69 protein-coding genes, 6 tRNA genes, 2 pseudogenes and 1 CRISPR repeat array are annotated in these 83,458 nt (G+C 61.6%); of the genes and pseudogenes, 53 read left to right on the top strand and 24 right to left on the bottom strand.

Annotated features, from left to right (window positions below; translation table 11 throughout):
- Positions 1 to 90 precede the first annotated feature (90 nt).
- From E4J93_RS06710 to E4J93_RS06610, 21 genes and pseudogenes are all read left to right on the top strand, one after another.
- Positions 91 to 1,293, top strand: coding sequence for a DegT/DnrJ/EryC1/StrS family aminotransferase (locus tag E4J93_RS06710; RefSeq protein ID WP_147588694.1), 1,203 nt, complete (start codon positions 91 to 93; stop codon positions 1,291 to 1,293).
- 87 nt (positions 1,294 to 1,380) lie between these two features.
- On the top strand, positions 1,381 to 2,400 hold the full coding sequence (locus tag E4J93_RS06705) for a GNAT family N-acetyltransferase (RefSeq protein ID WP_147588693.1): 1,020 nt from the start codon (positions 1,381 to 1,383) through the stop codon (positions 2,398 to 2,400).
- Positions 2,401 to 2,402: 2 nt separating this feature from the next.
- Positions 2,403 to 3,683: a carboxylate--amine ligase gene (locus E4J93_RS06700; protein ID WP_147588692.1), complete on the top strand. Its 1,281-nt coding sequence runs from the start codon at positions 2,403 to 2,405 to the stop codon at positions 3,681 to 3,683.
- Complete coding sequence (gene uvrC / locus E4J93_RS06695) at positions 3,676 to 5,670, top strand: excinuclease ABC subunit UvrC (protein ID WP_255431950.1); 1,995 nt, start codon at positions 3,676 to 3,678, stop codon at positions 5,668 to 5,670. Before E4J93_RS06700 ends, uvrC begins: the two co-directional genes overlap by 8 nt.
- A gap of 87 nt (positions 5,671 to 5,757) precedes the next feature.
- Positions 5,758 to 6,066, top strand: a pseudogene (locus tag E4J93_RS06690) (N-acetylmannosamine-6-phosphate 2-epimerase); the annotation flags it as partial.
- Positions 6,067 to 6,253: 187 nt separating this feature from the next.
- A complete protein-coding gene (rapZ, locus tag E4J93_RS06685) occupies positions 6,254 to 7,174 on the top strand; it encodes an RNase adapter RapZ (protein WP_147588691.1) in 921 nt (306 codons plus the stop codon).
- Between the two features lie 7 nt (positions 7,175 to 7,181).
- Positions 7,182 to 8,225 carry a gluconeogenesis factor YvcK family protein gene (gene yvcK / locus E4J93_RS06680; protein ID WP_147588690.1) on the top strand — a complete coding sequence of 348 codons (1,044 nt, stop codon included), beginning with the start codon at positions 7,182 to 7,184 and terminating at the stop codon, positions 8,223 to 8,225.
- Positions 8,226 to 9,149: a DNA-binding protein WhiA gene (gene whiA, locus E4J93_RS06675; RefSeq protein WP_147588689.1), complete on the top strand. Its 924-nt coding sequence runs from the start codon at positions 8,226 to 8,228 to the stop codon at positions 9,147 to 9,149. It begins immediately after the preceding gene.
- A 205-nt stretch (positions 9,150 to 9,354) separates the two neighbouring features.
- On the top strand, positions 9,355 to 10,380 hold the full coding sequence (gap, locus tag E4J93_RS06670) for a type I glyceraldehyde-3-phosphate dehydrogenase (RefSeq protein ID WP_147588688.1): 1,026 nt from the start codon (positions 9,355 to 9,357) through the stop codon (positions 10,378 to 10,380).
- A gap of 135 nt (positions 10,381 to 10,515) precedes the next feature.
- Complete coding sequence (pgk, locus tag E4J93_RS06665) at positions 10,516 to 11,709, top strand: phosphoglycerate kinase (RefSeq protein ID WP_147588687.1); 1,194 nt, start codon at positions 10,516 to 10,518, stop codon at positions 11,707 to 11,709.
- Entirely contained in the window at positions 11,696 to 12,469 is a 774-nt protein-coding gene (gene tpiA, locus E4J93_RS06660) for a triose-phosphate isomerase (RefSeq protein WP_147588686.1), read from the top strand. Before pgk ends, tpiA begins: the two co-directional genes overlap by 14 nt.
- Before the next feature lie 71 nt (positions 12,470 to 12,540).
- Entirely contained in the window at positions 12,541 to 14,094 is a 1,554-nt protein-coding gene (gene gpmI, locus E4J93_RS06655) for a 2,3-bisphosphoglycerate-independent phosphoglycerate mutase (protein ID WP_147588685.1), read from the top strand.
- A gap of 154 nt (positions 14,095 to 14,248) precedes the next feature.
- A complete protein-coding gene (secG, locus tag E4J93_RS06650; RefSeq protein ID WP_147588684.1) occupies positions 14,249 to 14,503 on the top strand; it encodes a preprotein translocase subunit SecG in 255 nt (84 codons plus the stop codon).
- 552 nt (positions 14,504 to 15,055) lie between these two features.
- Complete coding sequence (locus E4J93_RS06645; protein ID WP_147588683.1) at positions 15,056 to 16,759, top strand: ABC transporter substrate-binding protein; 1,704 nt, start codon at positions 15,056 to 15,058, stop codon at positions 16,757 to 16,759.
- Positions 16,760 to 16,922: 163 nt separating this feature from the next.
- Entirely contained in the window at positions 16,923 to 17,963 is a 1,041-nt protein-coding gene (locus E4J93_RS06640; protein WP_147588682.1) for an ABC transporter permease, read from the top strand.
- Positions 17,964 to 18,008: 45 nt separating this feature from the next.
- Entirely contained in the window at positions 18,009 to 18,923 is a 915-nt protein-coding gene (locus E4J93_RS06635; protein WP_229056285.1) for an ABC transporter permease, read from the top strand.
- 4 nt (positions 18,924 to 18,927) lie between these two features.
- Positions 18,928 to 20,061: an ABC transporter ATP-binding protein gene (locus tag E4J93_RS06630; RefSeq protein ID WP_147588680.1), complete on the top strand. Its 1,134-nt coding sequence runs from the start codon at positions 18,928 to 18,930 to the stop codon at positions 20,059 to 20,061.
- Positions 20,061 to 21,080, top strand: a complete 1,020-nt coding sequence (locus E4J93_RS06625; RefSeq protein ID WP_147588679.1) for an ABC transporter ATP-binding protein — start codon at positions 20,061 to 20,063, stop codon at positions 21,078 to 21,080. The genes E4J93_RS06630 and E4J93_RS06625 overlap by 1 nt, the downstream gene beginning before the upstream one ends.
- A gap of 325 nt (positions 21,081 to 21,405) precedes the next feature.
- Positions 21,406 to 21,495 (top strand) — tRNA-Leu (locus E4J93_RS06620).
- A gap of 112 nt (positions 21,496 to 21,607) precedes the next feature.
- A complete protein-coding gene (locus tag E4J93_RS06615) occupies positions 21,608 to 24,028 on the top strand; it encodes a SpoIIE family protein phosphatase (protein ID WP_147588678.1) in 2,421 nt (806 codons plus the stop codon).
- Positions 24,029 to 24,032: 4 nt separating this feature from the next.
- A complete protein-coding gene (locus E4J93_RS06610) occupies positions 24,033 to 24,764 on the top strand; it encodes an anti-sigma factor antagonist (protein ID WP_147588677.1) in 732 nt (243 codons plus the stop codon).
- A gap of 204 nt (positions 24,765 to 24,968) precedes the next feature.
- On the opposite strand, the gene E4J93_RS06605 is transcribed toward E4J93_RS06610, so the two are convergent.
- The 5 genes from E4J93_RS06605 to E4J93_RS06585 all read right to left on the bottom strand — a co-directional run bounded on the left by E4J93_RS06605 (position 24,969) and on the right by E4J93_RS06585 (position 28,115).
- Positions 24,969 to 25,044: transfer RNA gene (locus E4J93_RS06605), tRNA-Gly, on the bottom strand.
- 226 nt (positions 25,045 to 25,270) lie between these two features.
- Positions 25,271 to 25,346: transfer RNA gene (locus E4J93_RS06600), tRNA-Gly, on the bottom strand.
- 90 nt (positions 25,347 to 25,436) lie between these two features.
- Complete coding sequence (locus tag E4J93_RS06595) at positions 25,437 to 27,584, bottom strand: C69 family dipeptidase (protein WP_187231641.1); 2,148 nt, start codon at positions 27,582 to 27,584, stop codon at positions 25,437 to 25,439.
- A 337-nt stretch (positions 27,585 to 27,921) separates the two neighbouring features.
- Positions 27,922 to 27,995, bottom strand: a tRNA-Cys gene (locus E4J93_RS06590).
- 44 nt (positions 27,996 to 28,039) lie between these two features.
- Positions 28,040 to 28,115: transfer RNA gene (locus tag E4J93_RS06585), tRNA-Gly, on the bottom strand.
- 517 nt (positions 28,116 to 28,632) lie between these two features.
- Here E4J93_RS06585 and E4J93_RS06580 point away from each other — a divergent pair.
- The 6 genes from E4J93_RS06580 to folB all read left to right on the top strand — a co-directional run bounded on the left by E4J93_RS06580 (position 28,633) and on the right by folB (position 34,231).
- Positions 28,633 to 28,707 (top strand) — tRNA-Val (locus tag E4J93_RS06580).
- Positions 28,708 to 29,285: 578 nt separating this feature from the next.
- The gene (gene nrdD / locus E4J93_RS06575) at positions 29,286 to 31,508 is read left to right on the top strand and encodes an anaerobic ribonucleoside-triphosphate reductase (protein ID WP_147588675.1); all 2,223 of its coding nucleotides are present in this window, start codon (positions 29,286 to 29,288) and stop codon (positions 31,506 to 31,508) included.
- 238 nt (positions 31,509 to 31,746) lie between these two features.
- The gene (gene nrdG / locus E4J93_RS06570; protein ID WP_147588674.1) at positions 31,747 to 32,325 is read left to right on the top strand and encodes an anaerobic ribonucleoside-triphosphate reductase activating protein; all 579 of its coding nucleotides are present in this window, start codon (positions 31,747 to 31,749) and stop codon (positions 32,323 to 32,325) included.
- 199 nt (positions 32,326 to 32,524) lie between these two features.
- The gene (gene folE, locus E4J93_RS06565) at positions 32,525 to 33,088 is read left to right on the top strand and encodes a GTP cyclohydrolase I FolE (protein ID WP_147588673.1); all 564 of its coding nucleotides are present in this window, start codon (positions 32,525 to 32,527) and stop codon (positions 33,086 to 33,088) included.
- A 119-nt stretch (positions 33,089 to 33,207) separates the two neighbouring features.
- Complete coding sequence (locus E4J93_RS06560; protein WP_147588697.1) at positions 33,208 to 33,732, top strand: HD domain-containing protein; 525 nt, start codon at positions 33,208 to 33,210, stop codon at positions 33,730 to 33,732.
- A gap of 13 nt (positions 33,733 to 33,745) precedes the next feature.
- Positions 33,746 to 34,231 (top strand): dihydroneopterin aldolase, encoded by a 486-nt coding sequence (gene folB / locus E4J93_RS06555; protein ID WP_147588672.1) that lies wholly within the window; start codon positions 33,746 to 33,748, stop codon positions 34,229 to 34,231.
- A 129-nt stretch (positions 34,232 to 34,360) separates the two neighbouring features.
- Here the strand turns inward: folB and E4J93_RS06550 are convergent, their stop codons facing one another.
- Complete coding sequence (locus E4J93_RS06550; protein WP_147588671.1) at positions 34,361 to 35,020, bottom strand: M48 family metallopeptidase; 660 nt, start codon at positions 35,018 to 35,020, stop codon at positions 34,361 to 34,363.
- 141 nt (positions 35,021 to 35,161) lie between these two features.
- On the opposite strand from E4J93_RS06550, the gene E4J93_RS06545 reads away from it, so the two are divergent.
- From E4J93_RS06545 to E4J93_RS06525, 5 genes and pseudogenes are all read left to right on the top strand, one after another.
- The gene (locus E4J93_RS06545; protein ID WP_147588670.1) at positions 35,162 to 36,439 is read left to right on the top strand and encodes a uracil-xanthine permease family protein; all 1,278 of its coding nucleotides are present in this window, start codon (positions 35,162 to 35,164) and stop codon (positions 36,437 to 36,439) included.
- Between the two features lie 145 nt (positions 36,440 to 36,584).
- Positions 36,585 to 37,013 carry a peptidylprolyl isomerase gene (locus E4J93_RS06540; RefSeq protein WP_147588669.1) on the top strand — a complete coding sequence of 143 codons (429 nt, stop codon included), beginning with the start codon at positions 36,585 to 36,587 and terminating at the stop codon, positions 37,011 to 37,013.
- A gap of 144 nt (positions 37,014 to 37,157) precedes the next feature.
- Positions 37,158 to 37,544: a metal-dependent transcriptional regulator gene (locus tag E4J93_RS06535; protein ID WP_147588668.1), complete on the top strand. Its 387-nt coding sequence runs from the start codon at positions 37,158 to 37,160 to the stop codon at positions 37,542 to 37,544.
- Between the two features lie 140 nt (positions 37,545 to 37,684).
- Positions 37,685 to 37,816 carry an MFS transporter gene (locus E4J93_RS08295; protein ID WP_147588667.1) on the top strand — a complete coding sequence of 44 codons (132 nt, stop codon included), beginning with the start codon at positions 37,685 to 37,687 and terminating at the stop codon, positions 37,814 to 37,816.
- A 12-nt stretch (positions 37,817 to 37,828) separates the two neighbouring features.
- A pseudogene (locus tag E4J93_RS06525) lies at positions 37,829 to 38,962 on the top strand (MFS transporter); the annotation flags it as partial.
- A 217-nt stretch (positions 38,963 to 39,179) separates the two neighbouring features.
- Here the strand turns inward: E4J93_RS06525 and E4J93_RS06520 are convergent.
- From E4J93_RS06520 to E4J93_RS06500, 5 genes are all read right to left on the bottom strand, one after another.
- Complete coding sequence (locus tag E4J93_RS06520; RefSeq protein WP_147588665.1) at positions 39,180 to 41,102, bottom strand: heavy metal translocating P-type ATPase; 1,923 nt, start codon at positions 41,100 to 41,102, stop codon at positions 39,180 to 39,182.
- Between the two features lie 188 nt (positions 41,103 to 41,290).
- Positions 41,291 to 41,509 carry a cation transporter gene (locus tag E4J93_RS06515; protein ID WP_147588664.1) on the bottom strand — a complete coding sequence of 73 codons (219 nt, stop codon included), beginning with the start codon at positions 41,507 to 41,509 and terminating at the stop codon, positions 41,291 to 41,293.
- Positions 41,510 to 41,622: 113 nt separating this feature from the next.
- Entirely contained in the window at positions 41,623 to 41,970 is a 348-nt protein-coding gene (locus tag E4J93_RS06510; protein WP_304512579.1) for a helix-turn-helix transcriptional regulator, read from the bottom strand.
- A gap of 310 nt (positions 41,971 to 42,280) precedes the next feature.
- Positions 42,281 to 43,105 carry a helix-turn-helix domain-containing protein gene (locus E4J93_RS06505; protein ID WP_147588663.1) on the bottom strand — a complete coding sequence of 275 codons (825 nt, stop codon included), beginning with the start codon at positions 43,103 to 43,105 and terminating at the stop codon, positions 42,281 to 42,283.
- A 224-nt stretch (positions 43,106 to 43,329) separates the two neighbouring features.
- Positions 43,330 to 44,295, bottom strand: a complete 966-nt coding sequence (locus E4J93_RS06500; RefSeq protein WP_147588662.1) for a 3'-5' exonuclease — start codon at positions 44,293 to 44,295, stop codon at positions 43,330 to 43,332.
- A 342-nt stretch (positions 44,296 to 44,637) separates the two neighbouring features.
- Between E4J93_RS06500 and ucpA the strand changes: the two genes are divergently transcribed.
- From ucpA to E4J93_RS06485, 3 genes are all read left to right on the top strand, one after another.
- On the top strand, positions 44,638 to 45,435 hold the full coding sequence (ucpA, locus tag E4J93_RS06495) for an SDR family oxidoreductase UcpA (protein WP_147588661.1): 798 nt from the start codon (positions 44,638 to 44,640) through the stop codon (positions 45,433 to 45,435).
- Positions 45,436 to 45,797: 362 nt separating this feature from the next.
- Positions 45,798 to 46,946 (top strand): putative manganese transporter, encoded by a 1,149-nt coding sequence (locus E4J93_RS06490; RefSeq protein ID WP_147588660.1) that lies wholly within the window; start codon positions 45,798 to 45,800, stop codon positions 46,944 to 46,946.
- A 92-nt stretch (positions 46,947 to 47,038) separates the two neighbouring features.
- Positions 47,039 to 47,422, top strand: coding sequence for a hypothetical protein (locus tag E4J93_RS06485; protein WP_147588659.1), 384 nt, complete (start codon positions 47,039 to 47,041; stop codon positions 47,420 to 47,422).
- Positions 47,423 to 47,470: 48 nt separating this feature from the next.
- On the opposite strand, the gene E4J93_RS06480 is transcribed toward E4J93_RS06485, so the two are convergent.
- Together E4J93_RS06480 and E4J93_RS06475 are read right to left on the bottom strand one after the other, a co-directional pair.
- On the bottom strand, positions 47,471 to 47,992 hold the full coding sequence (locus tag E4J93_RS06480; protein ID WP_147588658.1) for a DUF188 domain-containing protein: 522 nt from the start codon (positions 47,990 to 47,992) through the stop codon (positions 47,471 to 47,473).
- Positions 47,993 to 48,054: 62 nt separating this feature from the next.
- Positions 48,055 to 48,477 carry a hypothetical protein gene (locus E4J93_RS06475; protein ID WP_147588657.1) on the bottom strand — a complete coding sequence of 141 codons (423 nt, stop codon included), beginning with the start codon at positions 48,475 to 48,477 and terminating at the stop codon, positions 48,055 to 48,057.
- A gap of 454 nt (positions 48,478 to 48,931) precedes the next feature.
- Here E4J93_RS06475 and cas3 point away from each other — a divergent pair, with 454 nt between their 5' ends.
- The 9 genes from cas3 to E4J93_RS08105 all read left to right on the top strand — a co-directional run bounded on the left by cas3 (position 48,932) and on the right by E4J93_RS08105 (position 60,669).
- Positions 48,932 to 51,985 carry a CRISPR-associated helicase Cas3' gene (cas3, locus tag E4J93_RS06470; RefSeq protein ID WP_255431952.1) on the top strand — a complete coding sequence of 1,018 codons (3,054 nt, stop codon included), beginning with the start codon at positions 48,932 to 48,934 and terminating at the stop codon, positions 51,983 to 51,985.
- A gap of 253 nt (positions 51,986 to 52,238) precedes the next feature.
- Positions 52,239 to 53,906 carry a type I-E CRISPR-associated protein Cse1/CasA gene (casA, locus tag E4J93_RS06465; RefSeq protein WP_147588655.1) on the top strand — a complete coding sequence of 556 codons (1,668 nt, stop codon included), beginning with the start codon at positions 52,239 to 52,241 and terminating at the stop codon, positions 53,904 to 53,906.
- Positions 53,907 to 53,930: 24 nt separating this feature from the next.
- The gene (gene casB, locus E4J93_RS06460; RefSeq protein WP_147588654.1) at positions 53,931 to 54,596 is read left to right on the top strand and encodes a type I-E CRISPR-associated protein Cse2/CasB; all 666 of its coding nucleotides are present in this window, start codon (positions 53,931 to 53,933) and stop codon (positions 54,594 to 54,596) included.
- Positions 54,593 to 55,735 carry a type I-E CRISPR-associated protein Cas7/Cse4/CasC gene (cas7e, locus tag E4J93_RS06455; protein ID WP_222705701.1) on the top strand — a complete coding sequence of 381 codons (1,143 nt, stop codon included), beginning with the start codon at positions 54,593 to 54,595 and terminating at the stop codon, positions 55,733 to 55,735. Before casB ends, cas7e begins: the two co-directional genes overlap by 4 nt.
- A gap of 12 nt (positions 55,736 to 55,747) precedes the next feature.
- Positions 55,748 to 56,443, top strand: coding sequence for a type I-E CRISPR-associated protein Cas5/CasD (gene cas5e / locus E4J93_RS06450; protein ID WP_147588652.1), 696 nt, complete (start codon positions 55,748 to 55,750; stop codon positions 56,441 to 56,443).
- An 18-nt stretch (positions 56,444 to 56,461) separates the two neighbouring features.
- A complete protein-coding gene (gene cas6e, locus E4J93_RS06445; RefSeq protein WP_147588651.1) occupies positions 56,462 to 57,148 on the top strand; it encodes a type I-E CRISPR-associated protein Cas6/Cse3/CasE in 687 nt (228 codons plus the stop codon).
- Positions 57,088 to 58,149: a type I-E CRISPR-associated endonuclease Cas1e gene (gene cas1e / locus E4J93_RS06440; RefSeq protein ID WP_370511758.1), complete on the top strand. Its 1,062-nt coding sequence runs from the start codon at positions 57,088 to 57,090 to the stop codon at positions 58,147 to 58,149. Before cas6e ends, cas1e begins: the two co-directional genes overlap by 61 nt.
- Complete coding sequence (gene cas2e / locus E4J93_RS06435) at positions 58,146 to 58,502, top strand: type I-E CRISPR-associated endoribonuclease Cas2e (RefSeq protein ID WP_147588649.1); 357 nt, start codon at positions 58,146 to 58,148, stop codon at positions 58,500 to 58,502. The genes cas1e and cas2e overlap by 4 nt, the downstream gene beginning before the upstream one ends.
- A 49-nt stretch (positions 58,503 to 58,551) precedes the next feature.
- Positions 58,552 to 60,070: direct repeats of the CRISPR family, unit length 28 nt; unit sequence GTGCTCCCCGCGTACGCGGGGATGATCC.
- Between the two features lie 323 nt (positions 60,071 to 60,393).
- Positions 60,394 to 60,669, top strand: a complete 276-nt coding sequence (locus tag E4J93_RS08105) for a hypothetical protein (protein ID WP_187231637.1) — start codon at positions 60,394 to 60,396, stop codon at positions 60,667 to 60,669.
- 214 nt (positions 60,670 to 60,883) lie between these two features.
- Here E4J93_RS08105 and E4J93_RS06430 read toward each other — a convergent pair whose 3' ends face one another.
- From E4J93_RS06430 to serC, 5 genes are all read right to left on the bottom strand, one after another.
- Positions 60,884 to 61,486: an HdeD family acid-resistance protein gene (locus tag E4J93_RS06430; RefSeq protein ID WP_147588648.1), complete on the bottom strand. Its 603-nt coding sequence runs from the start codon at positions 61,484 to 61,486 to the stop codon at positions 60,884 to 60,886.
- Between the two features lie 176 nt (positions 61,487 to 61,662).
- Positions 61,663 to 62,079: a TipAS antibiotic-recognition domain-containing protein gene (locus tag E4J93_RS06425; RefSeq protein WP_255431948.1), complete on the bottom strand. Its 417-nt coding sequence runs from the start codon at positions 62,077 to 62,079 to the stop codon at positions 61,663 to 61,665.
- Positions 62,080 to 62,087: 8 nt separating this feature from the next.
- Positions 62,088 to 63,344 (bottom strand): DUF1015 domain-containing protein, encoded by a 1,257-nt coding sequence (locus E4J93_RS06420; protein ID WP_147588646.1) that lies wholly within the window; start codon positions 63,342 to 63,344, stop codon positions 62,088 to 62,090.
- A 114-nt stretch (positions 63,345 to 63,458) separates the two neighbouring features.
- On the bottom strand, positions 63,459 to 64,622 hold the full coding sequence (locus tag E4J93_RS06415; RefSeq protein ID WP_147588645.1) for a phosphoglycerate dehydrogenase: 1,164 nt from the start codon (positions 64,620 to 64,622) through the stop codon (positions 63,459 to 63,461).
- An 89-nt stretch (positions 64,623 to 64,711) separates the two neighbouring features.
- Positions 64,712 to 65,818: a 3-phosphoserine/phosphohydroxythreonine transaminase gene (gene serC / locus E4J93_RS06410; protein WP_147588644.1), complete on the bottom strand. Its 1,107-nt coding sequence runs from the start codon at positions 65,816 to 65,818 to the stop codon at positions 64,712 to 64,714.
- 324 nt (positions 65,819 to 66,142) lie between these two features.
- On the opposite strand from serC, the gene E4J93_RS06405 reads away from it, so the two are divergent.
- A complete protein-coding gene (locus tag E4J93_RS06405; RefSeq protein WP_147588643.1) occupies positions 66,143 to 67,033 on the top strand; it encodes a metallophosphoesterase in 891 nt (296 codons plus the stop codon).
- Positions 67,034 to 67,143: 110 nt separating this feature from the next.
- Here E4J93_RS06405 and E4J93_RS06400 read toward each other — a convergent pair whose 3' ends face one another.
- Together E4J93_RS06400 and E4J93_RS06395 are read right to left on the bottom strand one after the other, a co-directional pair.
- Complete coding sequence (locus E4J93_RS06400; RefSeq protein WP_147588642.1) at positions 67,144 to 68,271, bottom strand: hypothetical protein; 1,128 nt, start codon at positions 68,269 to 68,271, stop codon at positions 67,144 to 67,146.
- Positions 68,272 to 68,329: 58 nt separating this feature from the next.
- The gene (locus tag E4J93_RS06395; protein WP_370511759.1) at positions 68,330 to 69,805 is read right to left on the bottom strand and encodes a lipopolysaccharide biosynthesis protein; all 1,476 of its coding nucleotides are present in this window, start codon (positions 69,803 to 69,805) and stop codon (positions 68,330 to 68,332) included.
- 300 nt (positions 69,806 to 70,105) lie between these two features.
- Between E4J93_RS06395 and E4J93_RS06390 the strand changes: the two genes are divergently transcribed.
- From E4J93_RS06390 to E4J93_RS06365, 6 genes are all read left to right on the top strand, one after another.
- Positions 70,106 to 71,674: an L-lactate permease gene (locus tag E4J93_RS06390; protein ID WP_147588695.1), complete on the top strand. Its 1,569-nt coding sequence runs from the start codon at positions 70,106 to 70,108 to the stop codon at positions 71,672 to 71,674.
- A gap of 213 nt (positions 71,675 to 71,887) precedes the next feature.
- Positions 71,888 to 72,391, top strand: a complete 504-nt coding sequence (locus E4J93_RS06385) for a MarR family winged helix-turn-helix transcriptional regulator (protein WP_147588640.1) — start codon at positions 71,888 to 71,890, stop codon at positions 72,389 to 72,391.
- Positions 72,392 to 72,404: 13 nt separating this feature from the next.
- Positions 72,405 to 73,250 (top strand): DegV family protein, encoded by an 846-nt coding sequence (locus tag E4J93_RS06380; RefSeq protein WP_147588639.1) that lies wholly within the window; start codon positions 72,405 to 72,407, stop codon positions 73,248 to 73,250.
- Positions 73,251 to 73,532: 282 nt separating this feature from the next.
- Positions 73,533 to 74,129 (top strand): hypothetical protein, encoded by a 597-nt coding sequence (locus tag E4J93_RS06375; protein ID WP_147588638.1) that lies wholly within the window; start codon positions 73,533 to 73,535, stop codon positions 74,127 to 74,129.
- A 98-nt stretch (positions 74,130 to 74,227) separates the two neighbouring features.
- On the top strand, positions 74,228 to 75,019 hold the full coding sequence (locus E4J93_RS06370; protein ID WP_147588637.1) for a class B sortase: 792 nt from the start codon (positions 74,228 to 74,230) through the stop codon (positions 75,017 to 75,019).
- A complete protein-coding gene (locus E4J93_RS06365) occupies positions 75,020 to 76,192 on the top strand; it encodes an LCP family protein (RefSeq protein ID WP_147588636.1) in 1,173 nt (390 codons plus the stop codon).
- Between the two features lie 7 nt (positions 76,193 to 76,199).
- On the opposite strand, the gene E4J93_RS06360 is transcribed toward E4J93_RS06365, so the two are convergent.
- The 3 genes from E4J93_RS06360 to rnhA all read right to left on the bottom strand — a co-directional run bounded on the left by E4J93_RS06360 (position 76,200) and on the right by rnhA (position 78,407).
- A complete protein-coding gene (locus tag E4J93_RS06360) occupies positions 76,200 to 76,619 on the bottom strand; it encodes a transcriptional repressor (RefSeq protein WP_147588635.1) in 420 nt (139 codons plus the stop codon).
- A 189-nt stretch (positions 76,620 to 76,808) separates the two neighbouring features.
- A complete protein-coding gene (locus tag E4J93_RS06355) occupies positions 76,809 to 77,894 on the bottom strand; it encodes a Gfo/Idh/MocA family protein (RefSeq protein WP_147588634.1) in 1,086 nt (361 codons plus the stop codon).
- 24 nt (positions 77,895 to 77,918) lie between these two features.
- Positions 77,919 to 78,407: a ribonuclease HI gene (gene rnhA / locus E4J93_RS06350; RefSeq protein WP_147588633.1), complete on the bottom strand. Its 489-nt coding sequence runs from the start codon at positions 78,405 to 78,407 to the stop codon at positions 77,919 to 77,921.
- 180 nt (positions 78,408 to 78,587) lie between these two features.
- Between rnhA and E4J93_RS06345 the strand changes: the two genes are divergently transcribed.
- The gene (locus E4J93_RS06345) at positions 78,588 to 80,660 is read left to right on the top strand and encodes a Tat pathway signal sequence (protein WP_255431947.1); all 2,073 of its coding nucleotides are present in this window, start codon (positions 78,588 to 78,590) and stop codon (positions 80,658 to 80,660) included.
- A 145-nt stretch (positions 80,661 to 80,805) separates the two neighbouring features.
- On the opposite strand, the gene E4J93_RS06340 is transcribed toward E4J93_RS06345, so the two are convergent.
- Positions 80,806 to 82,611 (bottom strand): ABC transporter ATP-binding protein, encoded by a 1,806-nt coding sequence (locus E4J93_RS06340; protein ID WP_147588632.1) that lies wholly within the window; start codon positions 82,609 to 82,611, stop codon positions 80,806 to 80,808.
- A gap of 207 nt (positions 82,612 to 82,818) precedes the next feature.
- Here E4J93_RS06340 and E4J93_RS06335 point away from each other — a divergent pair, with 207 nt between their 5' ends.
- Positions 82,819 to 83,379, top strand: coding sequence for an NADPH-dependent FMN reductase (locus E4J93_RS06335; protein ID WP_147588631.1), 561 nt, complete (start codon positions 82,819 to 82,821; stop codon positions 83,377 to 83,379).
- Positions 83,380 to 83,458: the final 79 nt, after the last annotated feature.

Raw genomic sequence — 83,458 nt, 5'->3', positions numbered from 1 at the left:
GGAGCCCTCCCTATTTGTCACCATCGAGATGTAAACAACGTCTTGGCACTTAACAGCTAGCGCAGTTTTCCTAGGAGAAAGGACCCGGGCATGGCTTCGCTCGAACAGACGGCGGGGAAGACCCTCGAACAGCGCATCGCGGCGCTCCTGGCTCGTCGGACGGGTACCGTCGAGATGGATTGGCATTGCGTGTTCAAAGCCCGCTACGGCATGCGCGTTGCCTTCGATGCGATTCGCTCGCGCATGGGCGATGGCGTGGTCGTCACGCAGCTGCTCACCTGCTGCACCGCCGTCGACCCCATCCTTGCTGCGGGGCTGACGCCGCTCTATGCCGACATCTCGGCTGACACCGCGTCCATCGACCCTGATCGCCTTGCGTTGCCGGATGATTGCCGTGCCGTCATGCTCCAGCATACGTACGGCATCATCGACGACGCGGCTTCGCGGCGGCTGGTCGAGCGTGCGCACGCCGCGGGCGCGGTGGTGATCGAGGACTGCGCGCATTGCGTCGGTCGCATGGCCGTGGACGAGGAGGGCTACCCGCTCGCCGATATATCGATTCACTCGTTCGGTATCGAAAAGGTGCTCGATACGCTGTTCGGCGGCGCGGTGTGGGTGAACCCCCGTTCCCCGTTCACCGAGGTGGTGGACGAGCTTTCCGCACGTCTCGCCGCGCTGCCCGCGCCGCCCGCCCGCATCGCCTTCGTCGCGCGCGTCAACCGCTTCCAGCTCCGTGTCTTCGGGCATCTGCCGCGCCCGCTGGTGCGCGGCCTGCGCCGCGTGCTTCCCGCCCTCGGACTGTTCGAGCCGGCGGTTTCCGATGACGAGCGTCGCGGACAGCTCCCGTACGATCCCATGCGGCCCTCGCGCTTCGTATGCGAGAAGGCATTGGTGGCGCTCGAGGGCCTCGGCCGCGTCGAGGACGCGCGCGCCGCCGTCGCATCCGTTTATCGAAGCGAGCTGGGCGGCGTTCCCGGCATCGAGATCCCGCAGGCCGCTATCTCCGGAGATACCCAGCCCCTGCTGAAGTTTCCCGTGCTTGCCGCCGATACCGCTACGGCGGATCGCATGGTTTCCGAAGTGTGCCGTGCGGGATACTACACCTCGGCGTGGTACCGCCCCGAGCTGTGCCCTGGCGTGCTGGATAAAGCCGCCTACCGCGTGCCCGAAGATCGTTCGGGACTTGTTGCGAACGACCGCTTCGTGGCGTGCGTGGCCACGCTGCCAACGGATATCGACGTTGCGGGTGCCCATCGCGTCTGCGAGGTCGTGCGGAGCGTGGTCTCTTCATAGAGTCTGCGGTCTGCGGTCCGCGCCGTATCTGCGAGGGGCTTATGATGAGGAGTCCAACAAGAGTAGATAGGGTGAAACGGGGATAGCATGCAGGTTAAAAAGCTCGCACGCGAGGAGTACGAGGCCGCTCTTACGGCGCTCGGTGTCAATGCTCCCGTGGAACAGCTGCCGGTATGGCAGGAGTTCGAGTCCACCATCCCGGGCCGCTCCCCCTGGGGCTTCGTGTCGTTCGAAGATCAAGGCGCTCTCGTTGCCGCGGCGTCGTTCGTGCAGTACGAGACGCATGGGTACCGGTATCTGCGCGCGCATCATGCCCCCGTGTGGGGCCATGAGCCCTCTGCCGCAGAGGAGCACGCCGCTATGGAGGCGCTCGCGTCGTTCGTCCGCGCTGAAGATAAGCGCCAGGTGTTCGCGCGCCTCGCGGTGAAGCACGAGCTCCCCGTCACCCGTCCTTGCCTTTCCACGCTGCCCTACGATATGACCGTGGTCATCGATCTGACGGGCGGCGATGATGAGATCCTCGCCCGCATGAAGCCGCGCGGCCGGCGCGATGTGCGCAAGGCCCTGCGCGAGTGCCAGGTGAGCTTCGCCGACGAGACCGAGCTCGCCACGTCGTCGTTCGACGAGTACTACGAGGTCATGATCGAGACGGCGGCGCGCGACGGCTTCACTCCTGCGCCCTGCGAGGAGTACCGCAACATGCTGCGCATCTTGGGCCCCGAGCACTGCCGCCTGTTCGCCGGCAGGCTCGATGGCCAGGTGATCACCTGGACCTTGGCGACCATCTCGGGTGAGCGCGCCACTCGTTACTACGGCGCCTCCCGATCCGGCTCCGCCCGCGCGCTGGCAACCGACCGCCTCATCTACTTCGAATGCTGCGAGCTCTCGCGAATGGGCTGCACCGAGTACGACCAGATGGGCATCGGCAGCGATTTCCAGCCGGCTACGAAGAGCCTCAATACCTTTAAGACCAAGTTCGCCAAGGATGGCGAGCGCTGCATCGCGCCCGATCGCGACGTGCCCTTCAAGCGAGGCTTCTATAGCGCGCTGCATAAGGTGAAAGACGTCCGCGGCGCCCTGCGTGCCATGAAGAACAAGGAGGACTAGCCATGGCATCCGTACCCCTTCTGAGGCGCGAGGAGGTCTCCGCGCGCTTCGTCCCCGTTGTCCTGGGAGGCGAGATCTTCGCCTATTCGCTGGCGCGCTGCTTCTACGAGGCCTATGCCATCAAGACCGTCGTCCTTTCGGCGGTGGATGTGCAGGTCACCTCGTCCAGCCGTTTCGTCGATTACCGCATCTGCCCCGAGATGGGCCAGGACGACGAGGCCATCGTGGGCCTGCTGGCGCGCATCGGCGAGAAGATCAGGCAGCAGGGGAAGGTGGCGCTCGTCATCGGTAGCGCCGACTGGCACGCGCGCCTGCTCTCCTCCCATAAGGACGAGCTGTCCCGCTGGTTCGCGGTCCCCTACAACGATTTCGAGCTCCTTGACGAGATCACGCAGAAGGAGCGCTTCTACGAACTGTGCGAGGAACTTGGAATCGATTACCCCCGTACCTGGACGTTCAACTGCGCCGATCCTACGGTCACCATCGATGCCGCCTCTTTTACCTATCCGGTTATCGCCAAGCCGTCCAATTCCGCGCGCTACGACCTCATGTCCTTTCCCGGCAAGGAGAAGATCTACGAGGTCCATGCCCCGGAAGACCTCGTGCGCATTTTCAACCTGCTGCGCGATGCGGGTTATGACCGCGAGCTCGTGGTGCAGGATTTCATTCCCGGCGAGGACGATGCCATCCGCACGCTCACGACGTTCTCCGATGCAACGGGCGACGTTCGCGTCGTTTCGGGCGGCCGCGTGGTGGTGCAGGACCATTCACCCCACCTTATCGGCAACCCGCTGTGCATCTTGTCCGAGCGCACGGAGGAGATCATCGACGCCGCCAAGCGCTTCTGCAAGCGGACGGGCTATCGCGGTTTTGCCAACTTCGATATCAAGTACGATGAGCGCGATGGTCGCTATAAGTTCTTCGAGGTCAACACCAGGCCCGGCCGAAACACCTATTACATGGCACTCGGCGGCGTCAACATCGGCAAGGTGCTGGTAGACGAGTATATCCTGGGCGAGCGCATTCCGTATCGCGAGGCATACGACCGCTTCCTGTATACGTGCGTGCCCTCCAAGGTGATTCGTAAAACGGTGCTCGACGAACCGTTGCGCGATGAGGTGCTCGGCATGTACAACGCGGGGCAGGCGAGCTATCCCTATCACAACGCTTCCGACACGCTTAAGCACAAGGTGCTGGCGCGCGCGGTGTATTACAACCAGATCAAGAAGTTCCGCCGCTACGTATGGGACGTGCGCGAGGCCGCTCGCTCGGGCGATGCCTAAGATGCCCGGTCCGCTCCATCACGGCGGCCTTCCGGGGACGTCGCTTCCCGTTGCGCCCTTCGACGAGCGCGCCGCCGCCGATCATGTTTCGGCGGCGGGGGAGGGCGGCCTGCCCTCGCTCGTCGAGCAGGTCGCCCAGGTTCCCACAGATCCAGGCTGCTACCTGTGGAAAGACGCCGCGGGCGAGGTTATCTACGTCGGGAAGGCGAAGAACCTGCGCGCCCGCATGAAGCAGTACGTCACGCTGTCCGATGACCGCGAGAAGATCCCGCTCATGATGCAGCTGGTGGCGAGCTTCGATTACATCGTGGTCGACACCGAGCACGAGGCGCTGGTGCTCGAGCGAAACCTTATCGCTCAGTACCACCCGTATTTCAACGTCGATTACAAAGACGACAAGTCATATCCCTATATTGCCATCACGAAAGGCGATGCGTTTCCCGCTATCAAATACACGCGGGAGCGCCATCGCCCGGATACGCGTTATTTCGGGCCGTATACCGATAGCCGCGCGGCGCGTGAGACCATCGATATCCTGCGCAAGGTCACGCCCATCTGCACGGCGTCGTGCGCCGAATGGAAGCGCGTGAAGCGCCTGCTCGAGAAGAATCCCGCCGACGCGGACCTCCTGGCGCTCGTCTGCGCGCAAAAGGGCCGTCCTTGCTTCGACTACCACGTGGGGCGCGGTCCCGGCGTGTGCGCGGGCGCCATCAGCCAGGAGGACTACGCGCGCAACGTCAAGCGCGTCGAACGCTTCTTGTCGGGACGCCGCAGCGAGGTGATCGGCGACCTCAAGGCCGATATGGCCGAGGCTGCGGAAAGCCTCGATTTCGAGCGCGCCGGACGCATCAAGCGCCGCCTCGAGGTGCTTAACGGTCTTGACGACCGCCAGCAGGTCGTGTTTCCCGCGCAGGTCGACATCGACCTCATCGGGTTCTATCGAGAGGAGACCATCGCGGGCGCTTGCGTGTTCGTGGTGCGCGAGGGCAGGACCCAGCGGACGTGCGAATTCATCCTCGATAAGGGCCAGGACGTCTCCCAAGAGGAGCTCGTTTCAGGTTTCGTGAAGCGTTATTACGATGAGACCTCCGATATCCCATCCGAAGTCGACATTGCATGCGACCTCGAGGATGCGGACCTCATCGGCGCGTGGCTGAGCGAGAAGCGCGGCCGCGTCTGCCATCTTCATCGCCCTCAGCGCGGTGAGAAGCGCCATCTGCTTGAGACATGCGAGCGCAACGCGCGCCATGCGCTTATGCGCTATATGATACGCACGGGCTATGCCGACGACCGTACCAACCAGGCGCTGCTTCAGCTCGAGAGCGCGTTGGCGCTGCCCGCGCCGCCGCTGCGCATCGAGTGCTTCGATATCTCCACCATCCATGGGCGCTTCACGGTGGCGTCGATGGTCGTGTTCACCAACGGAAAGCCCGATAAATCCCAGTATCGTCGCTTCAAGATTCGCGCCGAGCTCGATGAGGCGAACGATTTCGTATCGATGCAGGAGGTCCTGGGTCGACGCTATGCGCCTGAACGTATGGCCGACGAGCGCTTCGGCTCGCGGCCGGACCTGCTTGTGGTCGATGGCGGTAAGCCGCAGCTCACCGCGGCGCTCACCCAGCTGGAGGGCCTGGGGCTCGATATCCCCGTCTGCGGTCTCGCAAAAGCCGACGAGGAGGTGTTCGTGCCCTGGGATGAGACGCCCGTGGTGCTGCCTACGGGGTCTGCATCGCTCTACCTCATCAAGCAGGTGCGCGACGAGGCGCATCGTTTCGCCATCACCTTCCATCGCGAATTGCGCGACAAGGCTATGACCGTCTCGATTCTCGATGAGGTCGAGGGCGTGGGGCCCGTGCGCAAGCGCGCCATCATGAAGCGATTCGGATCCATGAAGCGCCTGCGCGAGGCGAGCGTGGAGGATATCGCCTCCGTTCAGGGGGTCTCCGTGGATGTCGCGCAGGCGGTGTACGACACGCTGCGTTCATAGGGACGACGCGCCGTCTGCCGACTCGTTGTTATCTGGTAGATACCAGTACTTTATCGACTGGTATCTATCGATTGCGCAGATAAAAGCATCATGGCGGATTGCATGACCATCGAGGATATTCGTCGCGCCGTGGAGATCGGCTTCGATCTCGTCTCAACGACGCTCTCCCACAACAAGTCCGCGATCGAGACGACGCTCGACGAGGGCCCCGACCTGCCGCTGCTTCGCCAGGCGACCGCCGAGTTCCCCGGCCTGCCCATCATCTGCGAGGGCCACGTCCATACGCCCGTCGAGGGCCGCGCCGCTATCGACGCGGGCGCTTGGGCCGTCGTCGTGGGCACCGCGATCACGCATCCCACGAGCCTGACCAGCTGGTTCAAGGCGGCGTTCGATTAGGGAGCCTCTCGTGCACTCGCTTTGATGCCTGTGGGCGTCCGAACGGCAGTCGTTCGGACGCCCATTTTTTTACCCAGCTTCCGGGGGCGGGGCGCCTCGGGTTGTGTCTCCCTCGCGAGGGTTGGGTCATCGCCGGGTCTATGCGGGTATACTTGAAGGCTAAAAGCTTCGTCTGAAGGAGGCCCGCATGACGGAACGCTCCGACATCACATCCGCCGAGCTCGCCGACCGCGTGCCCGACATCGTCATCATCACCGGCATGTCCGGCTCCGGTCGCACGCAGGCCATGCACGTGTTCGAGGACATGGGGTATTTTTGCATCGACAACCTGCCACCCAGCCTCATACTGCAGCTTGCGCAGCTCATCGGCATCAACACCGGTGTGGGCCGCCATCTGTGCGTGACGAGCGACTTGCGTTCCCAAGGCCTGTTCGACGAGCTGCTCGACACCATCCAGACGCTCAACGAGCACGAGATGACCTGCAAGGTGCTCTTCCTGGAGGCCTCTGACGAGGTGCTCATCCGTCGCTATAGCGAGAACCGCCGGCGTCACCCGCTGGCGCAGCGCGGGGACACCACGGCCGATGCGATCCAGCGCGAGCGCGTCGCTTTGGGGAGCATCCGCGATCGCGCCGACATGGTCATCGATACGAGCCGCATGCGCACGGCGACGCTTCGCAAGCGCCTGCGCAGCGCGTTCTCCGAGCTGGCGGATCAACAGCTCATGGACGTTCACGTCTTCTCCTTCGGCTTCAAGCACGGCATGCCCGTTGAGGCCGACCTCATGATCGACGTTCGCTTCCTGCCCAATCCCTTCTACGATCCCGAGATGCGCACGCTGACGGGCCTTGACGCCAAGGTGGCTGATTTCGTCATCGAGCATCCCAAGACGCAGGAGTTCCTGGACGCCTGGTTCAAGCTCCTCGACGCCGTCATGCCGGGATACGTCGCCGAGGGCAAGCCACAGCTCTCCATCGCTATCGGCTGCACGGGCGGGCAGCATCGCAGCGTTGCGATTGCCGAGGCGACCGCGCGCCATCTGGAGCGGCAGCAATATCACGTGAACATCTCCCATCGCGATCTCGCGAAGGCTAATATCAGGAGCTAGTGCATCCATGCCAGCAACGTTCAACGCGGTCTCCATCGGTGGCGGCACCGGGCAGCCGCAGCTTATTCGCGCGCTTCGATTGATGGGCGCCCATATCGACTCCGTGGTGGCCATGGCCGACGATGGCGGTTCCACGGGTTTTTTGCGCGAGCGCGAGCACGTGGTTCCGCCGGGTGACGTGCGCAAATGCCTGTCGGCCCTGGCGCGCGACCCCGAGTCGACGCTTGCACGGGCGTTCGCCCATCGTTTCCGGTCCATCGACGACCATGCGCTTGGAAACCTCATTCTCGTCGCGCTGGCCAAGGAGTCCGGTTCCTTTATCGAGGCTACGCGCACCTGCGAGGAGCTGCTGGGCTGCGTCGGCCGCGTGCACCCCTCGACGCTCGAGTTCATAAGTCTTTCGGGTTCCACCGTCGATGGCGACGAGGTGCACGGCCAGGCTCAGATCAGCTACGGCACACGTGCGTTTCGGCGCGTCTGGCTCGATCAAGGCGAGGTTACCGCCAACGAGGACGCTGTTCGCTCGATCCTCGACGCGGACCTCGTAGTACTGGGTCCCGGATCCCTGTTCACGTCCATCATGCCCAACATCTTGGTGCACGATATTCGCGAAGCGCTGGTCCGAACCAAGGCGAAGCGCGTGTTCGTCTGCCCCAAGATCGATTCGCTCGGCGAGACGAGCGGGATGAGCGCGGCCGATCATGTGCGCGTGCTGTTGGATGAGGGGCTCGAGGGCGCGCTCGATGCGGTGCTGGTCCATCGGGCGGAAACGGCCGAGCAGGTGTATCCGTACGAGCCCCGCGCGTGGAAGCGGGAGGCCCGTAAGAGCCTCGTCGGACCCGGGCCGAACGGGGAGGGTATCGTCACCGCCCGCCAGATCGAGCGGGCTAAAGATGCTCCGTTCGGTCCCATTCGGGCCGATGACGACGATCTGCGTTGGCTGCGCCGGATGGTGCCCCGCGTGATCGTCCGCGATTTCACGGGGACCGCCATGCCGGCCGCCCACGATGTGCAGCTGCTTGCGCGAGCTCTGGAGGAGGTGCTTGCATAGATGTCGTTCAGCGCAGAGGTTCGCGACGAGCTGTCACGGCAGGAGCCCGCGTGCGAATACTGCGACCTCGCTACGCTAGCCGCCCTCGCTCGTGTCTGCGGAACCCTGTCCCTTGCGGGGTCGGGCCGGTATAGGCTGCAAATCGCCACCGAGACGGGCGCCGTCGCTCGCACGATGATAGGCCTCACCCATAAGATCTTGAAGCTCAAGACCGAGTTCACGGTGCGCCGTTCCGTACTTCATAAGGTGCGCAACTATCTTATCGCGCTGCCCGATCAGCCGGACCTCGCCAAGGCTTTGGTGCTGCTTGGCATTCTCGACCGCCAAGGCAACCTGGTGCGCGGGGTGCCCCATCATGTTGTGGCGCGTCCATGCTGCAAGCTCGCCTATATTCGCGGCGCGCTGATCGCCGGCGGATTCATAGCCGATCCCCGGGGCGATTTCCATCTCGAGATCGCCGTGCAGGGCGAGGAGTTCGCTCGTGCCCTGGCGGACCTGATCGGCAGCTTGGGCGTGCCCGCGCGCGTGAACGCGCGCCGTGGGGCCTTCGCCGTCTACATCAAGAGCGCCGAGGACATCAAGCGCTTGCTGGAGACGGTGGGCGCTAGCCGTTCGGTTGCCGAGATAGACGAAGCCCGTGCGGTCAAGTCCGTGAAAAACGATGTGAACCGACGGGTGAACGCGGAGCTGGCCAACCAGACGCGAAGCGCCGGAGCGGCCCAGCGGCAGCTCGAGCTGATCGCCGAGCTTGAAGCGCGGGGTTTGCGCGACGGTCTGCCACAAGCTTTGGAGGATTTTTGTCGGCTTCGTGAAGCCCATCCCGACTTGTCGCTGCGCGATCTGGGGGAGCTCGCCGATCCTCCGCTATCCAAGTCGGCGCTCTATCATAGGGTGCTTCGCTTGGAAAAGCTGCTTGATTCATAGAAAACCATGCGGGGGAGAGCGAAGCTTAAAGCGTTTCAATATGCCATTATCCTGCTGCTTTGAAACGTTTTTAATTACTCCATCGTTCGAAAGTTTCCAATTCCGTCCATTTCCCCTTGAAAAAAAGGTATATTTGGTGAGTGGTTAGTTTGTGGGTCTCAACGGCAGACAAGGAGTCTGCGGGGACCTAACGAAAGGAGACACAATGGCAGTAAAGGTTGCTATTAACGGCTTTGGTCGTATCGGCCGTCTGGCTTTCCGTCAGATGTTCGGTCACGAGGGCTCCGAGATCGTTGCCATCAACGACCTCACCTCTCCCGACATGCTGGCGTACCTGCTGAAGTACGACTCCACGCAGGGCAACTACAGCCGTGATCACAAGGTCGAGGCTACCGAGGACGCCATCATCGTCGACGGCAAGGAGATCAAGATCTACGCCGAGGCCGACGCCAACAACCTGCCCTGGGGCGACCTCGATGTCGACGTCGTGCTCGAGTGCACCGGTTTCTACACCTCCAAGGCCAAGGCCCAGGCTCACATCAACGCCGGCGCCAAGAAGGTCGTCATCTCCGCTCCCGCGGGCAACGATCTGCCCACCATCGTCTACAACGTGAACCACGAGGAGCTCACCGCTGAGGACGACATCATCTCCGCTGCTTCCTGCACCACCAACTGCCTCGCCCCGATGGCCAAGGGTCTCAACGACTTCGCTCCCATCGTGTCCGGCATCATGACCACCATCCACGCCTGGACCGGCGACCAGATGGCTCTCGACGGCCCGCAGCGCAAGGGCGACAAGCGTCGCTCCCGCGCCTGCGCTGTCAACATCGTCCCCAACTCCACCGGTGCCGCCAAGGCCATCGGCCTGGTTCTCCCCGAGCTCAACGGCAAGCTGATCGGTGCCGCCCAGCGCGTCCCGACGCCCACCGGCTCCCTCACCAACCTCTACGCCGTTGTCGATAAGGTCGTCACCAAGGACGAGGTCAACGCTGCTATGAAGGCTTACGCCGAGACCATCTCCGAGACCTTCGGCTACAACGAGGACGAGATCGTCTCCACCGACATCATCGGTGAGACCCACGGCTCCATCTTCGACGCCACCCAGACCATGTGCTCCGATCTGGGCAACGGCCAGACCCTGGTTCAGGTTGTTTCTTGGTACGACAACGAGAACTCCTACACCTCCCAGATGGTCCGCACCATCAAGTACTTCGAGAAGTTCGTCGCCTAAGATATCGATGGCTTCCATTTTCGCTTGATAAGCGTCTAAGAGGGGCGCGGCCTCAAGGCTTCCAGCCCGGGGTCGCGCCCTTTTTATATCGTGTTGCACGTCCTGCAACCGCATTCGAATGAAAGGTAGATGTTCATGGCTTTCACCAAGAAGACCGTTCGCGACATCGACGTCGACGGCAAGCGCGTTCTCGTTCGCGTCGACTTCAACGTGCCCATCAAGGATGGCGTCGTCGGCGACACCACCCGTATCAAGGCTGCGCTGCCCACCATCAACTACCTGGTTGAGCACAACGCCCGCGTCATTCTCATGAGCCACCTCGGCCGTCCCGACGGCACCGGCTTCCAGCCCGAGTTCTCCCTCGAGCCCGTGGCCGCCAAGCTCGCCGAGCTGTCCGGCCTCGATGTGACCTTCGTCGCCGATACCTACGGTGACGAGGCTGCGGCCGCCGTCGAGGCTCTCGAGCCGGGTCGCGTCCTCGTTCTCGAGAACGTCCGCTTCGATAAGCGCGAGAAGAAGAACGACCCCGAGATCGCCAAGACCCTCGCTTCCTACGGCGACGTCTTCGTGCTCGACGCCTTCGGCACCGCTCACCGCGCCCAGGGTTCCGTTGTGGGCCCCGCCGCCTACCTGCCCGCCGTCGCCGGCTTCCTGCTCGAGAAGGAGGTCGATACCCTCACCGGTATCTTCGCCGACCCCGAGCGTCCGCTCGTCGCCATCGTCGGCGGCTCCAAGGTCTCCTCTAAGATCGGTGTCCTCGATCACCTGATCGACTCCGCCGACACCCTCATCATCGGTGGCGGCATGGCCTACACCTTCTTCCTCGCCCAGGGCATGTCCGTGGGTCAGTCCCTCAAGGAGGAGGACTGGGTCGAGCGCGCCGGCGAGATGCTGAAGAAGGCCGAGGAGAAGGGCGTCAAGATCCTGCTCCCCATCGACAACCGCGTTGCCGATCACTTCGGCGAGGATGCCGTCCCCGAGGTCGTGGCCTCCAACGCCATCCCCGATGACCGCGAGGGCATGGACATCGGCCCCGAGACCGAGAAGCTCTACGCCGAGGCCATCAAGGGCGCCAAGACCGTCTTCTGGAACGGCCCCATGGGCGTCTTCGAGTTCGACAACTTCGCTCACGGTACCCAGGCTATCGCCGAGGCCGTTGCTGAGGCCGATTGCACCTCCATCATCGGCGGCGGCGATTCCGTCGCAGCTGTGAACAAGTTCAACCTGGGCGACAAGATGAGCTGGATCTCCACCGGCGGTGGCGCTTCCATGGAGCTCGTCGAGGGCAAGCCCCTTCCCGGAGTGGAGGCTCTCAATGACGCAGAATAACCGTACCCTGCTCATCGCAGGCAACTGGAAGATGAACAACGACGTCCAGGCCGCGGCCACGCTGGCCGACGAGCTCGTCGCCGCCCTCGACGGCGTCGACAATGGCGTCGAGGTCCTCGTCTGCCCGCCCACCATCGACCTCACCACGGTTGCCGCGAAGCTCGATGGCTCCGCCGTCAAGCTGGGCGCTCAGAACTGCTACTGGGAGGCGTCCGGTGCCTACACCGGTGAGTCCTCCTGCGGCATGCTCAAGTCCGCTGGCTGCACCTATTGCATCATCGGCCACTCCGAGCGTCGCGATTACTTCCATGAGTCCGACGAGGACCAGAACAAGAAGGCCAAGGCGCTCGTCGCCGCGGGCCTCGTTCCCGTCTTCTGCTGCGGCGAGCCCCTTGAGGTTCGCGAGGCCGGCACCTATGTCGAGCACGTCGTCGCACAGGTTAAGGCTGGTCTCGAGGGTCTCGAGATCACCGATCCCGCCCAGCTTGTCGTCGCGTATGAGCCCATCTGGGCCATCGGCACCGGCATGACCGCCACCGCCGACGACGCTCAGGAGGTCTGCGCCGCTGTCCGCGAGGCCCTCGTCGACCTCTTCGGCGCCGAGCTCGCCTCCGGTATCCGCGTGCTGTACGGCGGCTCCGCCAAGCCCGGCAACATCGCCGAGCTCACCGCCAAGCCCGACGTCGACGGCGCCCTCGTGGGCGGCGCGTCGCTGTCCGCCGCGGACTTCTCCTCCATGGTCGTCAAGGCTGCGGAGTAGTACCCGTTTCGTTATCGGGCCGCGGCGCCTCGCGCGCTGCGGCCCATTCTTTTGTATAGGGAGAATCACATATGGCTAACCGCCACCTTCCTGCTCTTCTCGTCATCATGGATGGCTTCGGCCTGGCGCCCGAGGGCTCTGATAACGCCGTGAGCGCTGCCAACACGCCGTTCATCGACGAGCTGTACGCGAAGTATCCGCACACCACCCTCGGCGCCTCCGGCGAGGATGTCGGCCTGCCCGACGGCCAGATGGGCAACTCCGAGGTCGGACATCTCAATATCGGTGCCGGCCGCATCGTCTTCCAGGAGCTGTCGCGCATCAACAACGCCATCAAGGACGGCTCGCTCAAGGAGAACGAGGTCTTCGTCCGCACGATGGACGACTGCGCTTCCAATGGGAAGACCCTGCACCTCATGGGCCTTATGAGCCCGGGCGGCGTTCACTCCATGCAGTCCCACTGCGAGGCGCTCGTCTCCATGGCCGCGGAGCGCGGCGTGAAGACCGTTCGCGTGCACTGCTTCATGGACGGCCGCGACGTCGATCCACAGTCCGGTGCCGGCTATGTTGCCGAGCTCGTTGACTTCCTGTCCAAGGTTTCCTCCGAAACCGGCTGCGATGCCCGCGTGGCTACGGTCGAGGGTCGCTACTGGGCCATGGACCGCGATAACCGCTGGGAGCGCATCCAGCTCGCTTACGACGTCCTCACCAAGGGCTCCGATGCCGAGGCCGATCCCGTCGAGGGCATCAAGGCCTTCTACGAGAAGGATCCGCGCGGCGACGAGTTCGTCGACCCGTTCGTCTGCCACAACGAGGGCATGGCCGACGGCGACGCCGTCATCTTCTTCAACTTCCGCCCCGATCGCGCCCGTCAGATGACCCGCGCGTTCACGGAGGAAGGCTTCGACGGCTTCGATCGCGAGGTCGTTCCCGCGCTGTCGCACTTCGTCACCATGACCGAGTACGATCCGTCCTTCAACGTCGAGGTCGCGTTCCCCAAGACGTTCCCCGAGAACGTCCTGGCCGACGTCATCGCCGCTAACGGTCTCAAGCAGCTTCACACCGCCGAGACCGAGAAGTACGCGCACGTCACGTTCTTCATGAACGGCGGCATCGAGGAGCCCAAGGAGGGCGAGGAGCGCGTGCTCGTGGCTTCGCCCAAGGTCGCTACCTACGACCTCAAGCCCGAGATGAGTGCTCCCGAGGTGACCGAGAAGCTCGTCACCGCTATCAACGAGGACCGTGCCGATTTCTATATCGTGAACTTCGCCAACTGCGACATGGTCGGTCACACGGGTGTCTTCGACGCAGCCGTCAAGGCTGTCGAGGCCGTTGACCATGCACTGTCCCAGGTCATCCCGGCGATCCAGGCCAAGGGCGGTTTCGCCCTCATCACGGCCGACCACGGTAACGCCGACCACATGTTCGACGAGGTGGATGGCGAGAAGAAGCCGTTCACGGCCCACACCACCAACCGCGTTCCGTTCATCATCGTGAGCGATACCGCAAAGCTCGTGGGAATCGAGGATGGTCGTCTGTCCGACATCGCGCCCACCATGCTTTCCATGGCCGGCCTCGAGCCCAGCGCCGAGATGACGGGCCGCGCGCTCGCCGTCGAGGAGTAGGCTGGATCGACTGCGCGCCTACATGACGCCGAACCGCCCGTTCGCCTGGTGCTGACGGGCGGTTTTTCAATCCGGGATGCACGAGTCGTAGACGGCTGTACTGAAGAGTGCTACGATAATGTGCTGTCTTTTGAATCTCGTGAAGGAGTTACTCGTGGGTCCACTTCAAATCGCGCTGTTCGCCGTCTGGGCGCTCTCTGGTCTGTTTCTTATCGCGCTCGTCCTTATGCATTCTGGTAAGGGCACCGGTGTTTCCGACATGATCGCGAGCTCGCTGTACAATTCCAGCGCTGCTACCGGTGTTATGGAGCAGAACCTCGATAAGCTCACGGTTATCGTGGCCGTCGTGTTCTCCATCTCCGTGGTCCTGTGCATGTTCTTCTTCCCGCAGGGAATCGTGGGCCTGTAAGACGTCGCGCAACTTGGTCGACCGACCCCGTCCTCGAATCGAGGGCGGGGTTTTTGTTTGCCTGCGCGCCCATGAACGCATGCCGACACCTGCGATCGACCGGTTGATCGCGGCTGTATCGACCGTGTCGCGCCGCAATATTCGTAAGCTGTCGAATGGATGAAGCGATTGCAGCCGTTCACGGTCCCAATCAATCCGTTCGCCGACGGTGAATATTTCCAATTTATTTCAGATATATGAACGAGGGAGGGCGGCCTGAGGAGCGGTGGTTCGCACGCCTGTGTATCCATTTGATTTCCTCCCAGCTCTACGCATTGTTTTGCTAAAACTCCGAAGTCCAATGCAGCAACCACTGTCACCAAATAAAGAAAATCCTTGCTGTTAATCAAAATCTCCAACTATTTATGCAAAAAATACGGTAAGGTTATAAACTATCAACTGGTACCGCAACAGCCTGGGTACCGTGTTTGATTGCTCGACGCAGCGCATCGCACGTCACCTGATCGGGGAGGAGCGCTGCATCGTTACAGCTTTCTATTAAAGGAGGATGGCATGGCTGAAATGAAGAACGAATTCCACCAGCCGGTGGTTGGTCGTCGCGCATTTGTTGGCGGTACCCTTGCTGCTAGCTCCCTCGCGTTCCTCGCCGCTTGCGGCAAGAAGGACGCTCCTGCTGCTGGCAGCGCCGACGCTGCTGCTGAGGGCGTTACCCTCAACTTCTCCATCAACAACCCGGTCTGCATCGATCCCTACAACGTCCAGGAGGACCAGGGTACGCAGGTCGAGTTCCAGCTGTTCGACTCCCTTATGAAGTATGACTTCAAGGCCGAGGACCTCAAGCCGCTGGCTTGCGAGTCCTTCGAGGCTTCCGAGGACGCCACCAAGTTCACCTTCCACCTCATCGAGGGCGCTAAGTTCCACAACGGCGACCCCGTCACCTCTGCCGACTTCAAGCGCGGCTGGACCCGTCTCGTCAGCCCCAAGAGCGCCATCCAGGTCGACCGCGGCCCCTCGCAGATCGCCTACCACCTGTCCCAGGTCAAGGGCTACGACGAGCTTGCTGCTGGCGACGCTGACGATTTCGCCGGTCTTAGCTGCCCCGATGACCTCACCTTCGTGGTCGAGCTCTCCGCTGCATACGCCGACTTCCCCTATGTCTGCTCCCACCCCGCACTCGCTCCTGTTCCGGCTGCTGCCGACGAGGATGCGAACGCCTTCTACCTCGCTCCCATCGGCAACGGTGCCTTCATGATGAAGCCCGGTACCAAGTGGGAGGACGGTCAGTACATCGACCTCGTCCGCTTTGACGATTACTATGGCGACAAGGCCGTCGTCGACGGTATCCACTTCGGCATCCAGAAGGATATCGAGACCTCCTACAAGGAGTTCCAGGCTGGTAACTTCGACGTTGCCGACGTTCCCACCGCCCAGATCGACGCCTGCAAGGCCGAGGCCGGCGAGTCCAAGGACGGCTACACCATGAGCGAGGGCGGCCGTATGCTGCTCGGCTCCGAGCCCTCCACCTACTATCTGGTCTGCAACACCACGGTTGAGCCCTTCAACAACGCCGACTTCCGCAAGGGCGTCTCCATGGCCATCAACCGCGAGGCTATCTGCAAGTCCATCTTCAAGGGTACCCGTACCCCTGCCGACGGCATCGTTCCTCCGGGCATGGACGGCTACCGCGAGGGCGCATGGGAGTTCGCGGCTTACGACGTCGATAAGGCTAACGAGTTCCTGGACAAGGTTGCTCCGATGAACGGTGATTCCCGTGGTATCGAGATGGTCCTGTCCTACAACCAGGACGGTGGCCACAAGGAGATCATGGAGTCCGTGATCGGCGACCTCGCCAGGGTCGGCATCACCGTCACCTCCGATACCCCCGAGTGGTCTGCGCTCCTTTCCAAGTACGATAACATGGACTTCCAGATCGGCCGCCTCGGCTGGGTTGCCGACTATCCGATCATGGATAACTTCCTGTATCCGCTGTTCCACTCCGATTCCCTGGGTGGCGACAACAAGTCCGGTTACAGCAACCCCGAGGTCGACAAGCTCATCGAGGAGGCTCGCACCATCGTGGACGACACCCAGCGCGTTGCAAAGATGCAGGAGGCCGACGCCATCATCGGTGCTGACCTGCCCGTCATCCCGCTGATGTTCTACACCCACACCCTGGTTGGTTCCAGCCGCGTGAAGAACCTCTACATCGACCCGCAGAAGAAGGCTTACCTGGCGCGCGCCGAGCTTACCGCGTAAATTACGTCGATTGTCGCAAACAGGTGTCAACTTAGGCTATACTGTTAATTTACAAAAACGGGATGCCGATTCTCGCGTCGGCATCCCATTTTGTGTGATATCAAACGGTTAGGGCGTAGATATCACTGTTGGAAGTCCCTACGACAGGGGAGAGATCGTTTTTATGGGAAAATATATCCTCAAGCGAGTGCTCCAGTTCATCCCGGTCTTCTTCGGCGTGACGCTTATTCTGTTCGCGCTGCAGAATATCGTGCCGGGTGACCCGATCAAGCTGATCGGTGGTGGCGGTAAGGCCATGACTCCCGAAGCGGAGCTCAACCTGCGCATCCGTTACAACTTGGTCCAGGTCGATGAGAACGGCCATGCTGTCCTCGACGAGAACGGCGATCCTATGCCCGTTCCGCTGATGGATCAGTACGTCACCTATATCACCAACCTGTTCCAGGGTGATCTGGGCGAGTCCTATCAGCGCAAGATGCCGGTTACGGAGATCTTGGCTAATAAGTATCCCTATACCATCAAGCTTGCCGCGTGCGCGATCGTGCTCGAGGCGATTATGGGTATCGGCGCTGGTATCATCTCCGCGGTTAAGAGGTATTCGTTCTGGGATATTCTCGTAACGCTCTCCACCTCCGTGCTCGTTGCCGTCCCCGCCTTCTGGCTGGGCATGTTGCTGCAGCTCATCTTCGGTGTTTGGATGAAGGAGTGGACCGGCGGCGCGTTCTCGCTGCCCATCTCCGGTGCCGGCGGTGCTGCCTCGCAGTACCAGGACTGGATTCACTATATTCTGCCTTCCATCACGCTCGCGTCCGTCTCCACGGCGTACGCTGCGCGTATCATGCGTTCGCAGCTCCTCGATGTTATGAATCAGGACTACATTCGCACCGCTAAGGCCAAGGGCCTGTCCAACCGCGCCATCATCTGGCGTCATGCGCTCAAGAACGCACTTATCCCGGTCGTTACCTATATCGGTGTCGACTTCGGTGCGATGCTCGCCGGCGCGATCCTTACCGAGACGGTCTTCAACTGGCCTGGTGTTGGTTATGAGATCTATCGTGCCATCACGCAGCGCGACTGGCCCATCGTTATGGGTGGCGTCACCGTCGTTGTCGTCGTCGTTATGGTTATTAACCTGCTCGTAGATATCAGCTACGCATTCTTGGATCCGCGCATCCGCTATGGCGCGCCCAAGGATAAGTCGTAGGGGAGGGTTGGCATGCTAGAACCGAGTCCTACTCAGCGCGCCGGCATGGCCGCAACTGCGGATACCAAGGGTGTCAAGAAGCCCGAGGAGAAATCCCGCACCCTGTGGGGCGACGCCTTCAAGCGTCTCCGCAAAAACAAGTTGGCCGTTTTCGCGGTCATCTGGATCATCTTCATCGCTCTCGTCGCCATCACGGCGGACCTGTGGGCAGAGCCCTGGCTGGGTTCCCCGACGGCTTCCGACTCCGTGGCCATGGCCACCACGTCGCTCCTGCCTCCTTCGGCTGAGCATCCGTTCGGCACCGACCCGCTGGGTCGCGATATCCTTGTTCGCGTGATCTACGGTGCCCGCGTCTCGCTGTCCGTCGGTATCATGGCTACCGCCATCTCCACCGCGATCGGCTTGGTCCTCGGCGCCGTGGCTGCTTTCTACGGCGGCATCTGGGACACCATCATCATGCGTCTCGCCGACGTGTTCCTGGCGTTCCCGTACATCCTGTTCGTCGTTGCCATGATCGCCGTCATCGGTCAGAGCCTCACGAACGTGTTCATCGCCATCGGTATCCTTGGTTGGCCGAGCATCGCCCGCGTGTTCCGTTCGGCGATCCTCACCGTAAAGGAGAACGACTACGTCGATGCGGCTCGTGCCATGGGCGCTTCCGATGCTCGCATCATCGCACGTCACATCTTCCCGAACTCCGTTGCCTCCATCGTCGTGTACGCGACGATGAACATCGGCGGCGCCATCCTGACCGAGTCCTCCTTGTCGTTCCTCGGCATGGGCGTCGTTCCGCCCACGCCGTCGTGGGGCTCTATGATTCAGGCTGGTCAGGCGTACCTGCAGACTGCTCCGTGGATGATGATCATGCCCGGTCTGGCGATCCTCTCCACCGTGCTTGCGTTCACCCTGCTCGGTGACGGTCTGCGCGATGCTCTCGACGTGAAGATGAAGGATGCGTAAATCCATGAAGAAGAACGCTAACAAGAACTACGTCGACCTGAAGACGCAGCCGATCCCCGAGGGTCAGCACCTGCTCGAGGTCGATAACCTCAAGATGTACTTCCACACCGAGGACGGTATCGTCCACGCTGTCGACGGCGTATCGTATACGCTGGATCGTGGCGAGACCCTTGGCGTCGTCGGCGAGTCCGGCTCCGGTAAGTCTGTGACCGCCATGACCATCATGGGCCTTATCTCCATGCCTCCTGGCAAGATCGAAGGCGGTCGCGTCCTGTATCGCGGTCACTCGCTGCTCGATATGTCGGAAGAGGAGATGCAGCACATCCGTGGCAACGACATCGCCATGATCTTCCAGGACCCCATGACCTCGCTCAACCCGGTCTACAAGATCGGTAAGCAGGTTGGCGAGGGCCTTCGCCTGCATCGCGGCTATTCCAAGCAGGAAGCGCTCCAGCGCGCTACCGAGCTGCTCGACCTCGTCGGTATCCCCGAGCCCGAGAAGCGCGTCAACGAGTATCCGCACCAGTTCTCCGGCGGTATGCGTCAGCGCGTCATGATCGCCATGGCCCTTGCGTGCGACCCCGATATCCTCATCGCTGACGAGCCTACCACCGCACTGGACGTTACCATCCAGGCGCAGATCATCGAGCTCATGCAGGAGATGCAGGAGAAGAACGGCAACGCCATCGTCATGATCACCCATGACCTGGGCGTCGTCGCCGATATCGCCGATAAGATCATGGTCATGTACGCCGGCCGTCCGGTCGAGTTCGGTACTGCCGACGAGATTTTCTACGATAGCCGTCATCCCTATACGTGGGGCTTGATCCGCTCGATTCCCGAGCAGGCTATCGACGAGAAGAAGCCGCTTACGCCGATTCACGGCAACCCGCCGTCCCTCATGAACCTTCCCGCTGGCTGCCCCTTCGCTCCGCGTTGCCCGTACGCTCAGGATATCTGCCACGAGAAGCTTCCCGAGCAAGTTACCACCGAGACGGGTCACTATTCCGCCTGCCACTTCGCCGGCGATATGGACTTCGTCAAGAAGAACGCTCCGAATACCTCTCGCTCGCGTGGCAAGATCGCTACCGGCACTCCTGACGTCCTCGACCCTTCCGTGATTGGAGGTAGGGCTTAATGGCCGATAAGACCCCGCTGCTCAAAGTCGAGCACCTGTGCAAGGAATTTCCCGCTGAGTCCGGTACCTTCGGCGGCCGTTTCGCTAAGCGTTTCGTCTCCGCTGTGAACGACGTTTCGTTCGAGATCTATCCTGGCGAGACCTTCGGCCTGGTTGGCGAGTCTGGTTGCGGCAAGTCTACGACTGGTCGTACCATCATGCACCTCACGTCGCCCACTTCGGGCAAGGTGTACTTCCAGGGCCGTGATATCTCCGAGATGAGCAAGAAGGAGCTCAAGGAGATGCGCCGCGATATGCAGTTCATCTTCCAGGATCCTTATGCGTCGCTGAATCCGCGCATGACGATCGGCGAGATCGTCTCCGAGCCCATGACCATCCATGGTATCGGCACCAAGGAGGAGCGCATCGAGCGCGTTCGCGAGTTGCTGCAGGTCGTCGGCCTCAATCCCGAGCACATCAATCGCTATCCGCATGAGTTCTCCGGCGGCCAGCGTCAGCGTGTCGGCATCGCCCGTGCCTTCATCCTTCGTCCGAAGCTTATCATCTGCGATGAGCCCGTATCCGCTCTCGACGTTTCGATCCAGGCTCAGGTCCTTAACCTGCTGAAGGAGCTTCAGGACAAGTACGGCACCGCGTATCTGTTTATCGCGCACGATCTTTCGGTCGTCCAGCACATCTCCGATCGCGTAGCCGTTATGTATCTCGGTAAGATGGTCGAGCTTTCTGACTGGAAGACGCTCTACACCGAGCCTCATCATCCGTATACGCAGTCTCTGCTGTCTGCTGTTCCGGTTCCCGATCCCGATATCCAGAAGACGCGTAAGCGCATTATTCTGGCCGGTGACCCGCCGTCGCCCATCGATCCGCCCTCGGGCTGCCGCTTCCACACCCGCTGCCCCATGGCACAGGACATCTGCAGCAAGGAGATCCCCGGCTTCGATGAGGTCGCTTCCGGGCACTACTGTGCATGCCACTTCGCCAAGCCGTTCCCCATCAAGGAGAGCCATATCAACCTGTAAGGGTTTTGACGGCAACGCCGACTACTCGGTTCGTACCTGGCGCGTCTCTTCGGAGGCGCGCCTATTTTTATGCGTATCGCACGAAAGGGCATGCCGATTCTTGTTAATCAGGCGCGATCGGCGGGGAAGTGGTGTTGGAGTGTTGGGCCATCTTTGCACTTATTGCATTATCTACCTGCGATAGTGCTGAATGAATCGGTGTGCGATCGACTTCGGGAAAACTTTCTCAAATATTTTTAAAATTGTACTTGCACAAAGCTGGGAACGTAGGTTATTATCTTCCTTGTTGCGAGCGAGAGAGCAAACGACCGCGAGCAACCGAATCGTCGGAGTGGCGGAATTGGCAGACGCGCTAGCTTGAGGTGCTAGTGACCATTTCTCGGTCATGCGGGTTCAAGTCCCGCCTCCGACACCATCGAATAGTAACGCGGACTTTCGGGTCCGCGTTTTTCGTATAACTACGCATCATGGCTTCTTTCGCTGTATCCTATCTACCTACCGAACCATCGTGGATCGAAGGGGCAGCAATGGAGGCCATCGCAACCGAAGAGTATCCCAATCTCGCTCGTCTGGTTGAAATTACGAACGATGCCGTCGCGCTTTGTCATCGCGATGGTACGGTGCTGCATGTTAACAAGCAGTTCCTACGTCTTATTTCGAGTCCGCGTGATCTCGTGATCGATTGCGATATCAAAGACATTCTCTTTAGCGAGACCTTCGAGCGCGCCGCGGGCCATAAGCTGCCCTTTACCGTCGACGGCGTCGATAACACGCTCATGCTGAAACTGTTCGATGGTTCCTTCATTCCGGTGACTGTTCGCTCGCTATTGCTCAATCCCGCCGCCAACTACGACGCGCCGGCTGCAAGCCCCCATGTACTCATCGTCATGCGAAGCCTCGAGGAACGGTATGCTCATGACCGCCAGACGCAACGGTTGCTCTCGGAGGTCCAGGCCGCGAATAAGCGCCTATCCGGCACGCTCTCGGTAATTATGTCCACCGTGGGGTCCGAAGACCTTCCATCGCTTGTGGACACGGTTCTCAATAAGCTCGTCGACACCCTTGATGCCGACGGAAGCGCTATCTATTTTTCAGAGAGCGGCGGTTTTAAGCTGCGTGGAATCTCGGACTCGCTGCATAGCTCGTATGTCCCTGAATTCGTGCCGTACGGATCGGGCGTGGCCTCGCATCTCCTTAAAGAATCGCGCTCATGCCGCTTCTCCATCGTTCCGGCCGACGAGGGCGCATCGCCTATCTCCGGCGCGTTCTACGACCTCGACTCGCGCATCTCGCTTCCTGTTCGCGTCCAGGATATGCCGCCCTTTAAGACCATGATCGCCGTGCCCATCTTCTTCGGTACGCAGGTCCTCGGTGTCATCGAGCTCGGGTGGCGCCGCCATACCACGCCTCGAATGAACGAGGTCCGCGTGTTGGAAGTTATTTGCGATTACCTTTCCATTGAGCTCGTGGGCCTTATCACCGCCTTGCGCTCGCGTAAGACCGCCGGACTGACGCGCTCGCTCAATGCCTTGCGTGACAACTTGCTGTCCTTCGAGGGCGACGCTGCGGGCACCTACTCATTGCTCGGCTCCGAGTTGCGCCGAGTCCTTTCATGCCGGGTATGCCCCGTCATCCTCGATCAGGTTCGCGACTGCTATGTCGTTGACTTCGAGGGCGGCAGCCGCGTTGAGCTGCCCGGCGACCCGGATGACTTCTTCTTCTCCATGCGCATGCCCGCCTCGCGCGCCGCGGGGCCCGTTGACTCCGCGGCCCCGCTGTCGGCTGGAGGCATGCCGTCGCTCAAAAGCGCTCGCGTCGTTCGCGTCGACCGCACGACGCGAGCAGGCGACTGGTTGGCCGATCATGGCCTTCCGTGCCAGGGCGCCTTCGTAGATATGGGGGCGCCCTTCGAGGACGCTGCGGATGATCTCGTGAGTGCGGAGGGGCCGGACGCCTTGAAGCCGGGAAGCATCCTGCCGCGCGATGCATCCGGCAAGGCTGTCGCGCCCCTGAGGTATTTCCTCCTGCTTCGCGATGGCTCCCAGGAGCCGATCGATGACCTCGAGTACGATTACCTCGTTCGACTCGTACACGACTTCGAGCTCATCACCAGTGGCGTTCGAAACAAGAAGGAGGAGCAGCGCATCGCGCAGACGCTTCAGGCGGGCATGAGGAGCTCCCTGGGTGCGGTTCCCGGCATCACCACCGATTCGCGATACTCTTCGGCGACGCGGCAGGCGCTGGTGGGCGGTGATTTCTACACGCTCATCCGTCTGCCCGATGATCGTGCGGTCATGATCTTGGGCGACGTTTCGGGCAAGGGCGTCGAGGCAGCCTCCATGTCTGCGCTGGTCAAGACGGCGCTCACGGCCTATGCCTGGGAGGGCCGCCCTCCTGCGGCGCTCGCGCGTGCGCTCAACAGCATGCTTATGAGCTTCTCGCGTCTCGAGACGTTCGCCACGATGTTCATTGCGAAGATCGACTTGCGCTCCCGTACCGCCACGTATTGTTCGGCGGGGCATCCGCCCGCGATGCTCATTCATCCACCGCACGAGGACGGGGACCGTGTAGGCGAGGTCGAGCTGCTCAGCGTTCAGTCGGGCGTCGTGGGCGCGTTCGATTCCATGATGTATGAAAACGGCGTCTTCACGTTCGAGCCGGGCGACATGCTCTTCATGTATACCGACGGTGCGATCGAGGCGCGAGACGCCCAGGGCGGTTTCTTCGGCGAGGATCGCCTGCGCGATGTGCTCTTACGCGAGAGCGGTGCGGGTATCGAGGGCTTATGCGATACCGTGCTATCTGAACTCGACCGATTCTCGGGCTCGGCTCTCGATGACGATATCGCTCTGGTCGCCCTGCGATTCGATGGTGCGGGGGGGGTAGGTCCATTCGGCAAACTTGCCGCCGGTAGGCTGTTTAGAGTTCCGCGAACACGGGAACTATAGTTGCATGAACGAATGGAACGACATAGCCGTGATCGCGCCCGCGCACGACATCGATATCATCACTGTGCCGCTGCTACGCGAACAGGTTGATGGATTGGTCGATGGCGGCGTGCGGCGCGTGCTCGTGAATTGCCAAAGCGTCTCGTTCATCGATTCGACGGGCCTGGCATTTCTGCTTTCGTGCGCCCGTCGCCTGTCCGGGCTTGGCGGGCTGCTTTCGCTTGTCAACGCATCGCCGTATGTCGTTCGTTTCCTGCAGATCGCGCGCTTGATCGATGCTCTGCATGTCACAGCTGCTAACAAGCCGCCCATTCCGGTCCTGTCGGCCGATGAGAGCCCGCTGTGGAGCAAGACGCTTTCGGTGAGCGAGGGTATCGAGAACCTGCCGTATTACCGCCATCGCGTTTCCAATCTGCTGTCCTCTCTGCCTATGACTGCGGAGGACCGCTTCGATACGGCCCTGGCTGCGGGCGAGGCGCTGTCCAATGCATATGATCATGCGTGCGGATGCTTGTGCTCCTTATCCATCTATGCATATCGCGACCGCGTCGTTATCGAGGTGGGTGACCGCGGCTGCGGATTCGAGCTCGGCGGTAATGAAGAGGTGGAGGCGAGCGAGATACGCGGTCGCGGCATCAAGCTTATGCGCATGCTGGTTGATAGCGTGGAGGTCGCACGGCGCTGCGATGGACGGGGCACCATGGTGCGTCTCATCAAGATGACGCGGTCTTCGTAGGCGTGCGCGGATGCCATCGCCTGTATCTTCTCGTATGACATGGTCTCCGTGCCACCTCGGTAGCCGGCTTTCCACCTGAGCCATGTGCGAATCGGGCGACTGGTATCGTATGCCCTGAAGCTCGCATGTGTACGCTTGCTTTGCCAAGAGGAACATAGATATAAAAAAAGAGCCGGTCATACAACCAGCTCTTCTAGCATGCGATGGAGCGGACAACGGGGCTCGAACCCGCGACCCCAACCTTGGCAAGGTTGTGCTCTACCAACTGAGCCATGTCCGCTTGCAAGAAGTTACTATACGGCATCGTTGGGACAGATGCAACAACTTTTTTATTTTCGCCAAGCGTCACCGCGATTCGCGGGAACGATGCGGCGCGGCTTCGGGGATCGCGTGCGGCATCTTCACGCGCGCGGTCAATCGCGCGAGAAAGGGTGTCATCTGTTCATCGAGGACGCATCAGCGGTAAAAAAAGAGCCGGTCTTACGACCAGCTCTTCTAGCATGCGATGGAGCGGACAACGGGGCTCGAACCCGCGACCCCAACCTTGGCAAGGTTGTGCTCTACCAACTGAGCCATGTCCGCTTGCAAAAAATAACTATACGGGAGAGATCGGATGGATGCAAGCATTATTTTGAAATCTAGTATCGCACCCGATCTCTCGAGAGGGAGGGGCTATCGCACGCGGCGCTTGATTCCTGCGACGGCTGCTGCGATGCCGCTTGCGGCCAAACCGGCCAGGCCGGCCATGCTCAGCGGATCGTCGGTCTGGGGAAGATCGCCAGCCGGTTTGCTGTTGCCGGGTTTGCTGGCGCCGGGCTTGCTCGTATCAGACGCCCCATCGCCGGGCTTGGCTGCGGGGGCCGTCACCGTGATGGTTGCAACGCTGGAGTCCACGCTCTTGCCGGCAGCGTTGGTGATGCGGCAGAAGTAGGACTGCGAGCCCGTCTTGGATGTGTCTACGGGCATATTGGCGGTCTTCACGCCGGTCGAGCTAACGGCATCGCCGGACGTACGGAACCATTCGTAGGAGAGGGCACCCACGCCGTCGTCGGCCTTGGCCGTCACGGCGAGATCGGCGGCTGCTGCGTTTTGCTCGTACGTGGCGCTTGCGGGCTGGGCGGTGATGACGGGAAGGATGACCGTCGGGGCGTACACGAGCGGGGCCTTCAAATCCTTGGCCTGAGCGTCGTAGTCGGATGCGGCGAACGGGGTGGAGAAGTCGCCTGCCTTGATGTAGGCGCGCATCTCGTCGAGGAGCTTGTCGCACTTGCGATAGGTCTGCTCGACCACCACCCTGTGCGCGCTGTTGGCGAGTTCGCCACGCTTCTCTGCGGGCGTCGCCTGCATGACGGCGTCGACGAGCTCGTGCTGTGCGATGATCTGCTTCTGTAGGGCGTCGAGGTAGGCGCGCGTTCCCGCAGCCATGGATTCACGGTTGTTGTAGGCGAGCGTGTTGATATCGATCAGCACGTAGTCGATGGAGCCTTCGGGTTCCTCCTCCATGGCGTATTCGGTCTTGTTTTCAATCTCCCAGAAGTTGCCCGCGCCGCTGTGGCTCGTATCCTGGTTCACGTCCTTGAAGTACGGGGAGGCCTCGGTGAGCAGGGCCGAGTAGAACGGCATAGCGACCGAGAACTCGGTGGGAGCCATGGTTTCCCACTGGACCGTCGCGATATCCGCGGGCAGGTCGTCGCGGATCTCGAACATATGCCCTTCCATCTGCCACTGCTTGCCGATGGCATCGACGGCGGGGTTCAGGTCGGCGTTGAGGTTGTCGGTCTGCTCGCCGCGTGCGGCATGTGCGCGTACGATGGTGAACGTGGACATATCCTTCAGGCCGGGGGTGAAGAACAGCTCGGGCTCGGTGATCTTCGTGATGCCCTCGCGCCAGACGCTGCCGTCTCCGTTGAGCTGCTTGCCCCACTCGTAGGAGTCCTTGGCAAGCGGAGTCCCGAAGTATGCGCGTCCCTGGCCATAGCGGTTGTTCTGCCCGATGCCCTGGGATGCGTCATCGGCTCCGTAGGTGGCGGCGATATCCGGGGTCTTGCCGTCCGCCTGGTACTTCAGCAGGTCGCCAGGGGTGGTGAGAAGCCCTTCGGAGTGGAGGCAGACCGTGGGGTCATCAAGGTCGACATCGAAGCGAAGGTTGCTCATGTTGGGATTGACCGAGACCTTATCCTCGGGCATCTGCATGGCCAGCCACTCGTGGCCGGAGAGAACCATGAACAGCCAGGATTCGTTGACGTCGGAGATGGTGAGCTGGTCGCAGGTGAGCGCGCCGTACTCGCTTACAAGACGGCCGATCAGCTCGACGCCCTCGCGCGCGGTCTTGCTTTCGCCGAGGATGATGCTCACATAGTTGTACTCGCCGATGCCGGATTCCTCGTTAAGGGGGTCGATCGCGGCGATCTGGTCGTTATAGTCGGTGCTCAACGTTGCTGAAGCCGAAACGCCGTGCTCGTTGATGCCCGCGGCGCTATAGGCGTCTCCGCGGCCTTCCCAGTAGGCCTTGGCATCGCGAATGAAGGTGTATCGATACGAGGTCTTGTCAGAGGTCCAGGAGAACGAGGACTCACCCGAAGAGTAGGTGGTATTGGCCTGCGGCTGGGAAACGCCGAAGGTCTTGAAATAGCGGGTGCCGCCGTCTTCGTTGCGGCCTACGAAGCGGTTTCCAGAGGCGGTGTACTGGGCGGGCACCCAGAACTGGGTGCATGCCAGCGCATCGAGGGGAAGTGCGGTCAGCATGGCGGCGCCGGCGGCGAAGCCGCATGCGACCATCTTGAAGCGCGGTGACCAGGTGAACGGGATACGTGTTGGCATAACGCCCTCCTTCCGCAGCCGCATGATACGGGTCGATGGTTTTGCATACGCACGGCTGCAAGCTGAATACTAGGAAGGATCAGCATGCGGTTCAATTAGAAAGGTACCAAACGGTATGTTGAGACGCCGACAATCTGCAGGCGGCCGCTTTTCCGTGATGAGCGGCTTCAGGGAGCAACACACCGAATATATGGGATTTCAGCAGGTAAACGTGGTTGCAGAGCGCTGCCGGCACTATAGGCGAGAAGGGCGGACCGTTGTTGTGTTCGGGGGCGGGGCGTGAAAAGGAGCCGGAAACCGCAATAAAAAAAGACGCCCGAAGGCGTCTTGAAAATTCTGGAGGCGAAGCCCGGATTCGAACCGGGGGTAAAGGCTTTGCAGGCCTCTGCCTTACCACTTGGCCACTTCGCCATTATGCAAAGGGCCGATCGAAGAGTCGGCCCTCAAGCAAGCAATGGAGCGGACAACGGGGCTCGAACCCGCGACCCCAACCTTGGCAAGGTTGTGCTCTACCAACTGAGCCATGTCCGCTTGCGAGAAAGTAATATACGCGATTCCGCTTGATGGTGCAAGGGGAATTTTAAAAAAGTTTCCCGTCGGTCGCCGATGACGTTTTCAGGCTGAAGCCGGGGATGCAGATCGATCGGCGTCGCATCGATTGACATGGCCTAGTAGCGCCCCGCGGTCGGAGGGCGTTGGCATCGGTTTGAAGCGGACCTCGTTTCGATGGCGCGACGATGCGGTGTCGGCCGGGCTGGGGGGAGGAAGGTTTCTTTTACGCGGGGTACGCGGCAACGCCGTTCGCCTTCCCGTTGTCCGCTCGATCGCGGGACGGGGCCGCCCAGACCGCTCTATACGAGTGTCGGCGATACCTTCCTGCGGCCGACAACCGATTGGCGATTCGATGGCACCCTCAAGAAAACCGCAGGTAGTAAAGGGTGGGAAAAAAAGTTTAAAGAAATTTGAAAAAAGTCCTTGCGCTCGTGCGCCGAGTCCCGTATATTAAATCTCGCGCTGAGGCACACAGCCGAAACGCAAACCCACATTGGGGCGGTTAGCTCAGGGGTAGAGCACTACCTTGACACGGTAGGGGTCACAAGTTCAAATCTTGTATCGCCCACCAAGAACAACAAGACCGGAGGTTATTGCCTCCGGTTTTTTTGTATTTCAGCCCATCATCTTCCTCGCTCTGGAGTTCGCCACAACATCTGGGCTCCTTGTAGTGTGATCGGCGTTCTCCCAGGTTTCCCTTTATGAGTTGTGGATGATTTGGGAATCGGCCAATTCAGGCTCTTCGAACGAGTCGCAGGTCGAGCGTATTGCTAAGCGGAAAACTGTTTGCTAGCGCCTCGATTTACCATGATGTTCAAAAAGAATCTTACCCGCATTGACCTGCAGGAACACAATATATAGTGCAATAGCTTTTGAGCTCTTACATGATATGGGAATGAACTTGTCGTATCATAGGGAGGCACCTCATCGGGGTGCTCTGCGGTGCCGTGTTGGCAGGGGGTCGGTTGGAAAGGATCGCTTCGTGTCCGCACGGTTTCGTAGAGTTTCAAATAGCAAGATCGCAGCGTGATGTTCCCGGCGGGGCGCCTGCCCGGTCTGGGTTCTTCGCGCTGTAAGCACCATCGCCCGACTATATAACTCGGGCGTGCGGGCCCGGAAGGGCGGCGCGAGCAAGGGAGAGCGGCACGCATGAAGATCATCAAGCGCAGCGGTATCGAGGTTACGTTTGATATCGACAAGATCGTCAACGCCATCAACGGCGCGAACCTGGAGGCCTCCGAGGCCGATCGCCTCACCGATGAGCAGGTGGTTGCCGCCGCCCGCAACGTCGAGCAGGCGTGTGCCGCCGCAGGCCACACCGTCTCCGTGGAAGAGATCCAGGATATGGTCGAGGATCAGATCATGGCCCTCGAGCGCTACGAGGTGGCCCGCCGCTATATCATCTATCGCTACGTTCAGGGCCTCAAGCGAACCAAGAACACCACCGACGACAAGATCCTGTCCCTCATCGAGTGCAACAACGAAGAGGTCAAGCAGGAAAACTCCAATAAGAACCCTACTGTCAACTCGGTGCAGCGCGACTATATGGCGGGTGAGGTCTCTAAAGACCTCACGCAGCGCGTGCTGCTGCCCGAGGATGTGGTTGCTGCCCATAACGAGGGCCTTATCCATTTCCATGATTCCGATTACTTTGCCCAGCATATGCACAACTGCGACCTGGTGAATCTTGAGGATATGCTCCAGAACGGCACCGTGATCTCGGGAACGCTCATCGAAAGGCCGCACAGCTTCTCCACGGCATGCAACATCGCTACGCAGATCATCGCCCAGGTGGCTTCGTGCCAGTATGGCGGTCAGTCCATCTCGCTCACGCATCTCGCCCCCTTCGTCGAGGTGTCCCGCCAGAAGATTCGCCGTCAGGTCGAGGCCGAGCTCGCCGAGCTGGGCGTCGAGGCGCCGCAGGACAAAGTGGCCGACGTGGTGGAGACGCGCTTGCGCGACGAGATCCGCCGCGGTGTCCAGACCATTCAGTACCAGGTCGTGACGCTTATGACCACGAACGGCCAGGCGCCGTTCGTAACCGTGTTCATGTACCTGAACGAAGCGCGCACGGAGTCCGAGAAGCGCGATCTTGCCATGATCATCGAGGAGACGCTGCGCCAGCGTTACGAGGGCGTGAAGAACGAGGCGGGCGTTTGGATCACCCCAGCGTTCCCCAAGCTCATCTATGTGCTCGAAGAGGACAACATCACCGAGGGCGCTCCCTATTTCTATCTCACGGAGCTGGCCGCCAAGTGCACCGCCAAGCGCATGGTGCCCGATTACATCTCCGAGAAGAAGATGCGCGAGTACAAGCTCTCAAAGGGCGAGACCGAGGGCAATGGCGATTGCTACACCTGCATGGGTTGTCGTTCGTTCCTCACGCCCGATCGTTCCGGCAACGGCTACGATAACGTGGCGCGCGCCAAGAACTACGAACCGGGCAAGCCCAAGTACTACGGGCGCTTCAACCAGGGCGTCGTGACCATCAACCTCGTCGACGTCGCCCTTTCGTCGCATCAGGATATGGACAAGTTCTGGGAGATCTTCGATGAGCGCCTCGAACTCTGCCATAAGGCGTTGCGTTGCCGCCACGAGCGCCTTCTGGGCACCCTGTCGGATGCTGCGCCCATCCTGTGGCAGTACGGTGCGCTGGCCCGCCTGGACAAGGGCGAGACCATCGACAAGCTGCTGTACGGTGGGTACTCCACCATCAGCTTGGGTTACGCGGGTTTGTATGAGTGCGTGAAGTACATGACGGGTGCTAGCCACACCGATGCCGCGGGCACGCCGTTCGCTATGGACGTCATGCAGCATATGAACGACAAGTGCGCCGAGTGGAAGGCTGCCGAGGATATCGACTACTCGCTCTACGGCACGCCGCTCGAGTCGACGACGTACAAGTTCGCCAAGCTGCTGCAGCGCCGTTTCGGCATCATTCCCGGCGTCACCGACAAGGGCTACATCACCAACAGCTACCATGTGCACGTGACCGAGGAGATCGACGCTTTCGATAAGCTTCAGTTCGAGAGCCAGTTCCAGCGTTTGTCTCCGGGCGGCGCCATCTCGTATGTCGAGGTTCCCAACATGCAGGATAACCTCAAGGCAGTCATCCGCGTGATGCAGTATATCTACGACAACATCATGTACGCGGAGCTGAATACGAAGAGCGACTACTGCCAGGAGTGCGGCTACGATGGCGAGATCGCTATCGTCGAGGACGACGGCAAGCTTGTGTGGGAGTGCCCCAATTGCGGCAACCGCGACCAGGAGAAGCTAAACGTGGCGCGCCGTACGTGCGGGTACATCGGCACGCAGTTCTGGAACCAGGGCCGCACCGAGGAGATTCGCGATCGCGTGCTGCACCTGTAGGGTTGATTCAGGCGGGTGCCGGGGACATACGGCATCCGGCGCTCGAGCAGTCCTGCTCCCACGAAGGCCCCGATGGGATTCGATCCCAGCGGGGCCGGACCCCTTCGGGGCGTGCGCTTTCCTTTTCTTTTTGATAGGGGAGAGGCCTGCGGTTTTGATGGCTTCGGACGCATCTCGTTGCGATGCCTTGCGCATATCCCTACACTGTTGCGAAAACGCGACGGTGGGGGTGTGCTCGATGAACTACGCTGAGATTAAGTATTTCGATATCGCGAATGGCGAGGGCGTGCGGACCAGCTTGTTTGTTTCGGGCTGCCGGCGCGGGTGCAAGAATTGCTTTAACGAGGTAGCGTGGAACTTCGCCGCAGGCGATCCGTTTTCCCGCGAGGTCGAGGATGAGATCATCGAATCGCTTCGTCCCGCGTACGTCGATGGCCTCACGGTGCTGGGTGGAGAGCCTATGGAGCCCGAGAACCAGGCGGGGTTGGTCGGCTTTCTCGAGCGCGTGCGAGCCGCGTACCCGCGGACGAGCGGCAAGACCATATGGTGCTTTACCGGCGACACGCTCGACGAGCTGCTGCCCGGTGGCCGTCATCGAACCGAATATACGGACCGCTTGCTTTCCTGCGTGGACGTGTTGGTCGATGGACCTTTCATCCAGGAGCTCTATGACATCACGCTGCGATTCCGTGGATCGTCCAACCAGCGACTGATCGATATGCCCGCCACCCTGGCGGCCATCGAGCGCGGGGAGACCGTGGATGCTGCCGTGATGCCGTGGGTCGACAAGGAGATCTACGCCACTCATACGATGTAGCGTCTGGCACCTCTAATGCGCGGGCGGCATCCTTGCACTTCGCTCCATCTGTGCCGGCAACGGCGGTGCGCGGCATGCGGCGCAGCCGTATACGAGCTGGATGCGCCTGGGTCTCAAACGGTGGCGGGGCATGCGTGGTACCATAGCGAGAACAGTGATGCAAAACGTGTGCACGTGCGCGAGTTAAGGAGCGTATACCATGGTTGACCAGCAAAAAGTTGAAGAGGCCGTGCGCCTGTTGCTCGAGGGGATCGGCGAGGACCCCTCGCGCGAGGGCTTGGTCGAGACGCCCGCGCGCGTGGCGCGCATGTATGCCGAGCAACTTGCGGCGGGTATGGAGAGCGATGCCGCCGAGTACCTTTCCAAGACCTTCTCCGTTGGTAGCAACGATTTGGTGATCGAGCGCGATATCACGTTTTACTCGCTGTGCGAACATCATATGCTGCCCTTTTACGGCAAGGCCGCCATCGGCTATATCCCGAACGGTCGCGTCGCCGGCCTGTCCAAGCTCGCGCGCACGGTCGAAACGTTCGCCCGTCGTCTGCAGCTGCAGGAGCAGCTCACGGCGCAGATCGCCGATGCGCTCATGGACTACCTTGCGCCGCAGGGCGCTATCGTCCTGCTCGAGGCCGAGCACATGTGCATGACCATGCGCGGCGTGCAGAAGCCGGGCACGAAGACGGTCACGTTGGCTCGTCGCGGGGCGTTCGAGACGAATCCCGCTCTGGAGCAGCGGTTCTTCAACATGCTGGATCGCGGCTAGATATGGCCGTTGCGCTGGGGTCTGTCGAGGCCGGAGCCGCACGGGGCCGTGCGTCGGCATCGGATGCGCCGTGCCGAAGCCGGGTTTCGTCGGCGCCTGCAGGGGCGGGCGCGGCGGACATGCCGCGCGTCGACGCCGTCTGGCGCCACCCTGACTATCAGCATGCGTTCGCCGCGTTGCAGCAGGCCGAGGCGAATCGCATCTTCTGCCGCCACGACCTGCAGCATTTCCTAGATGTGGCGCGTGCGTGCTGGATCTTGCTGCTCGAGGACGAGTCTGCGCGCGACCTCCATATACCGAAGGACATCGTGTACGCTGCGGCGTTGTTGCATGATATAGGCCGCGGTGCCGAATACGAGACGGGTGAGCCCCACGATGCGGCGGGAGCGCGGATTGCCCGCGAGATTTTGGGTACGGTAGAACCTGATACACGTTTCTCGCCGGACGAGTGCGCGCAGATCGTCTGCGCGATCGCGCATCATCGTTCGAGCGCGGCGGTACCGGATGCCGCCGCCGACCGCGCGGCCGTGTTGCCGCGGGCGCTGCGCCGCGCCGACAAGGCGGTTCGCCTCTGCTTCGCCTGTCCCGCGCGCTCGGCGTGCAACTGGCCTGACGAGAAGAAGAACCTCGCGATTCGTATGTAAGGAAGCGATGAGCATGAGCGGGAAGAAGCTATGCGAGACCATCGAGGACGACCGCGGCGTGCTGGCGCGCCGCGACGGCGCGGGCCTGCCGGTGCGCGCCGGATCCGTGAGCCATGTGACGGCCGAGGACGTGGCCTTGGCCGATAAGGTGTTTATCGACGGCCTTGAAGTGTATGCCAACCACGGCGTATACGAGGAAGAGAACAAGCTCGGCCAGAAGTTCGTGGTGTCGGCGACGCTTTACTGCGATACGCGCCGTGCGGGCCAGACGGATGACCTGGACGCCTCCATCGATTACGGCACGGTGTGCCACGATATCGACGGCTTCTTGCGCGAGCATACGTTTAAGCTCGTTGAACGTATGGCCGAGGCGCTGGCGGCCTATCTCATCGACCGCTATCCGCTTCTGATGGGTGTTCGCCTGAAGATCGAGAAGCCGTGGGCTCCCGTAGGCCTGCCGCTGCGATCCGTGGGCGTGGAGATCGAGCGCCTGCGGTAGGGGCGCGGCGCTGCGCGCGCCGTATGCGGGCCGCCCGTTTTGCGCGGTGGCCCGCATCCGCGAGACGATTTTGCTGGGCGGGGGCGCGCTGCGCGGGCGGCGCGCCCCCGCCTGTGCGGTAGCGCACGCCTATGCGATCGTCTCGGCTGCGTGGCTGAGTAGCTGCTTGAGTTCGCGATTGCGCGGGCAGTAGACGTCGAGGAGCATGTGGAAGCGCTTGCCGTGGTTGGGCTCCATCAGGTGCACGAGTTCGTGGATCATCACGTACTCGAGGCAGGCGGGCGGATATGAGGCGAGGCGCGCGTTGATGCGGATCGCGCCGGTGCTCGGGGTGCACGAACCCCAGCACGTCTTCATGTGGCGGATCTGCCACCAGCCCGCTTCCACGCCGACCTTCTTCTGCAGGCGCTTCATCGTTTTCGGCAGCACGCGCATGAGCTCGCTCTTCTGAAGCTCTGCGGTGGCTTTGGCATCTGCGGGCGCCTCGTCGGGAGAGAGCGGTTTGCCCCAGAGGTGCGTGCGCTCCCAAGCTTCCGTTGCGGTGCACGTGGCTGCCGGATCGTCGCCGTTCGCATCGGGGACGCGCTTCGGCACGCGTGGCGCGAGCCATCGTTCGCGCTCGGCTAGAAACGCCTGGGCCTCCTCCATGGTGGCGGGCTCCGGGATGCTCAATGCCACGGTGCCGTCCGTGCGGATGCGCAGGTTGAAGTTCTTCACGCGCTTTCGCCGCACTTCTACGGGGATCCCGTTGACGGGGGTTGTGATGATGGTTGCCTCGTGTTCGTCCATGGCTCTTGTCCTTGCTTGCTCGTCGCGCTGCGCTCCGCGCGGTTCCATCCTGCCGCTTGCGATCAAATTTGACTTTACGTGTCTCTTTCTTTTGGGAAACGGTACCATAAACCGAATTGTTCCCTATCGAAAGGACTGCCAATGAGTCACCACGAGCGTGAAGTCATCGGCGTCGACGACCGGGTGTCGCCCGGCCGCGCCATCCCGTTGGGTATCCAGCACATGATGAGCATGTTCGGCTCCACGGTGCTCGTTCCCGTTCTTACGGGCCTCGATCCCAACGTCGCCATCATGTGCTCGGGTATCGGCACCATCTGCTATCTGCTGGTAACCGGTAACAAGATCCCCAGCTATCTGGGGAGCTCGTTCGCATTCATCAGTCCCATCGTCGCCGTGGGCGCCACGCGCGGCCTCGACGCCGCCATGTCCGGCGTGATCGTGGCGGGCCTCGTGTTCCTTGCCGTCGCGGGTATCATCAAGCTGGTGGGTACCGGCTGGCTCGATCGCTTGCTGCCTCCCGTGCTGGTGGCGTCGGTCATGGTCGTTATCGGTGTGGGGTTGTCGGCCACCGCGGCCAACATGGCGTTCATGGGGACCGACGCCGCCGGAGCCGCGGTCTTCAACGTGCAGGGGGCCATCGTGGCGGCGGTTACGCTGTTTGCCGCCGTGCTGTTCTCGGGCCGTGGCGGCATCGTGGGCACCGTGCCCGTTCTGCTCGCCATCATCGTGGGCTATCTGGTGTCCGTGGCGCTTGGCATGGTGGATTTCGCGCCGGTTGCCGAGGCGGCGTGGATCGGTCTGCCTAACGTGAGCTTCCCCACATTCGACATGGGCGCCATCGCGCTCGTCGCCCCCGTCGCCATCGTCGTGGTGATCGAGCACATCGGTCACCTGCTGGCGGTGGGCGAGATCGTGGATCGCGACTATCGGCCTTTGCTGCCGCGCTCTCTTGCGGGCGACGGCCTGTCCTGCGTCATCTCCGGTTTCCTGGGCGGTCCTCCCACTACGACCTATGCCGAGAATATCGGCGTGATGAGCGTGACGCGCGTGTATTCCACGCAGATCTTCTGGTATGCGGGCGGCTTCGCGCTCGTGGTGGGCGGCTTCTGCCCGAAGCTGGCCGCGCTCATCAACTCCATTCCCAGCCCGGTTATGGGCGGCGTATGCCTGCTGCTGTTCGGCCTCATCGCCTCCAACGGCCTTCGTATGCTCGTATCCAACCGCGTCGACTTCGACGTGAACCGCAACCTCATGATCGCGTCGGTCGTCATCATCCTGGGCGTGGGCATGGAGTGCTCCGGTATCGCCATCCCGCTGGGCGATTACACCCTGCCCGGCATGGCCACCTCCACGCTCGTGGGCATCATCTTGAATCTGGTGCTCCCGCAGGACAAGCGGGGCGTGGCGGCGGTTGAGTAGATTTGCCTCGCGCGCGGCATAGGCACGCGCGGCGTCGGGTATAGTGGTTCAACGTGCCGGAGGGGAGAAACGTGCCCGCTTCGGCTATCTCGCAAGCTCTTCGCCTCCATCCGGGCGGAGTTCCTACGACTGAAAGAGGATGCAGATGTCCAACCAGGGTAAGAAGGTGCGCGCGCATTACCGCGGCACGCTCGATGACGGCACCCAGTTCGATTCCAGCTACGACCGCGGCGAGCCCATCGAGTTCGTCGCCGGCGCCGGCCAGATGATCAAGGGCTTCGACGCCGCCGTGCTCGACATGGAGGTGGGCGAGAAGAAGTCCGTCCACATTCCCGCCGCCGAGGCGTACGGCGAGCGTTCCGAGGACATGATCTTGTTCTTCCCGGCAGCCGAGGTGCCCGATTTCGACAAGGTCCAGGTGGGCATGAAGCTCTTCCTGCAGGGTCCTGGCGGCATGCCCGTGCCTGTGACCGTCGTGGAGGTGTCGCCCGAGGGCGTCAAGCTCGACGCGAACCACGAGCTCGCCGGTTGCGACCTCAATTTCGATATCGAGCTCGTCGAGGTGCTCGACTAGTTCCCCCTGCGCGCTTGCTCGCGGCCCGGGGCGTCTTGCGGCGCCCCGGGCCGTTTTGCTATCCGCGCCGAAAAGTCGTGGTTGCCTTTCCCGGTTCTTCCGTTACAGTAAGCTTAGACTAACTGATACTGAAAGGGTGGCGTAATGGCACTTCGAGAATCCGGGGAAGACTATCTGGAGGCCGTCTTGGTGATCGGCCGCGAACACGGCGTGGTGCGTTCCGTGGACATCGCCGAGCATCTGGGCGTTACGAAGGCGAGCGTCTCCAAGGCGGTGTCTGCGCTGCAGGAGCATGGTTACATCGCGGTGGTACGGCGCGATGTGCAGCTTACGGAAAAGGGACGCGAGCGCGCCGAGCACGTGCTAGAGCAGCACACGTTCTTTCGCGACCTGCTGGTTGCTGCCGGCGTATCGCCGGAGCTTGCCGCCGAGGAGGCCTGCCACATGGAGCATTGCCTTTCGGACGATTCGTTTGCGCGGCTGAAGGAGTACGTGCGAGGTGCCAATCGAATGTCCGCTCCCCTTTTGTAAAGAACATATCAACACATGTAGGATAACGTGCATGTGTTACGCAAGTCGGTTATCCTTATATAAAGAGAAGCGAATGGCGACACGTCCTTGTGGGGCGCGTCGCTTTTTGCGTTTGACCGTTGCGGACGAGGGGGCGGCGTATGGTGCGCGAGACGCGCGGGCTGATGCGCGACGCATCGCGGTTTATCGTGGGATTCGGCCTGGTAAGCATGCTGATGGATGTGGTGTACGAGGGTGCTCTGAGCGTTCAAGGCCCGCTGTTGGCCTCGTAGGGCGCCAGTGCGGCTGCCGTTGGCCTCATCTCCGGATTGGGCGAGGCGACCTCGCTTGCCGGGCGCTTGGTAACAGGTCCGCTTGCCGACCGCGTGGGGCGTTATTGGCTGTTCGCCATCGTTGGCTACGCGATCACCGCCCTGGCCGTGCCCGCGATGGGCTGGGCGGGCAGCGTGGGCGCCGTGGGCGCGCTCATCGTCGTCGAGCGCCTGGGCAAGGCCGTGCGCACGCCGTCGCGCGACGCCATGCTGTCGCACGCATCGGCCGCGGTGGGGCGCGGAAAGGGTTTTGCCTTGCACGAGCTGATGGATCAGATCGGTGCCACGTTGGGACCGCTCATCGTGTCCGGCATTCTGTTCGCGACCGGCGGCGCGTATGATCGCGCGCTGGGCGTGATGATCCTGCCTGCGGCCGCTGCCATCACGGTCCTGGCGTTCCTGCGCCATCGCAACCCCGATCCCGCGCGTTTTGAAGAGGTGGCGGCAGGGGAGGACGACGGATCGTTCGCGCGCGAGGCAAGCGGCGATGCTTCGGGGGTTGCGGCCGGTAGCGGCACCGCTTCCACTGAGGATGCGCCTGCTGCGTCGGGGTTTCGCGGATTGCCTCGTCAGTTTTGGGAGTATTCGCTGTTTTGCGGGTTGTGCCTGGTGGGCGTCGCCACCTTCGCCGTGCTGTCGTTCCACATGGTGGGCGCCGGCGTGTCCGATGCGGCGGTGCCGGTGCTCTATGCCGTGGCCATGCTGGTGGACGGCGTAGCCGCGCTGGCCACGGGTTCGCTCTACGACCGCATCGGACCTAAGACGCTGCTGGCTCTGCCGGTGCTGAGCGCGTTCGTCCCGGTATTCGCCTTCAGCGGCTCCGTACCGGTCATGGTGGTCGGTGTCGTGCTGTGGGGTGCGACCACCGGCGTACAGGAGTCGACCATGCGCGCTTATGTGGCGGATTTGCTCCCCACGACGATGCGCGCTACGGGATACGGGTCGTTTGCCCTGGTTACGGGTAACGGCACGATGCTCGGCGGCACCATTGCCGGGTGGCTCTACAGCAATGCGGGGGCGGGCGCCATCATCGGGTTCGCGGCGATTGTCGAAGCCGTCGCATTCGTATCGCTGCTGCGTCAGCTGCGCGCCGCCCGAGTGCGCTAGGCGGCTGCGGGCCGCGAGCGAAGCGCGTCGGATGCCCGCGATCCCGAACCCGCGTCGCGTGGACGACGAGCTCGATGCCCCGCAGCACGGAGTTTCAATATCCCTGCTGGTAGGGATGGAGTGCATGTCGGACGGCGGCACGGCCCCCGCGCTGCCTTCGCGACGAGCGAAGCTGGCGCGGGGGCGGCGACCGTAGCCCGAGCAGGTGGGTGTGGCCCTACGCGTCTCCCATGGCGCGCATGGCGTTGAGGATCGCTATTACAGCCACGCCCACGTCACCGAAGACCGCGAGCCACATGTTGGCGATGCCCACCGCGGCGAGGGCGAGGATCAGCAACTTCACGCCGATTGCGAACACGATGTTCTGATTCACGATGCGCATGGTCTTGCGGGCCACGCGAATCGCTCGCGCGATGTTGCTCGGACGGTCATCCATAAGCACGACGTCGGCGGCCTCGATGGCGGCATCGGAGCCCATGGCGCCCATGGCGATGCCCACGTCGGCGCGCGTGAGGACGGGCGCGTCGTTGATGCCGTCGCCCACGAAGGCCAGGTTGCCGCGGGCGGTGTCGAGAATGCGCTCGAGCTGCTCGACCTTGTCGCCGGGCAGGAGCTGGGCGTGGTATTCGTCCAAACCGAGCTCGGTGGCCACGGAGCGGGCGACTTCCTCGCGGTCGCCGGTAAGCATGATGCAGCGCTCGACACCGGCGGCGTGGAGGTCGGCGATTGCCTGGGCGGCGTCGTCCTTGATGGCGTCGGCTATGACGACGTGACCTACATAGACGCCGTCGCATGCGACGTGCAGGATGGTGCCGGTGAGCTCGCAGTCCGGATAGGCGATGCCGTGCGCGGCCATGAGCTTGCCGTTGCCCACGAGGACGCTGTGCCCGTCTACGGTCGCGCTGACGCCGTGGCCGGATTCCTCAGCTGCATCCTTGATGAGCGCCTGGTCGATCGCGGGGGAAGGTGAATCACCCTGCCCATCCAGATACGCCTTCTTCACAGATGCGGCGATCGGGTGGTCGGAAAACGCCTCGGCGTGCGCCGCCAGGGCGAGCAGCTGCCCGGCATTCATGGTCTCGTGCGGGTGCACACCGACGACGCCGAAGGTGCCCGAGGTGAGGGTACCGGTCTTGTCGAAGACAACGGTGTCCACCTGCGAGAGGGCCTCGAGGTAGTTGGAGCCCTTGACCAGGATGCCCAGACGGCTGGCGCCGCCGATGCCGCCGAAGAACGACAGCGGTACGGAGATGACGAGCGCGCACGGGCAGCTCACGACCAGGAAGGTGAGGCCGCGCAGGATCCAGTCGGCCCAGGCGCCCATGCCCATCAGCGGCGGCACGATGGCGATGGCGATGGCCGCGAAGGTCACGATGGGCGTGTAGACGCGGGCGAAGCGGGTGATGAAGTTCTCCGTGCGCGCCTTCTTCTCGCTGGCGTTCTCGACGAGCTCCAGGATGCGGCTGACCGTGGAGGCGCCGAAGAGCTTGATGGTGCGCACGCGCAGCACGCCGGTCATGTTGATGCAGCCCGAGATGACCTCGCCGCCCGCTTCGACATGACGCGGAATGGACTCGCCGGTGAGCGCGGCGGTATCGAGCTGGGATGATCCGTCGATGACGATACCGTCGATGGGAACGCGCTCGCCGGGTTTGACCACGATGACGTCGCCGATTTGAATCTCGTCGGGATCGACCTGAACGAGTTTGCCATCGCGCTCGATGTTGGCGTAGTCGGGGGCGATGTCCATCATGGCCGCGATGGACTTGCGGCTCTTACCCACCGCATAGCTTTGGAACAGCTCGCCTACCTGGTAGAACAGCATGACGGCGGCACCCTCGGCCATGTGCGGTTCGGCTTCGGGGAACAAGACCATGGCAAACGCGCCGATCGTGGCGACGGCCATGAGGAAGCTCTCGTCGAACGCCTCGCCGCGGCGGATGTTGCGCCATGCCTTTGCGAGCACGTCGTGGCCTGCAATGAGGTAGGGCACGAGGTAGAGCACGAAGCTCGCATACAGCGCGCCGGGCTCGCCGAAGATGCTCGCGAGCACGCCGAGCTCGTCGAGTGCCATGACGGCGAAGAAAATCGCGAGCGCGATGAGGATGCGCTTGAGCCACTTCTTTTGCTTCTTGTTCATAGGGAAAACCCTTTCCACTTTCCGACGCCGCTAACAACTGTGGTTGAGCTTCACCCGATCATTCTTGGCGTCGTTGCGAGCGGGGTGAGGCGGGCCGTTGGGGCATGGCGGGTTCTCCGCGGTTGCAAAGTGAGAACAAGCTGGGTAGAAGGCCGCCAAGCCCCTGGCTGTTGGGAATAGACCTTGCTCTAGCGCAGGATCTCGCAGTCGGGCTCGACATCGGCGGTGAGCTTGACCACGGCGTCGAGCACGGCGTCGAACTCCTCGTCCGCAGCCTCGAGGGTGAGCTTCTGGGTGAGGAAGTTGATCTTTGCGTCCTGGACGCCGTCGAGCTTTTTGATGGCCTCCTCGAGCTTGCCGGCGCACACGGCGCAATCGATCTCGTCGAGCTTGAATACCTTACGCATGATGTCTCCATTCTTCCCACCTCAAATTGGGGACAGGCACCAATCTGAGGTGGATGTTTGTCTTGTCTATGCCTCAATTCGGTGCCTGTCCCTAATTTGAGGTGAGGGTTGTGCTACTCGCAGATGTGGGTGAGACCCTGATCCAAGATGGTGAGAACGTGCTCATCTGCCAGCGAGTAGTGGATGTTTCGCCCATCGCGGCGGAACTTGACCAGGTGCGCTTGCTTGAGGATGCGCAGCTGATGCGAGACCGCGGACTGCGATGCGCCGAGCCCGTCGGCGATCTCGTTTACGCTGAGCTCGTCGTTCATCAGCGCATACAAGATCTTGATACGAGTTGTGTCGCTGAAGACTTTGAACAGGTCGGCTAGGTCGTAGAGCAGCTCCTCTTCAGGCATGGCGTCGTCGCCGGCTGCGGGGGAACAGGGCAGCGGATGCTCGTCCGTGTTGTGCTTGTCCATGGTACCTCCTCTCATATGAACACATGCTCATACATTCGATAGCTTTATTATATGAACGTATGCTCATATGTCAAGGAATTGAATTTCGATAAGTCTCTTCGTTGTGCAATCTTGCAGACTTTACACAGGGCGAGTCCGATTCCCTAATGTATTCAATATGAGTAGCAAATTCAGTACCTGCGGTTTTATGGTCTCGTATTCTGGAGCTACTCGACGATATTGAAAAGCGATGGGATAAGTCGGCAAGATTGCGCAAAGGGCGCCCTCGATTCGCTCGAGAGCGCCCTTTGCGGGTTATGTTGCCGTCTGTTTAGAAGTCGCTGGCTGCTCTGCTGCCTGCGCCGCGAACCCACACTTGGTCGTAGTTGCGTAGCATCATGATGGTGAGGACGATGCCGAGTGCGAGCGGGGCGAGGGTTTCATCAGCGAGCTCTATGCCGTAGGCGATGCGATTGCGCGCGGGCCGAACTCGGACGGCTGCGAGTTTTGAACCATGGCGCAGAATCGTAAAGTCATCGCCCATGAGATTCCCGTCCACGGATATGCCCTCGCCGTCGAAGCGGATCACATCTTTGTAGCCGCCATCGATGCGAATCTCCCGTCGCAGCTGCACACGGTCGAAGCCGCTTATGCGCACCTGGTACACGGGGTGATGCAGGGCGTGCTTCCTCGATATGGTTCCAACGCGGCGGCCGGCGTCGTCGACGAGGTAGTACAGCTTTCGGCTAAAGAAGGAGGCGACGCGCACCAGGCGGAAGGCGAGCGCGCCGGCGTCGCTGATATCCGTGCTCTCGAATTTTCCGTATACGCTGCTGCCGATTGCGTTGAGGTCGAAGAGGCTGAGCTTGGGCTCGGTCTCTTCGGGGTTGCCTTGGGTCAGCGGGCCCGCAAGCAGGATGTGGCGCCGGTCGCGCGCAATCGCCTGGGCCATGACCTTGTCGTCTCCCTTGACCATTTCGTCAACGGAGACCCCGAAGAGGGCGCTCATGAGGACCAGGCTCTGTATATCCGGTGTCGTTGCGCCGGTCTCCCAGTTGCACACCGTGTTGCGGGAAACCCAGATGGTTTCGGCCAGGTCTGCCTGCGACATGCCGAGCGCGTTGCGGCCTCGCTTGATCTGCTCTGAGAGCATCATGTTTGCTCCTTCCATAGGACTCGAGGAAACGATGGAAGAACGCTTGCAAGCCCTTCGTCATCAATGAGTGTAGGGAAGGATGCCCGCCTTGTCTGCACAATTCCTTGTGCAGACAAGGCTACCTGCTTTAATGAGTCGGTTCTTGGCCCGCCGTCGGTAGCGGGATAGAGCGTTTCTCCGCCACGGGCGCGAGGACCAGGCCGATGATGGGCCGGATCGCGTTCCTACTTGAGGAACATGTTCTTGCCGTTGAACTCCGCCTGCACCGTGCGTAGCATGAGGTCGGTGTCGTCGAGGCCCAGGTGCAGCTCGTTCTCGTCGGCGGCAAGGGTGCCGCGGCGACGCGCCCAGTTCTGCAGGCTCGCCGGCGCGCTCTCGCGCGGCAGGGTGCGCACCTCGCCATCGACGGAGCGGCAGATGTGGCGCGAATCGATCACGATGATCTTGCCCGCGCGGCGTGCCTCGGCGTAGCCGGGGAGGTGCAGCATGAACCAGCTGTCCTCGAAGGCCGCGTTGTGGGCCATGATGGGGTACTTCTTCATGAGGCGCAACAGCTCCTTCTGCAGCTTCGCGTCCATGCGGAAGGGCGTCTTGCCCTCGAGGTCGGACCACTGGATGTGGTGGATCTCGGCGAGCGGTACGCCGGCCTCGCGGTAGACGTCGGGGATGCCGCAGTAGAAGGCCTGCGGGTCGTGCGGCACGGCATCGCTTGTGAGCTCCATGACCTCCCAGCCAACGTTGATGATGTAGCCGCGCTCGGGGGCGCGCCCGGTGGTCTCGATATCGATGCCCAGCACCGTGCCCTTGATGGGCTTGCGCACGTACGCGACGGAGTAGGCGTCGCGGTCGCCGCGGACCTCGCGTGCGACGGCGCTGGCGGCGCGGCCCTGCATCTTGCCGATGGCGGCGCACAGGTCGGCGTCGGAGAGGTTGCGTGCGAGCAGCGGGCTGGAGAGGTTGCGCAGGCGCGCCTCGCCGATCTGGTCGCACAGCTCGCGATTGCGGTCGGCCAGTTCGAGGATGATGTCGAAGTCGAAGCCGGGTTCGTCGTTGGCGCGCCATTCGTCGAGCAGCGCCTTGATGGCCTCCTCGCCGCGCTGGCGCTCGGACTCCATGGCGTCGTAATCGCCGTAGATGAACATGGGGATGAACGGCTGGCGGTAGTACTCGAGTGCCTGTTGGGCGTTCATGTATGGGCTCCTATCGTGTTCGCGCCGCCGCCCGCGCGCATGCGATGCGCGTGCGCTCGGACGCCGGCGTGCGGTCTTTCGTGGTGCCCATGAGTATAGTGGGTTGTTACGACGCGAGGGTGTTTAGGGTGTGAAACTTTATGGTGCGCCGCGTCCCGGCAGGTGAGGGGCGATGGCCCGTGCGGTGGCCTACGCGCGCGTCCGCGCCCGAGCCGTGTTGCCCGCGCCCGCCCCTGTCGAACGGCGCTACAATGGATGAGCTGGTATTCGCGCCCCTGCGCCCGGCCTCGTCGTGCGACGTTGCGCCGGTGTCCGGGGCGCATGCAGGGAGAGGAGATTCACATGGCAAAGCTGGATGGAAAGGTCGCGCTCATCACGGGTGCCGCCGCGGGTCTGGGTGAGGGCATCGCTATGGCGTATGCCAAGTACGGCGCCAAGCTCATCATGGTCGACCTGTCGCCCTCGGTTGAGGACACGGCCGCCAAGCTGCGCGAGGAGTACGGCGCGCAGATCATCACCGCGGTCGCCAACGTTGCGGACCGCGCGCAGCTGGACGAGGCCGCGGCTCGCGGCATCGAGGCGTTCGGGCGCATCGATGTGGCCTGCTGCAATGCCGGCGTATGCCGCCTGGCCCCCTTCGAGGAGATGGACGACGCCACGCGTGACTTCCATATCGACGTCAACATCAAGGGCGTGTGGAACACCTGCAAGGCCGTGATCCCCTATATGCTCGAGCAGGGCGGCGGCAACATCGTGATCGCGTCTTCGGTGACCGGCGATATCGTGGCCGATGCCGGCGAGGCCGCCTATGCCATGACCAAGGCCGCTCTCGTGGGACTCACGAAGTGCCTGGCGGTGGAGTACGCCGACCGTAACATCCGCGTGAACTGCTCGCAGCTGGGTTATGCGCGCACGCCGATGGTGGAGAAGATGGCGCTCGAGTCCAACCCGGACGACCCCGAGTCCGCGATCGCCGATATCGCCGTTGGCGTGCCCATGAAGCGCCTGGCCAACCCCATCGAGGTGGGCGAGCTCTTCGCGTTCCTGGGTAGCGACGAGTCGAGCTACCTCACCGGTTCGCAGATCGTCATCGACGGCGGCAGCACGCTGCCCGAGACGATGTCCATCGGCACCAACTAGCGCGCAGCGGCACGCGGCGCCGTGCAACCGGGGCCCCTGCCGGTCCGGTGTTCGGTGCGGCCGATTGCTGCTGCAGAGACCCTGCGTCGCCGCGAGGCCTAGCAGCCCGTCCTCGAGATATGCGAGGTCGGGCTGCTTCTTTTGTGGCGAAGGGGCCTACTGGCCATACGGGAGTTATCCTATGGAAACTCTTGAGTATACTGATGGCCTTGCATGCTACGCGTCTGCCATGGGGCGCGCGGGGTATGAAAACAGCGTGACCATATGGGCGTGGACGCGCGGCTTGCTGCTCCCGCAATCGCGAGGCCCCATCTGTCGCCATCGGTGCGCGCCCAACATATATCTGTCGAGGAGAACCTGCCGTGGACTTGCTGCTGCACTTTGCCGAACACGCGCTCGAGGACACCCTCGGGCTCGTGCCCTTCCTATTCGTGACGTATCTGGCGCTCGAGGCGCTCGAGCATGCCGCGAGCGCGCGTTCCAACGCCATCGTGCGCCGTGCTGGCGCTGCGGGTCCTGTGGCCGGTGCGCTGCTGGGCGTGGTTCCGCAGTGCGGCTTTTCCGCCATGGCGGCAACGCTGTATGCGGGCCGCGTCGTCACGCTGGGTACGTTGGTGGCGGTCTTCTTCTCGACATCCGATGAGATGCTGCCCATGCTGGTGGCCGAGCGCATCGACGCCGGCTTGCTCTTCAAAATCCTGGGGTTGAAGGTCCTCATCGCGCTTATCACGGGCGTTGCGGCGGACCTGGTCATCCGTGCTCTGCGTAAAAACGCGCGCGTTCACGAGTTTTTGCGTCGGACGGTGCTGAGCGTGCGCCGCGACGGTGTCCAGACCGATGTGGTGGACCAGATGGCCGAGGGCGGCGAGGATGCCGGGCATATCTGCCGCCTTTGCGAGCAAGATCACTGTGGGTGCGGGCATAGGCACCATCACGCGGGCGAGCACGGTCATAGCGACGTCGCAGGCGCGGGCCATGTGGGCGAGCATGCCGGCGATGTTTGCGGTCGTGAATTGGGCTGCGAGCACGATCACGAGTACGAGGGCCACGGCCACGGCCGTGAGCACGGCCACGGTGCCGGCCACGCCCACGATCACGGTCACGAGCATGCGCGGGGAGGCAAGCTGCGCTCGATCGTGATGAGCGCCGTCTCGCATACCGTGCAGGTCACGGTCTTCATCTACCTGGTAACGTTCGCCCTGGTGGCGCTTCTCGAAACAGTGGACGAGGGGGCGCTGGCGAGCTTCCTTTCGGGCAACCAGCTGCTTGCGGTGTTCGCATCGGCGTTGGTGGGCCTTGTGCCCAATTGCGCGGCAAGCGTGGTGATCACTCAGCTCTACCTGGAGGGCGTCTTGGGCTTCGCCCCGCTCATGGCCGGTCTGCTCACCTCGGCTGGCGTGGGCTATCTGGTGCTCTTCCGCACCAACCGCCATCCGCGCGAGAACGCCGTCATCGTGGCGGGGCTGTTCCTGGTGGCGTGCGCGTGGGGATTGGTTTTGGGGATCTTCTAGGATGCGCGGCGTCTGCCTGACAGGAGGTTTGGGCGTCATGTCCGCATGGCCGGCTATCATATGTCGTGAAGACGCGGCCAAGGAGGTTTCTTATGATGGATGAGTTTGATAACGGGTCGAATCGAGTAGCGGACGACGACGCTGCAAACGGCGTCCGCATTATGGATGATGCCGTTGCGGCCGAGGAACGCGAGCACGATGCCGAGCGCCTAGGGCAGGCGAGTCGCTTGCTTCTCGCGCTGCTCGGGCTTTCAACCTGGACGCTCGAGGAGGATGGACCGGTTGCGAACAAGGGCGTCGACACCGGCCTGCTCTACCGCGCGGTCGAGCACCTAATCGCTTCCGGGGCGCTTGTGCGAGACGTGCAGTCGTCGGAGCTGCGTTTTACCGAGCGCGGGGCAGGTTCGTCCGCCTTGGTGCTCGAATCGCTCAACTATTTCGAGCGCGTTTTGGAGCAAGCGCACGAGGGGCGCTAATCAGTTGAAGCCATAGAAGCGCCGTCGATGGGCATTGTGGGGACCGAGCTAGCCCTCGTTTGGGGATAGCGCCTCGCGAAGCAGGCGGGCGAGGTTGGAGCGAAAGCGCTCGCGGTCGTCGTCGTTAAAGGCCGAGGGTCCCTGCGTGCGCCCGCCCGCGCGGCGGACTTTCTTTTCCTCATGGCGAATGAACAGCTGCATATCGATGGTGGCCTTGCTGTAGACGTGCCCGCGTACGCCGATGGCCGCCGCGCCGCGTCCCAGCACCATGCTGGCAAGGCCGATATCCTGCGTGACCACCACGTCGCCTGGCTGCAAGCGCTCGATGATGGCGAAGTCGGCGCTATCGGCGCCGCATGAGACGTCGAGCGTCTCGGCCCAGAAACCGGGATGCGTGGCGTCGCGCCCACGGGCGTGCTCGGCATCGCGCGGATCGTCGCGCCGAATACGTCGGGCAAGGTTCTGCGTGGAATTGCCGGCAATGAGCACGGGAACGCGCGCCGCTCGCGCGCAGGCGAGGGCCTCGCGTGTCACGGGGCATGCGTCGGCGTCGATAATGAGGGTGGGCATGGCGTGGTCCTTCCTAGAATTATGTGCGTCGCGATGGGACTAGAAGGTTGGGTCTTCGACCCTTAGTCCTCATCGTCGATATAGTGGACCTCGGCGCCCTCCGGGATGACCGCGTTGCCATCCTTGTCTTCGTAGATCGGGACGTCGTCCGAGTAGTCAAGGAGTCGGCAACCCTCGATTCCGTTGACGGTGTAGCTCTTCTGGAACTCGTTGACGAACTCCTCGTCGTCGCCCAGGGCGGCCATGCGTGCGTTCTCTTGCTCCATGAGCACATCGAGAGGGGTGGATTCATCGTCATCTCTCTGCTTTCTGATTCTCTCGGTTTTCAGGAACTCCTCGTAGGGCTCCCCCTCGCGCGTCTGCTCCTCTTCCTCTGACTCCTCTAGGCGGCGACGCTCCTCTTCTTCCTCTTCGCGCTCGCGCCAGTAACGGTCTTCTTCATCCAGCTGAAGAAGGAGCGCTTTATCCTCGTCGCTCGTCCACATGGTGTACCTCCCTGTGCGTGGTGCATCGTTCTTGCGCGCATTTCTGCGTTATGCCCTATTGTTAGTTGTAGCGCACTCAGTGCGCAACGGTTAATCTGCTAATTATCGACCGGGAACTTGCGGTAGGAATAGTGGATTGCGCTACGGGCGCCCCAGCCATGGGGTGTGGCGCCGGCGATGCGGGCCATGCATCTGTGCGTGTGGACGGCGGATTCGGCTGCGGGTAGGGTCGTGAACGCGATTGCGTGCGCGCCGATGTTGCCGCGCCTCAGCACTATGCTGACAAGGCCGATTCCCTGCGTGATCACCACGCCTCTCGGTTGTAGGCATTCGACGATGGGAACGTTTTTGCTGCCGTTGTCCCAAGATTTCCCTTTTGCTCTCAAAACCGTGTCCGCACGCTGTGGCACTATTGCAGTATATGGTCATGTGTATGCGGAAGCGGGTGGTTTTGGTGATCGATGAGGAATATATCGAGCTTTCTCCTGCCACTAGTAGGTTGTGGGCAAAGTCCGACGACGGGCTTAACGAAGAATGGCTCCCCCTGTTCTTACATATGATCGATACCGCGTATGTTGCCCGCATGCTGTGGGATCGCTGGGTACCGATCGGTGTGAAGGACACAATTGCGAGGGCAATGGATGTAGATTGTGATTTTGCGAAGAGAGTAACCATTCTTCTTGCTGGCCTGCATGATTTGGGGAAGGCGGTTCCCGCTTTTCAGGCTCAGCCTCTGCGCCATGGAGGGATACTGGTTGAGAATCCCTTTGTATCGGGGCTCAAGGGGTACGGGTTCGGTTTTCCTTCTGCCAGCGCGGCTACGTTGAATACGGTTCCACGCCATGCGTGGTCTAGTGCTGCGTTCTATTTAAGCTACTTATATGGCTTGCCCGCATGTGCGTCTAGGGAGATGAAGAGCGCTGCGGCGTCTTTGGCGACCATCTTGGCGCTGCATCACGGCTCTACGCCCAAGGAGCCTATTCGCCCCAGGGCTCTCAGCCGTTACGCTACTGCATTGGGGACGAATGATCCCGCATGGAATGAAACTCGGCTTGAGTTGATCGCCTTGATTGAACGTATTGCGGAAATTCAAGAGGGTGATTATGACAGGATTCTCAGCTCGAACGGCATGGGAACAGCGGGTGTCCCTGCAAACGTTGGAGTATTGCTCGCCGGTATCTGCATCATGGCTGACTGGCTTGCTAGCAATAGAGAGTTCTTTCCTTTGCTTCCGATGATTCCATCTACGAATGCGGGGCGCGCGTTGCAAAACGGAAGGGCCTCACTGGCTGATTTGGAAGCCCGTGCGCAGGATGCGTTCGATGTGATCGACATCCTTCCGCCCTGGTGTAGCCAGTGCGGTTCGTTCTTGAACATGGCTGATGATTTTGCCGTTCGCTTCGGGCTGCCTGCCCAGGCATCCCCGCGCCCGGTCCAGATCGATGCCGTGGAGCTGGCGCAAAGCGCTAGCCATGGCGGGCTTATGATTATTGAAGCGCCCATGGGAGAAGGGAAGACAGAGGCCGCGCTTGCCGTTGCCGAGATCTTCGCTGCGCAATCTGGCTGCGGCGGGGTGGCTGTTGCCCTTCCCACTATGGCTACAACTGATGCGATGTTTGGGCGCGTTCGTAAATGGCTCGATGGACTGCCGCAGCCTGATGGCACAGAGGCACGCTCGATTTACCTGGCACATGGTAAATCGAGGCTGAATGACGAGTTCCAGGGAATCGTCGCGCGTTCAAGGAATTTTGTCCGCCAGTATTACAACGAGGCGATGGAATCCGGGGACCTTACTCTCGCAGACTTGATGTTGCAGCGTGATGAGGTGGTTGCATCGGACTGGTTGTTTGGACGGAAAAAGGGAATGCTGGCGAATTTCGTTGTATGCACGATTGACCAGGTGCTCATGGGTGCATTATCCATGAAGCACCTGGCGCTGCGTGACTTGGGGCTTGCAAACAAGGTGCTCATTATCGACGAATGCCATGCATACGATGCGTATATGCAGGTATATCTCGAGCGCCTTCTTGAATGGTTGGGAAGCTGGAGCGCACCGGTCGTTATGCTTTCGGCAACGTTGCCTGAAGAGGCACGCCGTCGTTTTGTTTCTGCTTACGAACTGGGCGTTAATGCGTGTGCCCCGTCGGAGCATACCCATGCCATCGATACTGTCCTCCCAACCATTGATTCATATCCGTTATTGACGTTAGCCGATGGCGGGCAAATCCGTTGCTGCGAGTCAAAGCCGTCTGCCAGGTCATGCCAAGTACAGCTGGCATGCATAGATGATGATGTTGACGCTTTGGTCGATATAATCGATTGCGCCTCCGCTCAGGGAGGTTGCATCGGCGTCATTTGCAATACGGTGAGGAGGGCCCAGGAGGCCGCGGATGTCTTATCGTCCAAATATGGCGACGAGGTCCTGCTGACCCATTCTCGGTTTACCGATTTCGATCGTATGAAGAGGGAAAACGAGATTCGAAAACTGCTGGGTGCGAACGCTACACGTTCTAACGGCCGCCGACCTGATCGGCTGATTGTGGTCGGCACGCAGGTCTTGGAGCAATCGTTGGATATTGATTTCGATATGTTGATCTCCGATATCGCTCCCGTTGATCTTGTGTTCCAGCGGCTTGGCCGTATGCATCGCCATGACAGGGGGAGGGATGGGCGACCAGACGGCCTCCAGGAAGCGCGTTGCTATATCAGGGGTATTACGGGGTGGCATGTTGATGGCCCCTCTCTGCAGGCGGGAGTTGAAAGCATTTACGGCAAAGCCTCTTTGTTCGAAAGCCTGGCGTCTCTCGGCCTAGTTTATCCTGAGTCGCAGGCTACGGTCGATATACCTGCCGATATTGCCTCGACGGTCAGGGCGGCCTATGGAGACCAGCGCGATTTGCTCATTCCTGATAACTGGCAAAAAGAATACAGAGATGCATGTGATGCGCGTAAGCGCAAGATGGACACCAAAAGGAATCGTGCCGAGTATTGTTTGGTGGAATCCGCCACAAAGCTCCTTGAACGCGGACAAGGCCTGGGCGAATGGTGTAGGAAGGCGGATGCCCCTACAGGTGGAACGGCTCGCGATGACGATTGGGGTCCGCGTGCCGTTAGGGATACGGAGGAGACGGTCGAGGTTATTCTGCTGTGCCGAGAACATGACGGATTGCATCTTTTGCCTTGGATTGGCGATGAGGAACACGGTGTCCCGCAGGGTGCCAGGGTTTCGGCAGATGCTGTTCCGAGCTTCGACGAGCAAAAGGTCATCGCGAATTCCACTGTCAGGCTTCCCCTGGAGATGTGTTCTGCGGATATGATCGAGCCTTTAATCATTGAGCTTGAAAAGCGGTGCGGCGCGTTGCTTGGCGCCTGGGTTGATGCGCCATTATTGGCTGGCTCTCTCGTTCTGCTTCTCGATCGTCTGCCAGGTGAGGACTACGGGACATCTATCGCCGGGCATAAGTTCTGGTACTCGAAATGCCTTGGAATAAAATCTTGTTCATTGTAATCCGATAGTTAGAGGGCTATATTAAATGTAATGACCAATAGGTTGCTTTAGTTCCTTGAGAGCTGAATATGGCAAAGGTTTTTGGTTGCTTTGCGAATACGCATATCACGTGCGTTTTTCAGGCTGTTCCCCACATATGTGGGGATGATCCAAAGATGTTATTGCGCTACAAGATGGTCCTTCCATATTGGAGGGATTGGAGGACGCGCGTGATCTCCTTTTCATTTCAACAACTAAAGAACGGAGGTTTGACATGAATACTGATACTGCCTCATTTTCGTTGCTGACATGCCCGTGGATCAAGGTGCTTTGGCATGATGGTCATCAGGGTGAAGTATCGATTCTCGAGGCGTTTGAGAATGCCGGTGCAATTGCCGAGATTACAGGAGATATTCCCCAGCAATCGGGCGTGCTCCTGCGCATGCTCGATGCGATTATGCGTCGTGCGTATGGTCGCTCAACGCTTGATAGGTTTAGCTCGATAGAGCTTTGGCTTTCGATGTGGGAGCGCGGGAGCTTCGACATGGATATCCTATCGGGGTATCTGGAGGAACATGCTGTCTCATTCGATCTCTTTGGGCCAAAGCCCTTCTATCAGGTTTCTGATTTGGAGTATGCGTCCGATAAGCCATTCGATCCCGTTCCCGGCTTGATGGCCGATGTTCCGTCTAAGCCTGAAAAGCATCTTTTTTCGCTTCGTGGAATCGCTGCGCCAAATCGCATGACGTTTGCCGAAGCTGCACGTTGGCTTGTCTTTACGCAGGCTTTTGACACTGCGGGCATCAAGACTCCCGTTGTGGGCAACACCCATGCAAAGAACGGTAAGGCGTACGCTCCTAAAGGAATCCCCGGGACTGGGTACCTCGGTAATCTTGGGCTGGTTTACCTAGAGGGGCGTAACCTGTTCGAAACGCTGATGTGGAATTTCGTTCTTTTCGATGACGCTCGCGCAGATGTTTGTTTTCTTGGGAACCAAGAGGATCTTCCGCCATGGGAGAAGGATGAGAGCACTTCCGACAGCATGGAGTTGCTGGCTCCTACTGGCCTTGTTCAATTGGAGACCTTGCAGTCCCGGCGGGTGCGTCTTATCGCATCCGATGATGGCAGCGGTGTCATCGGCTTTGTCTCCTGCTATGGCGACTTGTTGCATCCGGTGGATGCGATGAAATACGAGACGATGACATCTATGAAGCAGAGCGAGCCACAGCGTGTACGCCTCAAGCTTCCCGTCGCGCCATTTATGCCTCGTACGCACGATGCTAAAAGAGCTATGTGGCGCGGGCTGAGCGGGTTGATTGCTGTATCGGGCGGCGTCGGTGAAGGGCTTGATGATCGGCCGGGGGTTATTCGCTGGATGAACGCCATGGCAGATGAGCTCGCAGAAGTCGAAGACGATTTCTGCGATCTGCTTCCCAAGCAGGTTGCGATCCATGCGCAAGGCATTGAGTACGGAACTCAGAGCAGTGTGTATGTGGACAGCTTCGATGATCGGCTGCAAATAGGTTCTGCTCTTGCTATCCATGACGATGAGGCAGTGCGACTTGCTATCGAGCTTGCTGATAAGGCCGATTCGGCGATTTTCGAAATCGCTAAGCTTGTTCGAGCTTCGGAGGAGTCGAAGGGCGATAAAGCATCGAAGGACATTGCGTCCGCGAGGGTGCAGGATGTGGTAGTGGCCGCATATGCGGAGGTCGATGCGCTGTTCAGGGCCTATCTTGCTGGACTTACCGTTGGCGAGGACTACCACGTGCGAACACTGACGTGCGGGGATGCCATACGCAGAAGCGTTCTTCGCATTGGATTCGATGCCGTTGCCCAATCGAATGCCCAAGAGTTCGTTACACATTCTGGTCGTAGTGTTGCGTATGCGAAATCGTATTTCGCTCAAAGGGTTAACAAGCTTTTGCCTTCGAGCGAATAGAACGCAATAGAGAAAGGAGCCTATATGGCATACGCGCTTAGTGAGCGCTCCTTCGCGCTCAATCGTTTTGTCAACAGGAAGATCAGGAGGCTACAGCGTGAGTTTATGGGTGAAGGTGGCAACGAGGCCGCTGCCCGAGCCCAGCTGGCGCGCCTGAGGAGGCTTGTAACGGGCGAGGCCCCCTCTCTCCTTACTCTGGGAGACCTGGTGCTTTTCGATTGGCCTATCGATGAACTTGGTGATCCTGCCGGATCGTCTCGTGAACTCCGCGCCGCTTGCGTTGCCCTCGGTGCCTATGCGGTTCTGCAACAGGGAAAAGGCTATGGGGTCGCCGCATTCTCGGAAAACGATGCAGAGAGAAGGGTGAATTCGTTTGGTCGAGCCTGCTGGCAGATTCAGCCCGATCAAAGTCTGGCTGCAGGGGTCATGCGTAGGCTTGCGTCCATCGAGGGTTCTTCTGATTTTTCCGGTGTCATATCAGGTGTTCGTTCGCTGCTGGGCCTGATGAAATCAGCTCGCACGGACGATGGCACAGATCGAATGATACGTCTGGATTTCGGCCTTCTGGCCGCTGATCTGTATGAGATTCAGGGTCCGGCGTATCAGCGCGAGCGCGCGATCTCTCGTTGGGGCTCCGCGTACTTCGTCCCCGTATCGCGCGGGAACAAGCAGGATAAAGATAACGAATGAAAGGACCGATGATGCTGTACGTCGATTTTTGTGCAATCCAGAACGTTCCGTCCAACAATATCAATCGCGATGACACGGGGGCTCCGAAGACCGCTGTGTACGGCGGGGTGCGTCGCGCCCGCGTGTCGAGTCAGGCCTGGAAGAAAGCCATGCGCGATGAGTTCGCCTCGATGCTCCCCGAGGAAGTGCTCGCAATTCGTACCAAGCTTGTCGCCGATCAGGTGGCTTGCGTAATCGAGGATATGTGCCCAGATCTGCATGAGAAGGCTCTTCCTTTGGCCAAGGCCGCTCTTACCGCTGCTGGCATTGCTGTCGAGGAGTCCAAGCGAAGCGGCGACGACGAGGGAAAGATCGCGGCGAAGTATCTCATCTTTATTTCACGGGCGGAAATCGTCGCGCTTGCGAATGCGGCGCTTGCCTGGGAGGAGAACGGGGTTGATTGGGCAACGGCTAAGCCCAAGGACCTCAAGAAGGATGTAGCGGGGGCATTCCATGGTAAGCAGGGAATCGAGATCGCCCTGTTCGGCCGCATGCTTGCCGACGCTCCCGATTTGAATGTCGATGCTTGCGCGCAGGTCGCGCACTCCATTTCCGTCGATCGTGTCACCCAGGAGTACGACTACTTCACGGCTATGGACCAGTGCGCTGCTGACGATAACGCTGGCGCAGCCATGATTGACTCGACTGGTTATAATTCGTCTACGCTGTATCGCTACGTTACAGTGAATGTGAGCTCACTGGTGGACCAGCTGGGCGATACCCAGACTACCGTCGATGCCGTTGCCGCCTTTGCTGAGGCATTTATTCGCTCCATGCCGACCGGTAAGCAAAACTCGTTTGCAAACCGCACGCTGCCCAATGCAGTGCTCGTTTCCGTTCGCGACAAACAGCCAGTGAACCCGGTGAGTGCGTTCGAAGTTCCCGTGGCGGCAAAGGGCGCCGAGTCGATTTCGCGCGTAGCAGCTCGCAAGCTTGGGGCGCGCGTCGGTTCGATTGAGCGCTCCTACGACATGCCCGCCTGTGCGGCGTGGAATATCGTGGACTCGGAGCCGGTCGAGGAGCTCGATACCGTTAGCGTGCGCACGGATCTGCCTGGCTTGCTTGAGTCGCTTCGTGTTCAGCTTGCCGAGCGTCTGTAGACGGTGATTTGAATGAGTGTGTTGGTCTTGCGGCTCGCGGGACCCATGCAGTCCTGGGGCGATGGTTCAAGATTCCTTACGCGTCAGACTCGCAAGGAGCCCACAAAAAGCGGAGTTGTCGGATTGATGGCCTCCGCGCTTGGACGCGCTCGCGACGAGTCCGTTGAGGATCTGGCGTCTTTGGAGTTTGCTGTTCGTGTTGATAAGTCCGGAGAACTTGTGCGTGACTTTCATGCTGCAAGGGTGAGAGGGCAAAAGAATTCGATGATCTCGAACAGGTACTATCTGTCGGATGCTGTGTTCGTCGTTGCGCTGGGCGGCAATGACGGTCTTCTCGCTGATGTGGCATCGGCTTTGGTGTGTCCAAAGTGGCCGCTGTTTTTGGGAAGGAGGTCGTGCCCGCCGGATTTCCCGCTTGTTTTGGGCCTGCATTCCGAGAGCGATGACGTTCGAGATGTGCTTCGGGGCGTGCCCTGGCAGGCTCCCGAGTGGTATAGACAGCGCCATTGTCCTGCAGAGCTGCAATTGGTTTGCGATGGTCGGGAAGGCGAGGTCTGCGAGGCGCGTGCGGATTTTCCCATTAGCTTCGACTTTACGAAGAACCGCAGCTATGGCATGCGCCCGGTATTTATCGATATGATCGCGAACCCCGATTTCGTCGACGAGTCTCATCCCAACGTGGATGAACACGATCCAATGGATTTCTAGCCCGGAAAGGAGGGTGCTATGTATCTATCTTGCCTTGAGCTCGATCAGGGGTCGGAGTCAACCTATCGGCATATTGTCTCGCCTTACCGTATCCACGCGTTGGTTGAGGCGGCTTGCTCTGGAAATGCGGGTTCCTCGAGCGGAGAATCGACTGAGGGGCGCATCCTGTGGCGTCTCGATGTTTCTGAGTTTTCGAACGCCGCTCGGTTGTTCATCGTGAGCCCGGCTGCTCCTGATTCCGACTTGCTGTGCAAGCGATTGTCGCTCGATTGTTCAGCGATTCGAACGAAAGAATATGATGAGCGGCTCGATGGGCTGCAAGCAGGGCAACTTTGGGCCTTTCGCCTCAAAGCGAATCCAGTTCGCAAGGTCCTCGTCGATAAGGGCCTGGTCAAGCGAGATGGCGTTGTGGGTACGCTTCAGGCGGAAGTGACGTCGGAGCAGCAAATCGATTGGCTTCTCAAGCGTTGCGAGGGGTACGGTTTTCGCATTCCCCTCAACGCCGCGGGAGAGCCGCAGGTAAGGGTGAGCCAAAGTCGCAAGGAGCGCTTCGCCCGCAGTGGCAAGCAGGTTACTTTGGGGACTGCTCGCTACGATGGTCTTCTAGAAATCTCCGATGCCGAGCTGTTTCGGAAGGCGCTTGTATGCGGTATCGGGCGTGCAAAAGGCTTTGGCTGCGGATTGTTGACCATTGCCAAACCGTAGGGGCTAGCATGATGAGTGATGAGGAAAGGGTTGCTCGATCTACGACGATATCGCGTAAGGCCCCACCTCCGCCGGATGTTATCGAACTTGCTCGCATGGAAGACCGGATATCATTTGCGTACTTCGAGCGATGCGTAATCGGTCAGGAAGACAACGCCATCACTGTTACGGATGCCGAGGGGGTTGTTAGGCTTCCTTCGGCATCCCTGGGCGTCTTGATGCTCGGCCCTGGTTCGTCCGTGAGCCATAAGGCGATGTCGGCTATAGCGGAGAATGGAGCTACGGTTGTTTGGGTGGGGGAGAACGGGGTGAGGATGTATGCAGCTGCGCGGCCGCTCGCCCATTCTTCCGCCCTTTTACAGCAACAGGCTAAGCTCGTTTCGAATACTCGGAGCAGACTCGCGGTCGCTCGGGTGATGTATCAAATGAGATTTCCCCATGAAGATGTTTCGAAGTTGACTATGCAGCAGCTTCGTGGTCGAGAGGGGGCTCGAGTTCGGTCGGTATATCGTTCGTTGTCGAAGAAGACTGGCGTGGAGTGGGATAAGCGCACGTATGATCATGACGACTACGAAAGCGGCACGGAGATCAACAAGGCGCTATCCGCGGCGCATGCATGTTTGTATGGAGTTGTCCATGCGGTGATCGTTGCCATTGGATGCTCGCCTGGCTTGGGGTTTGTGCATGTCGGTCATGAGCGTTCTTTCGTTTACGACATTGCCGATTTATATAAGGCGGAGCTTTCGATTCCGGTGGCATTTGAGGTTGCGGCGAAGCAGCCTGAGGATATCGGCAGCGCCGTGCGGCATGCAATGAGGGATCGGTTCTACGATATGTCTTTGCTGGGAAGGGTGGCTAAGGATATTAAGCGGCTCCTTAACGTTGTTCCAGATGAGAAAAGTGATGCCGAGTCACTCGCTCTTTGGGATGACAAGCTCGGCGAAGTCGCGTATGGCAAGTCCTATGGATGCGATGATGATCAGGTGGGTGAAGAGTCATGATTGTGATAGTTGTGACCGCTTGTCCGCCCAGTGTTCGGGGAGATTTGTCACGGTGGCTGTTTGAGATATCAACAGGCGTGTTCGTTGGTCATGTTTCCGCCCGTGTCCGGGAGGCTCTTTGGACGAGGGTCACTGCTTTCGTAAATGATGGCAAGGCGATAATGGCTTATTCGGCCAGCAACGAACAGCATGTTGCGTTTCGCGTTCATCGGTCTAGTTGGAAGCCTAGGGATTGCGATGGTTTGGTTTTGATGGAGAGGCCGAACGGTTGCGAAGATGAGAGTTACTATGGAGCCAGGAAGTCAGGCTGGAGCGATGCAAGCAAGAGGCACAGGGCACGTCGCTTTGGATAAAGTGATGCAAAACTGCCAGACCGACCATTGGGATCGCAGGTAAATAAGTGTGCTCCCCGCGTACGCGGGGATGATCCCCGCTCCTCGAAGTCGGCGCGGACCTCCTCGATCGTGCTCCCCGCGTACGCGGGGATGATCCCGAGGAGCACGCGGCCAAATCCCGCGCCGTCTGCGTGCTCCCCGCGTACGCGGGGATGATCCTCAGCCGGACAATCCGCACGACTCCCAGGCCATCGTGCTCCCCGCGTACGCGGGGATGATCCCATGATGCAAACGTCCTCGGGAACCTCGCAGCCGGTGCTCCCCGCGTACGCGGGGATGATCCCCTCGAATCCCCAATCGTGAAGACGAAGCGCGGGGTGCTCCCCGCGTACGCGGGGATGATCCCGCGCATCCCGTATCGCGGCAAGCCCGCCGATGGTGCTCCCCGCGTACGCGGGGATGATCCCCGTGGCGTTCGTATACAACGGTGTTGTCTTTGGGTGCTCCCCGCGTACGCGGGGATGATCCCCACTGCGGCTGGCCTAAAGAAAGTAATCCACAAGTGCTCCCCGCGTACGCGGGGATGATCCCCAACTTTATTCCGAAGGTTTCCAATCAGAATCAGTGCTCCCCGCGTACGCGGGGATGATCCCTGCGACATAAGTGCGAAACCTACTGCGACAACCGTGCTCCCCGCGTACGCGGGGATGATCCCCACGTCCGGCTCGCCGTCCTTGCCGACTCGTGTGTGCTCCCCGCGTACGCGGGGATGATCCCCAAACAATCCGCTGTTAAATTCTTCGTCAAGAAGTGCTCCCCGCGTACGCGGGGATGATCCTAATCGTATCCCCAGTCCTCGTACATCTTGCACAGTGCTCCCCGCGTACGCGGGGATGATCCCCGCCGATTGCTACCTTGTATACGTTGCTGCGGCGTGCTCCCCGCGTACGCGGGGATGATCCCCTGACTACGATCAAGGTGGGCGACGACAACGCAGTGCTCCCCGCGTACGCGGGGATGATCCTAGCCGTGTCGCGGGTCGGCGGCGATGCGCTCGGGTGCTCCCCGCGTACGCGGGGATGATCCCTCGATAGCCTCGACGATGATCGCTCCACCGTGGGTGCTCCCCGCGTACGCGGGGATGATCCCATGTCCAGTGTAGGTGTATTTGTGAATGACTTTGTGCTCCCCGCGTACGCGGGGATGATCCCGAATCGCTAACAAGGTGTGGGAGCACAACCAAGGTGCTCCCCGCGTACGCGGGGATGATCCCTGCGATGCTGCGCGCACTGCACCGGATGCCATCTGTGCTCCCCGCGTTCGCGGGGATGATCCCCCCCCTTGTCGACCTCGGTCGTCGACTCGAATCCGGTGCTCCCCGCGTACGCGGGGATGATCCCGAGATAGACAACCTGATCGACCTCGCCGCGAAGGTGCTCCCCGCGTACGCGGGGATGATCCCTCGGCCCCGAGTGCGTGGCCATGGTCGACCCGGGTGCTCCCCGCGTACGCGGGGATGATCCTGCAATTACGCCACGGCAAGGAGCCGGGGCACGAGTGCTCCCCGCAAGCTCGGCATTCGCGCTGACAAGCTCGAAGTGCTCCCCGCGTTCGCGGGTTCGCGGTTCAGCGTGCATCTCTACACGCCTTGCGCTTCATCAGTGCGCGGCATGCGTAACCGCCTGCAGGCGACGTTGGTTTCGTCCCTGGACACCTTGATTTCTCCTTATTGGATCCCGTGTTCCGGTTCATTGCTGTGGTGTGATTGCATTAGGAGCAGCGTACTATTTGGGCAATAGCAAATGAGCGTTGCACGGCGAATGTATTCAGCTGCGTGCGTCCCCTATAATCCATATGTGGAATACAGAAGGAAACATTTATACAGGTAAGCAAGGCAATCAGGCATTTAGTGGACAGCGCTGGGACTAATTCGCATGCTGCATCGCTTGCGCTCGGCAAGTCCCGCGAGTGCGTTCGCAACGCGTCGAAGCGGCCCTCGCCGTCGCTTGCGACGGTTGCCGACATTTGCGACTTCGATGTGATCATTCGGGACCGCCGCACCGGCGCGGAGGCGACGATTGCGCCTCCCAGGCGTACCAACGATGATGGGCAACTGGGTGAGGACGACGTGCGCTACGATTTCGTGAGCACCTACGAGGAGCTGATGGACAAGGTAATGCAGTAGGGGGCGTCGTCGCCCTCTTTCGCGGCGGGCTCGAGATGTATCGAGGTACTTTTTCGTACTGGTTTCTGAAATGCCTTTGTATACCCGTGTTATAGCAATTCTCTGACCTGCGGTTTCTTTAACGCGAATCGAGGGTCTACTTTGGCATTTGGCATATTCGCACGAAAAACGTTATGGATACGCTTGCGCCCGCCCAAAGCGCTCGCGCGCGATCCTAATCCACCCGTCCAAACGTGAAAGCGCGTACGAGCAGCGTCGCCCCCAGCACCGCGAGGGCGGCGCCGGCGAAGAGCACGAGCATCTCGGTCGATTCCAGCGGGAACAGGAACACCACGATACCCGCGATGATCGATAGCACACCGGAGAACACGGCCAGGCCGCGGTTGTGCACGGCGCCCGATTCCACGAGCGTCATCACGCCCTCGATGATCCAGCCAAATCCGATGGCGAGCACCGCGAACGTGGTGAGCGCCGCTGCGGAAAGCGCTTGGTTGCGCACCATGACGATGCCGCCGAAGAGCAGCAGCAAGCTGGTGATGATGCTCAGCGCGCGCCAGCCGGACGGCAGGATGGGTGCCCCGATGGCCGCAACGAGCCTCACGATCGCGGCGACGATGAAGTACACGCCCAGTACCACCGTGAGCACGACCATGGTCTTGACCGGCCAGAAGAGCAGGGCCGCGCCCGCGAGCAAGCCCATCACGCCTGTGACGCCGTAAATCCAGCGGACCGTCTTGATGCCGCGGTCGATCATGCCGCGTTCGTCGAAGATGAACGGATCGTGTCCCGTACGGTCGAATTCATTAAAGTGTGCCATGGTCGAAATCTCCTAACATACACATGTAAGGTAATCCTCAACTGTGGTTTACCCGAACAGCGACGGAGTAAGCGGTTTCGAGTGGGGGAGTCCGACCACGGCTCCATCTTCATGGATGCAACAAATTGCCGTTACCATTTGTGAGCTGCGCGATGTCGGAGGCGCTCACGGCCGGCCTACTTCGCCCAGGCGCAGATCGCGTCATGCAGCAAGGCAGCGCAGCCCGTCACGGCGCCGTCATAGTAGGCGGTAAAGCGTTCGTCCGCCACGTACATCTCGGCCAGGCCACGGTGCGCTTCGGGCGTGTAGAAGCTCCATGTGTAGCCGAGCCATTCTCGGTGCAGGCCGCAGATGCGCTTGCCGGTCTCGCCTACGGGGTCCAGCCCCCGCTGCACCGCCGCCTCGAGCTCCGTGTTGATCTGCGTTCCGAGTGCTTGGAATCGCTCGAACTCGCTCTCGCTCAGACCGAGTAGCAGGCGGTTGCTCGCATCGACGGCGTCGTCGCCCCAGCGCGCCCGCGCTTCCGAGCCGTATGAGCGCTCGTTATCTTCCACAAGGCGCCGCGTCTTCGTGGCAGCGGACTTCTTGCCCATGCGTCCTCCTATTTCGCAATGCGGTGGATGAACAGGCCGCTGCGCAGTTTGGGCTTGAACCATGTGGACTTGGGCGGCATGAGCAGCCCTGCATCGGCAACGGCGAGCAGTTGGTCGATGCTCGTGGCGTGCAGCGAAAACGCTACGCCCTCCTCGCCCGCGCGCCGCTCGAGCTCGTCGGTTCCGCGGACTCCGCCCACGAACGCGATGCGCGCGTCGAGCCGCGGGTCCTCGATGCCCAGGACGGGCCCCAGCACGCGGTCTTGCAGCACGGAAACATCGAGCGATGCCACCGGGTCGGCCTCGTGCAGCTTGGCGGCAAGCTCGTCGTCGGGCGTGAGCGCCCACCAACGGCCCGAGGCGTACATACCGAAGATGCCGGCATGCACGGGTTCGATCGCGCCCTCGCGCTCCTCCACGTGGAACCCGGCGTTCGCAACGCGCGTCACCAGCTCATCGGCGCTCATACCGCAGCGGTCGGCCACCACGCGGTTGTACGGCAGGATGGAGAGCTGGCTTGCCGGGAACAGCACGGATAGCACGTAGTTGAAAGGCTCCTTGCCGGTGTAGGCGCCGGCTGCCTGCGCCTCCTCGCGCATGGAGCGGGCGACCTTCACGGCGCTGGCGGCACGATGGTGACCGTCGGCGATGTAGGCGCACGGGATGGTATCCATCATTGCGCGGATGGCCTCTACGGAATCTTGGCGTTTGATCTCCCACACGGTCTGGCGAACGCCCGAATCGTCCACAAAGTTGTATAACGGCGTGGCCTGCTTGGCGGCGCTCAGGATGAAGTCGAGAACCGGCTGGTCGCGATAGGTCAGAAAGATCGGACCCGTCTGGCAGCCCAGCGCGCGGATATGCGCGATGCGGTCGCGCTCCTTGTCCTCGCGCGTGAGCTCGTGGCGCTTGATGGTGCCGTTCTCGAATTCCGAAACCGCGCACACGGCGACGAGGCCCGTCTGCGCGCGGCCGTTGCGCTCAAGTTCGTAGAGGTAGTAGCACATGCCGGGGTCGCGAAGGAGCGTGTGGTCGTCCAGGCGCTCCTGCAGCAGCTCGGAGGCGCGGGCGTAGACCTCGGGGGCGTACATGTCCTGTTCGGGCGCGAATTGCGTCTCCGGTCGGTCGATGTTCAAAAACGAAAGCGGCCGTTCGGATACGTAGCGAGCGGCCTCGGCGCGATCGAACACGTCGTAAGGCAGCGCGGCCACCTCGGCGGCATGCTCGGGAACGGGGCGGATGCAGGGAAACGGCAGCGCTTTCATGGCGGTCCTCTCACAGTGGTGCACGGGGCGCGCTTCGAGCGCGCGTATGTATCTATCCTAACCCCAGGGAAGCGCGGCGGGTTTTAAAAACACGGCGCCCGCGCCGAAGCGGTGCTATTTGATGACGCGCACGCGATGGATGGCGGGTATCTGCTTGAGGGCATCGATCGTCCGGGCGTCGAGGTGCTCATCGGTATCAAACATCGTGTAGGCGTTCTCGCCGGCGCTTTCGTTGACCATGCGCTGCACGTTGGCGTTGTCCTTGGCGAGGACGGCCGTGATCTGCCCGATCATGTTGGGGACGTTGGCATGCAGGCAGGCTACGCGGCTGGCGGCTCGCGCCTTGCCCATGTTGCACGCCGGGTAGTTCACCGAGTTGGCTATGTTGCCGTTCTCCAGATAATCTTTGAGCTCCGATATCGCCATGTCCGCGCAGTTCGCTTCGGCCTCTTCGGTTCCCGCACCCGAGTGCGTGGTGATGAACGTATGCGGCATGCGCACGGTTTTAGGGGTGGCGAAGTCGCAGGCGAACCACGAAAGCGCGCCCGTGCGCAGGGCGGCGTCGACAGCGTCTTCGTCGATGATCGTCTCACGGGCGAAGTTGATGAGCACGGCGCCGGGCGCAAGCAAGGCGAGTTGCTCGCTCGAGATCATGCGGATCGTGTCGGCTTTCGAAGGCACGTGCAGCGTGAGGTAGTCGCATCCACGGCAAAGGTCCTCGAGCGTGCCTACCCGCTGCACGTTGTGCGAGAGCGCCCAGGCGTGCTCCACGGAGATGAACGGATCGTAGCCGTACACGTCCATCCCAAGGTCTACGCACGCATTGGCCACCTTGGATCCCACGTTGCCCAGGCCTACGATGCCCACGCGCTTGCCGCGCAGCTCTCGGCCTACGAAGGCCTTCTTGGCCTTTTCGGCATCGGCTAGGATATTCGGGTCGCGCGCATTGTCGCGCACCCACTGCATGGCCTGCACGATGCCGCGGCTCGACATGATCATCATGGCCAGCACGATCTCTTTTACAGCGTTGGAGTTGGCGCCGGGCGAGTTGAACACCACGACGCCCTGGCGTGCGTACTCCTCGATGGGGATATTGTTCACGCCCGCGCCGCATCGCGCGATGGCGCGGATGCTTCGGGGTAGTTCGTAACCGTGTAGATCGGTCGAGCGCATGAGGATGGCGTCGGCTTCCTCGGCCGCGTCTACGAAGTCGTAGCCCTCGCCGAACTCGATTCGCCCGTCCTTGGTGATGTCGTCGATCGTCTTGATGTAGCGCATGGTGGTTTCCTTTTGCTTCGTTGCCGAACGTTAGGGCTGTGGGCTCGGGCCTCGCCGCCCGCTGCCTCAGGGGGCAGGGGCTCGCACCCCTACCTAGATCGCGTTTCGCTCGCCGTCTCGAACTCCCGCATGCAGGCCGCCAGCGCCTCGACGGATTCCCTGCTCACCGCGTTGTAGATGCTCGCACGCAGGCCGCCGGCGGCGCGGTGCCCCTTGATGTTGACGATGCCGCACGCGGCAGCGAAGTCCACGAACTCGGCGTCGAGCTGGGGCGTTGGCGTGCGAAACGTCACGTTGGCGATGGACCGCGAGTCCGGCTGGGAAACGCCCCGGTAAAACGAGCTGGTATCGATGGTCTCGTAGAGCAGGCGCGCCTTGCCCTCGTTGCGCTGCTGCATGGCCGCCAGGCCCCCGGTCTCCTCGATCCATCGGAATACCTTGCCGCACACGTAGATGCCGAAGGTGTTGGGCGTGTTGTACATCGAGCCCTTGCTCGCTTCCAGGCGATAATCCAGGTAGCTTGGGCAATAGGGGCTGGCGGGTCCGTCGTCTATCAAGTCGTCGCGCACGATGACCACGGTTACGCCCGCGATCCCGGCGTTCTTCTGCGCGCCCGCGTACACGAGCCCGTAGCGCTCGATCTCGAGCGGCATGCTGAGGAAGCAGCTCGACACGTCGGCTACGAGCGGCGTCTCGCCGCAGCCTGGCAGCGCGTGGAACTGCGTGCCGTAGATGGTGTTGTTCTGGCAGATGTAGATGTAGTCGAGGTCGCCCACGGCCGCGCGCGCCTCGACGGGCGCCAGGCCGGGGATGCGGTCGAATCCGGTATCCTCGCTGCTGGCGAGCGCGAGGGCTTCGCCGTACCGCTGCGCCTCGGACCAGGCTTTCTTGGCAAAGCTGCCGCTCACCACGTAGCCGGCTCGTCCGCGCCTCATGAGGTTGAGCGGGATGCCTGCGAATTGAAGGGTGGCGCCGCCCTGAAGGAACAGGACGCGGTAGCGGTCGGGAATATTCAGGATGCGGCGGAGCGTGGCCTCGGCTTCGTCGATGATGCGCTGGAATGCGGCGGAGCGATGACTCATCTCCATAACGGACATGCCTGCGTCTCCGTATTCGGCCAGCTCGTCGGAGAGCTCGGCCAGGATGCTCCGGGGAAGGGCCGCGGGGCCCGCCGAGAAGTTGTGAACGCGCGCCATAGGTGCTCCTAACGTTTGCGGGTGAAGACGCGCCGTCTGTCGCGGTGCCTGGTACGGCGTCCGCGGAGGTGCGCTCGCGTAAGGGATGCACTTTACTATAGAAGAGTATGACGGCTGTAACCGAAACGTTACCTTTTGCGAAGAGGGCCGGGGTGCACCGTCTTCATGACCACGTTCCGGCAGTTCACGATGCGTGGGGGTTCCATTCTCGACCGATAATTGGCGCCCTGTGCAGCGCCCGCCGGGATGAAATGGGCGCCGCCTCGTTAAAGAAAGAGTAAACTATCACTTTAAGGTTGAAGGTTGATGCCGAGAGGGGACCCCATGGCGACCTACGTTACATCTGATGTGCACGGGTACCTGCGTGCCCTCGATGCCGCCCTCGAGCTGGTGGGGCTGGGATCTGACGACGTGCTCTACGTGATGGGCGATATGGTCGATCGAGGACCCGATCCCATCGGCGTGGTGAAGCTCGTTCGGTCGCTCCCCAACGCTCGCGTGCTCATGGGCAACCACGAGCGCATGCTCCTTGATGTCCTGGCAGCCGATGACGATCGCGAGCTGCTGCTCTGGCAGATGAACGGCGGATCAACTACGTCGCGCGAGCTCGATGCGCTCTCGGGCGAGGAGGCTGGCGAGCTTATCGAGTGGTTGTCGGGGCTGCCGCTGTTCGACGTGGTCGAGGTGGCCGACGAACGCGTGCGCCGCTCCCATCCCGGAGATCCCGAGCTCGCCGCGGCCACGCGCGCGCACCTGCTCGTGCATGCGGGCATCGACGCCGCCATCGCCCGTGCCAACCTGCGCGCAGCGGGCGTGCCCGTGGATGCCGCGGGCGGCGCGCGCGACGCCTCGGTCGCGCAGCTCGCCTCCATGCTCTCCCAGCAGGTGTCAGATGACCTGCTGTGGATCCGCGGCGACTTCTGGAGCGAAGCTACGGGCCTGATCGGCCGCGACGGACGCGGCCCCGTGGTTGTTTCCGGTCATACGCCCTCCTTGTATCTTGGGCGCTATGGGCGCTTGATGTCGGGCACCGGTGTGACCGAGGACCTGCAGGGCTGCGTGGTCGAGGTGGGGGCGTGTCGCGACACTGGCGGCGAGGCCGATCGCATCTGCATCGATTGCGCTGCGGCAACGGGTTCGCCCACCGGGCGCGTGGGGATCATGCGACTCGAGGACCGCGCGACATGGTACGTCCCCGTAGGCGAGGGCGCGTAGTTTCGCCGGGATTTCTCGTTTGCTGGCAACCGTGCGTCGCAGAGGGTTTTCAAACGAAGACGGCCCCAGGTGGTCCGACCACTCCGGAGCCGTCTTGCTAAATCTTCTGGTTATTCCTCGGGAAAGAAGATCTTCGGATAGGCTTCGTCCCATGATCCTTCATCGAGTGACCAGACGCCGTCGGTGGACTCGAATTCGAAGGATACGCGGGTCTCGGTGGTGGCGGTGCACTCCGCGAGGCAGGTGTAGAAGATGTCCTGCATGAGGGCGGCCGCCTGTTCTTGCGGTAGATGCTGGCATGCGGGGTCGTCGGCGGCTTTGTCGAGCGCCTTCGCCCACGCGATGACGAACGCGATGGGGTCGCGATGCGTCACATAGACGTAGCAGGTGCCCGTTGAATCGCGCGTGAGCATATCGCTTGTCCTAAAGCTGAGGTCCACGAGCATCCAGTTGGCATACGCCTCGGGGTCAACGCCGAAGGAATCGATATCGTCGCCGAAATCATCGAGCACCATCGATGCCAGGTACTGCTTGACCTGTGTTTTGAGCTCGGGGTCCGTGGGTTCGAGGGCGTCGAACGTGGGCTTGATCAGGTCGTGGAGCTCGCGTTCATCCTGCTCGACCGCATTCGGGCCATCGCCCCCATTGTCCAGATGCGAGTCGACGGTATTCGTTTCGAGGGTTGTATAGGTTTCGCCGAGGGCGCCGGCGGCCAGCCAGATCGACACGATGAGCAGCAGGTTGACGAGGGCCGAGATGATGGCGCCCGCGATGCCGAGCACCTTGCCCGCTGTGGACAGGCCGGTTGGGGTGGTGCCGCGCGTCGAGCGTGCGGCGCAGGCGATGGCGGCTATGGCCAGGATGAGCCCGACAAGGGGCACGGCGCTGAACAGGATGGAAAGGGCTCCCAAGATCACCGAGGTGACGGTTAGGTTGTAGTTCGCGCTCGCTTGTGCGGCGGCGGGTGCGGGCGCGGCGACCGGCGGGAGGGCGCGGGCCTCCGACTCGCCCGAGGCCGCGGGCTGGCTTCCCAGGCTGTTCGGCGACGTAGCGTCGTCCGGCGCGGCTGCGGCTTCCTTTGGTGCGCCGATCGGCTCTGCATCCGGCGCCGGGGCGGACGAGGCTGTTTCGGCGGGCACGGGCACGGGCGGGAGGTCCCGGTGCCCCGCTTCGGTCCGGGGGCGGCCGTCCACCGAGCTGCTTCGAATGTCGTTCCAGGGGTTCGTTTCGTCTGTCATTGCGGGACCTCCATGGTTGCGGGGGCGGCGGCCTGGCGCGCGGCCGCTCGGCCGAGAACTAGGCAAAGGGGTTGCGTTCGCGCGTGATGGCGCGGCGGATGTGCACGTACTCCACTATCAGCAAGACGAGCAGCAGAGCCATGACCAACAGGTAGCTTATCACGGCACCCATCAGCCCCAGCAGGGCGACGAGCACGAGGGGCGCTATGACCGACGCGGCGAAAGAAATCAGGTAGAGCTTCATCACGTCGCCCTGGCGGCGCAGCACGGTGATGATGGCGTATAGGAAATCGATGGCCGCGGTGATGCCGCCGGCGGCGATCATGAGGTAGGCGAGCATGCGGAAGCGTTCGAAATCGACTCCGTACATGAAGCTCATGACGGGTATGCCGATCCAGGCCATCATGACCCCGCTGAACACCGTTACGGCTAGGACGACGACCATCATCGCCGCGACCACCAGGTCGAAGCGGCGCCGTTTACGCGGATTGGACCAGATGCTCGCCAAGCGCAGCAGCTGCGGTTTGTAGACGAAGCCGATCGCAAGCAGGATGCCCTGGGCGGGGAAGTACAGCGCGTTGAAGTAGAGCTGGTTGTCGTAGGGGAGCATCCCCTCCATCACGAACTTGGGCATGCTCTCGATGAGGTTGAACAGGAAGAGCGCGGCGAACAGTGGGAAGCATCGGCGCAGCAGGCCGGTGACCTCCTCAAGGCGCATCCCGCGCGACTTTTCGGTTTCAAGCAGCGCCAGCGGGATGGTGAGCAGCGCCAGCGACGCCACGGCAACAACCGCCATGGCTACGGAGGCGAACGGCAGGCTGCGCGTGATGAAGAGCGCGAGGGAGAAGGCTGCGGCGACCGCGAGCGAGCGCAGCGCCTGGCTGATTCCGGCCAGATAGAGCTTATCGGCCTGCTGGAGCCTGCCCTCGTAGACGTCGGCGATGCCATCGACCATCTTGTAAACGTAGACACCCAGGGAGATGGTCATCATGTTGGGGCTGTAGTCTCGAAACGTGCAGTACAGAATGCCCGCAACGAGGGCGAGCGCGCCGGTTATCCAGCGGTTGACCTGGTAGGATGAGAACGAATCGACCTCGTCGATATCGGAAACCTGGAAATTGCGGACGCCGTAGCTCGCCGCGATCATGAGCAGCGTGCCGGTGACGAACGCCATGGAGAACATGCCCGCCTGCTCGGCGCCGACGAGCTGCGTTGTCACTACGGTGAGCAGCGGGAACACCATGCCCCACACGCCGATGCCCACGGTATTCCATAGGTAGTCGCGTTTGGTGCAGTGCGACTCGTACTCCGCTTCCTGCTCGCTGAGCGATCCTTCGTATACCGCTTCGAGCAGGCGGGTCCACCACTGGTTTACCATGCGGGTGATGAAGGTCTGCTCGCGTTCAGGGCGCTTGGCCTCGCGCTGGGCCGCCGCGTCCGCGGAATCGTTGGGTGCGGGACGGTACGTGGGCCTGCGCCTGCTCTGGGGGCTGCCCACCGCGATGGCGCCGCGCCGCGCGAGGCGCTTGCGCATCCTATCGAGCAAAGTGATGCTCACATCAGCCTCCTGCCTGCTCAATCGCGGCTCGGGCGAACCGCGCCGCCGCCGTTCGGGCGCGGGCGCCGATAGCCGGGCGCCGCGTGTCGATTCGATTCATTATAGCCATGCTCTCGGACATCGAATTTGCAACCACGTTCGGTAACGCTTTTTGTTTCTTCTCGCGTCGCGCGGCGCTTGCGGTATCCTCTGATACGTTTTACTACGGTGCCGGCGCGACCGAAGCGCGCGATGAGCGTGCGCGCAGCCGCGTCGCCGGACGTGTTGGGGATATATATGGATTTCATCTCGTTTCTCTTAGCCCTCGTTCCCATCCTGTGGCTCGTCGTCATGTTGCTGCTGTTCAAGTGGCCCACGTGGAAGGCGGCTATAGGTTCGTTCGTCATCGCCGCTGCGCTCGCGGCGACGCGCTGGGGCATGCCGGTCGATCAGGTTGCCACGGCGAGTCTCGAGGGCTTCCTGATGGCGCTGTGGCCCATCGTCTTGGTGATCATCGCGGCGGTCTTCACCTATAACCTCTGCGTGAAGACCGGTGCCATGGATGTGATCAGCGGCATGATCACCTCTATCTCAAGTGATCGCCGCATTCTGGCGCTGCTTATCGCGTGGTGCTTCGGCGGCTTCATGGAGGGCATGGCCGGCTTCGGAACGGCCGTGGCCATCCCTGCGGGCATGTTGGCCGCGTTGGGTTTCTCGCCCATCCCGGCCGTGCTCATGTGCCTGCTCGCCAACGGCGTGCCCACGCCGTACGGCTCCATCGGCATCCCTACGGTGTCTTTGGCCAACCTGGTGGGACTCGATGCCGCGCAGCTCGCCTCGGTGCAGATGCTGCAGCTCGCACCGTTCTTCATCGTTGCCCCGTTGCTCATCGTCTACGTGGCGGGCGGTTCTTCGCTGCCGTCGCTCAAGGATGCGCCCGCACCTTCCCTGGGCCAGCGTTTCGCGGGCGTCGCGCCCATCGCGCTCGCCTCGGGTGCAGCCTTCGTGGTGCCCGCCTATCTCGTGGCCACGTTCGTCGGACCCGAGCTCTCCGTCGTGGTGGGCAGCATCTGCGCGCTCGCGGTTACGGCGGTGCTCGCCATGCGCGCCGAGCGCTCCGGTAAGCTCGATGCGCGCTTTCACATGGAGGCCCCCGAGGCCGAGGACCTCGATGCTGGCCGTGCGCTCAAGGCTTGGTCGTGCTTCATTCTCATCTTCGTGCTGCTGCTGGGTACGTCTAAGCTCGTGCCGCCGGTAAACGCCTTCCTGGCGCAATTCGCCACCAGCGTGCAGGTGTTCAGCGGTCCCAACCCGGGGACCCTTACCTTCTCCTGGATCAATACGCCCGGCGTATGGATCTTTCTGGCCGCGTTCGCGGGCGGCGCCATCCAAGGCGCCAGCCTCAAGGTGATGGGCGAGGTACTGCGCGATACCGTCAAGCAGATGATGCCCACGGTCATTACCATGTTGTCGGTACTCGGGTGCGCCAAGGTGATGGGGTACGCGGGCATGATCTCTTCCATCTCGGCGTTTTGCATCGGCGTTGCCGGTGCGTTCTTCCCGTTGGTGGCGCCGTGGATCGGCATGGTCGGCACCTTCGTGACGGGCTCGGGCACGAGCTCCGGCATGCTCTTCGGTCCCGTTCAGCACGAGGCCGCGATGGCGCTTTCGTCCGATCCCTACTGGATGGTCGCCCTCAACTCGCTGGGCGTGGCCGCGGGCAAGATGCTCTCGCCGCAGACGCTTGCCATCGGATTGGCCGCTGTTCGCGTTACGGGCAAGGACGCCGAGCTGCTCAAGGCCGTCCTGCCGTTTGCTCTGGCATTCCTGGCTGCCATGAGCGCCCTGGCGTTTTTCGGCGCCTAGCAGCTACATCCCCCTATGCGCCGCTTCTCGGTGCGCGCCGCTTTTCCACGGCCTCGCTTTCGCTGCGGGGCCGTGTTTTTTTACGCCGGACGACGTGGTGCGGACGCGCCATGCCCTATGCTCGAAGACGGTATGGAAGTCGATGTGTCGAAGTTGCGTAGTTGTTGACGGCTTAACAAACATTCGTAAGATGTTAATGCGTTAACGAGCCGTATGCGATGCATCAGCACGGGAGGTGTCATGATGGAGCAGGAGCGCTTCGAGGATTTTGTCGGATTGATCGGGGCGATTTCAAAGGAGATCCAGCGGATCAAGGCCGCGGAGGCGGCGAAGCTGGGCTTGAAGGGCGCCGACATCATGTTGCTCTACCAGCTGCATCGCGAACCCGAGGGTCTCACGAGCGCCGAGCTGGCGCGCCGCGCCAGCGTGACGCGGGCCGCCATTTCCCGCTATACGGCGGGTCTCGAGGAGCGAGGCTTCATCCGCATGGTCGAAGATGAGCGCTCGGGCCGCTACCGGGCCCGCCTCTATCTTACCGAGCAAGGCGTCCGCGCCATGGACGAGGCCGTGAACACCATCGCGCGCGTGGTCGCGCAGGCCGGTGACGAGCTTTCCGCCGAGGACCGTCTGGTCATGTACCGGTCGCTCGCAACGGTTCTGGATCGGCTCAAGCACATTTCTCGTAACGAAGCAGAGGCGCGCCGCGCCGCCCCATAAGGAGGGAACCCCCATGCCAGTCCGCATCATCGTCGATTCCGCCAGCGATATGAGCAGCTCGGGTCATCCGCAGCTCACGGTTCTGCCCCTGTCCGTCGTCTTTGGCCAGGATGTCTACCTCGATGGCGTCACCATCACCAACGACCGCTTCTACGAGCTGCTCACCGAGGGCGACGACCTGCCCAGCACGGGGCAGGTGAACCCCTATGCGTTCTCGCAGGCGTACGAGGAGGCGATCGCTGCGGGCGAGGACATCGTGGTCATCACCCTGTCGGAAAAGCTGTCGGGGACCCATCAAAGCGCTGTCACGGCGGCGGGCCTGGTGGATGCCAAGGTCCGTATCGTCGATACGCACAGCGTCACGGTAGGCGAGCGGGCGCTCACCGAGTATGCGCTTCGACTGCTTGACGAGGGCGCTTCCGCCGACGAGATCGTGGCTGCGCTGGAAGCCGTGCGCGACCGCGTGGTGGTACTCGGCCTGCTCGATACCCTCGAGTTCCTCCGGCGCGGCGGCAGGATCTCCGCTGCCGCCGGCGCGGTGGGAGAGATTCTCTCCATCAAGCCGGTGATCACGGTTGCGGACGGCGCCGTCGAACTCGTCGGCAAGGCGCGCGGCCAGAAGCACGGCCGAAACCTGCTGCGAAAGGCTATCGAGCGCACGGGCGTCGACTTCTCCATGCCCCTTGTCTTGGGCTATTCGGGTGTGAGCGATGCATTGCTGCGCGATTATATCGAGGCTCATCGCGACCTGTGGGGGGCATATCCCGGCGACGAGCTTCCCGTGCATTCGGTGGGCGCTACGATCGGTACGCATGTCGGTCCCGGCGCCATCGCACTTGCTTTCTTCGCGCAGGAGTAGGCCGGCTGCGATTCGATCGATGCGAAACCGTCTGCGGTGAACCGCCGCCGATGTGGTCTGGTGGAGCGGCGGCCATCCTCGGCTACGACATGTATATATCTGTGCATGCTGTTCTCGCAGCCCGCCGCGGCGCATTTCGTCGGCGATGGGCTGCGTATTGTAAAATTGTTGCAAGAACGATGCGATTATTTCCTTCGTTTCGAATTATCGTCCGTGCGTGCAGTATACTTCTTACCTACGTCGCGGCATACGCGCCGCATTCAGCATGAAGGGAGATTGAACATGAAGAAGTTCATCACTGTTCTCGGTGCTCTTGCCCTCGCTCTCGCGCTTCCCGTGAGCGCTCAGGCTTGGGAGAGCCCCGTGGGCGACGTCAAGGCCCAGACCATCACGTTCTCCGCGCCGTCCGGCGTCGAGGTGAAGGCTGCCGCCGCCTGCAACGGCACCGGCGAGCTCATCATCACCCCGACGGAGGAGCTTCGCGCTGCCAACGCCGAGGTTGCCGAGGGCTATGCCGAGATCGCGTCGTTCAAGGTCGAGTCCCGCGGTAAGGTCGAGCCGCCGTTCCAGTTTGCCTACAACCTTGATTCCGAGTATGCGAATGCTGCCGTGACCGTGTACGTCGACCACGAGGGCAAGGCCGAGAACGAGGTCATCAACAAGACCGCTAGCTCCGACGGCACCGTTACCTTCTCTACCGACACCCTCTCCATCCACACCATCGTTGCCAAGAAGGCCGATACCGTGGTGAACACCGACACCGGTTCCAAGTCCCCGCAGACCGGCCTTAACACTATGGTCGTCGCTGCCGGCACCGCTGTCTCCGCCGCCGTCGCCGGCGGTGCGTTCGTGTCGCTGCGCAAGAAGGCTTCCAAGTAGCGTTTATACCGCATGGTAGCTTCATGAAGGTTCGAGAGGGCTCGTCTTAGGACGGGCCCTCTCGTCTACCATGGGGTTTCGACAGGGATGGATGTGATATGACGAACGAACCGCAATCTCGCGATACGCATCGACGCATGCTTCGCATCGTTGCCGCCCTCGCGATCGTCTGCGTGGTTGCCGGCAGCGGCTATCTTGTTTGGCAGCAGCTGCAGATCTATCGCGCTCAGCAGCGCATGCAGGGCGCCGAGGTGCCCGAAACCCCTGCGGAGGCAACGCAGGAATCCACCGCGGAGCTGCCGGAGAACCCGATCAACTTCGATGCCCTGTGGGAGAGCAACGTCGAAAGCTATGCATGGCTCTATATCCCCGGCGCCCAGATCAACACGCCGGTGCAGCAGAGCGCGACCGATGACTTCTTCTACCTCACGCATGATCAAAATGGTGCGTATTCGCCGGTCGGCACCGCGTTCTCCCAAGTTGCCAACAAGCAGGACTTCTCCGATCCCGTCACGGTGATATACGGCCACGATATCGACGGCGTGTTTAAAAACCTGCACTATTTCGAGGACCAGGCGTTCTTCGATGCGAATCCCACGTTCTACATCTATCGTCCGGGCCACATCTACACGTATACCGTCGTATCCGCCTACAAGTACGACGACCGGCACATTCTCAACTCGTTTAACTTCAGCAAGCCCGAGGTTCGCCAGGAGTACTTCGATTTCGTGGCGAACCCCGACTCCATGTTGAAATGCGTTCGCGAGGGAATCGAACTCACCCCCGAGAGCAAGATCGTTCAGTTGAGCACCTGCATGCTCAATGAGTTTCACGGCACCTCGCGCTATCTGGTGAGCGCCGTGCTCACCTCGGATCAGGAGACGAAGTAGATGACACAGGAAACGCCGAAGGGCAATCATTTTAGGCCGCGCAGTGAAGATGCCGCGCCCGATGCGACCGAGGTGGAAGAGTCGCCGGCGATCCCCGCCCTGAATGGTTCGTCCGATGAGAGTGAGTCGGCTTTCGATGGCGAGGGCCAGGGGGCTGAAGCTGCCTCCGGTTCCCGCCGCGCACGCCGTATCGCCGTTCGCGCTATCATCGTCGTGCTCGTCGTCCTTTCGGTCGGTGCGGCCGGGGCGGCGGTCTTCATCAATCGTTCCATCGCACGCGGTCGCCGTTCGTTCGAGCAATCCATGCAGAAAGCCGTCGAGAACAAGGGCACCACTGTTGAATACAACGGTACGACCTATCGTTTGAACGAGGATATGGTGTCCATCGCGTTCATCGGCTTCGATAACCGCACGAAGAACGCTACGGCTGGATACGATGTGGCGGGGCAGTCCGATACCGTGATGGTGGTCGCGCTCGATACCAAGTCGGGTAAGGCGACCGCCATCGTGATCCCGCGCGACAGCATGGTCGCGGTCGACACCTATATCGACGGTGTTTACAACGGCCAGCACCAGCTGCAGCTGTGCCTGCAGTATTCGTATGGCAGCTCGCATGAGCAGAGCTCGGAACTGGTGACGCAGTGCGCTTCGCGCGTGCTGTACGGCATGCCCATCGACTACTATTTCACGCTCAACGTCGAGGGCGTGGGCCCGCTTAACGACGCCGTTGGCGGCGTTCGGCTGACGCCGGTGCAAAGCGTTCCCCCTGCCGGCATCCGCGAGGGCGTCGAGACGACGCTTCGCGGCAAGAGCGCCGAGCTGTACGTGCAATATCGAGATACGACGCAGCTCAATTCCTCGCTCGATCGACAGGCCCGTCAGATGTCTTATCTCAAGGCGTTCTCGACCCAGGTTTTGCAGAGCGCGGCAAGCGATCCGGCTACGGTGCTCAACCTCTATCAGAAGGCGCTCGATTACACCTGGACCAATTTGGGTTTCGAGCAGTTCTCGTATCTGATTAGCCAGATGCTCGACCATGGCATGACATCGTTCAACGTGGTGTCGCTGGAGGGCGAGATGGCTCCGGGTGCCGCGCATGCCGAGTTCCATCTCGATGCGGACAGCGTGTACCGAACGGTGCTCGAAACGTATTACACCCCGGTGAAGGAGTAACGCGGGGTTATGCGCCGGTTTGCGCGCCTTCCGTCGGGAGGGCGCGTGCCTGGCAGCCGGGGCAGATGCCGCGGAAGAGCGTGGCGTGGGTCACATCGGTAAAACCGCTGCGTTCCTGGAGGTCCGTATCGATTTCGGGGCGATAGGGTAGCGCCACGTCGGCAACGCAGCCGCAGCGCCTGCAAATCAGGTGGGCGTGTCCGTCGACGCGCCAGTCGAAGCGGCAGCCCCCTTCGGTGCGTACGGTGCTGATCTGGCCCGTCTCCTCTAGAAGGTTGAGGTTGCGGTATACCGTTCCGCGGCTGATCTTGCTATCGATGCGACGAATGTCGAGGTAGATATCATCGGCGGTGGGGTGGTCGTCGTGGTTGCGCACGGCTTCGAGTACCATGGCGCGCTGTCTGGTATTGCGTCGTTGTACGGCCATGCCGCCCCTTCCTACGTTCATCAATATGCTATAGCAGTATAGACACATTATGGCCGCGGTGCAGGCACGGGGAAGCTTTTGCTCTACATCTCCTTGACTGGATTGAACGAACGAAGGCCCGAAGCGTGCGGCTTCGGGCCTTCGGCTGGTTGTACCGGTTGTAAGAAGCCTGCGGGAAACCCGCGTTTCCTAGCGGTCGTGGTCGGCGGGGAAGCGGATGCCGGATTGGCGTCGGGCTTCATCCATGAGAAGGAGGGAGCGCAGGGAGATCTCCTGTGCATCTCCGATCGTTCCGACCCAGCCTGCCGGTGCGGCCGAGGGCGAGCTGCCGTTTTGCACGCATGCGATCGCGTCAAGGAAGTCCTCGAGCTCATAGGCCATGCTATTGGCGCATGACGGGAGCTCGAGCTCGTGCTTCGAGGTGGCCGTGCTCGAATAGCCGACGCCGTCATAGCCCGAGACGCGTTCGTCGATACGTGCAGCGGACGGCATGGAGATGCCGTCGAATGTCAACGTGCCCCGTTCGCCTTCAATCTGGTTTTCAGCAAGATCCTGCGTGATCTTCGAGTAGTGGAGCGTGGCCGCCATATGGTCGTAGGATGCCGTGATGACGCCGGCTCCGTCTAGACGCCCATGGGTGAGCGCCTCGGTCGATTCGTCCAGAAGCACGGGTGCGCACTGGATGGCGTTCGGTGCGCCGAAGAGCGCGATGAGCGGCTCGACGCAGTACACGCCGATGTCCATGAGCGCTCCCGTCGCCAGGTTGCAGTCGAAAATATTGGTATGGCGACCGGATAGGAGCTCGTCGTAGCGGGATGAATACTTGCCGAATCGGAAGGTCGCCCGGCGGATCTTCCCGAGTCGCGGTAGCGCATCGCGGATGATCTTGAGGGCCGGGTCGTGGAGGGGGCGCATGGCCTCGAGCGCAACGACGCCTGCTGCGTTGGCGGTCTCGAAGAGCTTGCGCGCTTCGAGCGCGGTGGCGCAGACCGGCTTCTCCACCAGGATGTGCTTGCCGGCTGCGATGCAGACGAGAGCCTGCTCGAGATGGATGGCGTTGGGACTGCCCAGATAGACCGCGTCGATGTCCTGGGCGCTCGCGATGTCCTCGATCGAGCGGAACGGGCGCTCGCCGCCGTGCTCGCGTGTGAATTCCTCCGCGCGAGCCGCGTCTCGCGAGAACGTGCCGATGTAGCGGGCGCGGGGGTTATCGTTGAGCACTTCGATGAAGCTGTCACCGATCATGCTGGTGCCGATGGTAGCGATGCGAATCATGGTCGCTCCTTTGCTGTTTCTGCGCTAGTCTGCGTCGCCCTCGATGAATCCATGGTCCACGGCGAGCGCCCCCGAGTCGGCTGCCGTCGTGGCGAGCTGGTCGCAGCGCTCGTTCATCGGGTGTCCGGCGTGCCCCTTCACCCACATGAAGGTGACGCGATGGGGCTCCTTCGCCGTGAGCAACCGCTTCCACAAATCGATGTTCTTGACCGGCTTCTTCTGCGAAGTCTGCCAGCCGCGTTTGATCCACCCGTCGACCCAATGCTTGTTGAACGCATTGACCACATACTGCGAATCGGAATGAAGCTCGACTTCGCACGGGCGCTTGAGCGCTTCGAGCGCCTCGATGACGGCGAGAAGCTCCATGCGGTTGTTCGTGGTGCGCTCGTATCCACGCGACAGCTCGAGGACATGCTCTTTGCCCGACGGGGCCTGATAGCGAAGGACGGCGCCGAATCCGCCCCTGCCCGGGTTTCCGCGCGCTGCGCCATCGGTGTAGATAACGACTCTCACGAGGGGGCTCCCTTGCAACGTAGATATGGATGAATCATTCATTGTACTCGCTCGCTTGATAGCGCGGGGCGGTTTGGCCTTGGTTTTTGTTGGGTATAGTTGACGTTACGCAACGTTTGGCTTCGACCTGTCCAGGTGCGGAGCGCGCGGGTACGCAACGAGTGGAGGAGTGGACCTACAGTGGCCCAAGGTAACGGATTCGATAACGACGGTTTTCAGGATATGCTGCATAGCATGTTCGGGTTTTCCAGCGCGGGCTTCGGTTCGGACTTCGGTGACGATGCCGGTTCCGGGCACGATGGCCCCATCCCCGTTGACGCTGTCGTCGACGGAGAGGAGCGACCTGCCGGATCAGCCGGTAAGAGCGGTGGCAAGAACGGTGGATCGAGCCATGGTGCGGGCGGTTTTGCCCAGCGCGTCGCCCAATGGAGCCGCCGCGCGTTCATCGCGCTCGCCATTCTGCTCGTCATCGCGCTCGCGGTTGGGTACTGGTGGTTCCATCCCGCGCTCAACCTGCAGAGTCCGCGTGTTTGGAGCTGGATACTCATGATCGCGTTCGTCGCGATCCTCGGACTGCAGGTTGCCGCCATCAGGAGCGCGAAGCACCGTACGCTCTTCCGCCGCCTGGTGATTGTTCCCGGGGCGGTTGTGGTCGCGTTCTTCTTGGGCATCTTGTTGGGTCAGCCCTTCGTCCCGGGCAACGCCGAGCGCTTCGCGTCGGTGCTTAAGACCACCGAGGGCGATTTTGCCAAGGACATCGAGCAGGTCGACTACTCCGAGGTCCCGGTCATCGACCGCGACTCCGCCGTGCTGCTCGGCAACCGCGCCATGGGCTCGATCCCCGAGTACGTCAGCCAGTTCGAGATCAGCCCGGCCTACAGCCAGATCAACTACCAGGGCCGTCCGGTCCGCGTGAGCCCGCTCACCTACGCCGACCTCTTCAAGTGGTTCTCCAACCGCGGCAACGGCATCCCCGCCTACGTGCTCGTGGACATGGTCACGCAGGAGGCCGAGGTCGTCCGCCTGAAGCAGCCCATCAAGTACAGCGAGTCCGAGCCGCTGGCGCGCAACATCGACCGCTACGCGCAGCTCAAGTACCCCACCTACATGTTCGACCAGAAGTCCTTCGAGCTCGATGAGGAGGGCACGCCCTGGTGGGTCTTCCCGGTCCAGAAGCGCACCATCGGCCTGTTCGAGGGAACCACCATCAACCGCGTCGTGCTCGTGAACGCCTGCACGGGCGAGACCGCCGACTACGCTATCGACGAGGTGCCCGCCTGGGTCGACCGCGCCTACCCGTCCGACCTCCTTATCCAGCAGTACAACTGGAGCGGCGCCTACGGCAAGGGCTGGCTCAACTCGATCCTCGGCCAGGTGGGCGTCGTGCGCACCACGCCCGGCAAGGACGGCCAGCTCGGCTACAACTACCTCGCCCAGGGCGGCGACATCTACCTGTACTCCGGCGTGACGTCTGTGACGGCCGATAGCTCCAGTATCGGCTTCATCCTGGTCAACCAGCGCACCGGCGAGTCCCACTTCTATTCCGTTCCCGGCGCGACCGAGGACTCGGCCATGGACTCGGCAGAGGGCCAGGTCCAGAACCTCAAGTACCAGGCCACCTACCCGCTGCTGCTCAACGTGTCGGGACAGCCCACCTACTTCATGGCCCTGAAGGACAACGCCGGTCTCGTCAAGATGTACGCGATGATCAACGTGCAGCATTACCAGGCGGTTGCTACGGGCAGCACCGTCGCATCCACCCAGGAGAGCTACCTGGCCATGCTGGCGGCCGATGGAACGCTGTCGGACGAGGAGGCGGCCGCGGCGGGCGCCGAGGAGAAGGCCTCCGGCAAGATCGCGAGCATCGCGCAGGCCGTCATCGACGGCAACTCGCATTTCTACGTGACGCTCGAGGGCGACGGCGCGATCTATGACTTTGCCCTGCCCGACATGCTCGAGATCGTACGCTACCGCGTCGGTGACGCCATCGAGTTCAGTTACGCCAAGCCCTCCGACGACGGCGCGTCAACCCGGCAGGTCGTGAGCCTGGGAGGCGCCCGCGCCAAGGCCGAGGACGCTCCCGCCCCGGATGCCGACGTGGAGCCGGCGGGCGAGGCGGCTGCCTTCCTTTTTGCGTATCGTGCCGCGCCGCCGCAGGGCGCCGTGTGCAATCGTGACGACTTTTCACAGGCGCATCCCGCATCTGCTATATATACAGAAACGATAGCAATTCAGCGACCTGCGGTTTTATGAGTGGAACGGGCCTGCTACCGAGCGATTTCGATATTTGATGGGAAAAGTCGACAAGATTGCACACGGCGTGCATGGTGATCGGCTTTGTTCGGCGTCAATGCGGCGCGGATGGGGCGCAAACCGAGGGCGAGGGCGCCCTCGCGCTTCATTCTCCGTCCAAAAACGCTCCGGTCTGGCGGTTCCACAGGGCGGCATACTCGCCGCCCGCCGCCGCGAGGTCGGCGTGCGTGCCGTCCTCGACGATCTCGCCGTCAGCGAGGACGACGATGCGGTCGAGCGCGGCGACCGTTGAGAGACGGTGCGCCACCACGATGGACGTGCGGCCGCGCATGAGGTTCTCGAGCGCGTCCTGCACGAGCGCCTCGCTCTCGGAGTCCAGCGCGCTCGTGGCCTCGTCGAGTACCAGGATGGGCGCGTCGGTGAGGATGGCGCGGGCGATGGCCACGCGCTGGCGCTGGCCGCCTGAGAGCTTCACGCCGCGCTCGCCCACGAGCGTGTCGAGTCCGTTTGGCAGGCGGTCGATGAACTCGAGTGCGTTAGCGAGCTCGGCGGCGCGGCGTACCTCCTGCTCGGAGGCGTCGGGGCGGCCGTAGGCGATGTTCTCGCGGATGGAGCGGTGGAACAGCAGCGCCTCCTGAGGGACGTAGGCGATCTGGCGGCGCAGGCTCTGCTGCGTGCAGGCGGAGATGTCCTGCCCGTCCACGTACACGTGGCCGTCCTGCACGTCGGACAGGCGCAGCAGCAGCTTGGTGAGGGTGGTCTTGCCGGATCCGGAGCGCCCCACCAGGCCGACGCGCTGGCCTGCGGGGATATGCAGGTTCAGATCGGTGAAGACCCGGTCGCCCTCTGCGGCGTCGGCGTAGGCGAAGCCGAGGTGGTCGAAGTCGATGGAGCCCTCCCGCACCGCGAGCTCCGGTGCTCCGGGGGCGTCTTCCACGAGTCGGGGCTCGTCAAGGATGCGGGCCATCTCGCTCGCGTCGCCGATGGCGCGGTTCATGCGCTGCATCATCGAGTTGATGTAGTTGAAGCGCATGGAGAGCTGGTAGGTGTAGGAGAACATCATGACGAGCATGCCGCCCGAGATGCCGAACCAAGCGTTGCCGCCGGCTACGAAGATGGACACGATGAGCATGATCACGGTGATGATGCCGCTCGTGGTGAACCCGCGCTGCATGGTGGCGCGCATGGAGCGGCCCTCCGCCCGCATGGCCGCGAGGTCCGCCTCGTCGAAGAGCTCCTTCTCGAAGTCCTCGCGCCCGCATGTCTTGACGGCCAGGATGTTGGTCACGGCGTCCGATAGCACGCCGGAGAGGCGGTTTTGCGCCTTGGCGGTGGCGGCGGACAGCGGCAGGATGCGCTGGTACATGCGCGTCGCCACGATCACGTACACCACGAGCATCACGGCGAGCGCCGCGGCGTATGCCGGCACGGCGGGCGCGAGCGCGATGAAGGTGCAGGCGGTGCTCGCGATGGTGGGGATCAGCGAGTACACGACCACGTCCACCATCTGGGTGTAGCCGCTCATGAACTTGCTCGTCTGGCTTACCAGCGCACCGCCGAAGCGACTCGTGTGGAAGGTCATCGACTGGTTGGAGAGCGTGTCGAAGCACAGGCGCGCCAGGTGGTAGTTGCCGTTGATCTGCAGCTTGTAGACGGCGTAGTCCTGCAGCTTGGAGCAGATCTGGCCGATGAGGTTCACCAGCAGCAGCGCCAGGATGTAGGGGCCGAAGACCTCCCATACCTTATCGGCGGGCACGGGAGAGGCCTGCACGCGGTCCACGATGAGGCCCATCACCCAGGTGTTCACGAAGATGAGCAGCGCGATGTAGGCGATCGAGGTGAAGACGGCGAGCAGCGCCGCTCCCGGCACGAGCTTGGTGACCTCCCAGAAGCGCCTCAGCGTGCGCTTGACGGCCGGCTTCTCCAGCTTCTGGACGTTTCTCTGCGACATATGCTTCCCCCTGACGTTGTTTTCCTGACAAGGTTATCCCTTGAACCGCCCCTCGGGTCAAGTTCGATTCGCGCCCCCATGCCGCTTACTGCCGGCGGTATCCTTCGCACGTAATGGCGCATTGTCCTCGGCGGTGTTTTTGCGGCGCCGATTAGGGTAGAAATACTATCAACGAAGTAATACATCACCGACCCGAGGAGTTCGGATATGTCCCATAGCAAGAAGCTCGTATTCATCGTCGGCTCGCTGCGCCGCGGCTCGTTCAACCGCGCGCTCGCCGACTACGCGGCCGAGGTCGTCGGCGAGCGCGCCGAGGTCGAATACCTCGAGTACGCGGACCTTCCCCTGATGAACGAGGATATCGAGTTCCCGGCACCGGCCGCCGTGACGCGCGTCCGCGAGCAGGTCGAGTCGGCGGACGGCGTGTGGATCTTCTCGCCCGAGTACAACTTCAGCTATCCCGCCGGGCTGAAGAACGCGCTCGATTGGCTGAGCCGTCCGCAGGTGCCAGGCGATTTCGACGCAGCCGTCTCGCTCACCGACATGCCCGTCGCCATCTCGGGCGCGGGCGGCAAGGCCGCGAACGCCAACGTGCGCCGTCAGCTCGTCGAGCTGCTCGAATACGTCGAGGCGTCGATCGTGGGCGGAGAGGGCGAGGGGTTCGTGCTGCCCGCTTCTGCCTGGCAGACGGGCGTCTACGAGATCCCGGAGTGGGACAAGACGCGCATCGCCCTGCAGGCCGAGGACCTGCTCGCCGCCCTTTCGTAGCTGCTCGGCTGCCCGTGGCGCCCATTACAGTTTGAGCCGTCCGTAAGGGCGGCTCTTTCACCTTCAAGGCATTACGATT

Source organism: Collinsella sp. BA40 (assembly GCF_008014645.1).
GTDB lineage: Bacteria > Actinomycetota > Coriobacteriia > Coriobacteriales > Coriobacteriaceae > Collinsella.
This window is presented reverse-complemented; position numbering and strand designations above follow the sequence as displayed.

What these genes read in the sequence shown, in the direction of transcription:
- E4J93_RS06640 (WP_147588682.1), top strand. Translation starts at nt 16,923, where the DNA reads ATGGGAAAATATATCCTCAAGCGAGTGCTCCAGTTCATCCCGGTCTTC.
- E4J93_RS06535 (WP_147588668.1), top strand. Translation starts at nt 37,158, where the DNA reads ATGGCACTTCGAGAATCCGGGGAAGACTATCTGGAGGCCGTCTTGGTG.
- E4J93_RS06520 (WP_147588665.1), bottom strand. Translation starts at nt 41,102, where the DNA reads ATGAACAAGAAGCAAAAGAAGTGGCTCAAGCGCATCCTCATCGCGCTC.
- folB (WP_147588672.1), top strand. Translation starts at nt 33,746, where the DNA reads ATGAGCGGGAAGAAGCTATGCGAGACCATCGAGGACGACCGCGGCGTG.
- E4J93_RS06705 (WP_147588693.1), top strand. Translation starts at nt 1,381, where the DNA reads ATGCAGGTTAAAAAGCTCGCACGCGAGGAGTACGAGGCCGCTCTTACG.
- E4J93_RS06625 (WP_147588679.1), top strand. Translation starts at nt 20,061, where the DNA reads ATGGCCGATAAGACCCCGCTGCTCAAAGTCGAGCACCTGTGCAAGGAA.
- E4J93_RS06375 (WP_147588638.1), top strand. Translation starts at nt 73,533, where the DNA reads ATGAAGAAGTTCATCACTGTTCTCGGTGCTCTTGCCCTCGCTCTCGCG.
- pgk (WP_147588687.1), top strand. Translation starts at nt 10,516, where the DNA reads ATGGCTTTCACCAAGAAGACCGTTCGCGACATCGACGTCGACGGCAAG.
- E4J93_RS06630 (WP_147588680.1), top strand. Translation starts at nt 18,928, where the DNA reads ATGAAGAAGAACGCTAACAAGAACTACGTCGACCTGAAGACGCAGCCG.
- E4J93_RS06645 (WP_147588683.1), top strand. Translation starts at nt 15,056, where the DNA reads ATGGCTGAAATGAAGAACGAATTCCACCAGCCGGTGGTTGGTCGTCGC.
- cas5e (WP_147588652.1), top strand. Translation starts at nt 55,748, where the DNA reads ATGAGTGTGTTGGTCTTGCGGCTCGCGGGACCCATGCAGTCCTGGGGC.
- E4J93_RS06335 (WP_147588631.1), top strand. Translation starts at nt 82,819, where the DNA reads ATGTCCCATAGCAAGAAGCTCGTATTCATCGTCGGCTCGCTGCGCCGC.
- serC (WP_147588644.1), bottom strand. Translation starts at nt 65,818, where the DNA reads ATGGCGCGCGTTCACAACTTCTCGGCGGGCCCCGCGGCCCTTCCCCGG.
- E4J93_RS06480 (WP_147588658.1), bottom strand. Translation starts at nt 47,992, where the DNA reads ATGCCCACCCTCATTATCGACGCCGACGCATGCCCCGTGACACGCGAG.
- E4J93_RS06510 (WP_304512579.1), bottom strand. Translation starts at nt 41,970, where the DNA reads ATGGACAAGCACAACACGGACGAGCATCCGCTGCCCTGTTCCCCCGCA.
- rapZ (WP_147588691.1), top strand. Translation starts at nt 6,254, where the DNA reads ATGACGGAACGCTCCGACATCACATCCGCCGAGCTCGCCGACCGCGTG.
- E4J93_RS06475 (WP_147588657.1), bottom strand. Translation starts at nt 48,477, where the DNA reads ATGTGGACGAGCGACGAGGATAAAGCGCTCCTTCTTCAGCTGGATGAA.
- cas6e (WP_147588651.1), top strand. Translation starts at nt 56,462, where the DNA reads ATGTATCTATCTTGCCTTGAGCTCGATCAGGGGTCGGAGTCAACCTAT.
- E4J93_RS06405 (WP_147588643.1), top strand. Translation starts at nt 66,143, where the DNA reads ATGGCGACCTACGTTACATCTGATGTGCACGGGTACCTGCGTGCCCTC.
- E4J93_RS06560 (WP_147588697.1), top strand. Translation starts at nt 33,208, where the DNA reads ATGCCGCGCGTCGACGCCGTCTGGCGCCACCCTGACTATCAGCATGCG.
- E4J93_RS06545 (WP_147588670.1), top strand. Translation starts at nt 35,162, where the DNA reads ATGAGTCACCACGAGCGTGAAGTCATCGGCGTCGACGACCGGGTGTCG.
- E4J93_RS06385 (WP_147588640.1), top strand. Translation starts at nt 71,888, where the DNA reads ATGCGATGCATCAGCACGGGAGGTGTCATGATGGAGCAGGAGCGCTTC.
- tpiA (WP_147588686.1), top strand. Translation starts at nt 11,696, where the DNA reads ATGACGCAGAATAACCGTACCCTGCTCATCGCAGGCAACTGGAAGATG.
- ucpA (WP_147588661.1), top strand. Translation starts at nt 44,638, where the DNA reads ATGGCAAAGCTGGATGGAAAGGTCGCGCTCATCACGGGTGCCGCCGCG.
- E4J93_RS06400 (WP_147588642.1), bottom strand. Translation starts at nt 68,271, where the DNA reads ATGACAGACGAAACGAACCCCTGGAACGACATTCGAAGCAGCTCGGTG.
- casB (WP_147588654.1), top strand. Translation starts at nt 53,931, where the DNA reads ATGGCATACGCGCTTAGTGAGCGCTCCTTCGCGCTCAATCGTTTTGTC.
- E4J93_RS06615 (WP_147588678.1), top strand. Translation starts at nt 21,608, where the DNA reads ATGGAGGCCATCGCAACCGAAGAGTATCCCAATCTCGCTCGTCTGGTT.
- E4J93_RS06355 (WP_147588634.1), bottom strand. Translation starts at nt 77,894, where the DNA reads ATGATTCGCATCGCTACCATCGGCACCAGCATGATCGGTGACAGCTTC.
- E4J93_RS06370 (WP_147588637.1), top strand. Translation starts at nt 74,228, where the DNA reads ATGACGAACGAACCGCAATCTCGCGATACGCATCGACGCATGCTTCGC.
- E4J93_RS06635 (WP_229056285.1), top strand. Translation starts at nt 18,009, where the DNA reads ATGGCCGCAACTGCGGATACCAAGGGTGTCAAGAAGCCCGAGGAGAAA.
- E4J93_RS06415 (WP_147588645.1), bottom strand. Translation starts at nt 64,622, where the DNA reads ATGCGCTACATCAAGACGATCGACGACATCACCAAGGACGGGCGAATC.
- E4J93_RS06365 (WP_147588636.1), top strand. Translation starts at nt 75,020, where the DNA reads ATGACACAGGAAACGCCGAAGGGCAATCATTTTAGGCCGCGCAGTGAA.
- E4J93_RS06550 (WP_147588671.1), bottom strand. Translation starts at nt 35,020, where the DNA reads ATGGACGAACACGAGGCAACCATCATCACAACCCCCGTCAACGGGATC.
- cas7e (WP_222705701.1), top strand. Translation starts at nt 54,593, where the DNA reads ATGAAAGGACCGATGATGCTGTACGTCGATTTTTGTGCAATCCAGAAC.
- E4J93_RS06515 (WP_147588664.1), bottom strand. Translation starts at nt 41,509, where the DNA reads ATGCGTAAGGTATTCAAGCTCGACGAGATCGATTGCGCCGTGTGCGCC.
- E4J93_RS06485 (WP_147588659.1), top strand. Translation starts at nt 47,039, where the DNA reads ATGATGGATGAGTTTGATAACGGGTCGAATCGAGTAGCGGACGACGAC.
- E4J93_RS06425 (WP_255431948.1), bottom strand. Translation starts at nt 62,079, where the DNA reads ATGGGCAAGAAGTCCGCTGCCACGAAGACGCGGCGCCTTGTGGAAGAT.
- cas1e (WP_370511758.1), top strand. Translation starts at nt 57,088, where the DNA reads ATGCGGTATCGGGCGTGCAAAAGGCTTTGGCTGCGGATTGTTGACCAT.
- yvcK (WP_147588690.1), top strand. Translation starts at nt 7,182, where the DNA reads ATGCCAGCAACGTTCAACGCGGTCTCCATCGGTGGCGGCACCGGGCAG.
- E4J93_RS06595 (WP_187231641.1), bottom strand. Translation starts at nt 27,584, where the DNA reads ATGCCAACACGTATCCCGTTCACCTGGTCACCGCGCTTCAAGATGGTC.
- E4J93_RS06360 (WP_147588635.1), bottom strand. Translation starts at nt 76,619, where the DNA reads ATGGCCGTACAACGACGCAATACCAGACAGCGCGCCATGGTACTCGAA.
- E4J93_RS06430 (WP_147588648.1), bottom strand. Translation starts at nt 61,486, where the DNA reads ATGGCACACTTTAATGAATTCGACCGTACGGGACACGATCCGTTCATC.
- gpmI (WP_147588685.1), top strand. Translation starts at nt 12,541, where the DNA reads ATGGCTAACCGCCACCTTCCTGCTCTTCTCGTCATCATGGATGGCTTC.
- E4J93_RS06390 (WP_147588695.1), top strand. Translation starts at nt 70,106, where the DNA reads ATGGATTTCATCTCGTTTCTCTTAGCCCTCGTTCCCATCCTGTGGCTC.
- E4J93_RS06700 (WP_147588692.1), top strand. Translation starts at nt 2,403, where the DNA reads ATGGCATCCGTACCCCTTCTGAGGCGCGAGGAGGTCTCCGCGCGCTTC.
- nrdG (WP_147588674.1), top strand. Translation starts at nt 31,747, where the DNA reads ATGAACTACGCTGAGATTAAGTATTTCGATATCGCGAATGGCGAGGGC.
- folE (WP_147588673.1), top strand. Translation starts at nt 32,525, where the DNA reads ATGGTTGACCAGCAAAAAGTTGAAGAGGCCGTGCGCCTGTTGCTCGAG.
- E4J93_RS06710 (WP_147588694.1), top strand. Translation starts at nt 91, where the DNA reads ATGGCTTCGCTCGAACAGACGGCGGGGAAGACCCTCGAACAGCGCATC.
- E4J93_RS06610 (WP_147588677.1), top strand. Translation starts at nt 24,033, where the DNA reads ATGAACGAATGGAACGACATAGCCGTGATCGCGCCCGCGCACGACATC.
- gap (WP_147588688.1), top strand. Translation starts at nt 9,355, where the DNA reads ATGGCAGTAAAGGTTGCTATTAACGGCTTTGGTCGTATCGGCCGTCTG.
- uvrC (WP_255431950.1), top strand. Translation starts at nt 3,676, where the DNA reads ATGCCTAAGATGCCCGGTCCGCTCCATCACGGCGGCCTTCCGGGGACG.
- casA (WP_147588655.1), top strand. Translation starts at nt 52,239, where the DNA reads ATGAATACTGATACTGCCTCATTTTCGTTGCTGACATGCCCGTGGATC.
- E4J93_RS06540 (WP_147588669.1), top strand. Translation starts at nt 36,585, where the DNA reads ATGTCCAACCAGGGTAAGAAGGTGCGCGCGCATTACCGCGGCACGCTC.
- E4J93_RS06380 (WP_147588639.1), top strand. Translation starts at nt 72,405, where the DNA reads ATGCCAGTCCGCATCATCGTCGATTCCGCCAGCGATATGAGCAGCTCG.
- E4J93_RS06340 (WP_147588632.1), bottom strand. Translation starts at nt 82,611, where the DNA reads ATGTCGCAGAGAAACGTCCAGAAGCTGGAGAAGCCGGCCGTCAAGCGC.
- cas2e (WP_147588649.1), top strand. Translation starts at nt 58,146, where the DNA reads ATGATTGTGATAGTTGTGACCGCTTGTCCGCCCAGTGTTCGGGGAGAT.
- E4J93_RS06505 (WP_147588663.1), bottom strand. Translation starts at nt 43,105, where the DNA reads ATGATGCTCTCAGAGCAGATCAAGCGAGGCCGCAACGCGCTCGGCATG.
- E4J93_RS06500 (WP_147588662.1), bottom strand. Translation starts at nt 44,295, where the DNA reads ATGAACGCCCAACAGGCACTCGAGTACTACCGCCAGCCGTTCATCCCC.
- whiA (WP_147588689.1), top strand. Translation starts at nt 8,226, where the DNA reads ATGTCGTTCAGCGCAGAGGTTCGCGACGAGCTGTCACGGCAGGAGCCC.
- E4J93_RS08295 (WP_147588667.1), top strand. Translation starts at nt 37,685, where the DNA reads ATGGTGCGCGAGACGCGCGGGCTGATGCGCGACGCATCGCGGTTTATC.
- E4J93_RS06420 (WP_147588646.1), bottom strand. Translation starts at nt 63,344, where the DNA reads ATGAAAGCGCTGCCGTTTCCCTGCATCCGCCCCGTTCCCGAGCATGCC.
- nrdD (WP_147588675.1), top strand. Translation starts at nt 29,286, where the DNA reads ATGAAGATCATCAAGCGCAGCGGTATCGAGGTTACGTTTGATATCGAC.
- E4J93_RS06395 (WP_370511759.1), bottom strand. Translation starts at nt 69,805, where the DNA reads ATGCGCAAGCGCCTCGCGCGGCGCGGCGCCATCGCGGTGGGCAGCCCC.